This is a genomic window from Rhizobium sp. BK650, from assembly GCF_014195325.1.
In the GTDB taxonomy this organism is placed as follows: Bacteria; Pseudomonadota; Alphaproteobacteria; order Rhizobiales; family Rhizobiaceae; genus Rhizobium.
On the sequence record NZ_JACIBK010000015.1, the window covers coordinates 1 to 114023 of the forward strand.

At 59.5% G+C, this 114023-nt stretch carries 110 protein-coding genes (1 of these 110 running past the window's edge); 49 read left to right on the plus strand and 61 right to left on the minus strand.

From position 1 onward, the window contains the following. Window positions 1–412: 412 nt before the first annotated feature. On the minus strand, window positions 413–1315 hold the full coding sequence (locus FHX15_RS26915; RefSeq protein ID WP_184401405.1) for a LysR family transcriptional regulator: 903 nt from the start codon (window positions 1313–1315) through the stop codon (window positions 413–415). Window positions 1316–1452: 137 nt separating this feature from the next. Between FHX15_RS26915 and FHX15_RS26920 the strand changes: the two genes are divergently transcribed. From FHX15_RS26920 to FHX15_RS31855, 4 genes are all read left to right on the plus strand, one after another. Continuing rightward, the gene (locus FHX15_RS26920) at window positions 1453–2631 is read left to right on the plus strand and encodes an HlyD family secretion protein (RefSeq protein WP_184401406.1); all 1179 of its coding nucleotides are present in this window, start codon (window positions 1453–1455) and stop codon (window positions 2629–2631) included. Window positions 2632–2730: 99 nt separating this feature from the next. Further along, entirely contained in the window at window positions 2731–4362 is a 1632-nt protein-coding gene (locus tag FHX15_RS26925; protein ID WP_184401407.1) for an MDR family MFS transporter, read from the plus strand. 11 nt (window positions 4363–4373) lie between these two features. Continuing rightward, on the plus strand, window positions 4374–5591 hold the full coding sequence (locus FHX15_RS26930) for an adenylate/guanylate cyclase domain-containing protein (RefSeq protein ID WP_184401408.1): 1218 nt from the start codon (window positions 4374–4376) through the stop codon (window positions 5589–5591). 567 nt (window positions 5592–6158) lie between these two features. Next, window positions 6159–6455 (plus strand): response regulator, encoded by a 297-nt coding sequence (locus tag FHX15_RS31855; protein WP_184401409.1) that lies wholly within the window; start codon window positions 6159–6161, stop codon window positions 6453–6455. Between the two features lie 498 nt (window positions 6456–6953). On the opposite strand, the gene FHX15_RS26940 is transcribed toward FHX15_RS31855, so the two are convergent. After that, a complete protein-coding gene (locus FHX15_RS26940) occupies window positions 6954–7565 on the minus strand; it encodes a L,D-transpeptidase (RefSeq protein WP_184401410.1) in 612 nt (203 codons plus the stop codon). A 593-nt stretch (window positions 7566–8158) separates the two neighbouring features. On the opposite strand from FHX15_RS26940, the gene FHX15_RS26945 reads away from it, so the two are divergent. From FHX15_RS26945 to pepT, 9 genes are all read left to right on the plus strand, one after another. Next, window positions 8159–8572, plus strand: a complete 414-nt coding sequence (locus tag FHX15_RS26945) for an MbcA/ParS/Xre antitoxin family protein (protein WP_184401411.1) — start codon at window positions 8159–8161, stop codon at window positions 8570–8572. Beyond that, window positions 8566–9264 carry an RES family NAD+ phosphorylase gene (locus FHX15_RS26950; RefSeq protein WP_184401412.1) on the plus strand — a complete coding sequence of 233 codons (699 nt, stop codon included), beginning with the start codon at window positions 8566–8568 and terminating at the stop codon, window positions 9262–9264. Before FHX15_RS26945 ends, FHX15_RS26950 begins: the two co-directional genes overlap by 7 nt. A gap of 551 nt (window positions 9265–9815) precedes the next feature. Next, the gene (locus FHX15_RS26955; protein WP_184401413.1) at window positions 9816–10538 is read left to right on the plus strand and encodes a FadR/GntR family transcriptional regulator; all 723 of its coding nucleotides are present in this window, start codon (window positions 9816–9818) and stop codon (window positions 10536–10538) included. Then, a complete protein-coding gene (locus tag FHX15_RS26960; protein ID WP_184401414.1) occupies window positions 10535–11701 on the plus strand; it encodes a PLP-dependent transferase in 1167 nt (388 codons plus the stop codon). The genes FHX15_RS26955 and FHX15_RS26960 overlap by 4 nt, the downstream gene beginning before the upstream one ends. Before the next feature lie 37 nt (window positions 11702–11738). Beyond that, window positions 11739–13001: an ABC transporter substrate-binding protein gene (locus tag FHX15_RS26965; protein WP_184401415.1), complete on the plus strand. Its 1263-nt coding sequence runs from the start codon at window positions 11739–11741 to the stop codon at window positions 12999–13001. A gap of 94 nt (window positions 13002–13095) precedes the next feature. After that, window positions 13096–14031: a carbohydrate ABC transporter permease gene (locus FHX15_RS26970; RefSeq protein ID WP_184401416.1), complete on the plus strand. Its 936-nt coding sequence runs from the start codon at window positions 13096–13098 to the stop codon at window positions 14029–14031. Window positions 14032–14034: 3 nt separating this feature from the next. After that, complete coding sequence (locus tag FHX15_RS26975; RefSeq protein ID WP_184401417.1) at window positions 14035–14865, plus strand: carbohydrate ABC transporter permease; 831 nt, start codon at window positions 14035–14037, stop codon at window positions 14863–14865. A 4-nt stretch (window positions 14866–14869) separates the two neighbouring features. Beyond that, window positions 14870–15928: an ABC transporter ATP-binding protein gene (locus FHX15_RS26980; RefSeq protein ID WP_184401418.1), complete on the plus strand. Its 1059-nt coding sequence runs from the start codon at window positions 14870–14872 to the stop codon at window positions 15926–15928. 134 nt (window positions 15929–16062) lie between these two features. Further along, window positions 16063–17295 carry a peptidase T gene (gene pepT / locus FHX15_RS26985; RefSeq protein ID WP_184401419.1) on the plus strand — a complete coding sequence of 411 codons (1233 nt, stop codon included), beginning with the start codon at window positions 16063–16065 and terminating at the stop codon, window positions 17293–17295. Between the two features lie 117 nt (window positions 17296–17412). On the opposite strand, the gene FHX15_RS26990 is transcribed toward pepT, so the two are convergent. From FHX15_RS26990 to FHX15_RS27010, 5 genes are all read right to left on the minus strand, one after another. Next, entirely contained in the window at window positions 17413–18219 is an 807-nt protein-coding gene (locus FHX15_RS26990; RefSeq protein ID WP_184401420.1) for a cell wall hydrolase, read from the minus strand. A 159-nt stretch (window positions 18220–18378) separates the two neighbouring features. Next, a complete protein-coding gene (locus FHX15_RS26995; RefSeq protein WP_184401421.1) occupies window positions 18379–19419 on the minus strand; it encodes a sulfate/molybdate ABC transporter ATP-binding protein in 1041 nt (346 codons plus the stop codon). 10 nt (window positions 19420–19429) lie between these two features. Then, window positions 19430–20317, minus strand: a complete 888-nt coding sequence (gene cysW, locus FHX15_RS27000) for a sulfate ABC transporter permease subunit CysW (protein ID WP_184401422.1) — start codon at window positions 20315–20317, stop codon at window positions 19430–19432. Further along, window positions 20307–21164, minus strand: a complete 858-nt coding sequence (gene cysT, locus FHX15_RS27005; protein WP_184401423.1) for a sulfate ABC transporter permease subunit CysT — start codon at window positions 21162–21164, stop codon at window positions 20307–20309. Before cysT ends, cysW begins: the two co-directional genes overlap by 11 nt. An 8-nt stretch (window positions 21165–21172) precedes the next feature. After that, window positions 21173–22198: a sulfate ABC transporter substrate-binding protein gene (locus FHX15_RS27010; protein WP_184401424.1), complete on the minus strand. Its 1026-nt coding sequence runs from the start codon at window positions 22196–22198 to the stop codon at window positions 21173–21175. Window positions 22199–22553: 355 nt separating this feature from the next. Between FHX15_RS27010 and FHX15_RS27015 the strand changes: the two genes are divergently transcribed. Next, window positions 22554–23585, plus strand: a complete 1032-nt coding sequence (locus FHX15_RS27015) for a porin (protein ID WP_184401425.1) — start codon at window positions 22554–22556, stop codon at window positions 23583–23585. Window positions 23586–23674: 89 nt separating this feature from the next. Here FHX15_RS27015 and FHX15_RS27020 read toward each other — a convergent pair whose 3' ends face one another. The 9 genes from FHX15_RS27020 to FHX15_RS27060 form a co-directional block, all read right to left on the minus strand. Further along, window positions 23675–24130 carry a PTS sugar transporter subunit IIA gene (locus FHX15_RS27020; protein WP_184401426.1) on the minus strand — a complete coding sequence of 152 codons (456 nt, stop codon included), beginning with the start codon at window positions 24128–24130 and terminating at the stop codon, window positions 23675–23677. Window positions 24131–24158: 28 nt separating this feature from the next. Continuing rightward, entirely contained in the window at window positions 24159–24851 is a 693-nt protein-coding gene (locus FHX15_RS27025) for a response regulator transcription factor (protein WP_184401427.1), read from the minus strand. Further along, the gene (locus tag FHX15_RS27030) at window positions 24848–27559 is read right to left on the minus strand and encodes a sensor histidine kinase (RefSeq protein ID WP_184401428.1); all 2712 of its coding nucleotides are present in this window, start codon (window positions 27557–27559) and stop codon (window positions 24848–24850) included. The genes FHX15_RS27025 and FHX15_RS27030 overlap by 4 nt, the downstream gene beginning before the upstream one ends. Before the next feature lie 62 nt (window positions 27560–27621). Beyond that, the gene (gene kdpC / locus FHX15_RS27035; RefSeq protein WP_184401429.1) at window positions 27622–28191 is read right to left on the minus strand and encodes a potassium-transporting ATPase subunit KdpC; all 570 of its coding nucleotides are present in this window, start codon (window positions 28189–28191) and stop codon (window positions 27622–27624) included. 71 nt (window positions 28192–28262) lie between these two features. Next, window positions 28263–30323, minus strand: a complete 2061-nt coding sequence (gene kdpB, locus FHX15_RS27040; protein WP_184401430.1) for a potassium-transporting ATPase subunit KdpB — start codon at window positions 30321–30323, stop codon at window positions 28263–28265. 212 nt (window positions 30324–30535) lie between these two features. Further along, window positions 30536–32239: a potassium-transporting ATPase subunit KdpA gene (gene kdpA / locus FHX15_RS27045; protein ID WP_184401431.1), complete on the minus strand. Its 1704-nt coding sequence runs from the start codon at window positions 32237–32239 to the stop codon at window positions 30536–30538. Window positions 32240–32289: 50 nt separating this feature from the next. Continuing rightward, window positions 32290–32379, minus strand: a complete 90-nt coding sequence (locus tag FHX15_RS27050; RefSeq protein WP_007825856.1) for a K(+)-transporting ATPase subunit F — start codon at window positions 32377–32379, stop codon at window positions 32290–32292. Window positions 32380–32769: 390 nt separating this feature from the next. Beyond that, window positions 32770–33132, minus strand: coding sequence for a copper resistance protein CopC (locus FHX15_RS27055; protein ID WP_184401432.1), 363 nt, complete (start codon window positions 33130–33132; stop codon window positions 32770–32772). 74 nt (window positions 33133–33206) lie between these two features. Beyond that, entirely contained in the window at window positions 33207–33395 is a 189-nt protein-coding gene (locus FHX15_RS27060) for a hypothetical protein (RefSeq protein WP_184401433.1), read from the minus strand. Window positions 33396–33634: 239 nt separating this feature from the next. Here FHX15_RS27060 and FHX15_RS27065 point away from each other — a divergent pair, with 239 nt between their 5' ends. Then, window positions 33635–34678 carry an NAD(P)-dependent alcohol dehydrogenase gene (locus FHX15_RS27065; RefSeq protein ID WP_184401434.1) on the plus strand — a complete coding sequence of 348 codons (1044 nt, stop codon included), beginning with the start codon at window positions 33635–33637 and terminating at the stop codon, window positions 34676–34678. A gap of 5 nt (window positions 34679–34683) precedes the next feature. Here the strand turns inward: FHX15_RS27065 and FHX15_RS27070 are convergent, their stop codons facing one another. From FHX15_RS27070 to FHX15_RS27085, 4 genes are all read right to left on the minus strand, one after another. After that, window positions 34684–35253, minus strand: a complete 570-nt coding sequence (locus FHX15_RS27070) for a DedA family protein (RefSeq protein ID WP_184401435.1) — start codon at window positions 35251–35253, stop codon at window positions 34684–34686. A gap of 44 nt (window positions 35254–35297) precedes the next feature. After that, window positions 35298–36659 carry an FAD-containing oxidoreductase gene (locus tag FHX15_RS27075; RefSeq protein ID WP_184401436.1) on the minus strand — a complete coding sequence of 454 codons (1362 nt, stop codon included), beginning with the start codon at window positions 36657–36659 and terminating at the stop codon, window positions 35298–35300. After that, window positions 36659–37117, minus strand: a complete 459-nt coding sequence (locus tag FHX15_RS27080; RefSeq protein ID WP_184401437.1) for a DUF4126 family protein — start codon at window positions 37115–37117, stop codon at window positions 36659–36661. The genes FHX15_RS27075 and FHX15_RS27080 overlap by 1 nt, the downstream gene beginning before the upstream one ends. 95 nt (window positions 37118–37212) lie before the next feature. Then, window positions 37213–38400, minus strand: coding sequence for an acyl-CoA dehydrogenase (locus tag FHX15_RS27085; RefSeq protein WP_184401438.1), 1188 nt, complete (start codon window positions 38398–38400; stop codon window positions 37213–37215). Between the two features lie 168 nt (window positions 38401–38568). Between FHX15_RS27085 and FHX15_RS27090 the strand changes: the two genes are divergently transcribed. Then, the gene (locus FHX15_RS27090) at window positions 38569–38907 is read left to right on the plus strand and encodes a cupin domain-containing protein (RefSeq protein WP_184401439.1); all 339 of its coding nucleotides are present in this window, start codon (window positions 38569–38571) and stop codon (window positions 38905–38907) included. Here the strand turns inward: FHX15_RS27090 and FHX15_RS27095 are convergent, their stop codons facing one another. Further along, window positions 38908–39858 (minus strand): LysR family transcriptional regulator, encoded by a 951-nt coding sequence (locus tag FHX15_RS27095; protein ID WP_184401440.1) that lies wholly within the window; start codon window positions 39856–39858, stop codon window positions 38908–38910. Window positions 39859–40110: 252 nt separating this feature from the next. Here FHX15_RS27095 and FHX15_RS27100 point away from each other — a divergent pair, with 252 nt between their 5' ends. The 7 genes from FHX15_RS27100 to mmsB all read left to right on the plus strand — a co-directional run bounded on the left by FHX15_RS27100 (window position 40111) and on the right by mmsB (window position 47291). Continuing rightward, the gene (locus FHX15_RS27100) at window positions 40111–41322 is read left to right on the plus strand and encodes an ABC transporter substrate-binding protein (RefSeq protein ID WP_184401441.1); all 1212 of its coding nucleotides are present in this window, start codon (window positions 40111–40113) and stop codon (window positions 41320–41322) included. A 3-nt stretch (window positions 41323–41325) separates the two neighbouring features. Continuing rightward, a complete protein-coding gene (locus tag FHX15_RS27105) occupies window positions 41326–42111 on the plus strand; it encodes an ABC transporter ATP-binding protein (RefSeq protein WP_184401442.1) in 786 nt (261 codons plus the stop codon). Continuing rightward, window positions 42111–42812: an ABC transporter ATP-binding protein gene (locus FHX15_RS27110; protein ID WP_184401443.1), complete on the plus strand. Its 702-nt coding sequence runs from the start codon at window positions 42111–42113 to the stop codon at window positions 42810–42812. The genes FHX15_RS27105 and FHX15_RS27110 overlap by 1 nt, the downstream gene beginning before the upstream one ends. A 4-nt stretch (window positions 42813–42816) precedes the next feature. Then, window positions 42817–43704, plus strand: coding sequence for a branched-chain amino acid ABC transporter permease (locus FHX15_RS27115; protein WP_184401444.1), 888 nt, complete (start codon window positions 42817–42819; stop codon window positions 43702–43704). A 1-nt stretch (window position 43705) separates the two neighbouring features. Continuing rightward, window positions 43706–44695 (plus strand): branched-chain amino acid ABC transporter permease, encoded by a 990-nt coding sequence (locus FHX15_RS27120; protein ID WP_184401445.1) that lies wholly within the window; start codon window positions 43706–43708, stop codon window positions 44693–44695. 109 nt (window positions 44696–44804) lie between these two features. After that, on the plus strand, window positions 44805–46400 hold the full coding sequence (locus FHX15_RS27125) for a GMC family oxidoreductase (protein ID WP_184401446.1): 1596 nt from the start codon (window positions 44805–44807) through the stop codon (window positions 46398–46400). 9 nt (window positions 46401–46409) lie between these two features. Continuing rightward, window positions 46410–47291: a 3-hydroxyisobutyrate dehydrogenase gene (gene mmsB, locus FHX15_RS27130; RefSeq protein ID WP_184401447.1), complete on the plus strand. Its 882-nt coding sequence runs from the start codon at window positions 46410–46412 to the stop codon at window positions 47289–47291. A 7-nt stretch (window positions 47292–47298) separates the two neighbouring features. On the opposite strand, the gene FHX15_RS27135 is transcribed toward mmsB, so the two are convergent. The 12 genes from FHX15_RS27135 to FHX15_RS27190 form a co-directional block, all read right to left on the minus strand. After that, window positions 47299–48348: a siderophore-interacting protein gene (locus FHX15_RS27135; RefSeq protein ID WP_184401536.1), complete on the minus strand. Its 1050-nt coding sequence runs from the start codon at window positions 48346–48348 to the stop codon at window positions 47299–47301. Window positions 48349–48427: 79 nt separating this feature from the next. Further along, window positions 48428–49207, minus strand: coding sequence for an ABC transporter ATP-binding protein (locus FHX15_RS27140; protein ID WP_184401448.1), 780 nt, complete (start codon window positions 49205–49207; stop codon window positions 48428–48430). Between the two features lie 90 nt (window positions 49208–49297). Further along, window positions 49298–51460, minus strand: a complete 2163-nt coding sequence (locus FHX15_RS27145) for a TonB-dependent siderophore receptor (protein WP_184401449.1) — start codon at window positions 51458–51460, stop codon at window positions 49298–49300. 162 nt (window positions 51461–51622) lie between these two features. Beyond that, the gene (locus tag FHX15_RS27150; protein WP_184401537.1) at window positions 51623–52507 is read right to left on the minus strand and encodes a helix-turn-helix domain-containing protein; all 885 of its coding nucleotides are present in this window, start codon (window positions 52505–52507) and stop codon (window positions 51623–51625) included. Between the two features lie 116 nt (window positions 52508–52623). Further along, on the minus strand, window positions 52624–53379 hold the full coding sequence (locus FHX15_RS27155; RefSeq protein WP_184401450.1) for a fumarylacetoacetate hydrolase family protein: 756 nt from the start codon (window positions 53377–53379) through the stop codon (window positions 52624–52626). Window positions 53380–53457: 78 nt separating this feature from the next. Beyond that, entirely contained in the window at window positions 53458–54825 is a 1368-nt protein-coding gene (locus FHX15_RS27160; RefSeq protein ID WP_184401451.1) for an FGGY-family carbohydrate kinase, read from the minus strand. After that, the gene (gene rhaM, locus FHX15_RS27165) at window positions 54822–55142 is read right to left on the minus strand and encodes an L-rhamnose mutarotase (protein ID WP_184401452.1); all 321 of its coding nucleotides are present in this window, start codon (window positions 55140–55142) and stop codon (window positions 54822–54824) included. Before rhaM ends, FHX15_RS27160 begins: the two co-directional genes overlap by 4 nt. Next, window positions 55139–56149 carry an ABC transporter permease gene (locus FHX15_RS27170; RefSeq protein WP_184401453.1) on the minus strand — a complete coding sequence of 337 codons (1011 nt, stop codon included), beginning with the start codon at window positions 56147–56149 and terminating at the stop codon, window positions 55139–55141. Before FHX15_RS27170 ends, rhaM begins: the two co-directional genes overlap by 4 nt. Beyond that, window positions 56146–57135, minus strand: coding sequence for an ABC transporter permease (locus tag FHX15_RS27175; protein ID WP_184401454.1), 990 nt, complete (start codon window positions 57133–57135; stop codon window positions 56146–56148). Before FHX15_RS27175 ends, FHX15_RS27170 begins: the two co-directional genes overlap by 4 nt. A gap of 10 nt (window positions 57136–57145) precedes the next feature. Then, window positions 57146–58681: a sugar ABC transporter ATP-binding protein gene (locus tag FHX15_RS27180; protein WP_184401455.1), complete on the minus strand. Its 1536-nt coding sequence runs from the start codon at window positions 58679–58681 to the stop codon at window positions 57146–57148. Between the two features lie 72 nt (window positions 58682–58753). Next, on the minus strand, window positions 58754–59749 hold the full coding sequence (gene rhaS / locus FHX15_RS27185; protein ID WP_184401456.1) for a rhamnose ABC transporter substrate-binding protein: 996 nt from the start codon (window positions 59747–59749) through the stop codon (window positions 58754–58756). A 47-nt stretch (window positions 59750–59796) separates the two neighbouring features. Further along, window positions 59797–60609, minus strand: coding sequence for a DeoR/GlpR family DNA-binding transcription regulator (locus tag FHX15_RS27190; RefSeq protein WP_184401457.1), 813 nt, complete (start codon window positions 60607–60609; stop codon window positions 59797–59799). Between the two features lie 209 nt (window positions 60610–60818). On the opposite strand from FHX15_RS27190, the gene FHX15_RS27195 reads away from it, so the two are divergent. Both FHX15_RS27195 and rhaI read left to right on the plus strand, forming a co-directional pair. After that, window positions 60819–62915, plus strand: a complete 2097-nt coding sequence (locus FHX15_RS27195; RefSeq protein WP_184401458.1) for a bifunctional rhamnulose-1-phosphate aldolase/short-chain dehydrogenase — start codon at window positions 60819–60821, stop codon at window positions 62913–62915. A 50-nt stretch (window positions 62916–62965) separates the two neighbouring features. Then, window positions 62966–64258 carry an L-rhamnose catabolism isomerase gene (gene rhaI / locus FHX15_RS27200; protein WP_184401459.1) on the plus strand — a complete coding sequence of 431 codons (1293 nt, stop codon included), beginning with the start codon at window positions 62966–62968 and terminating at the stop codon, window positions 64256–64258. Window positions 64259–64299: 41 nt separating this feature from the next. On the opposite strand, the gene FHX15_RS27205 is transcribed toward rhaI, so the two are convergent. The 4 genes from FHX15_RS27205 to FHX15_RS27220 all read right to left on the minus strand — a co-directional run bounded on the left by FHX15_RS27205 (window position 64300) and on the right by FHX15_RS27220 (window position 67072). Beyond that, window positions 64300–64866 (minus strand): hypothetical protein, encoded by a 567-nt coding sequence (locus FHX15_RS27205; RefSeq protein WP_184401460.1) that lies wholly within the window; start codon window positions 64864–64866, stop codon window positions 64300–64302. 159 nt (window positions 64867–65025) lie between these two features. After that, entirely contained in the window at window positions 65026–65484 is a 459-nt protein-coding gene (locus FHX15_RS27210; protein ID WP_184401461.1) for a carboxymuconolactone decarboxylase family protein, read from the minus strand. Window positions 65485–65686: 202 nt separating this feature from the next. Beyond that, window positions 65687–66376 carry a RibD family protein gene (locus FHX15_RS27215; protein ID WP_184401462.1) on the minus strand — a complete coding sequence of 230 codons (690 nt, stop codon included), beginning with the start codon at window positions 66374–66376 and terminating at the stop codon, window positions 65687–65689. 33 nt (window positions 66377–66409) lie between these two features. Further along, the gene (locus tag FHX15_RS27220) at window positions 66410–67072 is read right to left on the minus strand and encodes an HAD-IA family hydrolase (protein ID WP_184401463.1); all 663 of its coding nucleotides are present in this window, start codon (window positions 67070–67072) and stop codon (window positions 66410–66412) included. A 165-nt stretch (window positions 67073–67237) separates the two neighbouring features. Between FHX15_RS27220 and FHX15_RS27225 the strand changes: the two genes are divergently transcribed. Then, window positions 67238–68107 (plus strand): sigma-70 family RNA polymerase sigma factor, encoded by an 870-nt coding sequence (locus tag FHX15_RS27225; RefSeq protein ID WP_184401464.1) that lies wholly within the window; start codon window positions 67238–67240, stop codon window positions 68105–68107. A 115-nt stretch (window positions 68108–68222) separates the two neighbouring features. On the opposite strand, the gene FHX15_RS27230 is transcribed toward FHX15_RS27225, so the two are convergent. Both FHX15_RS27230 and FHX15_RS27235 read right to left on the minus strand, forming a co-directional pair. After that, a complete protein-coding gene (locus tag FHX15_RS27230) occupies window positions 68223–69074 on the minus strand; it encodes an IclR family transcriptional regulator (protein ID WP_184401465.1) in 852 nt (283 codons plus the stop codon). A 510-nt stretch (window positions 69075–69584) separates the two neighbouring features. Beyond that, entirely contained in the window at window positions 69585–69803 is a 219-nt protein-coding gene (locus FHX15_RS27235) for a hypothetical protein (RefSeq protein WP_184401466.1), read from the minus strand. Window positions 69804–69933: 130 nt separating this feature from the next. Here FHX15_RS27235 and FHX15_RS27240 point away from each other — a divergent pair, with 130 nt between their 5' ends. Together FHX15_RS27240 and FHX15_RS27245 are read left to right on the plus strand one after the other, a co-directional pair. Then, window positions 69934–70557, plus strand: coding sequence for a TetR/AcrR family transcriptional regulator (locus FHX15_RS27240; protein WP_184401467.1), 624 nt, complete (start codon window positions 69934–69936; stop codon window positions 70555–70557). 89 nt (window positions 70558–70646) lie between these two features. Beyond that, complete coding sequence (locus tag FHX15_RS27245) at window positions 70647–70832, plus strand: hypothetical protein (protein WP_184401468.1); 186 nt, start codon at window positions 70647–70649, stop codon at window positions 70830–70832. Here the strand turns inward: FHX15_RS27245 and FHX15_RS27250 are convergent. Next, entirely contained in the window at window positions 70829–71269 is a 441-nt protein-coding gene (locus FHX15_RS27250) for a DUF1810 domain-containing protein (RefSeq protein ID WP_184401469.1), read from the minus strand. The genes FHX15_RS27245 and FHX15_RS27250 overlap by 4 nt on opposite strands. Window positions 71270–71342: 73 nt before the next feature. After that, on the minus strand, window positions 71343–71636 hold the full coding sequence (locus tag FHX15_RS27255) for a hypothetical protein (protein WP_184401538.1): 294 nt from the start codon (window positions 71634–71636) through the stop codon (window positions 71343–71345). Window positions 71637–71907: 271 nt separating this feature from the next. Here FHX15_RS27255 and FHX15_RS27260 point away from each other — a divergent pair, with 271 nt between their 5' ends. After that, window positions 71908–73278, plus strand: coding sequence for an amidase (locus FHX15_RS27260; protein ID WP_184401470.1), 1371 nt, complete (start codon window positions 71908–71910; stop codon window positions 73276–73278). Between the two features lie 70 nt (window positions 73279–73348). Further along, a complete protein-coding gene (locus FHX15_RS27265) occupies window positions 73349–74209 on the plus strand; it encodes a sugar phosphate isomerase/epimerase family protein (RefSeq protein ID WP_184401471.1) in 861 nt (286 codons plus the stop codon). A 7-nt stretch (window positions 74210–74216) separates the two neighbouring features. Here FHX15_RS27265 and FHX15_RS27270 read toward each other — a convergent pair whose 3' ends face one another. Then, the gene (locus FHX15_RS27270; protein WP_184401472.1) at window positions 74217–74486 is read right to left on the minus strand and encodes a hypothetical protein; all 270 of its coding nucleotides are present in this window, start codon (window positions 74484–74486) and stop codon (window positions 74217–74219) included. On the opposite strand from FHX15_RS27270, the gene FHX15_RS27275 reads away from it, so the two are divergent. Then, window positions 74485–75279: an HpcH/HpaI aldolase family protein gene (locus FHX15_RS27275; protein WP_184401473.1), complete on the plus strand. Its 795-nt coding sequence runs from the start codon at window positions 74485–74487 to the stop codon at window positions 75277–75279. The two genes, FHX15_RS27270 and FHX15_RS27275, sit on opposite strands and share 2 nt — an antisense overlap. Window positions 75280–75371: 92 nt before the next feature. Here the strand turns inward: FHX15_RS27275 and FHX15_RS27280 are convergent, their stop codons facing one another. The 6 genes from FHX15_RS27280 to FHX15_RS27305 form a co-directional block, all read right to left on the minus strand. Next, window positions 75372–76097, minus strand: a complete 726-nt coding sequence (locus FHX15_RS27280; RefSeq protein WP_184401474.1) for an SDR family oxidoreductase — start codon at window positions 76095–76097, stop codon at window positions 75372–75374. Between the two features lie 12 nt (window positions 76098–76109). Beyond that, on the minus strand, window positions 76110–77171 hold the full coding sequence (locus tag FHX15_RS27285; protein WP_184401475.1) for an ABC transporter ATP-binding protein: 1062 nt from the start codon (window positions 77169–77171) through the stop codon (window positions 76110–76112). Window positions 77172–77232: 61 nt separating this feature from the next. Then, window positions 77233–77439, minus strand: coding sequence for a DUF2160 family membrane protein (locus FHX15_RS27290; protein ID WP_184401476.1), 207 nt, complete (start codon window positions 77437–77439; stop codon window positions 77233–77235). A 3-nt stretch (window positions 77440–77442) separates the two neighbouring features. Beyond that, on the minus strand, window positions 77443–78279 hold the full coding sequence (locus FHX15_RS27295; RefSeq protein ID WP_184401477.1) for a carbohydrate ABC transporter permease: 837 nt from the start codon (window positions 78277–78279) through the stop codon (window positions 77443–77445). Window positions 78280–78283: 4 nt separating this feature from the next. After that, the gene (locus tag FHX15_RS27300; RefSeq protein WP_184401478.1) at window positions 78284–79159 is read right to left on the minus strand and encodes a carbohydrate ABC transporter permease; all 876 of its coding nucleotides are present in this window, start codon (window positions 79157–79159) and stop codon (window positions 78284–78286) included. 95 nt (window positions 79160–79254) lie between these two features. Beyond that, window positions 79255–80688 (minus strand): extracellular solute-binding protein, encoded by a 1434-nt coding sequence (locus FHX15_RS27305; protein WP_184401479.1) that lies wholly within the window; start codon window positions 80686–80688, stop codon window positions 79255–79257. 284 nt (window positions 80689–80972) lie between these two features. Here FHX15_RS27305 and FHX15_RS27310 point away from each other — a divergent pair, with 284 nt between their 5' ends. From FHX15_RS27310 to FHX15_RS27335, 6 genes are all read left to right on the plus strand, one after another. Then, window positions 80973–81857 (plus strand): sugar phosphate isomerase/epimerase family protein, encoded by an 885-nt coding sequence (locus FHX15_RS27310; RefSeq protein WP_184401480.1) that lies wholly within the window; start codon window positions 80973–80975, stop codon window positions 81855–81857. Between the two features lie 63 nt (window positions 81858–81920). After that, complete coding sequence (locus tag FHX15_RS27315; protein WP_184401481.1) at window positions 81921–83129, plus strand: ROK family protein; 1209 nt, start codon at window positions 81921–81923, stop codon at window positions 83127–83129. 26 nt (window positions 83130–83155) lie between these two features. Next, the gene (locus tag FHX15_RS27320; protein WP_184401482.1) at window positions 83156–84133 is read left to right on the plus strand and encodes a sugar kinase; all 978 of its coding nucleotides are present in this window, start codon (window positions 83156–83158) and stop codon (window positions 84131–84133) included. After that, window positions 84133–85407, plus strand: coding sequence for a class II D-tagatose-bisphosphate aldolase, non-catalytic subunit (locus tag FHX15_RS27325; RefSeq protein WP_184401483.1), 1275 nt, complete (start codon window positions 84133–84135; stop codon window positions 85405–85407). Before FHX15_RS27320 ends, FHX15_RS27325 begins: the two co-directional genes overlap by 1 nt. 23 nt (window positions 85408–85430) lie before the next feature. After that, on the plus strand, window positions 85431–86156 hold the full coding sequence (locus FHX15_RS27330; RefSeq protein WP_184401484.1) for an SDR family oxidoreductase: 726 nt from the start codon (window positions 85431–85433) through the stop codon (window positions 86154–86156). 11 nt (window positions 86157–86167) lie between these two features. Beyond that, window positions 86168–86941 carry an SDR family NAD(P)-dependent oxidoreductase gene (locus FHX15_RS27335; RefSeq protein ID WP_184401485.1) on the plus strand — a complete coding sequence of 258 codons (774 nt, stop codon included), beginning with the start codon at window positions 86168–86170 and terminating at the stop codon, window positions 86939–86941. 313 nt (window positions 86942–87254) lie between these two features. Here FHX15_RS27335 and FHX15_RS27340 read toward each other — a convergent pair whose 3' ends face one another. The 3 genes from FHX15_RS27340 to FHX15_RS27350 form a co-directional block, all read right to left on the minus strand. After that, window positions 87255–88145: a Hint domain-containing protein gene (locus tag FHX15_RS27340; RefSeq protein ID WP_184401486.1), complete on the minus strand. Its 891-nt coding sequence runs from the start codon at window positions 88143–88145 to the stop codon at window positions 87255–87257. Between the two features lie 163 nt (window positions 88146–88308). Beyond that, complete coding sequence (locus FHX15_RS27345) at window positions 88309–88995, minus strand: MgtC/SapB family protein (protein WP_246779113.1); 687 nt, start codon at window positions 88993–88995, stop codon at window positions 88309–88311. Window positions 88996–89208: 213 nt separating this feature from the next. Continuing rightward, entirely contained in the window at window positions 89209–90123 is a 915-nt protein-coding gene (locus tag FHX15_RS27350) for a hydrogen peroxide-inducible genes activator (RefSeq protein ID WP_184401488.1), read from the minus strand. Between the two features lie 190 nt (window positions 90124–90313). Between FHX15_RS27350 and katG the strand changes: the two genes are divergently transcribed. Next, complete coding sequence (katG, locus tag FHX15_RS27355) at window positions 90314–92497, plus strand: catalase/peroxidase HPI (RefSeq protein ID WP_184401489.1); 2184 nt, start codon at window positions 90314–90316, stop codon at window positions 92495–92497. 265 nt (window positions 92498–92762) lie between these two features. Here katG and FHX15_RS27360 read toward each other — a convergent pair whose 3' ends face one another. The 4 genes from FHX15_RS27360 to FHX15_RS27375 form a co-directional block, all read right to left on the minus strand. Beyond that, entirely contained in the window at window positions 92763–92963 is a 201-nt protein-coding gene (locus FHX15_RS27360) for a hypothetical protein (protein WP_184401490.1), read from the minus strand. Between the two features lie 141 nt (window positions 92964–93104). Continuing rightward, window positions 93105–94124, minus strand: a complete 1020-nt coding sequence (locus FHX15_RS27365; protein WP_184401491.1) for a glycine betaine/L-proline ABC transporter ATP-binding protein — start codon at window positions 94122–94124, stop codon at window positions 93105–93107. Then, on the minus strand, window positions 94117–95004 hold the full coding sequence (locus FHX15_RS27370) for a proline/glycine betaine ABC transporter permease (RefSeq protein ID WP_184401492.1): 888 nt from the start codon (window positions 95002–95004) through the stop codon (window positions 94117–94119). Before FHX15_RS27370 ends, FHX15_RS27365 begins: the two co-directional genes overlap by 8 nt. Before the next feature lie 100 nt (window positions 95005–95104). Then, window positions 95105–96100, minus strand: a complete 996-nt coding sequence (locus FHX15_RS27375) for an ABC transporter substrate-binding protein (protein WP_184401493.1) — start codon at window positions 96098–96100, stop codon at window positions 95105–95107. 440 nt (window positions 96101–96540) lie between these two features. Between FHX15_RS27375 and FHX15_RS31195 the strand changes: the two genes are divergently transcribed. The 6 genes from FHX15_RS31195 (at window position 96541) to FHX15_RS27400 (ending at window position 103195) form a co-directional block, all read left to right on the plus strand. Next, entirely contained in the window at window positions 96541–96699 is a 159-nt protein-coding gene (locus tag FHX15_RS31195) for a hypothetical protein (RefSeq protein ID WP_246779107.1), read from the plus strand. Next, window positions 96687–97328 (plus strand): GntR family transcriptional regulator, encoded by a 642-nt coding sequence (locus FHX15_RS27380; protein WP_246779108.1) that lies wholly within the window; start codon window positions 96687–96689, stop codon window positions 97326–97328. Before FHX15_RS31195 ends, FHX15_RS27380 begins: the two co-directional genes overlap by 13 nt. Next, window positions 97318–98154 (plus strand): 5-dehydro-4-deoxy-D-glucuronate isomerase, encoded by an 837-nt coding sequence (kduI, locus tag FHX15_RS27385; protein ID WP_184401494.1) that lies wholly within the window; start codon window positions 97318–97320, stop codon window positions 98152–98154. Before FHX15_RS27380 ends, kduI begins: the two co-directional genes overlap by 11 nt. Window positions 98155–98159: 5 nt before the next feature. Continuing rightward, window positions 98160–98915, plus strand: a complete 756-nt coding sequence (gene kduD / locus FHX15_RS27390) for a 2-dehydro-3-deoxy-D-gluconate 5-dehydrogenase KduD (protein ID WP_184401495.1) — start codon at window positions 98160–98162, stop codon at window positions 98913–98915. Between the two features lie 88 nt (window positions 98916–99003). Continuing rightward, on the plus strand, window positions 99004–102672 hold the full coding sequence (locus FHX15_RS27395; protein ID WP_184401496.1) for a hydantoinase B/oxoprolinase family protein: 3669 nt from the start codon (window positions 99004–99006) through the stop codon (window positions 102670–102672). Further along, complete coding sequence (locus FHX15_RS27400; protein WP_184401497.1) at window positions 102665–103195, plus strand: winged helix DNA-binding protein; 531 nt, start codon at window positions 102665–102667, stop codon at window positions 103193–103195. Before FHX15_RS27395 ends, FHX15_RS27400 begins: the two co-directional genes overlap by 8 nt. Window positions 103196–103268: 73 nt before the next feature. Here FHX15_RS27400 and FHX15_RS27405 read toward each other — a convergent pair whose 3' ends face one another. From FHX15_RS27405 to FHX15_RS27425, 5 genes are read right to left on the minus strand one after another with little or no spacing between them, the layout of a single operon-like run. Then, window positions 103269–104783, minus strand: coding sequence for an ABC transporter substrate-binding protein (locus FHX15_RS27405; protein ID WP_184401498.1), 1515 nt, complete (start codon window positions 104781–104783; stop codon window positions 103269–103271). Between the two features lie 19 nt (window positions 104784–104802). After that, entirely contained in the window at window positions 104803–106512 is a 1710-nt protein-coding gene (locus FHX15_RS27410; protein ID WP_184401499.1) for a dipeptide ABC transporter ATP-binding protein, read from the minus strand. Continuing rightward, the gene (locus tag FHX15_RS27415; protein WP_184401500.1) at window positions 106509–107360 is read right to left on the minus strand and encodes an ABC transporter permease; all 852 of its coding nucleotides are present in this window, start codon (window positions 107358–107360) and stop codon (window positions 106509–106511) included. Before FHX15_RS27415 ends, FHX15_RS27410 begins: the two co-directional genes overlap by 4 nt. Further along, window positions 107357–108295: an ABC transporter permease gene (locus FHX15_RS27420; protein ID WP_184401501.1), complete on the minus strand. Its 939-nt coding sequence runs from the start codon at window positions 108293–108295 to the stop codon at window positions 107357–107359. Before FHX15_RS27420 ends, FHX15_RS27415 begins: the two co-directional genes overlap by 4 nt. A 51-nt stretch (window positions 108296–108346) precedes the next feature. Further along, window positions 108347–109237, minus strand: coding sequence for a proline iminopeptidase-family hydrolase (locus FHX15_RS27425; RefSeq protein ID WP_184401502.1), 891 nt, complete (start codon window positions 109235–109237; stop codon window positions 108347–108349). Between the two features lie 120 nt (window positions 109238–109357). Here FHX15_RS27425 and FHX15_RS27430 point away from each other — a divergent pair, with 120 nt between their 5' ends. From FHX15_RS27430 to queE, 5 genes are all read left to right on the plus strand, one after another. Continuing rightward, window positions 109358–110140 (plus strand): helix-turn-helix transcriptional regulator, encoded by a 783-nt coding sequence (locus FHX15_RS27430; RefSeq protein WP_184401503.1) that lies wholly within the window; start codon window positions 109358–109360, stop codon window positions 110138–110140. Window positions 110141–110193: 53 nt separating this feature from the next. Further along, a complete protein-coding gene (locus tag FHX15_RS27435; RefSeq protein WP_210290876.1) occupies window positions 110194–111108 on the plus strand; it encodes a proline iminopeptidase-family hydrolase in 915 nt (304 codons plus the stop codon). 341 nt (window positions 111109–111449) lie between these two features. Further along, on the plus strand, window positions 111450–112160 hold the full coding sequence (gene queC / locus FHX15_RS27440) for a 7-cyano-7-deazaguanine synthase QueC (RefSeq protein WP_184401505.1): 711 nt from the start codon (window positions 111450–111452) through the stop codon (window positions 112158–112160). Then, window positions 112160–112516, plus strand: a complete 357-nt coding sequence (gene queD, locus FHX15_RS27445) for a 6-carboxytetrahydropterin synthase QueD (protein ID WP_184401506.1) — start codon at window positions 112160–112162, stop codon at window positions 112514–112516. The genes queC and queD overlap by 1 nt, the downstream gene beginning before the upstream one ends. Continuing rightward, on the plus strand, window positions 112513–113241 hold the full coding sequence (gene queE, locus FHX15_RS27450; protein WP_246779109.1) for a 7-carboxy-7-deazaguanine synthase QueE: 729 nt from the start codon (window positions 112513–112515) through the stop codon (window positions 113239–113241). The genes queD and queE overlap by 4 nt, the downstream gene beginning before the upstream one ends. 28 nt (window positions 113242–113269) lie before the next feature. On the opposite strand, the gene FHX15_RS27455 is transcribed toward queE, so the two are convergent. Beyond that, window positions 113270–114023 carry the 3' portion of an ABC transporter permease gene (locus FHX15_RS27455; RefSeq protein WP_184401508.1) on the minus strand. Its footprint extends 158 nt past the window's final position, so the window shows 754 of its 912 coding nt (coding positions 159–912); its start codon lies off the right edge, out of view; it ends in the stop codon at window positions 113270–113272.

Sequence of the window (114023 nt, forward strand, 5' to 3'; positions counted from 1 at the left end):
ATATTAACATGGACGATCTACGGGAGCACAAGAAGCTCGCTCTACGCCAAGCCGCATGACCGCCAAATTTTGCTGAACTTGACGCACATAACCCAGCGGCAATTCGGCGGGCGAGCGTCAGCGTGCCTAAAGGAGCTGGTCATGACTGGGTAGGCAGGTTGAGCAATTTGCATGCGCCTGTCCATCGGGGACAGAGTAGCGCCGACAGGTGCAACCTCTGATGTGGAGCACTGTCGGGCCTCTCGATTCCGATGCCGCTTGTTCCGCCAGCGATCAGCGCTGTCTTGTTCTGTTCTCCTGTCGGAGCGATGTTGTTGTGGGAGAGAGGGACAAATCGCGGAAGCGGAGCACACGATGGTCCGTGCTCCGCTCGCGGTATCCCGATCGTAAAAGCATTCAGCCGCGTAAGTCACTAGGTCATCCACTTTCTGTGCTCGGCGAACCGATCCACCAGCAGATCGATGAACAGACGGACCTTGGTCGGGAGATGACTTTTATTCGGATAGACGGCGTTGATCGCGAACTCTACGCCACGGTACTCGGGTAGCAGGGGCACGAGACGGCCTTCAGCCAGATCGTCGGATACGAGGAAGCTAGGTGCGAGGCTCACAGCGCGGCCGTTGAGTGCAAGGTAGCGAAGTGTTTCGGCGCTGTTGGTGACCATCGATCCGCTGACCTTCACGCCGCTTCGCTCACCAGTTTCGTTCTCGAAGGTCCATTCGTCGCCGTAGGGATAGTAGGTATAGCGCGTGCAATCTAGTGCCGCGAGATCGGCAAGCGTTGCTGGTGTCTTGTGCTGTTCGAGGTAGCTTGGCGAGCAGACGAGGATGTGACGCCACGGCGTCAGCTTGCGGACGATGAGACTGTTGTCGGATAACGGGACCGTGCGGATGGCGAGGTCATAGCCGTCTTCGACCATATCCACCATGCGCTCGCTGACTCCGAGGTCCAGCGTGACCGAAGGATAGAGCTGCATGAACTCGTCCATAACAGGAAGCAGGAACCTTACGATGGCTGCAGTGGAAGCCAGCCTGAGAACACCGCGTGGGGTTGTTGTCAGTGCGCTGGCCGCCCGGTCTGCCTCGTCGAGATCGGCAAGAATCTGGGCGGACCGATCATAATAGAATTTCCCGGTCTCGGTGAGGCTGACCTTGCGGGTTGTTCGGTTCAGGAGCCTGACCCCCAATCTTTCTTCCAGCGACTGAACGTGGGTGGTGACCATTGTGACCGACATGTTCAAGCGTCGTGCCGCGGCTGTGAACCCGCCGCATTCGACCACTTTCCCGAAGACCGAAAGACTTGTGAGCCGGTCCATGATCGCCTCCTGATTATCCGCTCTAAGCGTATGATCCTTACGGATATAAGCAGATTATCAGTCGGCGAACAGCGGGGCATCTTAACTCTATCAGCACAGACCCGCGCTCCATGCGCGAATTCGTAGGAGATTCCGAAATGGTCGAATTGCCTCGCAAGGAACTGTTCGAAACGTCGGCCAAAGCAGATCGCAAGATCGAGGATATTCCTTCTGCGCCTGCCGAACCACCTGCACGCGCCTCCCCAGCCGCGCCGGTCAAATCTAGGAAATCGCTTATCAAGACGGGTGTCCTCGCTCTTGTGCTTCTGTCAGGCGCTGCCTGCGGCGTGAAGTTCGGCCATCACTATTGGACGGTGGGTCGCTTCGTTGAGTCCACCGACGATGCATACGTGAAGGCCGACTACACGACCGTTGCTCCAAAGGTTGCGGGCTACATCAAGGAAGTATTGGTCAACGACAACGACACGGTAAAGGCAGGGCAGGTTCTAGCGCGCATCGATGATCGCGACTATCAGACCGCCCTCAACCAGGCTCGTGCAGACGTGAATGCTGCCGAGGCTGCCATTACAAACATCGACGCGCAAATTGCATTGCAGCAGTCCGTCATTGATCAATCCAAGGCAGCGGTAAGCGCTTCGAACGCCTCGCTCGTATTTGCGAAGTCGGAGGCCGGGAGAAACGCCCGGCTGATCGTCAGCGGCGCGGGTAGCCAATCGAAGGCGGAGCAGACACAATCCATGATGGACCAGGCATCCGCTGCCGTCGAACGCGATCAGGCCGCGCTCGTCGCCGCCAAAAACAAGGTGCCGGTGCTGAAGACCCAACGCGATCAGGCCGTCGCGCAACGCGACCGCGCTGCGGCGGCTGCAAGCCAGGCAGAGCTGAACCTCTCCTACACGAACATCGTCGCCGCGGTGGACGGGACCGTCGGCGCGCGCTCCATCCGTGTTGGCCAGTACGTGACGTCAGGGACGCAGCTGATGGCCGTCGTTCCGCTGCATTCCGTCTACGTGGTTGCCAACTTCAAGGAAACCCAGCTCACCTACGTGAAGCCTGGCCAATCGGTCGAGGTGAATGTCGACAGTTTCCCTGATCTGGAAGTGAAGGGTCATGTCGACAGCATCTCTCCCGCAAGCGGCCTTGAGTTTTCGCTGCTGCCTCCGGACAACGCCACAGGCAACTTTACAAAGATAGTGCAGCGCATTCCCGTGAAGATCGTGCTCGACAACGACGAGATCGCTGGCCGCCTACGGTCTGGCATGTCCGTGGAGCCAGAGATCGACACCAAGGAAGCCCGGCAGTCGGCGAAGGAGTGAGGATCATCCGCTCCTGGCGGACAGCCCTTCCGATCCTTTGGCGATTATCGACATCACGGCGTCATAAGAAATTCCTGAAGACCCGGAAGGAGATAAGTCATGGCTATTCTTCAGCTCGCAGTTAACAACGACAGGCCTCAGCCTACGACGCCTCCGGTACCACCTCCACAGGTCGCCGCGAAGTCCGAGATGAACGCGCTGCGCATGTGGTGCGCAGTCGTTGGTTCCACGCTCGGGGCCTTTATGGCTGTGCTCAACATCCAGATCGTCAACGCATCGCTCGCCGACATCCAGGGTGCGATTGGGGCAGGCAAGGATGATGGTGGTTGGATATCCACATCGTACCTCATTGCCGAGATCGTCGTAATTCCGCTCTCCAGCTGGCTTGCCCGCGTCTTCTCGGTCCGAACCTATCTGCTCGTCAACGCGGTTATGTTCCTGATCTTCTCCGTGGCCTGCGCCTTTGCTGTGAATTTGCAGCAGATGATCGTGCTGCGCGCTATCCAGGGCTTCTCGGGCGGCGTCCTGATCCCAATGGCCTTCACCATCATCATCACGCTTCTTCCCAAGCCGAAGCAGCCGATCGGCCTGGCGCTCTTTGCTCTTTCGGCGACGTTCGCTCCGGCAATCGGTCCAACAATCGGCGGCTATCTCACGGAGAACTATGGCTGGGAATTCATCTTCTACGTCAACCTCGTTCCCGGCTCCATCATGGTTGTCATGCTCTGGGGATCGCTTGATCGCTCGCCGATGAACCTCGGTCTACTCGCCAAAGGCGACTGGCCGGGGATCGTGACCATGGCGATCGGCCTGGCCGCGCTACAGACCGTGCTCGAGGAAGGCAACAAGGAAGACTGGTTCGGCTCGGACTTCATCGTTCGGTTGTCCGTCATAGCCGCAGTGTCGCTGACGCTCTTCCTGATCATCGAACTCAGGGCCGCCCATCCACTGTTGAATCTGCGCCTGATGCTCCGCCGCAACTTCGGCTTCGGCATCGTTGCCAACTTCCTGCTTGGAATCGCGCTCTATGGCTCGGCCTTCGTACTGCCGATCTATCTGTCACGCATCCAGGGCTACAACTCCGAGCAGATCGGCACAGTGCTTGCCTGGACCGGTATTCCGCAGCTTCTACTTATCCCGCTCGTCCCGCGCCTGATGGAACGCTTTGATGTCCGCCTCTTGATCATTGTCGGCTTCGCACTCTTTGCCGCCTCGAACTTCATGAACGTTCACATGACGGGCGACTATGCAAGCGACCAGCTCTTCTGGCCAAACGTCGTGCGCGCTGTAGGGCAGGCCCTGGTTTTCACGCCGCTATCGGCGATCGCCACCGCGGGCATTGAACAGGAGAATGCCGGATCGGCATCGGCGCTCTTCAATATGATGCGCAACCTCGGGGGTGCGGTCGGCATCGCTTCGTTGCAGACCTTCATCTCGAAGCGCGAGCAGTTTCACTCGAACATCCTCACGAACTCGATAAGCGTGTTCGAGGAGGCGACCCGGCTCCGTGTCGCCAGGCTGACGACCTACTTCATGACACATGGCGTCACCGACCAGGCCGCGGCCACCCAAAAGGCGCTCGTCGCCATCGCGGGCAGTGTCCGCAAGCAGGCCACCATCATGGCCTTCAGCGACACCTTCTTCCTGCTTGGCGTGGCGCTGGTCGTGGCCCTTCTTGCAACACTTTTCTTGAAAAAACCCGGCCATGTTTCCGGCGCGGGCGCTCACTGAGGAATCCGGCGATGGCCATAATGACTGAGGAACCTGTCTCGCGCAGGGAACGTGCTGCAAGCGGCCGGAGCGTTGATCCGTCCTCGATCCTGTCGGTTCTGGAATGGCTTTCGGGCGACGAATGCCATTCGGTCGACGAGGCTGGTTTGGTCGCTGGACTCGGAAGGATGCTTCGCCAGATCGGGTTGCCGGTCGACAGGCTGACGCTTCACCTGATGACCCTCCATCCCGAAATCCTCGGACGCACGCTTGCCTGGGCGCCGGGGGAGCCGATCGAAGTGCACGATCGAGAGCATGGGATGAAGATGGCCTATGCTACGAGTCCGCTTCGCAAAGTCATCGACTCCCGTGAACCGATGATCGTCGACGCCGATGACCCGATGTGGCCATGGCAGCACATCGACGTGTTCGAGGGCAGGGGACTTGTTCAGCTCGTCATCGCCCCACTGTCCAATGTCGACGGACCCGTCAGCGCGACGGCCTTCGGAACCAAGCGTGCCTCTGGCTTCGCGCTTTCGGAAATCCGCGCCATCGAACGAATACTCCCGGCCCTGCGCAATACATGTGAGATGCGAGTCATGCGGCAGGCAGAGCTGTCACTGCTCGACGTCTATATCGGCCCGATGACGGCGCAACGCATTCTCGCCGGCCGTATCCGGCAGGGCGAGATAGAGACGATGGAAGCCGCGCTCCTGCTTTGCGACCTTCGCGGCTTCACCGAACTGTCGAACCGCTTCCCCGACGGAAAGGTGCTTGAACTCCTGAACGCCTACTTCGACGTCGTCGTGCCGGCCATCACCAGCCACGGCGGCGAAGTCCTGAAGTTCATGGGCGATGCCGTGCTTGCGTTCTTCCCGAGTTCCGATGCGGGCATGGCATGTAAACAAGCACTGGCGGCTACCGACGAGATTCTCAATGAACTCTCAAGGTTCGTCCTCGATGCCATTCGCATCGACGCGGCAGTCGCCCTCCATTACGGCCGCGTTAGTTACGGCAACATCGGATCGGGTCGGCGGCTCGACTTCACTGTTATTGGTCCGGACGTGAACCTTCTCAGTCGCATTCAGACGGCATGCGGCACTCTCGGGAAGGCTGTTCTGATGTCGGATGCTTTCCGCCGCCGCGCTGGAAACAAGAGCGTCGTCAGCACTAAATTCCACCATCTGAAGGGTTTCGAAGACCCGATCGAACTTTTCACGATCTCAACACAGGACGGAACGCCTGAGTGAGGCTGATCCGTGTTGCCAAGCCGAGATCGCGCTCGCGTAGCTCGCCACCTGTCAATACAGGATGGTTGCGATGCAGCCCTGTTTCAATTTCGGCGAAGCATTTACTACTACAAGGCTATTGCTTCGCTGTACGAGTTCGCCCGGAAGGGCCGGCACGCTTTGTCCGTCTCATCATGCTGCGCGAGTCGCAGATCAATGGCTAAGCCTGCTGCGGCGACATGCACGTGACGGATGTCCAAGTGGAACTGGCAGTCATGACGTCGGTAACGGCCGCTAGAAGGTGAGGAGCGTCTCGAGAAATGGTTTATTTTTGTTCTCCGCAAGGAATTCGCTTAGAAATTCAAGACGAAGCTTTGGGGTCGCGGGGGGGGTGGTGGCGAACTGAAAACACAAACTTTGGTATACCTTCTTCGTGAGGGCAGCCATGGTATCGTTGGGCTGTACAGGACCGCCTAAGGACGACCCTCTACGACCTCTAATGCTTCGTGGCGGCGATCCCCAATGCGCTGCATGGAGTGCAACATAGGTTGCCAAGGAATGTCTGGCTCCCGGGCGAAGATAGTCGCTATGGTCGATGACGACCGAAATTTCCGGGTCGCATTGGACGATATGCTTGCGTCTGCCGGATTACGCGCCGAGCTTTACACTTCGGGCGAAGATTTCGTCACTAGGAAGGGCTACCTCACTTGTGATTGGATCATAAGCGATCTGCGGATGCCAGGAATGTCCGGAATCGAACTTCTCCGACGGCTGAGGGAAGATGGAATCGAGCAACCAGTTATCATAATGACACCTATTCAGACCCGAATGCAGCGGCTGTCGCTTTCAAACTGGGAGCCTGTGCGTTTCTCAGCAAGCCCCTAGATAGCAATCAATTGCTCAATCTGCTGAGGCCACCATGACTGAGGCCAGCCAAGCATCGATGTCGTCGACGGTTCACGTCATTGATGACGACCCCAGGATTCAAACAGCAGTCCGCCTTGCGTCTGGTGGCGAACGGCTGATGTTCGGGTTTCCTGACTTGATTCCGGCCCATCGTAGCCCGCTTGGCCTTCGGCTCAAGCGGGCGTCCTTTTGAGTATGGCCGCGTTACTGCGGCTTAGGCTTGCGGGACCGTGTCGACGTCAGGCTAACGATGGGTTGACTTGCCTCTCGATTGCCGTGATCGGCTTTTCCCTCCCCATTTCCACCGCAATCTGCGCTCGAGGTCGGAGCCGGTCGGCTATTGTCAGCCGCGCTGCCACCTCTTCCGGCACGGTCCGCGCCAATTGACTACAAGATCATCGTTACGCCGAACGAGGCTGACCGATCCGGCGGCACCCGAAACGGAGGTCGGACCTGTAACGGAACTATTCCTTGGGATTATCGCTGGACGATCACTCGTGTCCCCGGCTGCACCATCTCGTAAAGCTCTTCGACGTCCTCGCGGTACATCCGAAAGCATCCGCTCGATGCGTTAGTGCCGATAGAAGAGGGGTCGTTGGTACCGTGGATGCGGAGCAACCCGTCCGCAAGATAGATCGCGCGCGTTCCAAGCGGATTTGCAGGGCCAGCTTTCACAACTTCCGGAAGCCTTGGATTCTTCTGCCGCATGCTGGCTGTCGGCCGCCATTCGGGATGCATTCGTTTGGATACGACCCGCGTCGTTCCGTACCACTGTTTGCCTTCGCGACCGACAGCAATGGGGTATACGAACTGCTCGCCGCTTGTCGTCGTGTAAACAAGTGTGTGCTCTCGCGTTGCGATTACGATGGTTCCCCGTGGGCTTCGCGTCGAGGGTTCGCGCCGTTCTTGCAAAGGTTCCCGATAGCCGGGTTCCGGCTCGTAGTAGGGAGGTGGGGGATAGGGGCTGTAGGGGGCCTCATACCCATAGGGGTCGTATTCGTCGTATCCATCATACGGCGCGTAAACCTGGGCCTGGGCATGCGCCGCTGTCAGAAAGAGGCTCGCAGCAAGTAGAACCATCAATCTCATTTTATGCCATCCGCTTGTTATACAAGCATGATTGGGCGGAATGTCTGTGGCGGCACTATGGCATAAAAACACTATGAGCGGCCATTGTGCCAGCCCCAGGTTGATCTAGACTAACTGCATTAATCGGTTCGTAACGGGGTAATGATGACTTGCTTGGAAGGCCCAAGCTTGCGGCTACTGCCCGGTCTGCTTGTCGTGTTTCATCGCCTAGTTCCTCGTTTCAGACAATGCTTCACGAGCTTGCAACAGACAAAACACCAAAATCCTCACAACGCTTCGGCTGACAACGCGTCAAATTGCCCGTTCAAAGTGCCGAAAACCGTGTTTGGTCACGCCAGACCTCCTTTTGGACACTAACAGCGTGGTCTGGGCCATCCGAGGGTTCCTTATACATCGCCTAAACGCCGGCTTGCGGAGAATGAGGCTACTTGCTCCGCAAATTTGCGGCCTAATAGAGGTTAATTCTGCGCAGACGCGGAACCCGATGCCTCGCAGTGGCAGTCGATCTGTCGATATGATGTCGTCGTCGAAAGAGAACAAGAGTTGCCAAGTGGCATAAACATGCTAGTCTTCTGTCAGAAAGAGAGGATGCCATGCAGCTCCAACCCATTGCTTCGACTCCCTTCAACAGTGGATTGCCTGAAATCACCGACACGGAAGCAGGAGCGCTGGCGCGCACAACCGTGAACCTCTTCAATGTTTGGAAGCTTACAGACGCGCAGGCTTGCATCCTGCTCGGTGGTTTGTCAGCCCGTACATGGGCACGGTGGAAAGAAGGCAACGTGGGCCGCGTTGATCGCGACTTGAAGATGCGGATGGCTCACCTGATGGGCATCCATAAGGGAGTGCGACATCTGTTCAAGGATGCGACAAGAGGCTATGAATGGATCAAAGCGCCGAATACGGCCTTTGGCGGCAAGTCGGCGCTTGACGTGATGCTTCAGGGCGAGCTTTCTGATCTTGCCGTCATGCGTGAATGGCTCGACGCGGAGCGAAGCGCGTGGTGAGTGGCCTTGCTGTCCGTTCCCATGTAAAGTGGCCCAAAACCTTCCGCATCATTAGATCCATCTATCCACCTATCGATTTGTTCGAGGACATCGCCGACCCCCGCGACTGGGAGGCCCTTGTAGCCGTCGAGGCAAAGACGAACCCGCGCATTCGGTTTGAGGTGGGCGACCTTGGCAAGGTCCCCGCGAGCCGTCGTGTCTCGGGTCCCGGCGCTAGTTATGTAATGGCTCCATTTGTCCATTGCTCCACCGGGCGGCCCGGGCGGTTCACGGACGGAAGCTATGGTATCTACTATGCAGGCGACAGTGAGGAAGTCGCTGTCGCCGAAACAATACATCACCATCAGAAGTTCATGAATTCAACGCCCCAGCCCCCAGGGTGGACTTCGGATTTTCGTGTCTTGGTGGGAAGCGTGGACCGGGCACTAGACGACGTGAACGCGGTTCCTGACGTCCTGAATCCAGACGACTACACCGCTTCGCAACTTGAGGGACGCAGGCTGCGGGCAGAGGCAAGCGATGGCCTCTTGTGGAACAGTGTTCGAAAGCCTGGTCACCGCTGCATAGGCATCTTCTGGCCTGACGTTATACCTATCCCTGTCCAAGGGCGGCATTATTGCTATCACTGGGATGGGACACGGGTAGATTTCGTGCGTCAGTACGACACTGGGACGGTACTGGCGGTAACTTAACGGACGGCTTGGGCGACTAAGTCGGCGGGCGAGCAGATGCGCTTCACAGGTGGTGACGACAGCGTGCGCTCCGTAAGGAGACGCACCGAGCTCGAGCCACGGTGCAAAAATTGCTACTTCAAGGGCCTTCGCGAGCACCGGATGACCCGCTGAGGCACCGGGTACGTGTATGCTTGCGCAATCGCGCTAGCGAGGCAGCAAGCTTCCTCACGGCATCATGAAGCTGAGCGGCGAGAATCTGAGAAGGCGGACCCTAACAGAAGCGAAATGATCGCCTCGCTGTCATCGACAGACATTTCGACGAAACGCCCGCCATGGGGGACGAGCATCTCCCTGAGGCGCTCGCCTGCAATCTTCTTCTCTTCATCGGCAAAAAACCGCTAAAATGCGAATGTGGCACGCCAGAGTTCATTTTGGGCCATGAAACCGATTTGTGGGCCAATCCAAAGTTCCCTTTTGCAGAACTACTCCTTGACGCCATTCGCGCTTTGAGAAATGCTAAGATGTCAGACCAATTTTAAACCGACTGCCTCGTAAGAAATTGGGGAACCATGAAGGCAAATGATAGCGACAGGCCGGTCATCCAGCCGCTTCCAGCGATCGACCGCGCCCGTCAGGTGACGGAGGCGCTAGCGCATTATGTAGAAGATGCCCGGCTTCAGACGGGTGACCGGCTACCGGCGGAGCGTGAGCTGATGGCAGCCCTTGCCGTTGGGCGTTCCACCATTCGTGAAGCGATCCGGCATTTCCAGGCGCTCGGCGTGATCGAGACCCGGAAAGGCAGCGGAACCTACCTGCTGAAACCGGTTTCTCGAGACACGGTCCATATGCCGCTGTCGTTCAATACGACGCATCTGCGCGATGTGTTGTTGCAGACGCTGGAAGTTCGCCGTGGCATCGAATGCGAGGCCGGCATGGTGGCGGCGCGGCGGCGGACCGCGAAGGACCTCGTCGTCATCCAGGAAAAACTTGACGAGATGGAGCGGGTGCATCTTTCCAAAGGTGCTTCCGGTCCGGAGGATCTCGCTTTCCATCTGGCGGTCTACGATGCCACGCACAATCCGCTGTTCCGCCAGCTTCTCGAACAGATGCGCGAGACCTTCGAGCGCTTCTGGACGCATCCTTTCGATCGGCAGGATTTTGCTCGCCGGTCGTTTCCCTTTCACCGCACGCTTTTTAACGCCATTGCCGCCCAAGACACCGAGGCGGCGCGGCGTGAGACACTGAAAATCCTCGACGTGGTCGAGGAAGACATCAAGGAAATGTCCCGATGACCGACGGCCTCGAACCGTTCGACCTTGCTTCGATGATCACCGCCCATGACGAAGGCAACTTCGCCGAAGCGGTCGTTCCGCCAATCTTCCAGACATCGCTCTTCACCTTCTCTGACTATGACGACATGATCGCCTCCTACCGCGGCGAAAAGGTGCGGCCGATCTATACGCGCGGTCTGAACCCGACGGTGCGCCTGTTCGAGGAGATGCTGGCAAAGCTCGAAGGAGCCGAAGATGCATTGGGTTTTGCAAGCGGCATGGCGGCGATCTCGTCTGCGATTCTGAGCTTCGTGGAACCCGGCGACCGCATCGTTGCCGTCAAGCATGTTTATCCCGATGCCTTCCGCCTGTTCGGCACGATCCTGAAGCGCATGAAGGTCGAAGTGACCTATGTCGACGGCCGCGACGAAGAGGCTGTCGCCAAGGCGCTGCCGGGTGCGAAGGTCTTCTATATGGAAAGCCCGACGAGCTGGGTGATGGAGGCCCATGATGTCGGTGCGTTGGCAGCCCTTGCCAGGAAGCACGGCGTCGTCACCATGATCGATAACAGCTGGGCGAGCCCGTTCTTCCAGCGACCGATAACACTCGGCGTCGATCTCGTGATCCATTCGGCTTCGAAATATCTCGGCGGCCATAGCGATGTCGTTGCCGGCGTTGTCGCCGGTTCCACGCAGATGATCGCCCGTATCAAGGCCGAAGCCTATCCCTATCTCGGCGGTAAGCTCTCGCCTTTCGATGCTTGGCTCCTGATCCGCGGACTGCGCACCCTGCCGATCCGAATGCGGGCACATGAGACGGCTGCCATGACGATCGCGCAGCGCCTGCAGGCGCTCGATGTCGTCGAACAGGTCTGTCATCCCGGTCTTGCCAACCGCCTGCCTGCCGGCCTCAATGGCACGTCAGGTCTTTTTTCCTTCATATTCCGCGAAGGCATCGACGTCCGAGCCTTCGCAGATCACCTCAAGCTTTTCAAGCTGGGCGTAAGCTGGGGTGGACACGAAAGCCTGATCGTACCGGGCGAGGTGGTGCTGCAACAAAAGGCACAGCCGAACTCCGCACAAACCTTTGGCATCAGCCCGCAATCTGTGCGCCTTCACATCGGCCTCGAAGGAACCGAGGCTCTGTGGAGGGATATCGAGGAGGCGATTGCCGTCGCCTCGTAACTGAAACCTCACAAACAACGATGGAGGGGAACCGAAAATGAAAAAGCTCATTCTTTCAACGCTCTTTGCGACCACGATGATGGCAGGCACGGCTTTTGCGGACACGACGCTCAAGCTCGTCGAAGTCATCACCAGCCCTGAGCGCACCGAGACGCTGAAGTCGATCGTCGGCAAGTTCGAGGCCGCCAATCCCGGCACCAAGGTCGATATCATCTCGCTGCCCTGGAACGAAGCCTTCCAGAAGTTCGCGACCATGGTTTCGGCCGGCGACGTGCCCGATGTGATGGAAATGCCCGATACCTGGCTATCGCTCTACGCCAATAACGGCATGCTCGAAAGCCTTGAGCCCTATCTCGCAAAGTGGGAGCACACCAAGGAACTGACGCCGCGTGCGCTCGAGCTCGGCCGCGACGTCAACAAGACCGCCTATATGCTGCCCTACGGCTTCTATTTGCGCGCAATGTTCTACAACAAGAAGTTGCTCGCCGAAGCCGGCGTCAAGGAACCGCCGAAAACGATGGAGGATTTCACCAAAGCCTCCGAAGCCGTCTCCAAGCTGCCGGGTAAATACGGCTACTGCATGCGCGGTGGTCCGGGCGGTTTGAACGGCTGGATGATCTTTGCCGCCTCCATGGCCGGTGACAATAAGTACTTCAAGGATGACGGCACCTCGACCATGAACAGCGAAGGCTGGGCAAAGGGCATCGAGTGGATGGTCGATCTCTACAAGAAGGGTTATGCGCCGAAGGACAGCGTCAACTGGGGCTTCAACGAAGTTGTGGCGGGCTTCTACTCCGGCACCTGCGCCTTCCTTGACCAGGATCCGGATGCGCTGATCGCCATTGCCGAGCGCATGAAGAAGGACGATTTCGGCGTAGCTCCGCTGCCGAAGGGACCGGCCGGAAAGTCTTACCCGACAATCGGTTACGGCGGCTGGTCGATGTTCACGACGAGCCAGAACAAGGATCTTTCCTGGAAACTGATCGCAACCCTCGAAGGGCCGGAAGGCAATATCGAGTGGAACAAGAAGATCGGCGCCCTACCGGCCTATACGGCTGCCGAGAAGGATCCTTTCTACGCTGGTGACCAGTTCAAGGGCTGGTTCGAGGAACTGGCCGACAAGGACACCGTCCCGACGGTTATGCCGACCTACCTTGAGGAATTCGCTTTCTTCAAGGACTCCATGGCGATCAAAACCTCGCAGCAGGCTCTACTCGGGGACATCTCCGCCAAGGACCTTGCCGATCAGTGGGCCGACTACCTCACCAAGGCGCAGCAGAAGTTCCTCGCCAAGAAGTAGGGCAAAAATCGCAAACGGCGGCGGAGATCGTCCGCCGCCGCTCATGCAACGACAGACGGCGCGCGGAAGCGCCGCAAGGGGAAGTATAGGGTAAATGACCATCACCGCCGAAACGCTTGAGATGCGCCACGACCGCCGGCCATGGCTGCGCCGCCTGGCCGACGCCTCGGAGCCTTACCTCTATAGCGCGCCCTCGCTCGTCCTGATCATTGCGGTCATGCTGGTTCCCCTGGTGGTCGGTGTTTCCTATGCTTTCCGAGATATCCAGCTTCTCAATCCCTTTTCCGGCGGCTTTGTCGGGATCGAGCATTTCCGCGCGCTTTCCCAGGACAAGGCCTTCTATGGCGCGCTGAAGAACACGCTCTGGTGGACCGGCGCTTCCGTCCTCCTGCAATTCTTCTTCGGTCTCATCCTCGCCCTTCTGCTCGACAAGCCGTTCTGGGGAAGGGGCGTCATTCAGGCGCTCGTCTTCCTGCCTTGGGCCGTACCGTCGTTCCTTGCCGGCCTGAACTGGGCCTGGCTTTTCAATCCGGTTATCGGGCCGATCCCGCACTGGCTGTTTGCGCTGGGGTTGATGAGCGAACCGGGCAATATTCTCTCCGATCCGCAATATGCGATGTGGGGACCGATCATCGCCAATGTCTGGTGGGGCATTCCTTTCTTTGCCATCACGCTGCTTGCCGCCCTGCAGGCGATCCCGCGCGATCTCTATGAGGCCGCCTCGATCGACGGCGCCGGCTGGTTTCAGCGTTTCTGGTCAATCACCTTGCCGTTTCTGGCGCCGACGATCGCCATCACCGTCATGTTGCGCACTGTCTGGATTTCGAATTTCGCCGACCTCATCGTCGTCATGACCGGCGGCGGTCCGGCCGACAGAACTCAGATCGTCGCGAGCTACATCTTTACCCAGGCCTTCAAACGGCTCGATTTCGGTTATGCCTCGGCAATCGCGCTGGTGCTGCTGGTGCTGCTGCTTGCCTATTCAATGCTGATCATCCTGCTGCGGCAGAGCCTTCTGTCCAAGGATTGAGCCATGAGACGATCCCTTCTCCCCATCGTTGCGCATCGCCTGGCGATCCTCGCCTATGTCGTCTTCGCGCTCTTCCCGCTCTTCTGGCTGCTGAAGGTCTCGGTCACGCCGAACGATCTTCTCTATACCGAGGGCGTGCGCATGTGGCCCTCGCGGACCACTTGGGAGCATTATAGCTTTGTCCTACAGCACAGCGCCTTTCCGACCTTCTTCAAGAATAGTCTGATCGTCTCCGCCTCGACGGCGGTGGCAGTGACGATCTGTGCCTCGCTATCGGGTTATGCATTGTCGCGATTCACTTTCCGGGCCAAATACTGGATCGTCGCGCTGATGCTGCTCACCCAGATGTTTCCACTCGTCATGCTCGTCGCGCCGATCTTCAAGATCCTGTCGCCGCTGCACCTGACGAACAGCCTCACTGGCCTCGTCATTGTCTACACCGCCTTCAACGTGCCCTTTGCGACCTTCCTGATGCAGTCCTTCTTCGATGGCATTCCGAAAGATCTCGAGGAAGCGGCAATGATCGATGGTGCTACTCAGTTCACGGCCTTCCGGCAGATCATCCTGCCGTTGACGCTGCCCGGTATTGCGGCAACGCTCGGCTTCGTCTTTACGGCGGCGTGGAGCGAACTTCTCTTCGCGCTGATGCTGATCAACGGCAATGACGCGGCGACCTTCCCGGTTGGCCTTCTTACCTTCGTTTCGAAATTCTCCGTGGATTTCGGGCAGATGATGGCGGCAGGTGTCATGGCGCTCATTCCGGCCGGCCTCTTCTTCCTGCTTATCCAGCGTTATCTCGTTCAGGGCCTGACGGCCGGTGCGGTCAAGGGTTAGTCACATGGCATCGATCGATATTAAGAATATCCAGAAATCCTACGGTCATTTCTCGGTGCTGCACGGCGTCGATCTGGAGATCAGGGATGGCGAATTCGTCGTTCTCGTCGGTCCTTCCGGTTGCGGCAAGTCCACCTTGTTGCGCATGATCGCAGGCCTCGAAGACGTGACGGGCGGCGAGATCCGCATCGCGGGCAATCGTGTCAATGAGCTGCATCCGAAGGATCGCGACATCGCTATGGTCTTCCAGTCCTATGCCCTCTATCCGCACATGAATGTCGCCGGCAATATGAGCTACAGCCTGAAGCTCAGGAAGACGGCGAAGGAAAAGATCACCAGTGCCGTTGCAGGTGCGGCCTCAAAGCTCGGCCTCGATCCGCTGCTTGAGCGCCGGCCGAAGGCATTATCAGGCGGTCAGCGCCAGCGCGTCGCCATGGGCCGTGCCATCGTGCGCCAGCCGAAAGCCTTCCTGTTCGACGAGCCGCTGTCGAATCTCGACGCGCGCCTGCGCGAGCAGATGCGTGCCGAGATCAAGAAACTGCATGGCGACCTCAAAGCGACTTCGATTTATGTGACCCATGACCAGATCGAGGCGATGACGCTGGCGGACCGGATCGTCGCCATGCATGCTGGCGTCGTGCAACAAGTTGGGAGCCCCCTGGAACTCTACGATCGCCCCGCCAACCTATTCGTTGCGGGCTTCATCGGTTCTCCAGGCATGAATTTCCTGGAAGCGAGCTACGAGGCGGGTGGCGTGACGTTAAAAGACGGTACGATCGTGCTGCTCGATAAGTCACTGCCTTTGTCGAACGGCGAAAAAGTCACGCTCGGCATCCGGCCGGAACACGTCGTCATGACGAGCGATCGGGGAGGGGTTGTTGCCGACGTCAAACTTGTCGAGCCGACGGGCTTCGGCATCATCCTGCATCTTTCGCTGCATGGCCTGCCGTTCAAGATTTTCACGCTCGACCGTGAAGCGCTGAGCGCGGGACCGAAGGTCAACGTCGCGTTTCCGGCCAAGCATCTGCATGTGTTCAACGGCGAAGGCAATCGCGTCGATTGAGTTGGCGAAAGCCATAGCCTGACCGAGGACGTGAGGATTGGATGACGATGCAGTCCGCGACGGGCGGAAAAGAGCTTTCATCGCCAGCCCCTCGATGGCTATCATCAGATGATGATCATGCTGGAATGGATATTATGACAGACACTGTTCTCGACCGCTTTCTCCGCTATGTCGTCATCGACACCCAATCCGATCCATCCTCTTCGACGCAGCCGAGCACCGAAAAACAGAAGGATCTCGGCCGCATTCTGGTCGAGGAACTCCTGGAGATCGGCCTTTCGGATGCACATCTCGACGAGCACGGCTATGTCTATGCGACCATTCCGGCCAATACCGACAAGAACGTACCGGTCATCTGCTTCTGCTCACATATGGATACTGCGCCCGATTTCACAGGCACCAACGTCAAGCCGCAGATTGTGAAGAACTATACTGGCGGCGATATCCGGCTTCCCGGCGACCCGAACCGGGTGATCCGTGTTTGCGAGCACCCCGAGCTAAAGAACCAGATCAACAACGACATCATCACCACTGATGGCACAACCCTGCTCGGTGCTGACGACAAGGCGGGGCTGGCGGAAATCATGGCAGCGGCAAAGATTCTCATCGATAATCCCGAGATCAAGCACGGGGCGATCAAGATCCTGTTTACGCCTGATGAGGAAGTCGGCCGCGGCGTCAACAAGGTCGATCTGAAAAAGCTCGGCGCGGATTTCGCCTACACGATGGATGGCGAAACTGCCGGCCATATCGAGGACGAGACCTTTTCGGCCGATAGCGTCGATATCGTCATTGCCGGCGTGGCGATCCATCCTGGTTTTGCCAAGGACCGGATGGAAAATGCGATCAAGATTGCAGGCGCGATCATCGATCGGCTGCCGAAGGAGATCGCACCTGAGACGACAGAGGGAAAGCAGGGCTTCATTCATCCAACGGGTGTGGCCGGCTCGATGGAAAAGGCGGCGATCAGCCTCATCATCCGCGATTTCACCAACGAGGGGCTGGTCGAAAAGGAGGCCATGCTCGAAGAAATCGTTAGGGACGTGATAAAAGCATATCCGGGATCGAGCTACCGCTTCGACGTGAAGGAACAGTATCGCAACATGAAGGTGGTGCTCGACCGTCATCCGGAAATCATCGAGAACGCCGTCGAGGCGGTGCGCCGGGCGGGCATGACGCCGGTGCGCGGCAGCATCCGCGGTGGCACCGACGGTTCGCGCCTCTCCTTCATGGGCCTGCCGTGCCCGAACATCTTTGCTGGCGGGCATGCCTTCCATTCGCCCCTCGAATGGATCAGCCGCCAAGATATGGAAAAGGCTGTCAAGACGATTGTCGAGCTTGCCAAGGTCTGGGAAGAACGCGCCTAAGACGTCTCCTGCGAAAGAGCGCAGCGGTCATACAGTAGTGACGTGCGTAAAAACGAAGTCCTAAAGCGCAGCAAGCGGATCTGAAGGATCGCGACCCGCTTTAGGCTTTTTTCCGGATCAGCCGCCGATTCTCGAAATGTTTGTCAACGTCACGCTGTCATAGGCGGGGCGCGGTGTCGGAACGGCAACTGGCGTACCTGGGTCAGGCTCGATTGCCGTTGCCGCTGCGGGCATTGGCAAAGGATTGATGCTTGCAGTCGGCGCAGGGTCAGGAGACGGGATCGGCACCGGAACGTCCGACGGGATCAGGACCTCGAACTGCGGCGGCAACATGCTTTGACCCGGCACGTAGTTCATCGCAACTTCATACGAGGGCAGCGGCGGCGGGGTCTCAAGCGCGCCCTCTTCGTCACGCTTCTCGTAGAAGGCGTTGCCGCCCGCAACGGTCACGTAATGCATGTTGTTATAGGGAAATTTCAATCCGGCCGTGTGGAAGAACATTGCGTCGCCTACCGCCGGATGACGCTCGCCGCTCAGGATGGCATCAGCCGCGGTCGCAAGTTCTGGCTCTGCTTGCGGCTTGACCTCGCGCGTCATGACGCCCGGCGCAAACTGCTTCTTTTGGGCCACGACGCCGCAGATGGAATCAGCATAGGCACCGGAGGTCAGTCTGTTCATGATGACACTGCCGACGGCCAGGTAGCCGGCTTCATCCGAGTGCTGCGATTCGAAATACATCGCGCGCTTGAGGCAATCTCGATCCTTGGCGGTATAATTGAAAGTGACCTTCGCCTGTTGGCTCTGTTTCGATTTGGCTTTGACCGGCGCTGCCGCCGGTTTCGATGTCGTCGTGCAGCTCACGGCTGCCAATCCTACGAATAAAATCCCTACCAGGGATTTTCCAAAGGAAATCTCCGCCCTCAACGCCAGGTGCCTCCTATTGGATTAGTCCAGCCCTTCTCGATTCAGCGAAAACGTTTTTAGTCGGTATGTGACAAAAATACAAACAACCGGAGATAACAAAAATAACAAAGGGTTCCCGCTGAAATACGATTCTGGCGGGAACCGGCGTTGAAGCTGAGATCAACTCCGGAAGAGCTTCCAGCGGGTCGGCTTGAAGGCGACGCGTGAGCGATCCAGCCTGTCGGCTTCGCTTGGCGAAAGTTCGATTTCGATATGCGGACGATCCTTGCCGATATCGAGTTCGATATGCCGGGTACCTGCCACACGCCTGCTGGCGACAAGCTGGCCGGCAATACAGTTCTCTGCCGATTCGCAGAGCCGGACATCATGCGGACGGAAATAGAGCTGGGCCGTACCATCTGGCTCGCCCTCCGCATTGAGGCCGAGCGAACGGCCCTCGAAGCGGATATCGCCGTCAGCGATCTCCACCTGCAGGCAATTCGACTGGCCGACGAAGCCGAAGACGAAGGGCGAATCGGGACTGTCGTAAACTTGGTCTGGCGTGCCGACCTGCTCGATCGCGCCCTGGCTCATGACGACGACACGGTCGGCAAGTTCCATCGCTTCATCCTGATCGTGGGTGACGAAGATGGTGGTATGGCCAGTGCGGTCATGAATTTCGCGCAGCCATTTGCGCAGATCCTTGCGGACCTGCGCATCAAGTGCGCCGAACGGCTCGTCAAGCAGCAGGACGTTTGGCTGAACCGCCATGGCGCGGGCCAGCGCCACGCGCTGACGCTGGCCGCCTGAAAGTTGTGCCGGATAGCGCTTTTCAAGACCCGAGAGCTGCACGAGATCGAGCAGTTCCAGAGCGCGCTTTCGGATTTCTGCCTTCGGTGGACGGCGCGATGCCTTGCGTACCTTCAGGCCGAAGGAGACATTTTCGAGCACCGTCATGTGTCGGAAAAGCGCGTAATGCTGGAATACGAAGCCGACATTGCGCTGCTGGACCGTCTTTCGCGAAGCATCCTCGTCGCCGAAGAAGATCTGGCCTTCAGTGGGGCTTTCGAGACCCGCAATGAGGCGCAGCAGCGTGGTCTTGCCGGAACCGGAGGGTCCGAGCAATGCGATCAGCTCGCCGGAGCGGATATCGAGCGAAACGTCATGCAGGGCCGGAAAGCGGTCGAATTCCTTGCGTATGTTTTGGACGCGTACTTCCATTCTAATTCCTTCAGTGCCGCCGGCTGGCGGCGATTTCGGCGCTATAGCGCATTTCCAGCAGCGTCTTCAAAACAAGTGTGACGAGGGCGAGCAAGGCAAGAAGCGAAGCGACCGCAAAGGCCCCCGTGAAATTATACTCGTTATAGAGGATTTCCACCTGCAAAGGCATCGTGTTGGTCTGGCCGCGAATATGGCCCGATACGACCGATACGGCGCCAAACTCGCCCATGGCGCGGGCATTGCAGAGCAGCACACCGTAGAGCAGACCCCATTTGATGTTTGGCAAGGTCACATGCCAGAAGGCTTGCCAGCCGCTTGCGCCGAGCGAAAGAGCTGCCTCTTCATCCTGCGTTCCCTGTTCCTGCATGAGCGGAATGAGCTCGCGCGCAACGAAGGGGAAAGTGACGAACATCGTGGCAAGAATCAGACCCGGCGCCGCAAACAGGATCTTGATCTCGTTGGCGGTCAGCCACTGACCGAGCCATGTGTTGGCTCCGAAGAGCAGCACGAAGACGAGGCCCGAGATCACCGGCGAAACCGAGAAGGGAAGATCGATCAGCGTCGTCAGGAAGGCCTTTCCCTTAAATTCGAACTTGGCGATCGCCCATGCAGCGGCAATGCCGAAGACGAGGTTCAGCGGCACACTGACGCCGGCAACGATCAGCGTCAGACGGATTGCCGAGAAGGTTTCGACATCCTGGAGCGCTGTGAAGAAAGCGCCGGTCCCCTTGCGGAAGGCTTCGACGAAGACGGCTGTGAGCGGCAGGAGCACGATCAACAGCAGGAAGACGAGCGCGATCACGACCAGCGTGACACGGGCGACTTTGCTCTCGGTGACGGCTGAATGGACCTTGCGCGGTTCGACCGTCGAAGCAGCTGGGATAGCATCAGACGCCATAACCGTACCTCCGCCTGCTCCAGCTTTGCATGAGATTGATGACAAACAGCATCGAGAAGGAGATAATCAGCATGATCGCGGCGATGCCGGTCGCCGCCGCGTAATTGTATTCTTCGAGCTTGATAACGATCAGCAACGGGGCGATTTCCGATTTAAACGGCAGATTGCCGGCAATGAAGATGACCGAACCGTATTCGCCGACGGCGCGGGCGAAGGCGAGCGCAAAACCGGTCAGCACGGCAGGCGCAAGGCCCGGAAGCAGCACGCGCGCAATTGTCTGAAAACGATTGGCGCCGAGCGTAGCGGCGGCCTCCTCTACTTCCTTGTCGATCTCTTCCATGACCGGCTGGACCGTTCGTACGATGAAGGGCAGACCGACGAAGATGAGGGCGACGACAATACCGGCAGGCGTGAAGGCGATCTTGATGCCGAGCGGCGTCAGGAACTGCCCGACCCAGCCGTTCGGAGCGTAGAGGGTGGTCAGTGCTATGCCGGCGACGGCCGTCGGCAGGGCGAAGGGCAGGTCCACCATGGCGTCGAGAATGCGTTTGCCGGGAAATCGGTAACGGACCAGAACCCAGGCAAGGATGACGCCGAAGACGACATTGAGACAGGCGGCGATGAATGCGCAGCCGAAGCTGATGCGCAGCGCGCTCAGTGTCCGCTGGTCGAATGCAATGCCGAAGAACTTCTCCCAACCGAGTGCGCTCGACCGCCAGGCAAGACCGGACAGGGGGATAAGGACGATGAGGGTAAGCCAGATCAAGGTAAGACCGAGCGCCAGTCCGAAACCCGGAATGACGCTAGGCCGCTTGAACCGCCACCGTGTGGGGTTATGTGCGCTCATAAGACCTATTATTGGGCCGGCTTATAGATCTGGTCAAATACGCCGCCGTCGCCGAAGAATTTCGGCTGTGCTTCCTTCCAGCCGCCGAAGTCGTCGATCGTGGCAAGAGTGAGCTTTGGGAAGCGGGCGATATCAGCGGGATCGGCTGCTTCCGGCTTGATCGGTCGGTAAAAATGCTTTGCCGCGATCTTCTGGCCTTCATCGGAATAGAGGTAGTTCAGATAGGCTTCTGCGACCTTACGGGTGCCCTTCTTGTCGACGTTGCCGTCGACAACCGCAACCGGTGGGTCGGCGCGGATGGAAAGAGATGGGGTGACGATTTCGAATTGATCGGGGCCAAGTTCTTCGAGCGAGAGATAGGCTTCGTTTTCCCATGCAAGCAGGACATCTCCGAGGCCGCGCTGGACGAAGGTGGTGGTAGCACCACGCGCCCCGCTATCGAGAACCGGGACGTGCTGGAGGAGTTTGGTCACATAGTCCTGCGCCTTGGCGTCGTCGCCGCCATTCGCATGCTTGGCCCATGCCCAAGCGGCAAGGAAATTCCAGCGGGCGCCGCCCGACGTCTTTGGGTTCGGTGTGATCACCTGGATGCCTTCCTTGACCAAATCGCCCCAATCCTTGATGCCCTTCGGATTGCCCTTGCGGACGAGGAAGACGATCGTGGAGGTATAGGGCGTGGAATTATTCGGGAACTTGGTCTTCCAGTCGGCCGGAATCTTGCCGGTCTTCTTAGCGATGGCGTCGATATCGCCTTCGAGCGCAAGCGTCACGACGTCGGCTTCAAGCCCGTCGATGACCGAGCGCGCCTGCGCGCCGGAACCACCGTGAGAGGCTTGGATCGTCACGGCTTCGCCCGTGTCAGTCTTCCACTTTGCAGCGAAAGCGGCATTGAAATCCTTATATAATTCGCGTGTCGGATCATAGGACACGTTCAGAAGCGTTTGGTCGGCGAAGGCCGGTGCGACGCTGCCGATCGCAAAGCTGCTTGCCATGACCGCGGCCGCGATGAGCCGGGCGATCCTTGAAGTCTGCATGGGAACCCTCCGTGGTTATGCGCTAAACTCTATCAACTAGGTCGTATAATGAAACGAAGATTGTTCCGGTTCCGGGGACCAACCTTAGAAAGCCATCCCATTTTCAGCGGCTGATTGCGAATAGCACGTGCTGATAGTGGGCCGCGCCTAGTTGGGGCAGCCCGCCACAATCGTGATTTTTCTGCCACAGTTCGATCTCGAAAGTGTCATTCCTGTGTCGATTTTTAGCCTTCTTTTGCAGCGCGGACGTTTTCGAGTGCCTACATGGACGTCCGGTCGTTGGGATTCGGCGACCGACGGCAGGGGTGTCCTTGAAGCACTGCTTGCCTCTTTCAAACCGTAAAAGGTCTTTCTGATGTCTATTAAAACTATCCTTCTTGGCTCTGTCGCCGCCCTTGCAGCGGTTTCCGGAGCACATGCAGCCGACGCTATCGTCGCAGCCGAGCCGGAGCCCGTAGAATACGTTCGCGTTTGCGACGCCTACGGGACTGGCTACTTCTATATCCCGGGCACGGAAACCTGCCTTAAGATCGAAGGCTACATCCGTTTCCAGGTTAATGCTGGCGAGAACGTCGGCGCCTCCGTAACCAACCCGAACGACTCCGACTGGGATGCCGTTACCCGTGGTCAGGTCACCTTCCAGACCAAGAACGACACCGAGTATGGCACGCTCACCGGCGTCATCACGCTGCGTACCAACGCTGACAACGCCACCAACCAGACGACCACGCTCGACGAAGGCTACATCGACATCGCCGGCTTCCGCGTTGGTAAGCAGTACAGCTGGTGGGATGACGATCTGAGCGGTGAGACGGACACGCTCTCGAGCAACGAGACGACTCACAACTCGATCCGTTATCAGTACGAGACCGACCGCTTCGCAGCTGGCATCTCGGTCGACGAACTTGAAGACGCCTATGTCGAGAAGGATGGCGAGGGCCCGAACAACTTCGGCGTTGCGGCCCAGGTTTCCTTCAAGAGCGGCGCCTTTAGCGGCTACCTGCTCGGCAGCTACGATACCGACAACGAGGAAGGCGCCATCCGCGCAATCCTGTATGCCGACATCGGTCCCGGCACCCTTGGCCTCGCTGGCATCTGGGCTAGCGGCGCTAACTACTATTACGAAGAGTCCGAATGGACAGTCGCTGCCGAGTACAAGGTCAAGCTCACCGACAAGTTGGCTGTTACCCCGGCCTTCCAGTACTTCGACAAGATCGAACTCGATGATAGTGGCGACTTCACCGGCGGCAGTGCTTATACCACCGGTGTTACCGTCGATTACCAGATCGCTGAAAACCTGCGCAGCAAGGTCAGCGTTCAGTATCACGACGAAGAAGACGGCGACGACGAAACCTTCGGTTTCCTGCGTCTGCAGCGCGACTTCTAATAAAAAAAGGGCCTATGCGGCCCCTGCTACCGATTTGCCTTCCCCCCGCTACGGCGGGGAGAAGGTCGAAAGTGTCAAGCGAGTTTCCCTCATACGCGCGAATCGGCAATGAAATCCGAATAAAATTCATCGGTTCTTCGGGCCTTGCGCATGGCCGCCAGCACCCCATCCGACTGAAGCCGGCGGGCAATGGCTGCGAGCACGTTCAGATATTCTCCACGATTATTTTCCCCAAAGAGCAGCACGAAGGCGATATCTGTTGGGATATCGTCGATCGCATCGAAATCGAGCGGCTGGGCAAAGCGGATTAGCAGGCCCCGTGGGCTTGTCATGCCGTCGATGGCCGCATGGGGAACGGCAATGCCGTTGCCGATGCCGGTGGAGCCCAGCTTTTCTCGGGATTCGAGCGCCTTCAGGACGGCGTGGCCATCAATGCTGAAGGCTTTGCCGGCCTTTTCGGATATCGCCTGCAGCGCGCGCCATTTGGTCGTTACCGACAGGCCAATGAAGGTGTGTTCCGGCCGGATGATGTTGGAGAGGTTCATTTCAGTCCCGATGCTGGATTGGCAGATATCAGTCAGGCTCGCGGAGCCTGTAGCCGACGCCGGTCTCGGTGGTGATATAATGCGGCTGGTCGGGAATCTGCTCGACCTTTTGCCGCAGTTGGCGCACGTAGACGCGCAGATATTGCACGTCTGCCGCCGGACCCCACACCTGCTTCAGAAGGAATTGATGCGTCAGCACCTTGCCGGCATGCTGGACGAGCACGCGCAGGATGTCGTATTCCTTTGGCGACAGCTTGATCTCCTTGCCGTCGACCTTGACGATGCGCTTGACGAGGTCGATCGACAGGCCTCCCGTCTGGAATATTGCCTTTTCTCCCTGCTGCTGCAGTCGGTGGCGCAGCGCCACGCGGATTCGGGCCCCGAGCTCGTTGATGCCGAAGGGCTTCGTAACATAATCGTCCGCACCGCTTTCCAGCGCCTTGACGATGCCGGCCTCATCGGTACGGCTCGACAGGATGACGACAGGCATGGCGAGCCCGTCCTCGCGCCATTCCCGCAGAAGGTCGTGGCCCGGCATGTCGGGGAGGCCAAGATCGAGTACGATGAGATCGGGCCGGTCGTCCTTGACCGACTGTCGGGCGGCAGCGGCATTCGGTGCCTCATGGACTTCATAGCCCTGCGCTGTGAGACCTACGCGTAAAAGCTTTCGGATCGGCGGCTCGTCGTCGACGACGAGGATCTTGACGGCTGAGCCGGTCATTTGAGTTCATCCAGTTTGAGAATGTCATTCGGTTTGGGAAGACGGATTGTGAAAACGGCGCCGGACCGGTCGGTCCGGTTGCCGGCCGTGATCGTTCCGCCCATCGCCTCAATGAAGCCCCGGCATATGGAAAGGCCGAGGCCGGTACCGGCACGTACCTGATCGCCCTTGCGCACACGGTAGAACGTGTCGAAGACACGGGTGAGGTCTGCAGGAGGAATGCCTGGTCCTTCGTCGGAGACCTGCACGACGACGTTTTCGGCATCCGCCCAACCCTCGATGCGGATAACGGAGCCATCGGGCGCGTATTTTGCAGCATTGTCCAGCAGGTTGAAGAGGACCTGCTCGAAGAGGACAGGATCGACGCGGACCATGGGCAGGTCGGCAGGGATCGTCATTTCCGTTCTGTGACGGTCGAGAATCTTGGCGGCACGGCGAAGCGCGCTGCCGGCGATATCACCGGCATAGTACAGTGCATAGTTCGGTTCCATGGCACCGGATTCGATCTTCGTCATGTCGAGCAGGTTGGCGATGAAGCGGTTGAGGCGCTCGGATTCATCGACGACAGTCGAGAGAAGGTCGGTGCGGTCCTCCGCAGTCATGGAATCGAAATAGTCGCGCAGCGTGCCGGACGCGCCCAGGATCGCCGCGAGCGGCGTCTTCAGATCATGCGAGATCGAGGTCAGCAGGGCCGAACGCAGGCGATCTGCCTCCGCCGCAAGCTTGGCGCGATCGACATCGGCGACCAGCTGTACACGCTCTATGGCGAGCGCCGCCTGATCCGCCAGGGCGTCCAGAAGACGTTGCTGCTCGGGCGTCAGCAGCGGTCCGTCGCGACGGTCGCTGTCGAGGCCGATGACGCCGACGGCCGTGCGACCGGTGCGTAGCGGCACATAGAGACGCTTGGCGCCGGGTAGGGTATCGGCGCCGCGACCGGCGGCGTGATTATGCTCCCAGGCCCAGCGGGCAGCGGCAATATCGGCATCGTCGAGCGTATCGTCAGGCGGATAGCCGGCCTTGACCGCGATGGAGTCCTCTTCCGGAAGGAGCAGGACGACGCGCACCTTGAGCATCGAGGCGAGCTGGAAGGCGGTCGCCCAGAGAACGTCATCCAGCGTGCCGGTGCCGGCGAGCTTCTTGGAAAAGAGATAGAGGTCTTCGGTTGTTCGCGCCCTTTGACGGGCTGCGGCCGCCTGACGCTGCACGGTTGCGGTGAGATTTGACGCGATGACGGCGACGCCGAGGAAGAAGAACAGCGCCAGCACGCTTTCGGGGTCGCTGATCGTCAGCGTGTAGCGCGGCGGCAGGAAAAAGAAGTTGAAAGAGAGGGCGCTGAGGATGCAGGTATAGAGTGCCGGCCTCAGGCCGTGGATGACCGCTGACGTCAGGACCGCCATCAGGAAGACGAGCGCCAGATTGCGGACGTCGAGCACCTGATCGAGCACCACGCCGACGGCAAGCGCAATCGCGACATAGGCAGTGGAGAGAATATAGGCCCTGAAGTCCAGCGTGGGAGCGCTCGGTGCGGCCTTCACACCACGCGGCGAGGCCGGGTCTTTCTCGTTGCCGGAGATGACATGGACGCTAATATCGCCTGCGCGCCGGATCAACTCGTCGGTTGTCGAGCGGCTCCACCACCATTCGCGCCATGTCGGCTTCTTCGGTGCGCCGATGACGATGTGGGTGACATTGTTGGCGGCGGCGTGGCGTACCAGTTCCTCGGTTACCTCGCGGCCGGGAATGGTGATCGCCTCGCCGCCGAGCTGTTCGGCAAGCCGGAGCGTGGCGGCGATCGTATCGCGCTGCGTTTCTGAAAGATTGATGGACCTGTTGGTTTCAATATAGACGGCTGCCCATGGCGCGCGCAGGCGCGCAGCCATGCGCGAGGCATAGCGCACCAGCGAGGCGGAGCGCGGATGGTCGTCGACCGATACCAACACGCGCTCGCCGGCAGCCCATGGCCCGGAAATGGCATGCGCCTGCATATGGGTCAGCAGCTGATCGTCGACACGCTGAGCGGTCTTGCGAAGGGCAAGTTCACGCAGCGCCGTTAGGTTGCCGGGGGTGAAATAGTTGGTCAGCGCCCGCTCGGCGGTCTTTGCCACATAGATCTTGCCATCGTGGAGACGCTTGATGAGGTCGTCGGGTGTCAGGTCGATGATCTCGATGTCATCAGCCATGTCGATCATGGAGTCCGGCACGGTCTCGCGCACCCGGATGCGGGTGATCTGCGAAACGACGTCGTTCAGGCTCTCCACATGCTGGATGTTCAGCGTCGAATAGACGTCGATGCCTCGATCGAGCAATTCCTTGACATCGAGATAGCGCTTCGGATGACGGCTGCCCTCGGCATTAGTGTGGGCGAGCTCGTCGACGAGAACGAGATCGGGCCTGCGGGCTAGAATGGCGTCGAGGTCCATCTCTTCGAGCGCTTGGCCGCGATAGGCGACCTTAATGCGCGGAACGATCTCGAAACCGGTAAGCAGCGCCTCGGTTTCCTTACGGCCATGGGTTTCGACGACGCCGATCACCACATCGAGGCCGTCGGCGATCTTAGCGCGGCCGGAGACGAGCATTTCGTAGGTCTTGCCGACGCCGGGTGCTGCGCCCAGGAAGATTTTCAGGCGTCCGCGCGACTCCGCCCGGGCCTTTTCGAGAAGCGCGTCGGGCGAGGGCCTGCCGGCCTGGTCGCGGTTGTCGTCTGGCATGCGTTCGATCTTCCTTCACGAGCGAGCCCCGGCCGCCTGTCGCGCGCCGGGGCTCTCAACCTTCACTCAGTCATAGAAGCATCAAGGCTCTGGTTCAACGCCAGAACATTGACAGTCGGCTCGCCGAGCAGGCCGAGTTCGCGGTCGGTCACAGCCGCATCGACCAACGCCTTGACCTTGGCTTCGTCGAGACCACGCACCTTGGCGACGCGGGGCACCTGGAAGTAGGCGGCATCTGGCGAGATATGCGGATCGAGGCCGCTGCCCGACGCGGTGACAAGGTCGGCAGGAACTTCGGAATTCGGGTTGGCTGCCTTGGCCGCATCATAGTCGCCCTTCACGCGATCGATCAGCTTCTGGCTGGTCGGGCCGAGGTTCGAGCCGGAGGAAGAGGCGGCATTGTAGCCATCGCCGGCTGCCGAGGGGCGGCCGTGGAAATACTTGTCGCTGGTGAATGCCTGGCCGATCAGCCTGGAGCCGATGACCTGACCGTCCTTTTCGATCAGACTGCCGTTCGCCTGGGAAGGAAAGAGCGCCTGGGCGACACCTGTCATGGCAAGCGGGTAAAGGAGGCCGGTGATGGCCGTGGTGGCAACGATCATGACGATTGCCGGACGAAGTTCTTTCAACATGGACTTTACTCCGAGGAGCGTTTTCAAGCGAAGTGGTGGTTACCGGTTCGCGTGAAGAAAACGCATGGAAATTAAGCGAGACCGACGGCGGTGATGACGATGTCGATCGCCTTGATGCCGATGAAGGGCACGATGATGCCGCCGAGACCAAAGATCAGCAGGTTGCGGGAGAGCAGCGCGCCGGCCCCGATCGCGCGGTAACGGACACCTTTCAGCGACAGCGGGATCAGCGCGATGATGATCAGCGCGTTGAAGATGATCGCCGACAGGATGGCGCTCTGCGGCGTGGCAAGGCCCATGACATTGAGCACGCCAAGCTGCGGGTAGAAGGTCAGGAACATCGCCGGAATGATGGCGAAGTACTTGGCGATATCGTTGGCGATCGAGAAGGTCGTCAGCGCGCCGCGGGTCATTAAGAGCTGTTTGCCGATTTCGACGATCTCGATAAGTTTCGTCGGGTCGCTGTCGAGGTCGACCATGTTGCCGGCTTCTCGGGCTGCAACGGTGCCGGTGTTCATGGCCACACCAACGTCGGCCTGTGCAAGAGCCGGCGCGTCGTTCGTACCGTCGCCGCACATGGCGACGAGCTTGCCCTTGGCCTGTTCCTCGCGGATCAGCTGCAGCTTGTTCTCGGGCGTTGCCTGGGCGAGGAAGTCGTCGACGCCGGCCTCGGCTGCGATGGCGGCTGCCGTCATCGGGTTGTCGCCAGTAATCATGACGGTGCGAATGCCCATGCGGCGCAGCTCGTTGAAGCGTTCGCGGATGCCGCCCTTGACGATATCCTTGAGCTGAATGATGCCAAGCAATCTGCCGTCGCGGGCAACGGCGAGCGGCGTGCCGCCGGTCTTGGCGATTTCGTCTGATATCGACTGCAGCTCGCGTACGACTTCGGCGCCGTTCTTCGAGGAAGCGTCACCATTGACGTAGGTGAGCACGGCATCGACTGCACCCTTGCGGATTGCAGAATCTTCGAGGTCGACACCGCTCATGCGGGTCTGTGCGGTGAAGGGCACGAAGGTAGCCTTCAAGCCTGCCATATCGCGGCCGCGGATTGCGTATCTTTCCTTGGCAAGCACGACGATCGAGCGTCCCTCAGGCGTCTCGTCGGCGAGTGAAGCAAGCTGGGCCGCATCGGCGAGATCCTCTTCGGAGACGCCGCGCACCGGGCGAAAGCTGGTGGCCTGGCGGTTGCCGAGGGTGATCGTGCCGGTCTTGTCGAGCAGCAGCGTGTCGACGTCACCGGCGGCCTCGACGGCGCGGCCGGACATGGCGAGGACGTTGAAGCGGACCAGGCGATCCATGCCGGCAATACCGATTGCCGAGAGCAGGGCGCCGATCGTGGTCGGGATCAGCGTGACGAAGAGGGCAACGAGCACAATGATCGGGATCGAGCCGCCGGCATAGGCGGCAAAGCTCGGAATGGTCGCCGTGGCAAGCACGAAGATCAGTGTCATGCCTGCAAGCAGGATGTTGAGCGCGATCTCGTTCGGCGTCTTCTGGCGTTCGGCACCTTCGACGAGCGAGATCATGCGATCGAGGAAGGTCGAGCCGGCAGCCGCGGTGATGCGCACGCGGATCCAGTCGGAGAGAACCTGCGTGCCGCCGGTCACGGCCGAACGGTCGCCGCCGGATTCACGGATGACGGGGGCAGATTCGCCTGTTATGGCGGCTTCGTTGACGGAGGCCACACCCTCGACGACTTCGCCGTCGGAGGGAATGATGTCGCCGGCTTCGACGAGAACGAGGTCGCCCACCTTCAGACTGGTGCCGGGGACCATGCGGTATCCGCTGCCGTTATTGGCGGTCAGCAACTTCGCCTGGGTTTCGGTGCGCGCCTTGCGCAGGGAGTCGGCCTGCGCCTTGCCGCGGCCTTCGGCGACGGCTTCGGCGAAGTTGGCAAAGAGCACGGTGAACCAGAGCCAGAGGTTGATCTGGAAGGAGAAGCCAAGATTGCCGTTATCTGAGACGAGGTCGCGTAGGAACAGAACGGTGGTCAGCGCCGAGACCGTGGCCACGACAAACATGACGGGGTTTTTGGCGAGGGTGCGTGGGTTGAGCTTGGTGAAAGCGGCACCCATGGCCGGAATGAGAATGCGAGAATCAAGGATGCTCGCGGATTTTGCCTGGCTCATAAGAGACTCCAGCTTTGAAACGAGGATGGCGAACCGGCCGACCGGTCAGCCCTGTAAAATTCTGATGGCGCAGACGACGACGAGCAGGCCTGCCATCATCACCAGGATGATGTCGGAGGCGCACGGCATCCGGTGGGCTCCACGCCCCGGCAGACCGAGACGTGGATGGAAGGCTTTTCGCAGCCTGTGGCGCACGAGCATTGGCTGAGCCCTCAGAACGTTTGGCCCGCAAGGCCAACGAGATGCTCGACGACCGGACCGAGAGCCAATGCCGGCATGAACGTAAGGCCGCCAACGATCAGGATCGTGCCGATAAGCAGGCCGACAAACAGTGGGCCGTCCGTCGGGAAAGTGCCTGCCGAGGCCGGAACCGTCTTTTTCGCAACCAGTGACCCAGCAATGGCAAGCGCCGGAATGATGACGAGGAAGCGGCCCATCAGCATGTCGATGCCGAGCGAAATATTGTACCAGGGCGTGTTGCCCGTCAGACCGCCGAAAGCCGAACCGTTGTTGGCCGCACCCGACGTGTAGGCATAGAGGATTTCGGAGAAGCCGTGCGGGCCGGCCGTGCCGACGGAGGCGACAGCCGAGGGCATGACGGCTGCGATCGCGGTGAAGACCAGCATGGCGAGCGGCAGGCAGAGGATGGCGAGAACGGCCATTTTCATTTCCTTCGCCTCGATCTTCTTGCCGAGATATTCTGGCGTGCGACCGACCATCAGACCCGCCACGAAGACGGCGACGATGATGAAGAGCAGGATGCCGTAGAAGCCTGCACCGACGCCGCCGACAATGATCTCGCCGAGTTGCATGTTGATCAGCGGGACCAAGCCGCCGAGTGCCGTGAAGCTGCCATGCATGGCGTTGACCGCGCCGCAGGAAGCAGCCGTGGTGATGACGGCGAATAGCGAGGAGAGGGTGATGCCAAAGCGGACTTCCTTGCCTTCCATGTTGCCGCCCTGAAGACCGAAGGCATGCATCAGCGGGTTGCCGGCAGCCTCTGCCCAATAGGTAATGCCGACGCCGGCGATGAAGAGGACGCCCATCGCAGCCAGGATCGCCCAGCCCTGGCGCTGGTTGCCGACCATGCGGCCGAAGACATTGGTCAGTGCTGCGCCAATCGCAAAGATCGAGACCATCTGGATCAGGTTCGAGATCGCATCCGGGTTTTCGAAGGGGTGCGCGGAGTTGGAATTGAAGAAGCCGCCGCCATTGGTGCCGAGCATCTTGATCGCCAGCTGCGAGGCGACGGGGCCGACGGCGATCGTCTGCTTGGCGCCTTCGAGCGTCGTCGCATCGACATAGGGGCCGAGCGTCTGCGGAACGCCCAGCCACACATAGGCAAGCGTCAGCACGATGCAGATTGGCAGCAGAACGTAGAGCGTGGCGCGGATCATATCGACCCAGAAATTGCCGATCGCTTTGCCGGAGGCGCGCGAGAAGGCGCGGATAAAGGCAACCGCAATCGCCATGCCTGTCGCTGCTGACATAAAGTTCTGGACGGTGAAGCCCATCATCTGTGTCAGATAGGACATGGTACTTTCGCCACCGTAATTCTGCCAATTCGTATTGGAGACAAAGCTGACGGCGGTATTGAACGAAAGCTGCTCCGGCACTGCTGCCATGCCCGCCGGGTTATAGGGCAACGCGCTCTGAAGACGCATCAGCGCGTAAAGCACGATGACGCCAAGTAGATTGAACATCAGCATGGCGAAGGCATAGGAGGTCCAGTGCTGATCTTCGCGCTCGCTGGTGCCGGCAATGGCGTAAAGTCCCCGTTCGATCGGAACGAGGACTGATGAAAGGAATGTGCGCTCGCCGTTGAAGACACGCGTCATGTAACCGCCGAGCGGTTTGACGAGCACGAGAACGATCCCGCAGTAAAGCAGGATCTGAAGCCATCCGTTGAGGGTCATGGGAGGAAACTTTCAGTACCCGGCTGCTTCAATCAGAAGCGCCGGTTTCGTCAGAAACGTTCTGGGCGGATGAGAGCGTAGGTGAGGTAGACGGTGAGAAACACGGTCACGGCACCGCTCAAGACATAATCGAGGGTCATCGTTTTCTCCTGTCAAAGCCTGTCACAGGCGCGCGTATAGGCGAAGCAAAGCCCGAAAAATATGACTGCAGTGGCGAGTAGAATTATATCCATCATCGATCGTGACTCCGGTTTGTTATTCTTGGAGTCAGACAAGACAAAGGGCGCCGTCTCGCTGAGGCGGCACCTTTATGCTTTCTGGCGTGGAGATGATCATTGCGATCTCTCGGACATCAATATGCGACCGAAGCGCATAAAGGTTCGAGACTGGCCAGGGGGTATCTATATAAAAATCTTATAAATGCCCTTAGGCGGAAAAAGCCCGAGTTCTGGCGCCAACTTTAGGCCAATACAAGCAAAACGCCGCGCTCAGGCACGGCGCAATTTCGGATAACGGAGTGGCGCAGGAATTCAGGGATCGACTCGGAACTGATAGTGGCCTTCAGCGCTGCGGCCATCCATGGAGAGGACACGCCAGTTGAGCGTGTAAACGCCAGGCGCCATGGAGGGATCGAGCGGGATCTTGAAGACCGATCCATTGGGGCCGGAGACAAAGGGCTTGCCCGTAGGAAGGGCCAGTCCCTGGGCATCAAGCAGGGTCGCCGTCGAGCGGGCAAGATCGACCGGGCCCGTAAAGGTGAGTTCCAGATTGGCCGGCACCAGCTTTTCTTCCTGCTGGGGCGGCGGAAGCGATGCCTCCTCGATCGCCGCAGACGCTGCGTTTGCGGCAAGGAAAAGGGATGCGAACAGGCAGAATGACACGATCGAGTTCATGACGGTCTTCCTTACGTTGCCGTCCGCATGGTGCCGGGAGCGTCATGTTCCCGCCACGCCATGTCGGCGCATGCCTAATAACGCTTCGGGGAGCGATTTCGATCCCTTGCGCGCGCAATAACCCGCATGGGCTGCGGCTGACCATTTTGCAGGATTGTGGCGGCGGCCTCGTTGACGAAATTGCGCCAGAATTCCCGAAGCCGTTTGGCGATCTGCGCGTTGGAAGACCGGTTTCTGCCGGCATTGTCATTGTCGTGCTTCATGGCTCCACTCCTTCCCGCGTCATCGTATCTTTAGACGCAAATGTACTCCGCGGCAGAGGTTTCCGGAATCATACAGAGGTCTAGGGAGGGCGTATCTTTCGGATGATAGGTCCGTGAGCATTTAGTCACATATTGAGCAAAAGCCAGATGGAGACGATTGAATTGCTGCGCCTTACGGTCTTATAGTCGCGGCAACGGCGCCCCATCAATCGCGGGTACCATAGGGAAGGAAACCGATCATGACCAAAGTCCGTGCGCTGGTACTGGAGCGCCAGCATGAGCTTGCGCTTCGCGATATCGATCTGCCTCTGGAGACAGGACCGGGGCAGGTGAAGATCAAGATCCATACCGTCGGCGTCTGCGGCTCGGACGTGCACTATTATACGCATGGCAAGATCGGCCCCTTCATCGTCAACCAGCCGATGGTGCTGGGCCATGAGGCAGCAGGCACGGTGATCGAGGTCGGCGCAGGTGTGACGCATCTCAACCTCGGCGACCGCGTCTGCATGGAACCCGGTATTCCGGATCCCAATTCCAAGGCAAGCCGGCTTGGCATGTACAATGTCGATCCGGCGGTCACCTTCTGGGCGACTCCGCCGATCCATGGGGTCCTGACGCCCGAGGTCGTGCATTCCGCCAACTACACTTTCAAGCTACCCGACAATGTCAGCTTTGCCGAAGGCGCGATGGTCGAGCCTTTCGCGGTTGGCATGCAGGCGGCCACCAAGGCGAAGATCGCGCCCGGCGACACCGCCGTCGTTCTTGGCGCCGGTCCTATCGGCACCATGGTGGCGATCGCGGCCCTTGCCGGCGGTTGCGCCCGTGTGATCGTTGCCGATCTCGCCCAGCCGAAGCTCGATATTGCTGCCCGGTATCAGGGCGTCATTCCGGTCAATATCCGCGAAAAGAACCTTACCGAGGAAGTGGCCCGCCTGACCGATGGCTGGGGTGCGGATGTGGTCTTTGAATGCTCAGGTTCACCGAAGGCCTGGGAGACGATCATGTCTCTGCCGCGGCCGGGCGGTGTCATCGTCGCCGTGGGCCTGCCGGTCAATCCCATCGGTTTCGACGTCTCGACGGCCTCGACCAAGGAAATCCGCATAGAGACTGTGTTCCGTTATGCGCATCAGTATGAGCGCTCGATCGCCCTTCTCGCATCGGGCCGCGTCGACCTGAAGCCGTTGATCTCGGAAACTTTTACATTTGAGGACTCCATCAAGGCCTTCGACCGCGCGGTCGAGGCACGCCCTGATGACGTCAAGCTGCAGATCGTGATGGAGTAAGACCCTTACCGGCGCCCAATGCCGAGTTTTATCTTGCGAAGCACCAGCGCCGCACCCGCGATGACGGCTGCGGCGCCAACTGCGATCAGCAGGTGGTGATGCAGCGGAAGGCGACCGAAGATCTGGTATATCCCCTGGCCGAAGACATAGCCGAGCGCGGTGAAAAGCTGACCCCAGACGAGGGCGGCGAGCAGGTTCAGCACCAGGAACCTTTGCGCCGATATGCGTGTCGTGCCGATGACGATCGGGCTGATCGTCCGCAATCCCACCAGAAAGCGGAATGCGAAGATGAAGCCGGTCGGATATTTTTCGAGAAGCTGCGTGACACGCGCCAGAGCCGGCGTTTCCATCACGCGTCGAACAACCTTCCATTGGGCCGCATAACGCCCGGCAAAGAACCACATCTGGTCGGCAGCGAAGGATCCAGCCGATGCCACCATCGAAGCGGCCCAATAGGTCATCAAACCGCGATGAGCGATGACGCCGCCCAGGAAGGCTGCGGCTTCACCTTCGAAGGCGGTGCCGAGGAAGAGCGCCGGAAGGCCATAGTTCCCAATCAGCAGTTCGATATTCAAGGCCAGTCTCCGGCTGATTGTTATGGATCTGAAGGCGCTCTGGGTCAGACCGCCTTCAGGTCGCCGAGCAGCGTCGGGATCAGTTCCGAAACCGTCGGATGGATCGGCACGGACCATTGCAGCACCGGATAGGTCGTGCCGGCATTCATCGCATCGATGATGCCGTGAATCACCTCGTCGCCCTCGATGCCGAGGATGGCCGCGCCAAGGATTTCCTTGCTCTCCGCATCCGCGACCACCTTCATGAAACCCTTGGTTTCGCCGCGCTCATTAGCGCGGCCGACCTTGCTCATCGGGCGGGTCGAGACCATGATCCTGCGGCCCGTGGCCCGGGCCTGTTTTTCCGTCATGCCGACGCGGCCAAGCGGCGGATCGATATAGAGGGCGTAGGCGAGGATGCGGCTCGAAAGCTTGCGGTCTTCGCCATCGAGCAGATTGGCGGCAGCAATCTCGAAGTCATTGTAGGACGTATGGGTGAAGGCGCCGTGACCGTTGCAATCGCCAAGCGCCCAGATACCTTCGACATTGGTGGAAAGCCGGTCGTCGACGGGGATGTAGCCGTGTTTGTCGGTCACGACGCCGGCGGCATCAAGGCCGAGATCGTCGGTATTCGGTGTGCGGCCGGTGGCGACAAGCACGTGACTTGCCTCAATCGTCTCGGAATCGATCGTGACGGTCGTACCGTTAGCGCTCTTTGCGAAGCGGATGTCTTTGACGTCGGTATGGATCCTGATGCCTTCGGATATCAAGATATCGGCGATCGCGTCAGAAATATCCTCGTCTTCGTGGGAGGCGAGCTTCGGACCGCGCTCGATCACAGTCACGTGCGAGCCGAAGCGCCGGTACATCTGTGCGAATTCCAGGCCGATATAACTGCCGCCGATGATGGTGAGATGTTTGGGCAGACTGTCGAGATGGATGATGCCGGTCGAGGTGAGAAAGTCGATATCGGCAAGGCCCGGCATGTCCGGGATGACAGGGCGCGCGCCGACATTGAGGAAGATTTTCGGTGCCGTCAGCGTCTCGCCGTTGACGAGAACCTCTTTTGGGGCGGTGAAGCGGGCATGGCCGGAGATGACCGTCATCGTTTTCATGCCTGCGAACCAGTCGCTCAGACCATTGCGGGCATTCATGGTGACCGTCTCTGCGCGACTGCGCACCGTCTTCATATCGATGTTGATCTCGCCCGGTATCCGTACTCCGTAATCAGCCCCGCGTCGTGTCACATGGGCAGCACGCGCGCTTGCGACCAGCGTCTTCGTCGGCATGCAGCCGGCATTGACGCAGGTGCCGCCGAGGAACTTACGTTCGATCAGCGCCACCTTCATCCCCTTTTCCGCCATGCGAGCGGCGAGGAACGGACCGGCTTGGCCGGCGCCGATGAAGATTGCGTCAAAGGTTTCCATCAGCCTGCTGCCACGATGATGATGGCGCCGATGATGGCGACGGCATCTTCGATCAGCGCTGCCGGACGATCCTGTCCGAAGGAGGCTGCGAGTTTGGCGCGGGCGCCGGCACCGCCGAGGGTGCCGATCACGGCACCGATCACCCCGGCAAGCAGACCGCCGAAGAGCAAGCTGCTGGCCGCGCCTATTACGGCGCCGCTGAGCGCACCCATGACGATGCGGGCGCCGAACTGGATCGGCACCTTGCGTGACGGCGTGGTAGGCAATTGGTCGGTGATGAGCTCAACGACAGCAAGTATGGTGAAAACCCATGGCGTCCACCGATAGCCCATGAAAGCAAGCGGTGTCTGAGAGAGATCGTACCATCCAAGCGCAGCACCCCATGCGACGGCCGCGGGCGCAGTCATGGCGCGAAGGCCGGCAACGATGCCGATGAGGAATGCGAGCAGCAGAAACATGGCAAATTCCCCTCAAGCCGTCGGCTTTCCTGCCGCGGTAGAGGAAAAGTTGCACATTGTTAACTCCGTTGCAATTCGTCTCGTGCGCGAGCGAATTAGTTGGAAAAGGCTGCGATACCGGTGATGGCGCGGCCGAGGATCAGCGCGTGGATATCATGCGTTCCCTCGTAGGTGTTGACCACTTCAAGATTGACGAGGTGGCGCGCAACGCCGAATTCATCGGAAATGCCGTTGCCACCAAGCATGTCGCGGGCGGCCCGGGCGATCTCGAGAGCCTTGCCGCAGGAATTGCGCTTCAGGATCGAGGTCAGTTCGACCGGCGGATGGCCTTCCTCTTTCATGCGGCCAAGGCGCAAACATCCCTGAAGGCCGAGCGAGATCTCGGTCGCCATGTCGGCGAGCTTCTTCTGGATGAGCTGGTTGGCAGCCAATGGCCGGCCGAATTGCTGGCGATCGAGCGTATATTGCCTGGCCGTCGCGAAACACGCTTCGGCTGCGCCGAGCGCGCCCCAGGCAATGCCGAAGCGGGCCGAGTTGAGGCAGGTGAAGGGGCCTTTGAGACCACTGACATCAGGCAGCAGATTTTCTTCCGGCACGAAGACGTTGTCCATGACGACTTCGCCGGTGATGGAGGCCCGCAGCCCGACCTTTCCCTCTATCTTCGGCGCCGAGAGGCCCTTCCAGCCCTTCTCCAAGATGAAGCCGCGGATGAGGCCATCCTCGGTCTTTGCCCAGACGACGAAGATATCGGCGATCGGCGCATTGGAAATCCAAGTCTTGGAGCCGGTCAGGCTATAGCCGCCGTCGACCTTCTTCGCCCGTGTTGCCATGGAGCCTGGGTCGGAACCATGATTGGGTTCGGTAAGGCCAAAGCAGCCGATCCATTCGCCGGTGGCAAGCTTCGGCAGATATTTTTTCTTCTGCTCTTGCGAGCCGAAGGCATCGATCGGGACCATGACCAGGGAGGACTGCACGCTCATCATCGAGCGGTAGCCGCTATCCACCCGCTCGACCTCGCGGGCGATGAGACCATAGGCGACATAGCCGAGGCCAGCGCCGCCATATTCCGGATCGATCGTGGGGCCGAGAAGGCCGAGTTCGCCCATCTCCCTGAAAATTTCCGGATCGGTCTTCTCATGGCGAAAGGCTTCCAGCACGCGCGGTCCAAGCTTTTCCTGCGCATAGGCGTGAGCGGTTTCCTGCACCATGCGCTCCTCATCGGTCAGTTGTTCCACGAGCCGGAATGGATCGGCCCAGTCGAAAACCTCGCGCGTATGCTGCATGTCCAGTCTCCTCACCTGTATTCACGCATGCTTGATTTAAGGTCGCATAGACCCGAGCGTTTGCGGCGTCAACAAGGCGACCATCCCGCCAAAGATCAAGACCCGCCTTTTCAAATGGTGGCTGGTGCGCCAGTTTGCGCGCAATGGATTCTGGAGTGAGGAGCAGACATGTCATCGAGCGATCTCTTCGTACCGGCGGAAGGTGGCGAATGGGTAAACCCCGAACCGGGCGTGACCCGCCGTATCATGACCTATCTACCCGAGATGATGATGGTGGAGGTCGCTTTCGAGGCAGGCGCCGTGGGGGCTGCCCATTTCCACCCCCACATCCAGGCAAGCTATGTCGCGCAAGGAAGCTTCGAGGTGACGATCGACGGGCGCACCGAAGTCTTGAGGCAGGGCGGCAGCTTCATCGTTCCGCCCAATCTCGTCCATGGTGTCAAGGCGCTGGAAAAGGGCAGGCTGATCGACACTTTCACCCCGCACCGCGCCGAATTCCTGAAATAATCACACCTCTGGCTTTGCCTTTCGAACTGCGGCGGAGCCGATATAGGGTGGTATGAAGCATGCCTCGTCGCTGCGCACGGCTTCCCGCAGGAAGTCGATGACGGCGCGCACGCGCGGCGCCTGTTTGAGATCCCGGTGGCAGGTGATCCAGTAGTGGCGCTTGAGATCGATCTCATCCGGAAGGACGCGCACGAGTTCGGGATAACGGCAGGCAAAGAAATAGGGCAGGATGCCGAGGCCGAGCCCGTTTCTGGTGGCCGTCAGCTGGGCAAAGATACTGGAACTTTGGAATTGCGGCTTGATGCGCGGATGCACATCGCCGAGATAATCGAGCCCCGGCGCGAAGATCATCTCTTCGATATAACTGATGAAGGGGTGGTTCAGCAGATCGTCCCGCGTCCGGATCGGCGCGGCGCGCGCCAGGTAATCGCGGGAAGCGTAGACCTGCAGATGGTAATCCGTAAGCTTCTCCGCAAAATATGGCCCGCCCTTCGGCTCGTCGAGGACGACGGATATATCCGCCTCCTTGCGCGAGAGCGACATGATCTGCTGGATGGTGACGAGCTCGAGCGCGAGATGCGGATGGCGGGCGGCAAATTGCGGCAGGACGGTCGCAAAGAAGAAATTGGCGAAGCCCTCAGGTGCGCTGAGGCGCACGAGACCGCGCTGGCTGAGCGAGCCATCGGCGAGATCGGCTCGCAGCCGTTCCGTTTCCTTCTCCATCTTCTCGGCGGTTTCGACAAAGCGTGTGCCCATGGCAGTCAGCACGTAACCGCGCGGATTGCGCTCGAAGAGCTTCACCTTCAGGGCAAATTCCAGCCGGTCGATGCGCCGCGAGACGGTTGCGTGGCTTGAGCGCAACTGCCGGGCGGCCGTTGAAAGCTGGCCGGTGCGGGCGACGGCTAGAAAAAACTGCAGGTCGTCCCAAGTAAACTGCGAAGCATGGCTCATCGATGTCGCCCATCCGTCTACGCCTTTGGTCTAATTCCGCCCGCAAAGGAGTGCGTTTGGAACGTCTCTACAGCGCCATTATGACGGGTTTTGTGCAAAAACGAACAGATACTGTTTGGAATTAGATGTAAACCGGCAGTTGCCTCGTGAAGGAAATTCCGTGATCGTAGGGGCGAAACGACCGCTTTGAGGAGGGCGGGTCGCCAAATTTGAACAGATTCGCAATCTGGCCAATCTCTGGGAGGAGAGACTATGCGAAAGAATTTCATTGCGTCCGTTGCATTTTTGCTTGCAAGCAGCACTGCCGTGTTTGCCCAGAGCGCAGCCATTTCCGATGGTAAGGTCAAGATCGGGATTCTGAACGACCAGTCGGGCGTCTATGCCGACTTCGGCGGCAAATCCTCTGTCGAGGCAGCAAAGATGGCTGTCGAGGATTTCGGCGGCAAAGTGCTCGACATGCCAATCGAGATCGTGAATGCCGACCACCAGAACAAGCCTGATATCGCCTCCAACATCGCCCGCCAGTGGTATGACACCGAACAGGTCGATGCCATCATGGAGCTGACGACCTCTTCTGTGGCGCTTGCGGTACAGGCCATTGCCAAGGAAAAGAAGAAGATCGACATCGTCACCGGTGCGGCGACCACGGATCTCACCGGCAAGGCCTGTTCACCCTACGGCTTCCATTGGGCCTATGACACTCATGCTCTGGCCGTCGGCACCGGCGGCGCGCTGGTCAAACAGGGCGGCGACAGCTGGTTTTTCCTGACGGCGGATTATGCCTTCGGCTACTCGCTGGAACAGCAGACTACCGATTATGTGAAGGCGAGCGGCGGCACGGTCGTCGGTTCGGTGCGCCATCCCTTGTCGACCCAGGACTTCTCGTCCTTCCTGCTGCAGGCCCAATCGTCCGGCGCCAAGGTCATCGGTCTTGCCAATGCCGGCCTCGATACGTCGAACGCCATCAAGCAGGCCGCCGAATTCGGCATTACCCAGGGCGGCCAGCACTTGGCGGCGCTGCTCTTCACGCTCGCCGAGGTCCACGGCCTCGGCATGGAGGCCGCGCAGGGCCTGACGCTGACGGAAGGCTATTACTGGAACCGCGATGACCAGAGCCGGGAATTCGGCAAGAAGTTCTTTGCGCGCACCGGCAAGATGCCGAACATGATCCATGCCGGCACCTATTCGGCCGTTATGCAATATCTGAAGGCGATCCAGAAGGCGGGCACTGACGAAACCGAAGCCGTCTCCAAGCAACTTCACGCGATGCCCGTCGACGACGTTTTCGGCCGTGGCGGCACGGTCGGGCCGAACGGCCGCATGATCCACGATATGTACTTGCTGCAGGTCAAGAAGCCGGCGGAAAGCAAGGAGCCGTGGGACTATTTCAACGTCCTCGCGACCATCCCGGGCAAGGAAGCCTATATCGACCCCGCCAAGAGCGGCTGCGATCTGGTGAAATAGGATATGGCGGTCTCCGCGTTTGAAACTAAGGCCAAGCCGCGGGTGGTGCTTTCTGCCCGCGGCCTGCGGCGTGATTTCGGCGGCTTCACCGCCGTCAAGAATGTCGATCTCGATGTCCATGATGCCAGCGTCCACGCGCTGATCGGGCCGAACGGCGCCGGCAAGACGACAGTGTTCAACCTGCTCACCAAGTTCCTGCAGCCGACATCGGGCACGATCATGCTGATGGGCACGGATATTACCAGGACGCCGCCGGACAGGGTGGCGCGCATGGGCCTCGTCCGCTCCTTCCAGATTTCCGCGGTCTTTCCGCATTTGACAGTGCTCGACAATGTGCGGGTCGCCTTGCAGCGGCCGAACAATCTCTCCACGCAGTTCTGGCGACCGCTTTCGGCGCTCGACAGCCTGAACGAGCGGGCCGAACAATTGCTTGCAAGCGTCGGGCTTTCCAAAGAGCGCGATCACATTGCTGCCGATCTTTCCTATGGCCGCAAGCGGGTGCTGGAAATTGCGACCACGCTGGCGCTCGACCCGAAAGTGCTGCTCCTCGACGAGCCGATGGCTGGCATGGGCCAGGAGGATATCAGCGTCGTCTCCGCCATTATCCGCGATGTTGCGCGCGACCGGGCGGTCTTGATGGTCGAGCATAATCTCTCGGTCGTTGCCAATATCTGCCAGCATGTCACCGTGCTGCAGCGTGGCGAGATCCTCGCCGAAGGCGATTATGCGGCCGTCAGCCAGGACGAGCGCGTCCGCCAGGCCTATATGGGCACGGAGGAATACCACTGATGGCCGCCCTTCTCGAAGTCCAGGGGCTGAATGCCTGGTATGGCGAAAGCCACATCCTGCACGGCATCGACATGACGGTCGGCGAGGGCGAAACGGTGACGATCCTCGGCCGCAACGGTGTCGGCAAGACGACGACGCTGCGCACCATCACCGGCATCGTGCGGGCCCGAAAGGGAAGGATCAGCTTCGCCGGCACCGATATGATGCAGGTGCCGCTGCACAAGACGGCGCATAAGGGCATCGGCTTCGTTCCCGAAGAACGCGGCATATTCTCGACACTGACAGTTTCGGAAAACCTGCTGCTGCCGCCCGTCGTCGCCCCCGGCGGCATGAGCCTTGAGGAAATCTACGCACTTTTTCCGAACCTCTACGAGCGGCGCACGAGTTCGGGCACGAAGCTCTCCGGCGGCGAACAGCAGATGCTGGCGATCGCCCGTATCCTGCGGACCGGCGTGCGTCTGCTGCTGCTCGATGAGCCGACTGAGGGACTAGCGCCTGTCATCGTGCAGCGCATCGGCGAGATTCTGAAGACGCTGAAGGAGCGCGGCATGACGATCGTGCTCGTCGAACAGAATTTCCGGTTCGCAAGCCGTATTGCCGATCGCTTCTATCTGATGGATCATGGCCAGATGGTCTCGGAATTCCCGGTCGGCGAGCTGCCGCAGCGCATGGATGTGCTGCACAAGGTTCTGGGAGTGTGACGCGATGACGACGATCTTCGGCATTCCCATGCAGGCGCTGTTCGGTCAGCTGCTGATCGGCCTGATCAACGGATCTTTCTACGCTCTCTTAAGCCTCGGCCTTGCGATCATTTTCGGGCTGCTGCGCGTTATCAATTTCGCGCATGGTGCCCAATACATGCTCGGCGCCTTCGTCGCCTATCTGCTGTTGAATTATCTCGGCATCGGCTATTGGCCGACACTGATCTTGGCGCCGGTCATCGTCGGCCTTGCCGGGGCTGTCATAGAGCGGCTCTTTCTGCACCGGCTCTATGATCTCGATCCGCTCTACGGCCTGCTTTTCACCTTCGGCCTGGCACTCGCCGTCGAGGGCACATTCCGCTATCTCTACGGCTCGTCGGGCCAGCCCTATGCGACGCCGCCGGCGCTAGCCGGCGCCGTGAATCTCGGCTTCATGTTTCTGCCGATCTATCGCGGCTGGGTGGTGATCGTTTCGCTCGTCGTCTGCATCGGCACCTGGCTGCTGATTGAAAAGACAAAGCTTGGTGCCTATCTGCGCTCGGCGACGGAAAATGCCACTCTCGTCCAAGCCTTCGGGGTTAACGTGCCGGTCCTTTTGACCCTCACTTATGCACTCGGGGCCGGCCTTGCCGCCTTTGCCGGAGTGCTCGCCGCGCCCATCTACCAGGTTTCGCCCCTGATGGGCTCCAACATGATCATCGTCGTCTTCGCGGTTGTCGTCGTCGGCGGCATGGGCTCGATCATGGGCGCCATCATCACAGGCTATGTGCTGGGCATCGCGGAAGGTCTGACGAAGGTCTTCTATCCGGAAGCCTCCAATATCGTCATCTTCGTCATCATGGCGATCGTGCTTCTCATCAGGCCGGCGGGCCTTTTCGGACGGGATGCGTGACATGGCCGACATCACCGAAACGATCCGAACGGAAAAGAGCCGCACTGCCCTTTCGGTGCAGGCCGGTTTCCTGATCATCGGGCTCCTGCTTCTGTTGCTTGCGCCCTTCTTCTTCTATCCAATTTTCCTGATGAAGCTGCTCTGCTTCGCGCTCTTTGCCTGCGCCTTCAACCTGCTGCTCGGCTATACCGGCCTGCTTTCCTTCGGTCATGCGACCTTCTTCGGCGGGGCGGCCTATTTCACCGCCTATACGGTGAAATCCTGGGGCTTCCCGCCGGAGCTTGGCATCCTCGTCGGCGTGCTTGGGGCGACTGTGCTCGGCCTCATCATGGGTTTCTTCGCGATCCGCCGGCAGGGCATCTATTTCGCCATGATCACGCTGGCGCTGTCGCAGATGTTCTTCTTCTTCTGCCTGCAGGCAAAATTCACCGAAGGTGAGGATGGTATCCAGTCGGTGCCGCGCGGTCATCTCTTCGGCTTCATCGATCTGAACAGCTCGACCAATATGTATTATTTCGTGCTGGCGGTGTTCGTGATCGGGCTTCTGATCATCTGGCGCTTCATCAATTCGCCTTTTGGGATGATCCTGAAATCGATCCGGGAGAACGAGCAGCGGGCGATCTCGCTCGGCTATTCCGTGGCGCGCTACAAGCTCGGCGCATTCGTCATGTCGGCAGCGCTTGCCGGGCTTGCCGGATCCGCCAAGGCGCTGGTCTTCCAGTTCGCGACACTGACGGATGTCGCCTGGCAGATGTCGGGGGAGGTGATCCTGATGACGCTGCTCGGCGGTATCGGCACCTTGATCGGTCCGACCTTCGGTGCGGCCCTCGTCGTGACGCTGGAAAATTATCTCGCGACTTCGGAATTTCCGGTGACCATCATCACCGGCATCGTCTTCATGATCTGCGTGCTGATCTTCCGCCGCGGCATCATTGGTGAGTTCTACGCCTCGCGGCTTGGGCGTAAGTTGGGGTTTGTCTATCGTCGCTGAACGGGCGGACCACTTCTCCTGCAATGGGAGAAGATGTGCAGCGGCGGCGCGAAATCCCGCTTCCCCGACCCGGGGAGGCGGGACGCAGCCATTTCGGAGTGCACGATCCATGGATCGCTACGACTATATTATCATCGGCGCCGGCAGCGCCGGCTGCGTGCTCGCAAACCGGCTGTCGGTCGACGGCAACACCAGGGTTCTGCTACTGGAGGCGGGCGGCAACGACAACTACCACTGGATCCATATTCCTGTCGGTTATCTCTATTGCATCAACAATCCGCGCACCGACTGGTGTTTTACCACCGCGCCCGAGGACGGGCTGAACGGACGGGCGCTGAACTATCCGCGCGGCAAGGTGCTTGGCGGCTGCTCCTCGATCAACGGCATGATCTACATGCGTGGACAGGCTCGTGATTACGATCTCTGGCGGCAGATGGGCTGCATTGGCTGGGGCTGGGATGACGTGCTGCCCTTTTTCCGCAAGTCCGAGGATCATTACAAGGGCGAAGACGAGCTGCATGGCGTCGGTGGCGAATGGCGCGTGGAAAAGGCGCGGGTACGTTGGGATGTACTCGACGCTTTCCAACAGGCCGCTAAGGAGGCCGGCATTCCCGAAACGGCGGATTTCAACCGTGGCAGCAACGAGGGTTCGGGGTATTTCGATGTCAATCAACGCTCCGGCATTCGCTGGAATGCGACGAAGGCCTTTCTGCGCCCGGCCATGAGGCGCGGCAATCTGACGGTGCGGACCAAGGCGCAGGTGCGGCGGCTGTTGGTCGAGGAGGGAACTGTCATCGGCGTCGAGTTTCAACACGGTGGCACGGCAAAGCGGGCCTATGCCGCGAAGGAAACGGTGTTGTCGGCCGGCTCAATTGGTTCGCCGCATATTCTAGAATTGTCAGGCGTCGGTCGTGGCGAGGTACTGCAGCAGGCGGGCATCGATGTGGTGAGGGAAGTGAAGGGCGTCGGTGAAAACCTGCAGGACCACCTGCAGCTTCGGCTTGCCTACAAGGTCACCGGTGTGCCGACGCTCAACGAAAAGGCGTCTAAGCTGATCGGCAAGGCGGCGATCGGGCTTGAATATCTCCTGCGCCGCTCCGGTCCGATGGCGATGGCGCCGAGCCAGCTCGGTATCTTTACCCGCTCCGGTCCCGACAAGGAAACGCCTGATCTGCAGTATCATGTTCAGCCGGTTTCGCTGGAGAGGTTCGGAGATCCAGTCCACCCCTTTCCGGCGATCACGGCGAGTGTCTGCAATCTGCGGCCGGAAAGCCGCGGTTCCGTCCATGTCTCCAGCCCGGATTTTGCCGCCCAGCCCGTCATTGCGCCAAAATACCTCTCGACGCAGCGCGATCGCGACATAGCTGTTCGTTCGATAAAGCTGACGCGCCGGATCGTGGCACAGCCCGCCTTCGCCCGCTTCCACCCGCAAGAGTTCAAACCGGGACCGAGCTATCAGAACGAGGCGGAGTTGGAGAAAGCAGCGGGCGATATCGGCACGACGATCTTTCATCCCGTCGGCACCTGCCGCATGGGCGTCGACAGAGACAGCGTGGTCGACCCGCGGCTGAGGCTGCGGGCTCTTGGCAAGCTCAGGATTGCGGATGCCTCGGTGATGCCGGCCATCACTTCGGGCAATACCAATTCGCCGACGATCATGATCGCCGAAAAGGCGGCAGCCATGATCCTGGAAGACAACAGATAGGAGACGACCATGGGAAGGATCGCATTCATCGGCCTCGGCAATATGGGCGGCCCGATGGCCGCCAATCTCGTCAAGGCTGGCCACGAGGTTCTGGGCTTTGACCTGGCGGCACCACTACTGAAGCTGGCGGAGGCAAGCGGCGTGAAGCCGGCAAGTCATGCGAGCCAGGCGGTCAAGGACGCCGAGATCGTCATCACCATGCTGCCGCAGGGCAAGAACGTGCTGACGGCCTGGACCGATATCCTTCAGTCGACCGCGCAGGGCACGCTCGTCATCGACTGCTCGACGATCGATGTCGAAAGCAGCCGCAGGGCACACGAGATGGCAAAGGCCGCAAGCTGCCTCTCGCTCGATGCCCCGGTCTCCGGCGGCACGGGTGGGGCAAGCGCCGGCACGCTGACTTTCATGGCTGGAGGTTCCGAAGAGGCCTTCGTCAAAGCGAAGCCGATCCTGGAGGCTATGGGCAAGAAGATCGTCCATTGCGGGGAGGCAGGTGCCGGGCAGGCGGCGAAGATCTGCAACAATATGATCCTCGGCATTTCGATGGTCGGCGTTTGCGAGGCCTTCGTGCTTGCCGAAAAGCTCGGCCTGTCGCATCAGGCGCTCTTTGATGTCGCCTCCACCTCATCCGGCCAGTGCTGGTCGATCAATACTTATTGCCCGGTACCGGGGCCGGTGCCAACCTCGCCTGCCAACAACGACTACAAGCCGGGCTTTGCCGCAGCGCTGATGCTGAAGGATCTGAGGCTCTCGCAGGAGGCAGCACTGGCGAGCGGTGCCTCGACACCACTTGGTGCGGAGGCTGCACAGCTCTACGCGCTCTTTGAAAAGCTCGGCAATGGCGGCAAGGATTTCTCCGCCATCATCGAGATGTTCCGCGAGAAGCTCTAAGGAGCGCCTAACGCTCCCAGTAGGCGCCGATGCTCATCTTGTGGCGGTCGTGGCCACGCTCGGTCTTGAGGAAATCGCGGATGCGCTTGGCCTCGGAGCGTTCGCAACCGGCCCAGACAAATGTATCGCCATCTGCCTCTGCCAGCGCATTCCTGATTGCGCCTTCGATGAGACCCATCGTCCCGGCAGGCCTGCCGTTGCGATGCATCCAGGTAAGGTCTACCGTGCCTGCCGATGGCAGGGAAAGTTCTTCCGCTGGGCCGTCGACTTCGAGGAAGATGCGCAGCTGCGTCCCCGCCGGAACCTCGGCAGCAATGCGGGAAACGGCGGGCAGGGCCGTCTCGTCGCCGGCAAGGATCATCGTCCTCGCATCGGGGACACCCCCGCCACCGGGGCCAAGCGCGCCGGCGATATCGCCCGGCTTGGCATTTACAGCCCATTCGGCCCCGGGCATATTCACGCCTTGGTGCAGCACGAAATCGATATCGATTTCGCCGCGCTCGAGATCGATGCGGCGGAATGTATAAATGCGCACGGTCAGTGCATCTTCGTCCTTCGCCCATTCGATGCGGCCGTCTGAGCGCAGTTTCGGCCAGACGGGCATGCGGCCCTTCGGCGGGATGAGCAGGCGGAAATGCAATCCGCCGTGAGCGAAATGTTTAGCGTCGTCACAGGCAACGGTCACCCGGCGCATATGCGGGCTGATATTGCGGGCGCCAACCACGCGGATTTCCCGCAGGTCCGGCAGGCGGTCTGCTTTCGGCGCATCCGACCAGGCGAGTTCCAGCCTGTCATCGCCGGCAAACTGGAACAGATGCTCAGCCAGCACCGAACGCACAGTCTGAAGCGCCCGCGCACTCCTGCAGGAAAGCTCGATTGCAAGCTTGCGGTCCTTACGACGGATATCGGCCTTGCCGGTGATCATCTCCAGCGTCACCAGATCGCCGTCGCGCTTGACGGTACTGTGTTCGACGAAATGCGAGCAAAGCTCATCGAGCAGCATCTCGGGGTCGACCGCAATTGCTATGCCGGATGCAGTAAACCGTTCAGCCATGATTGTTTGACGTCCTTTTGAGAGAACACAGAATATCGGGCAGAGGCCAGCCAGCCGTGGCTGCTGCACCGGTCATAGCGGCTTACAACAGATAGCTGACGGGCTCGTTGCGAACCGGATGCAGGAAAACGCCCATGCCGACGCCGAAGATCGACTGCAGCATGTCGGCTTGCATGATATCGGCGGGCGTGCCTTCGGCGCTGATGCGGCCGCGGTTGAGCGCGATGATCGCGTCGCAATAACGCGCGGCGAGATTGATGTCGTGCAGCACGATAATAACGGTCAGTCCGCGTTCATGGCTGAGGCCCTGCACCAGCGACAGCACGCTCGCCTGATGCGCGAGATCAAGCGCCGAGGTCGGCTCGTCGAGCAGCAGGCAGCGGGCATTCTGGGCAAGCATCATGGCGATCCAGGCGCGCTGGCGCTCGCCGCCGGACATAGTGGCGACGAGGCGATCTGCAAAGTCGTCAAGCTCGGTGCGGACGATTGCTTCCTCGACCATGTCGCGATCAACAGCGCTGAAGCGGCCAAGGGTGCCGTGCCAGGGGAAACGGCCGAGCGCCACCAGTTCGCGCACGGTCATGCCGTCGGTTGCAGGGGTGAATTGCGGCATATAGGCGACATGGCGGGCGAAGGCACGGCTGCCCCACTCGGCGGCCGTCTTGCCGTCAAAGGAGATCGAGCCGTTGTTCGGCGCGATCTGCCGGGCGATGATCTTCAAAAGCGTGCTCTTGCCCGAGCCGTTCGGGCCGACCAGGCCATAGATGCGACCGGCCTCGAGCGTCAGATCGATACCATTGAGGATGGCCCGGGCGCCGATGGCATAGTCGATGCCTGTGAGGTTTAGGAAAGGCGTAGACACGAGAAAACTCCGGCTTGGCTGCAAAGGCTCGGGAAGGCCGAACCCTCCCTTTATCGCAGCTTCCTGAAAAACTAAACCTGATTAGTCAACTTACCATTTCTTGCTGAGTTTGAAAGTGACCGTGCGTGCATCGCCGTACCCGCAGACCGTCAGGCCCTGGCAGCCCGACACGTATTCCTTGTCGAAGAGATTAGCGACGTTGACCGAGGCTGCCCAGTTTTCCTTCTCGTAGCGGATGGCCGCGTCGAAAACGGTCGCTGCCGGTACCTTTTCGGTGTTGGCTTCGTTTGCCCATGACCAGCCCTGATGCCGAACGCCGGCGCCGAAGCTCAGACCTTCCAGCGTGCCCGTCGTAACCAGGTAATCGACCCAGAGCGAAGCCTTGACCTTCGGGGTGATGTAAGGAGACTTGCCGACGAGAAGGGGATCGGCTTCGTTTTCCAACACTTCCATGTCGGTATAGTCGAGGCCGGCCGTGACCTTCCAGTTGTCGTCGACGTTGACCTTGCTTTCGAGTTCGAAGCCGCGCGAACGCACCTTGCCGAGCTGGCTCTGTTCGAAGGTGATCGGATTGGTAACGGCATTGTTGCGCTTGTCGATCTGGAACACCGAGGCCGTGATCACACCATCGAAGAAGGTCGGCTCGTACTTGACGCCGCCTTCGATCTGATAGCCTTCCTCAGGCTTGAGCGGGCCGGAAATGCCTGTGCCGATCAACGGGTTGAAGAAGCTTGCGACGCTGACATAGGGGGTCAGGCCGTTGTCGAATTCATAGGCGAGGCCGGCGCGGCCGCTGGCTGCACCGTCATCGAAGCTGTAGCTCGTGCCGATCGCAGCATCGGAGTCGATATCGACATGGTCGTAGCGGCCATTCAGCGTCAGCAGCCAGCCGTCGCCGAAATGGATCCGGTCCTGAGCGTAGACGCCGATCTGCTTCATGGTGACGATGCCATCGGCGTAAACGAAATTTGCTTCTTGCGGCGCGCCGTAGACGGGATCGGTGGCGCTGATCGGGTTGGAGCCGCAGCAGGCCTGCCAATTGTCCAACCGGTAATATTTGTAGTCGATGCCGGCGAGCAGGTTATGCGTTGCGCCGCCGGACTCGGCCTCGCCCTCGATGCGATTGTCGATGCCGAGGGAATCGACGCCGGAACGGCCTTCGAAGCCGATACGAGCCAGATCGTAATCCGGTGCTGTCGGCACGCCGCCGACATAGCCGTTGAGGTATGGGCCCTGCTCATGCTTGTCGAGCCGGCCATAACGGAGGTTCGAGGTAAATTTCACGCCGCTGTCGAATTCGTGTTCGAATTCATAGCCGATCATTTTCTGGATATAACTGCCGTCGTCGATATCGGGCTCGCCGTAGAAGGCGTCGCGCGGGATCTTGCCGAAGGGCGCGTCGATGACCGTGCCGACATAGGGGAAGAAACCGTTGCCGGTATGGACCTGATCGAGGCCTGCGAGATAAGCCCAGACGTTGAAGCTCGTTGCATCGTCAGGTGCGATCTTCAGCTGCGGCATGATGAAGCCGCGGAAATCATGAGAGAAATCCGAGTAATTGTCGCCGCCGGAGACCTTGCCGGTGATACGGAAGGTCATCGTATCGCTGGAGCCAACCTTGTCGGATATGTCGAAACCGGTGAAGGCGTTGCCGTTACTGTTGATACCGATATCGGTGTAATAAAGCGGCTCGTCGAGCGGGCGCTTGCGCACGAGATTGATGATGCCGCCCGGATTGGCGCCACCGTAAAGAACCGAGGCCGGCCCCTTCAGAACCTCGACGCGTTCCAGCATGAACGGGTCGATCTGGAAACCGCCGAAGCCGTAGCTGAAGAGGTTCAGGTTGTCGAAGAAGACGCCGGTCTGTGTGGCGTTGAAGCCGCGGATATAGAACCAATCTGTGTCGGGATCGTTGCCGAAGGGCTGGGTCGTGACGCCGGGCGTGTAAAGCAGAGCCTCATCGATTTTATTGGTGATGCCGTGATCATCCATTTCCTGTTTGCCGATGACAGAGACCGACTGCGGGATCTCTTTGATTGGCGTATCGCTCTTGGAGCCGGCAGACGAACCCTTTGCCACATAGCCTTTGACTGGTCCTGTGGCGCTGTCATCGGCGCCCTGGATGACGATCGGCGCCAGTTGCGTCGGATTGGCATCTTGGGCAACGGCGGAAGAGATCGCCATGATGCCGGTGACAGCCGATCCTGCCAATAGATATGTCCTGAAGGTGAGCCCTTTGGTCTGCGCTCGCATAGATTACCCCACTCGTGCCGCGGCTTTTCCTGCCGCGCAATGGCCTTGAATAAGTCGAGTGTTTAACTCAATTTTAATTGGGCGGATTGTCGCGATCAGGTGGAAATTGAACGTTCTTGGGCAATTTTCCGCACTGCACGCAAGTGCTCGGGCCTGTTGCTGTCAGGCAAGCTGCGCCTTCTTCCAGCTCGCGGGCGTCGTGCCCAAATTCTTGCGGAAGACACGGGTGAAATGGGCCTGATCGGCAAAGCCGGTTTCGACGGCAATGGTCGTTAAGGGATACTCGCTGCCGATCAGGAGATGTTTTGCGCGCTCGAGACGGACATTGGTCTGATACTGATGCGGCGCCACGCCGGTCGAAGCCTTGAAGGCATGGCTGAAATGGGATTGCGACAGGCCGGTGACCGCTGCCAATTCCTCAAGGCGGATATTGCGCAGGCAGTTTTCCTCGATGAAATCGGTGGCGCGGCGCAACTGCCAGGCGGCAAGCCTGCTGCGCTTGCGCGGCTGCATCTTGGTCAATTTCAGCACATCGATAATGAGGGAAAGTGACAGGCCGTCGCCATAGAGATCATGCAGCGGCTGCGGATTGACGCATTCGGCGGCAATCAACTGGGCGAGCGACAACAGGCGCTCGTCGAAAAAAAGCAACTGCGCATTGGCGAGGCGCTGTGGATCGAGATCGTCGCCGAGCCTTCGGCTGATGGTCTCGACATCGAAATGGATGTCGAGATGGCGCACCGAATGCACATCCACGAGATCGGCCCAGACTTCCATATCAGCCGGCACGTAGGAGATCGGCCGCTTTTCAGTATCCTGCACTGCGCCATAGGCATGCGGCGAGAGCTTCACCCGCGAACTGCCCGGCCCGCGCTTTTCGAGGAGAATGAAAAGCCGCGGGTCGCGGGAGACGTAGTAGCCGCCGGAATGGGGAGCGCAGTCCACATCCCAGACATCGGCCACGATGCCGTTCCACACCCGGCGATCGACGCCCTTGGTGACGGAAAAGCCGTGAATCTTGTTCTGCATGCGCGGTTGAAACGTCATTTCCACTTCCGCCTCCAGCCGGTGGCCGGAATAAACCTTCATAATAAACTCAAGTTTAATATAGGAGGCAAAGCGGTATGACAATCACCGAGTGAAGGTGGGTAAAAATGCCGGTATCAGACGACAAAGAAAGTCAGTCGCGCGCTATCGCCAAAGCGGATGTCGATTTCACCGGGCTCGGTAAGTTCGACGGCACCGCTGAGCGTACCTGTGGTGACAAGTGCGCCCGATTTCAGCGAGCCTTCCGGCCGCAGCGGGTCGTTGGCGTAGTCGACAAGCCAGGTGACGACATCGCTCTTCGGATGTTTGGCAAGACCGTCATAGATCACCTTGCTGCCTTGGGTCACCTTGAGCGGGGTGCTGGCAGCCGTATCGATGAAGCTCTTTTCGATGGAGGGGCCGAGCACATAGCCGCTATTGCCGAGGCGATCCGCGAGGAAGAGAAGGAAGGAGACAGCACCGCTTTCCTTGACCGCGCTGATAAGCAGTTCGGCGCCGAGATAGGCGGTGGATATCGCTTCCAGCACTTCGGCACGGCTGTAGGGGGCCTCCTTGCGGTAGGGCAGATCCCTGCCGAAGCGAACGGCAATTTCGGTTTCGAATTTCAGTCCCGGATGCCAGACAATGGTGGCACCCGATACGGCTTCGGCATAGGGATGAAGAGGTGCTGTCACCGGCTGCCCCTCGGGCGAGACCGTGACCTTCCAGGCATTGCTCGCAATCCCTTCCTCAGCCTTCAGGAAATCTTGTGCGTCCATCGCCCGATGAAGATCGGTCGGCAGTGCAAAGGCGCTCGTCGGTTCCTGTTTGGCTGCCTGGCGCAGGCCGTAGAGTTTGGCGGCCAGTGCGCGCGGGTCGAACGATTCATTCATGCTGGTTCCTCCATCAAATCGAGAGGCGCCACACTAGCGGCGCAGCTGGCATGAACAAGGGCAATCGTGGAAAGACTGTTATTCCATCGCGGCGTACCAACGCTTCCGGTAGACGGAAAGCCCTGGGATCGTCGAGGGAGTGAAATATTTCCCTGTGCCGGAAACGGGTCTGATGCCGGTCAGTAGGGCGGCGCCCTGGCTGGTGCCGGTCGAACCCGGCAGCGCCGTCGTATCACGGCCGGTCAAGGCGGCGAGCAGGAAGAGATAGGTTTCGTTCATTGCGAACGGCCCCTCGACAATGATCGGGCCTTTTGCACCGACTAGCCCGAGACAGGCTTCCGTCATCAGCGCCAGATAAAGGCAGGCGCCAGCATAGCGCTCCTCGCAGCTCGCCGCCTCCGGACCGATCCAGCGACTGACTTTGCCGGGGAAGGGACCCGAGCCCGGCGCCACGTTTGGCAGTAGCATGATGCCCTTCGTCACGACATCTCCGATAACGGCATGCGCTGCGGCATCGCTGACTTGGCCGATCTCGGCCGAAAGGATTTCGAACTCGCGGCCGCCCATGAAGCGGGAGGACGGCACGGCGCGGCCATAGGCATCGACATTGGCAAGTGCATCGCGTTTTGCGTCGAGGTTGTCGAGATTGCCGCCAACGCCGAAATTGATGACCCAGGTACCGGTCGAGACGACGGCAAAGGGCGCCTCGCGAGCCACAAGATGCGGCAAGAGCGATGCATTGGAATCGTGGATGCCGCAATAGACCGGCACAGAGAGCCCGATTTCCTTAGCAATGTCAGGCAGGACCCGGCCAAGCACATCGAAGGCCGAATGGATCGGCGCCATCAGCTGGCGAATGGCGAGCGTATCGACCAGCGAGGAATAGGCACCGGTCTTCGGATTCCAGAGGTCCGTGTGACAACCGAGCGAGGTCGCCTCGTTTGCTACAACACCCGTTAGCCGCGCCGACCAGTATTGCGCATAGGTGAGAATGGTTGCGACTTTGGCGAATTCGGCAGGGAACGCGGTCTGCTGATAGTGGAGCTGCGCGCCGATATTCAACCCCATCGACAGGCGCGGCGAGAAAGTCTCGTCAAAGGATGGTCGCAGTGCATCATAAGCATCGCTAATATCGCGCGGATATTCATGCTCGTAGTCGATGACAGGCATGGCGAGCCGGCCGCCAATATCAAGCAAGGCGGCAGCAGCACCGTGCGTGGTGATCGAAATCGCATCGAAACCCGGTTCGCTGGCAAAGGCTTTCAACGAGGCAAGTGTAAAGTCCCAGAGCGCTTCGATATCGTAATGCGGATAGAGACCATCGCGGATGACCGTATTCGGCCGCTTGCGGACAGCGATTTCGTTTCCCGTTGCGCTGTCGAGCACGACGACCTTGGCATTGGTCTTGCCGATATCGAGAACGGCGATGCGGCGATAGGCGCTCATGGCATATGGAAGACGGTGACGAGGTCGCTCTGGACGGGCGAATTATCCGGATTGGTTTCCATGATATCGGCCATATGCGCCCACCATTTCTTCATGACGGGATGCTCGGGAAGGCTTGCCATCGTGTGATCCTGCGGCCGGGTCAGCACGCCGAAAAGCGTGTTGGTCTCGCGGTCGAGATGGATCGAATAGTCGCTGGCGCCGGACTGATGCAGCAGATCGACCAGTTCCGGCCAGATCTCATCGTGCCGCTTCCTGTATTCGGCCTCCATACCGGGGTTGAGCTTCATCTTGAAGGCGTGTTTTTCCAGGCTCATTTGGCGCTCATGGCTTTGATGCGGCGGGCGATGATCGGGAGTGCGATGGTGATGATCAAAAGCAAGCCGATGAAGATCGACATGACGATGCCCGGCACGTTCAACAGGCCTAGGCCGAAAGTGACAAGGCCCATGACGAAGGCGGCGATGACAACGCCGCCAATCGTGCCGGAACCGCCGAGGATCGAGATGCCGCCGAGCACGACCATGGTGACGACCTCAAGTTCCCACCCTTGCGCGATCGACGGGCGGGTCGAGCCGAGGCGCGAGGTGAGGCAGACGGCGGCGATACCGCTCATCACGCCGGTCAGCAGGAAGAGGATGAATTTCACGCGCTCGACCGGAATGCCGGAGAAGCGGGCGGCAAACTCATTGTTACCGATCGTATAGACCTGCCGGCCGAAATTCGTGGCATGCAGCAGGATGGCGAAAAGGATCGCCAGCACGATGAACAGCACGAATTCAAAAGAGAAAACCCAGACGACGTAACCCTGGCCGAAATAGGCGAAATCAGGCGGATATTTGCCGTAAGCCTGGTCGCCGAGCACGATGTAGGAAATGCCGCGGAAGAGGCTCATCGTGCCGATGGTGACGACGATGGAGGGCAGCTTCAATACGGAAACGAGCACGCCGTTGAAGATGCCGCAGAGAAGGCCGGTACCGAGGCCGATCAGTACGAGGCCAGGCGTTCCGACGCCGGCCTGTGCCGCAGCCCCCATGGCCGTGGAAGCAAGCGCGATGATCGCGGCGACCGACAGGTCGATCTCACCGGCGATAACGAGCAACGCCATTGCAAAGGCGATCATCGCCTTTTCGGTGAAGTTGAAGGTCGCGTCAGACAGGTTCCAGGCATCGAGGAAATAGGGCGAGGCCACGGAATTGAAGATGAAGATCAGGACGGCCACACCGAAGAGCAGCACTTCCCAGCTTGACATGACGCGCTTGAAGGGTGTGCCGAGGCGATCGGGAATGACGCGCTTTTCGGGTGTTGACGAAACGGCGCTCATGCTGTGACCTCCGCTGCTGCGCGATCGCGCAGGATGATGCGGCCACGATTGCGCTCGCGCCTTGCATTGAAGACGACGGCGAGAATGATGACGGTTCCTGAGATTGCCATCTGCGTGAAAGGCGAAATGCCGATGACGGGCAGGGCGTTCTTGATGACGCCGAGGAAGAGTGCGCCGAGCACCGTGCCGGCGACCGAACCGACACCGCCGGCAATCGAGATGCCGCCGATCACGCAGGCCGCGACGCTGTCGAGCTCGAAGCCATTGGCAATATCGACATAGGCGACCGCATAACGGGAAACCCAGAGATAGCTGGAAAGACCGGCGAGCGCGCCCGAGAGCACAAAGGCCAGAAATTTCGTCTTGCCCGTATCGATACCGGCATAAATGGCAGCCGTCGGATTGCCGCCGGTTGCATAGGCCGAGCGGCCGAACGGGCTGTAGCGCAGGAGCATATACATCAGCGCGACGATGATGATGGCGACCCAACTCAGCACAGGCAAGCCGAGGATCGGCGTGCGAGGTACGGCAAGGAAGGTCGGCGTCATCTGATGCGCGTTTACCCAGGCGCCGCCCGAGAGCACGAAGGCCATGCCGCGATAGATGGTGAGCGTACCGAGGGTGACGACGATCGGCGGTATTTCGAGCCGCCAGACGAGGAAGCCGTTGATCGAACCAAGCGCTGCGCCGATCACGACTGCTGTAAGGATGAGGATGATGAGCGGCAGTCCGGGGAATGCAGCATTCATCATCGCGATCGCCATGCCGGTGAAGGCGAGGTTGGCGGCAACCGAAAGGTCGATCGATTTCGTCAGGATCACCGTCATCTGTGCAAGCGCCAGGATGATGAGGATTGCCGTATCGTTGAAGATGCCGGCGAGATTGTCCGGTGTCGCGAAATCGGCTGCGCGCGCCGAGAACACTGCAATCATCACCACGATGATCGCAAAGAGCAGGGTTTCGCGTTTTCTGATCAGTCTCATCATGCCCGTCACCTCATGCATTTCCGGTCGCCGCGCGCACCAGCGCTTCCGGCGAAAGTTGATCGCGTTCGAAGAGCCCGGCCGACAGGCCTTCTTTCATGACGAGCACGCGGTCCGACATGCCGATGATCTCGGGCAGTTCGGAAGAGATCATGATGATGGAGAGTCCTTCGGCCGCAAGTTCGCTGATGAAGCCATGGACGGCAGCCTTCGAGCCGATATCGATACCCTTGGTGGGTTCGTCGAGGATGATGACCTTCGGCTTGGTGGCGAGCCACTTGCCGATGACGACTTTCTGCTGATTGCCGCCGGATAGTGTGCCGACAGGTACGGACAGGGCAGCAGCACGCAGGTCCAGGCGCTCGGCATATTTGCGGGCGAGCGCGAATTCCTCCGCCGCCTGCAGGAAGCCCTTGCGCGAGGTGCGCGGCAGCGACGGTAGGGTCATGTTCTGATAGATCGGCATGGGAAGCGCCAGGCCATGGCGGCCGCGCTCTTCCGGTACATAGACGATGCCGGCTTTAATCGCGTCATGCGACGAGTTGACTGAAATCTCCCGGCCTTCAAGCGTCAGTCTACCAGAGAGCGGCTTGGTGATGCCGAACAGCGATTGGGCGAGCTCCGAACGTCCGGCGCCGATCAGGCCGTAGATGCCAAGGATTTCGCCCTTGCGCAGCGTCAGCGAAATGTCGCGGAATTCGGTGCGATGGCTGTATTTTTCGACTTCGAGCACCGGCCCGCCGATCGCCACTTCGATCTTCGGGAAGGCGTTTTCGACGTCGCGGCCGACCATCATGCGGACGATTTCGTCCTGCGGCGTTTCCGTGAGCCTCCCGTGGCCGACGGCCCGGCCGTCGCGGAAGACCACGTAATTGTCGGCGATCTCATAGAGCTCGTCGAATTTATGGCTGATGAAGAGGATGGCCTTGCCGCTCGCCTTCAGGCCCTCGACGATGCGGAAAAGGTCGTCGATCTCTTTGCGCGAAAGGGCAGCCGTCGGTTCGTCCATGATGACGATTCGGGCCTCGATCGACAAAGCGCGGGCGATCGCCACGAGGTGGCGCTGCGCAATCGAGAGGTCCTTCAGGCGGATCGTCGGATCGATATTGCTTTCGAGCGAGGTCAGCAGCGTTCTGGCACGGCTGTTCATTTCGCTCCAGTCGATCGTGCGCCAGCGGGTGCGCGGCGCATGACCGAGGAAGATATTTTCAGCGACCGAAAGCTCGTCGAAGAGCACGGTTTCCTGGTGAATGGCGGTAACGCCGGCATCGATGGCCGCCTGCGCCGTCGCAAAGTGTACCGGCTGGCCGTCGACGATGATCTCGCCCTCGTTCGGGCGATAGATGCCAGTCAGGATCTTGACGAGCGTCGACTTGCCGGCGCCATTTTCGCCGATCAGTGCCGTCACCTTGCCGGGATAAAGCGCGATGCTGACATTATCGAGCGCCTTCACGCCCGGAAAGATTTGCGAGATGCCGCGCATTTCCAGAATGGCGGATGCGTCATCGGTTTTTTGATCCGCAACGGGATGTTGAAGGGCAGAGGTCATCAGCAAGCTTACCACCATCGAAAGAGAAGCCCGGCGGCAGAGCCGCCGGGGGTCCGTTCATGATCCCTGAAATCAGAAGACCTTGGAGAACTGGTCGATGTTCGAGGCATTGTAGACGAAGGGGTCGGCCATGGCGGCTTCACCATTGTCGCCAATCTTGATCTTGCCCATGCGGCCGGCTTCGATTTCGCTGCCCGGCTTGCCGTCGGCATCACCTTTTGCAAGGTGATAAGCGATTTGGGTTGCGGAGTAGCCGAGGTCAATCGGGTTCCAGATGGCAAATTCCTTGGTGGCACCCGACTTGATCGCGCCAGCCATTTCGGAGGGCAGACCGAGACCGGTGACGTAGACCTTGCCGATGAGGCCCTTGTCTTCGACAACCTTGGAGGCTGCGAGAACGCCGACCGTTGTCGGGGCGACGATGACCTTGACGTTCGGGTTGGACTTCAGGAGGCCTTCGGCTTCACGATAGGACTTGTCCGAGAGGTCGTCGCCGTAGACGGTGGTGACGAGGTTCAGGCCCGGGAAATCCTTGAGCTGCTTCTTCATCTGGTCGATCCAGATGTTCTGGTTGGTCGAGGTCGTCGTTGCCGACAGGATGGCGAAGTCACCCTTGCCGCCATCAAGATGATCCTTGGCGAGCGTCAGGCACATCTTGCCGATCAGCTCGTTCGAAGACGGGTTGAGCTGCAGGATGCGGCCTTCCGGAGCAACACCGGAATCCCAGGAAATAACCTTGATACCGCGCTGGCTAGCCTTCTTCAGCGCCGGAACGACGGCGTCGGGATCGTTTGCCGAGATCGCGATGGCGTCGACGCCCTGAGCGATCAGCGAGTTGATCACTTCGATCTGGCCTTCGGCCGTCGTCGTCGTCGGGCCAGTGTAGATGACCTCCACGCCGCCGAGTTCCTTGGCCGCTTCCTGAGCGCCCTTGTTGGCGGCATCGAAGAAGCCGTTGCCGAGCGACTTTACGACGAGGCCGATCTTGATGTCCTTGGCGCTTGCGCTGCCGGCCATCATGGCAACGGCAAAAGCCACACCGATTGCAAGTGTCTTTGCAAGTTTCATGTCATGTCCTCCCATTAAGATTTAGACTTCCACACCTCGCCGACGCCTCATGCGACCGACGAGGAATCCTCCTTCACTGCCTGGGCCACCGGGCTTGCCACGACGAGCCGCACGCCGGCATTGTCGATCATGCGCGCCGCTTCCTCCGAAATGCCGTCATCGGTGATGACCACAGATACGCGGTCGAGCGAGCAAAGAATGAGGCTCGACCGGCGATTGAATTTGCTAGAATCGACCATGACGACGAGCTCGTCGGCCTGGTGCATCAGCTTCTGCTCGCTCTGGATGATGAGGGCATCCGCCTCCATGATGCCGAGCGGGCCGACGCCCTGGGCGCCGATGAACATGCGCCGCGCATAGAAATTGCGGATCGCGTCATTGTCGAAGGGCGACAGGATCAGGCTCTGCTCGCGATAGATCGCGCCGCCCGGCACAGTCACCGTGTTCTTGGAGTGCTTCACCAAATGTTCTGCGATGGCGAAGGAATTGGTCATAACCTGCATGCGATGGCCGGCCATGTAGTGCACCATCTGGAAGGTGGTCGTGCCGCCATTGATGATGATGGCATCGCCCGCCTCGCAGAGATCGACGGCTGCGCGCGCGATTGAGCGCTTTTTATCGATATTGACCGATTCTGAAACCCTGAACGGGCGCCCCGCAAGATTTCCAAGCTGGGGCGGGTGCACCGCTTCCGCGCCGCCGCGAACGCGCCGGATCTTGCCCTGAACGTGAAGAGCCGCAATGTCGCGCCGGATTGTCGCTTCAGAAGCCTCCGTCAATTCAGAAATGTCCTGAATCGTGACGACGGACTTTTCCTGGACAGCGCTTAAGATAATGCGATGGCGTTCGCGTTCGTGCATTGGGCTCCTCCTCTTGTCATATTTATTTCGCATCCGTTAAAGGCTGTCAATCAGAAACGATCATATATTTCCATATTGCGATGCAACATAATCGGATTTGATCGTTTTCGATTGACAACCGCCGTTTTGATGCGCGATATCGTGAGCGAAAGGGCGTGCTTATCGCAGCGCCCTGCAGGCCTATACACAAGCCTATATGGGAGGATGACATGGCGGCAAAGGTTCGACTTCTCGAGAACCGGTGGGACGATGCTTATGCGGCGAGCCTCGACGAGCCCGGCAAGCTTCTCTATCGCTCGAATCTGCTCGGCGCCGACAAGCGCATCACCAATTACGGTGGCGGCAATACCTCAGCCAAGGTCATGGAAACCGATCCCCTGACTGGCGAAAAGGTCAAGGTGCTCTGGGTTAAGGGCTCCGGCGGTGACGTCGGTACGATCAAGCTTGACGGGTTCGCGACGCTTTATCAGGACAAGCTGGAATCGCTGAAAGGCATCTACAAGGGCGTCGAGGATGAAGACCGCATGGTCGGCTTCCTGCCGCACTGCACCTTCAACCTGAACGCCCGCGCTGCTTCGATCGATACGCCGCTGCACGGATTCGTTCCCTTTGCGCATGTCGACCACATGCATCCAGACGCGATTATCGCGATTGCCGCCTCCAAGAATTCCAGGGAATTGACGAAGCAGGTCTTCGGTGAGGCGATCGGCTGGCTGCCCTGGCGTCGCCCGGGTTTCCAACTCGGCCTCGATCTCGAAGCCTTCGTCAAGGCGAACCCAAACGCCAAGGGGGTCGTGCTCGAGAGCCACGGCCTCTTTACCTGGGCCGACGACGCCAAGGCCTGCTACGAACTGACGCTCGACATTATCAACAAGGCAATCGAGTGGTTCGCCGCCCAGACCGAGGGCAAGACGATCTTCGGCGGTGCCGTCGTGCAGAGCCTGCCGGAAGTAGAGCGACGCGCGATAGCCGCCCGCCTGATGCCGGAAATCCGCGGCCGTATCGGCAAGCAGGAGCGCAAGCTCGGGCATTTCGATGATCAGGACGCGGTTCTGGAATTCGTCAATTCGAAGAACCTGCGTCCGCTCGGCGCGCTCGGCACCAGCTGCCCTGACCATTTCCTGCGCACCAAGATCCGTCCGCTGATCGTTGATTTCGATCCGGCAAGGCCTGATGTCGACGCCATCATCGCCGGCCTCGACAAGGCTTTGGAAGATTATCGCGCCGATTACGCGCGCTACTATAATGCCTGCAAGCATGACAATTCGCCTGCTATGCGTGATGCCAATCCGGTGATCTTCCTTGTGCCGGGCGTCGGCATGCTCTCCTTTGCCCGTGACAAGGCAACAGCGCGTATCGCCAGTGAATTCTACGTCAACGCCATCAACGTGATGCGCGGTTCCTCGACGGTCTCCGAATATCAGGGCCTGCCGGAGCAGGAAGCCTTCGATATCGAATACTGGCTTCTTGAAGAAGCCAAGCTGCAGCGCATGCCGAAGCCGAAGAGCCTTGCCGGTAAGGTCGCCTTCGTCACCGGCGGCGCCGGCGGTATCGGCCGCGCGACGGCTGCGCGCCTCGTCGGCGAGGGCGCCTGCGTGGTGCTTGCCGATATCGATCAGGCTGCACTTGAATCGACCGAAGCCGAATTCGTGAAGAAGTACGGCGCGGACGCGGTGCGCACTTTGAAGCTCGACGTTACCAAGGAAGATGGCGTGATCGCCTCTTTTGCCGAATCCTGCGTCGAGTTCGGCGGCATCGACATCCTCGTTTCGAATGCCGGCATCGCTTCTTCGGCACCGATCGAAACGACCGAGCTGTCGACGTGGAATCGCAACATCGACATTCTGGCGACCGGCTATTTCCTCGTTTCGCGTGAGGCTTTCCGCCTGTTCCGCCGCCAGGCGCTCGGCGGCAACGTCGTCTTCATTGCATCAAAGAATGGCCTTGCCGCTTCGCCGAATGCGGCCGCCTATTGCACGGCAAAGGCTGCCGAAATCCACCTTGCCCGTTGCCTGGCGCTCGAAGGCGCAGAGGCCGGCATCCGCGTCAATACGGTCAATCCGGATGCCGTCCTGCGCGGCTCGAAGATCTGGAGCGGCGAATGGCGCGAACAGCGTGCGGCCTCCTCGAAGATCGAGGTCGACGATCTCGAGGAACATTACCGCAAGCGTTCCATGCTGAAGCTGAACGTCTTTCCGGAAGACATTGCCGAAGCCGTTTACTTCCTGGCGTCCGATCTTTCGGCCAAGTCGACCGGCAATATCATCAATGTCGATGCCGGCAATGTTCAAAGCTTCACGCGCTGATAGCGAGCGGCGGGCATTGCCCGCCGCAACAAAATCTCTGGGAGGAAGACATGGCTGAATTCAGGATTGCGCCGGATCTGGTCGCAACGGAAAATGACAAGCGCGATGCTGCGCTGAAGGCTGACTACGAAGCGCTCGGCGCTACACTCGCCCGTCGCGGCGTTGATATCGAGGCGATCACCCGCAAGGTTTCGGAATTCACCGTGGCCGTGCCATCCTGGGGCGTGGGCACCGGCGGCACGCGCTTTGCCCGTTTCCCAGGCACCGGCGAGCCGCGCGGCATCTTCGACAAGCTCGACGATTGCGCCGTCATCAACCAGCTGACGCAGGCAACGCCGACCGTTTCACTGCATATCCCCTGGGATAAGAGCGATGTTAAGGAGCTGAAGGCGAAGGGCGATGCCCTTGGTCTCGGCTTCGACGCGATGAACTCCAACACCTTCTCCGATGCGCCCGGCCAGAAGCTGACCTATAAATATGGCTCGCTCAGTCACACGGACGCGGCGACCCGGCAACAGGCGATCGAACATAACATCGAATGCATCGAGATCGGCAAGGCGCTGGGCTCCAAGGCGCTGACCGTCTGGATTGGCGACGGTTCCAATTTCCCCGGACAGAGCAACTTCACCAAAGCCTTCGAGCGTTATCTCGCCTCGATGGCCGAGATCTACGAGGCGTTGCCGGATGACTGGCGGCTCTTCTCCGAGCACAAGATGTACGAGCCGGCCTTCTATTCGACGGTCGTGCAGGATTGGGGCACCAACTATCTGATCGCCCAGACGCTTGGTCCAAAAGCCTATTGCCTGGTCGACCTCGGCCATCATGCGCCGAATACCAATATCGAGATGATCGTCGCCCGCCTGATCCAGTTCGGCAAGCTCGGCGGCTTCCATTTCAACGACTCGAAATATGGTGATGACGACCTCGACGCCGGTGCGATCGAGCCCTATCGCCTGTTCCTGGTCTTCAATGAGCTCGTCGACGCTGAAGAGCGCGGCGTCAATGATTTCCATCCGGCCCACATGATCGATCAGTCGCACAACGTGACGGACCCGATCGAAAGCTTGATCAACAGCGCCAACGAAATCCGCCGCGCCTATGCGCAGGCCCTGATCGTCGACCGCAAGGCACTTGAAGGCTACCAGCAGGACAACGATGCGCTGATGGCTACCGAAACGCTGAAGCGCGCCTACCGCGCCGATGTCGAGCCGATCCTCGCCGAAGCTCGTCGCCGCGCCGGCGGCGCGATCGATCCGATCGCCACCTATCGCGCCAGCGGCTACCGGAAAAAGGTAGCCGCCGAGCGCCCCGCTTCCGTTTCTGGCGGCGGCGGCATAATCTAAACTTGATGGAGCAACGCGCTGCCCGCGCGGCGCGCTTTGCTTTATTGAACGCCTTTGAACATCTGGGGGTTTTGAATCGATCGTTGCAGGTTTTGGAGCTGATCGACACTGACGCCGCCTTTTGCAATACCCGCGTCGTTCTTCCGGATCAGATCCTCGAAGAATGCTGGCCCTTTATAGTGCTCCACATCGAGGCCCTGAGGATTGGGCGGTGGTGAGCCGGCCGGCTTTTCCAGAGCTGTTATGCGTAAATTTGCAGCCTGCAACGCTTCGCTGACCTTCTTCAAGTCTTCTCTTATCGACAAGTTCTCTTTGGCGACGTTCACGACTTGATCGGTTAGCTCAGACGTCTCTTCCCGCCGCGCGAATTTGAAGCCTTTATCCGACCATTCGAAGTTGGCCACGAAGGGTAGGCATACAAGAGCGACGCCTGCACCTAATATGATCGCGTGCCCAACGGTGACGGCAATGTTCCGCGAGATAACAATCAAGGAAATGATCGCGATGACGATCCCAATTCCGATGACTATCCAATCGCTAAATCTAAGGCCGGTAGTCTCATAGGATGGAACGGTGCTTTGCGCATATGCCGAGGCTATGAATTCCATTGCGTCCCCTTCGCAATATCCATAAGATTGTAAATTTAATACTACACAACTATAAACTCAGCAATGTCTTCCGGGAATTGAATAAGGAGATACTTTCTTTTGCTACCATAGTGACAGTAGGGGCCGCTGCGAATTACGGCAGCGACCCCCGAAATGCAATTACGGCTTCCACTGGCCTGCAACCTGCCGGGTGGCGACGTTCAGCCGGTTCCACACATTGATATTGGCGATTGCGATGACGAGGGCCGCGAGGCTCTTGCCATCGTAATGGCGTGTGCATTCGTCCCAGACCTCATCCGGCACCGGATCGGGCCGGTCGCTGAGGCGGGTGACGGCCTCGGTGAGGGCCAGCGCGGCGCGTTCGGCCTCGCGGTAATAGGGTGCCTCGCGCCAGCCTGCGACGGCAAACAGCCGCTCGTCGGTTTCGCCGTGTTTGCGGGCGATGCGCCAATGCCCGTCGATGCAGACGCTGCAACCGTTGATCTGGCTGGCGCGCAGATAGATGATTTCCAGAAATCCCGGCGCAAGCCCGACGGCGGCCGGCAATTTGCCGAGGGCGTTGAGCGCCTGCATGGCGTCCGGGATGACGAGGGCTGGATTTCCCATTCTCTCTTGCATGTTCAATCTCCTGATAGCGTGTGTCCCTTGACGCAGGACCGGCATGTCGCCGGCTCTCGTTCGTCATAGGGTTGACGGATCGGGACGAGGCAATGTGACGAGAACAGGAAAAAGATGAGAAGCAACGTCGACTGCGTAGTCAAAGTCGCCGCGCCTGACCAGCTTCATGCTATAGCTGCTAGGTTTCATAACGCCGCTGTTGTCAGGCGTGGACTTTGTAGCGCAGGGCGATGACACCGTTACCTATCGCCTCCGCCGATAGCAGCGAGAGCTGCGTTTTGCCCGCCAATCCTCCGTCGAACGTGACGACTGGCTGACCACCGCTTCCGTCCAGAGCCGGGGCAACGAGCAGATGGAACTCATCGATCAGCCCAGCGGCAAAGAAGGCGCCATTGATCGCGGCTCCGCCCTCCAGCAGCAGCTTGCGGATGCCGAGCTCCTGCTTGAGCACATCGAGCGCGGCACGCAGATCGATCTCGGCGGAGGACGAGACTATGTAGGAAATGCCGTCGGCGGCGAGTTCCGCAAGATGCGCGTCCGGCACCTCGCTGCCGAGGATGACGACGATATGATCGCCATCGACATCCGGCCGCGTGAAATGCAGCTTGCCCGAGGTGTCCAGGGCAATCGCGTAGTTGTTTGCCTTGCGATCGGCAAAATGCTGTGGCCGTTCCACCGAGCCTGTCGATTGCGGCGGGTGCGGCTTGCCTTTCGCCATTTCAGCCATGGTCACACGACCGACGATCCAGGCGTCGCCTCGTAGCGCTTCGTGTGTCGTCTGATAGAGCGCCGTCCATTCCTTTCGGCCGCCGTCCGGGCTTGCCGTCCATTGGCTTGGATGCAGGCCGCCGTCGAGGGAGGACATCATCAGGCAGACGACTTCCGGTTTCATGGCAGTTCCTTTCGAGCGGGTGCGGCAGGCAAATCAAAGTTTGATCGAAAGCAGGCCGCTGTCAGCAATGACAACGGTTGCATCGGCATAATGTTCGATCTCGGGATAACCCTTTAGCGAATGCTTGTGGCCAGCCGCCGTGATGACCATGACATCGGCTCCGGCCGCGGTTCCCGCCTTCACGCCGGCTTCGACGTCTTCAAAGACCAGGCATTCATGGGTGGAGAAGCCGAGCTTTTCGGCGCCAAGGATATAGCATTGCGGGTCAGGCTTGCCGATGGTCACATCTTCTGCCGTGACGATGGCAGGCGGCATCGGCAGTCCGGCTGCCTCGAGCCGGCGCTCTGCAAGCCGACGCGGAGAGGAGGTGACGATCGTCCACCGGTTCGGTGGCAGCGACGCCAGAAAATCGGCAGCGCCCGGAAGTGCCACGACACCTTCGACATCGCGAATTTCCTCTTCGGTGATCTCAGCTGCTTCCGCTTCGGCGTCGATATCAGGAAGATTCAGCCGCCTGATCGTATCGATTCCACGGGATCCATGCATCGTCGGCAGGAATTTTTCCACGTCCAGCCCATGTCGTGCGGCCCAGCGCCCCCAGACGCGTTCTGCCGAGGCAGTCGAACTCAGGATCGTGCCGTCCATGTCGAACAGGAAGGCGGCATATTGTTTGGAACCATCAAATCGGGAGAGCATCAGCAAACACCAGAGGTAGGGATCTGTGCGCCATCAGCCAATGAAAAATGCGGCAGGTCAAGTCGGCAGCAAAAATTCACGGGGCTTGAGGAGACATCGCTTCTGTCACATCGTTCGGCTCCCGTTCGTCATGGTCATGGGCTTAACGGGATGAGGAATGGAGCAATGAGCAAGAAAAACTGGCTGGCGGATGAATTCGAAGCGAACCGGACGCATATGCGCGCGGTCGCTTACCGCATGCTCGGTTCACGTGCGGAAGCGGAGGATGCTGTGCAGGAGGCATGGCTGCGTCTCACGCGGTCGGAAAGGGCCGGTGTCGATAATCTGTCCGGCTGGCTGACGACGGTGGTAGCCCGCATATGCCTGGACATGCTGCGTTCACGCAAGACGCGTCGCGAAGAGCCGCTGGAACTACCGGTGCACGGCGCAATCGCCGATATCGCTAGTAATCCGGAGCGTGAAACAGCTTTTGCCGATTCGGTAGGCATCGCCCTGCTTGTCGTATTGCAGACCCTTTCGCCTGCGGAGCGCGTCGCCTTCGTGCTGCACGACATGTTCGATCTGCCCTTCGAAGATATCGCCGCTGTGATCGGCCGCAGCGCTGCTGCTGCCCGCCAGCTTGCGAGCCGTGCGCGACGCAGGGTAAGCGGGCAGTCGGAAACGCCCGAAGTCGATCTGGCGCGCAGGCGAAGCATAGCCGAAGCCTTCTTGAGCGCCTCTCGCAACAGTGATCTTGACGCCCTGATCGCGGTACTTGCGCCGGATGCTGTGTTCCGGCCGGACGCTGCGGCGGTTCGCCTCGGCAATGTTGTTCCACTTTACGGCGCCGAGGCTATCGCCAAAAGCTTCAAGGGGCGGGCGAGGTCGGCAAAAGTCGCGCTTGTCGATGGCGAGATCGGAGTGGTTGTCTTTATCGAGGGTCAGTTGCGCATCGTGCTGGCGCTGGGGTTCGATGGAGACCGGATCGCGACGGTCGATGCGATTGCCGAGCCGGATCATCTGCGCGATATCGGCTATTCGATCTTCGAGAGCTGAATGATCATGATCGGTAGGTTTCATCCCGGTAGGACGGCGGATCTGGAAGGCGCGAGCCTCGCTTCGATGCCTCGGAGCATGGTTTGAAGAAGAAACGTATCCGCTGAGGAAGGGCTTAGCGGCTGCGCCAACCCATTAGCTTTTCGATGCGTTCTGCCGAGCTGCGCACTTGGTCAGTGTAATGGCTCTCATCTGAAAAAGCCTTCTGCTCTGGCAGAACGATGGAAATGGTGGCGACACACTGACCCTCACGATCGCAGATGGGTGAGGCGATGCAGGCAACCGCATAATCGGATTCTCCGGCCTGGATCGACAGGCGCGCTTCGAAGGCCTTGCCGGCCGATTGTGATAGCGTGGCGGGATCGATCTCGGCGCGTCCGGTCGGCGAGGAACGAGCACAGCGCTTGAAGAGCTCGACGCGCTCGTCTTCCTGCAGGTGGCCGACCAGCAGCCGGCCGGAGGCCGTCCAGTTGAGAGGTACGCGGGTGCCGACACGCGAGGCAACCTGGAAATGGCTGGGACCGTCAGCCATGGCAAGCACGAGCATGTAATCGCCGTCACGTCCGCAGACCTGAACGGTTTCGCCAGCTTGACGGCAGAGGTCGTGCATTTCATGCGTGGCGACACTCATGAAGTCGAGTGAACGGGCGTAGGCAAGGCCGTAGTGATAGAGCCGTGAGCCGAGCCAGATCGAACCGTCGGACTGGCGCGTCAGCATGTTTTTTTCGACGAGGTCGTCGACGATGACATAGACGGTCGAAAGTGGCGCCTTGACAGCTTTGGCGATAGCATAGACGCCGGCCGGCGATCCCGTCTCGTAAAGATGGTCGATCACCTGAAGCGCGCGGTCGATACCGCTGACGCGCGCGCGGCGGCTGCCCTTGGTACCGGCCTCTTCGGCCGGGCTTTCATCTTCGGAGATTGCGGGTGATGTGTTTCCGTCCAATTCACGCACCTCTGATGCCATAGCAGCCTGTTACATTACTATGGCATAGCTGCTTGCGAAGCAAATTGCAAAATCTTTGGAGCTTGCGGAAATGCCTGATAGCGGCGCAGTGGATACCGCTTCAGGCGGCGGTTGAGCTTGGCTGGACAAATGCCGAGCCCGGCGAAGGAATTGCCATTACGCAATATCGCAGGGTCACAAAGAGCCTGAGGCAGGAACAACAAGGCCAAGCCCGGTTCTTTGACCTATCGGCGCAGATATCGGCTGATTGGATTCCGCCTAAAGTCTGCGTCCGCGGCTTGCAAAGCCACCGCCGGTGGACATTGTCATGAAGACGGCGTCACCGGCGGCGAGCGTTTTATCGTCCTGGGAGATATCGTAAATCGGCGGGATGTTTAGAAACTTGCAACTCCGCGACGCCGGAAGCGCAGCCGCCCATGAGCAAGGGCTGCCGCCTGTTGATAGCGGCAGCCCGTCTGGGGCAGGGCTTAACCCCAGTGCCGATCGGGCCTCGGAAGGCCAGCGGTCAGGTCAGCCGAAGCAGGGCATCGCCGGCAGATTGGCGCGGCTGGCAAAGGACCCGATCATATCGCTCACCGCCGTGGAGGGACGCGGCTCGCGTTTGTGGGCGGCCGTCTCAAGGAGTTGCTTGAAGTCTTCAAGCTTCACGCCGTCGGCGCGGAGCACCATGGCGATCAGCGGGTCGCGAAGGGCTTCGGAAATGGTCAAATCTTCTCTGGTCTTTCTCATGGCACTATCCTCCTTTCGTGGGCGGTCGCCCGTGTTCCACCCCTGCCGCCAAGCGCTCCTGGCATTGACTTTCGCAGAGAGTAGTGTTACCGGTAAGTAACAATGCATTTGTTACCGATCGGTCACATCGATGTCAAGGACTTCGTCCGCGAAAAAATCAGAATCATTGAATGAAATCTCCGCAGCTGCCTCAGATGATCGAATCCCCCCGCGGGAGCGCATTGTCTCGACGGCTTTGGAACTTTTCCGCGAGCGTGGCATCCGCGGCATTGGCGTCGATGCCATCGCCGACGCGGCTGCTACCAACAAGATGACGCTCTACCGGCATTTCGGCTCCAAGGATGAGCTGGTCTGCGAGACACTGCGTCGCGCCTCCGAAAAAGCCGAGAAGATCTGGCGCGATCTCGAAGCCGCCCATCCGGGTGATGCCCGCGGCCAGCTGCTTGCCTGGGTCCAAGACCGTGCGCACTGTCTGAACGGCGAGCCCGCAGGCTGCGATCTCGCCAATGCCGCAATCGAATTGAAGGGCGAAGGCCACCCTGCGCATGAGTTGATCGAACGCCACAAGGCAATGCAGCGAAACCGCCTTGCGGCGCTTTGCGTGGCTGCTGGTGCGCGCGAGCCGGAACTTCTTGCCGACACGCTGACACTGTTGCTCGAGGGTGCGCGTGTTACCCGCCAGGCTATGGCGGACGGCGGCTGTTCCTGCCATTTTGAAAAGGCCTGCAACGTAGCGATATCCGCCTTCGGCTGACATTGACGCGGCCAAGGTGCTCAGGCTTTGGAACCTTGCAGGCGGCACGGCCGTTTTCCTGCTAATCCGGGAGCAATCTGGAGGCAGAGATGAATTACGCTTATCTCCGGCGCCTATATGCCAGACGGGCCGAACTTGAAGCCAAGCTCGAACTGCACGACGCGCGCTACTGCTTTGGCGAAGAGGAAGTGGATGACGGTACGCAAGACGATCTGAAGCAGCGTATCGAAGAGATCTCCGAGGAGATCGCGGCGCTGGAACATTCTCCGACCTAGCCGTTGGCGGCGCTCAGGATCGAAATTGTCCGTCCGTCGAATTTTCCGCCGTAAAAATGATCGATTGCCTTGTGGAATGGCGAGCCGTGATCGCTGACGGCGGCAAACAGCGTCATCGATGAGCGCAGCTTAAGATCATCAGGCGAACCCATGATATCATGGGCGCTTCGATCATTGACCGAGAGGATTGCCTCGACGCAGCGCAATAGACGGCTGCCGAGGATCGGATCAGCAAGGTAGGCTGAGGCCTCCTCCGCGGAGCGAATGGCGTATTTTTCCGCCATGGAAGACGTTCCAAGTCCGGCAATCTGGGGGAAGATGAACCACAGCCAATGGGAGCGCTTGCGGCCGGCCCGCAGCTCGGCAAGGGCGTGTTCATATATGCCATTCTGCGCTTCGATGAAGCGATGGAGATCGTAATCTACGTCACCGGCCATGGTTCCTTCCCCTTCTAATGCTTCGAATGCACGTCAGACGAGAGATTCCATGCCCGGCGAAAATCGCTAGCTCTTAGCAGACCTTGTCTGCATAAGGGCTCGTTTCTCGGCAATGTCCGTAGCGCTGGTGGTGCGGCACGAGACTATCCCCCGGAGGTGTCTGCCCCTCAACAGCCGAAGTCGTCATCGGATCGGTCGCCGTTGTTTGCGCCGACGGTGCCGTGAAGCCTACAAAGCTCAAGAGCACGAGGGCACCCACGACCACGATCCGCTCCAGGACCGACAGCTTCTGTGCGCTGACGTGATCGGCGTAATCGCGTTCGGCTTCGCCGTAAGTCACGTCCTCCTTCACATGCTGGTGTACCATATCCTGGTGCCCGGAGGTCCAAGTTTCAGAGTATTTCATTTCAAGTCTCCTGCAATGCACCGGGATGCGCCTTGGGAAGGCAAGCTAATGGCGTGCCTATTCGCTTCCTGCGTGCAGGACGCATGTGTGTGTTATCTGCGCGAAATTGAAGAGGGCTAGATCAAACTCAGTGTTCACAAAATCGTACCAATCATTGTGAAAAGCCGCGCAGGGGCTGGTCCGGCGAAACGATAGGCAGTAAATCCTATGTGATTTCCACAGGAACTTCCCCATGGCCTCTTCTTTCGGTGCGATGTCGATCGCTCAGCTTTCCGTCCTCATTCAAAGCGGCAAGGCCGATCCGATTGATGTTGCAGAAACGATCCTCGACGGCATCGAGCAACATGCCGACAAGACAGTCTTCACGGTCTTGTTGCGCGAGCGGGCGATGCGGGAGGCTCATGCTGCTTCGATGCGTATTCGCAATGGCCGCTCGCTCGGTGCTCTCGACGGCATTCCGATCGCCTGGAAAGATCTTTTCGATATCGAGGGTCTGGCCACCACTGCTGGGTCGGTAGTTCTGGCGGATAATGCGCCGGCAAGTCGGGATGCTGCGATCGTAACGACACTTAAGAATGCTGGCATGGTGGCCGTTGGCCGCACAAATATGAGCGAGTTCGCCTTTTCCGGCCTCGGCATCAACCCCCATTATGGCACGCCGGTAAATCCGCACAGTAAGGATGAGCCGCGCATTCCCGGCGGGTCTTCGTCCGGCGCGGGCGTTGCGGTCGCCGCCGGCCTCGTGCCGGTTGCCATGGGCACGGATACGGGAGGCTCGGTCCGCATTCCAGCTGCCTTGAACGGCGTCGTCGGCTACAAGGCGACACGCGGCCGTTATGCCATGGAGGGCGTTTATCCGCTGGCGACGAGCCTTGACTCGCTCGGTCCCCTCTGCCGTTCTGTCCAGGATGCTGTCTGGGTCGATGCCGCGATGCGCGGCCTGACGGCGCCGGAGATTGCCAGGCAGTCGCTACAGGGCGTCGAAATCGTTGTTGTCAGGAATGTCGTGTTCGACGGTTTGGGTTCGGGCGTTGCCGAATCCTTCGAGGGCGGCGTAGAGCGCCTGCGTGCTGCCGGTGCGCATATCAGCCCGATCGAAATCCCTGCCTTCGATGAAATTCTGGCGTTGATGGCCAAATATGGCGCTCTTGTTACCGCCGAAGCATTTGCCCTCCATCGCGAGCGGCTGGCGGGACCGCAGGCCGCGCGCATGGATCACCGGGTTGTCATGCGCACGCGTCTCGGTGAGAAGACCAGCATGCCAGACTATATTGCAATTCTTGCTGCACGCGCTCGATTGAATGCAGATGTCGAACGGCTGATAGGAAACCGCCTCGTTGCCTTTCCTTCGGTTGCTCATGTCGCGCCGCCGATTGCTGCACTCGAGACCGACGACGAGCTGTTCGTTGCCACCAATGGCAAGACATTGCGCAACACCGCGCTCGGCAATTTCCTGGACTGGTGCGGGGTTTCCATTCCTTGCGGCGAGGGTGAGGCGGGCATGCCGGTCGGCTTTCTGCTCTCGGCGCCCGCAAACCGTGACGAAGCACTGCTCGCCGTCTCGTTGGCCGCCGAGGCGGTCATTCGAGGAGACCGGAACTAGGCAAGTGCGGGCTTGATGCTGCGCGCCATTCTTGCCAAACTCCTCCCGAGGAAACGGGAGGAGATGAAAGATGCAGGCTTTGCAGAACGGTCGTTTTGCGGTTTCCACATGGTCGCTTCACCGGATGCTGGGCGCAACCTATCCATATAGTCCCGATCCCCAGAAAAGCGCTACGCGTCAGGAGCCCTATGGACCGGGCAGAGTTAACCTGCTCGACGTGCCGAAGATGCTCGCCGAACGCGGACTTGGCCGGCTGGAAGTCTGCTCGTTTCACCTGCCGAGCCTTGACGCCGCCTATCTCTCGGAATTCCGCGATGCGCTTGGGGCCTCCAACATTCTTTTCCAGACGCTGCTCGTCGAAGACGGAGATCCCAGCAATGCCGAGACGGGTGAACGCGACAGTGGCTGGATTGCCAGCTGGATCGATATCGCAAAGGCGCTGGGTGCTGAGCGCATCCGCGTCATCGCCGGCAAGCAAGCGCCCGACGACGAGAACCTTGCGCGTTCTGCGCGGCATCTGAAATGGTTAGCCGGGCAGGCGGAGGGAAGCGGCGTGCGCGTCGTTACCGAAAACTGGTTTGCCCTTCTGCCGTCGCCGAAGGAGATGAACTGGCTGCTCGACGCACTCGACGGCAAGATCGGCCTCAACGGCGACCTCGGAAACTGGTCGGCTCCTGCCAAATATGAAGGGCTTGCCGATATCATGCGCCGCGCTGAGATTTGCCACGCCAAGGCTGATTACAATGCTTCCGGTCTGGATGCTGCGGACTACCGTCATTGCCTGGAAATGTGCGAGAGGGCCGGCTACGCCGGACCCTATACGCTTATCTACGACTCGCCGTTCTTTGCAGATGAATGGGATGGCATCCTGTTGCAGAAGAGCTTCATCGAGGAATTCCTGCAAGGCGCACCGGCACGCCGCTCGGCATAGGCACGTTTCAGCTCATTCGCCCGTTTGCACCAAACCCAGGGCATGCAACCCGCGTGCCTTTTTTGCCAACCCCTGGCGTGGCGGCATCTTCTGGGTTGCCGCGGCTGTCGAATTCGGCATTGTCGGTATCGACGAGGGACTCATCTCGATGCTGATCATAGCCTTCGCTGGCCTGAAGAGGTCCGGCATCGGGGACGGTTCGAAGTACAGGATCGAAGCGTTTCCCAGGGTCAAATATATGGCCATCGATGGCCTGGAGAACTGAGGAGAATGCCATGAGTGCAGCTGATATTGACAGCTTTGCGACCCGGATCAGGGATGACGACAGCGCGATGATTTCGGCCTGGGTGGGCATTCCCGATCCGCTGCTTGTCAATCATCTGGCCCAGGAAGCCTTCGATGCGGTCGTGCTCGACATGCAGCATGGCATGTGGGATCTCCCCTCAGCGGCTGCTGCCGTTGGCCACGTGCGCATTGCCGGAAAGCCGGCGATCGCTCGCATTCCGGTTGGCGATTTTGCCTCTGCCTCCCGCCTGCTCGACGCCGGAGCGTCGGGCATCATTGCGCCGATGATCAATTCGGCCGAGGATGCAAAAGCCTTCGTGAAGACGACAAAGTATCCACCGGCAGGCGAGCGCAGCTGGGGGCCATCTCTGGCACTCAACCATACCGGACTTTCAGCCGATGACTATCTCAAGAAGGCCAATGATCTGACAGTCGCGATTGCCATGGTCGAGACGCGGGCAGCGCTCGAAGCGATCGACGATATCCTTGACGTTCCCGGTATCGATGGCATTTTCATCGGCCCTTCGGATCTTTCGATTGCGCTATCCAACGGCGACCAGGTTGCACCGAATGCTGCCGAAATCGACAGCGCCATGCAGCACGCCGTCGCCCGTTGCCGCGCACATGGAAAATTCGCCTGCGCTTTTGCTGGTGACGGCGAACGCGCCGGCGAACTTTTGAAATTTGGTTTCGCCTTTGTCATTGCAGGAGCCGAGACGGCGCAACTGCGATCTGGCGCCCGCAGGGCGATCAACGCCGCAAGGAAGATTGCTTCCGGCGGCTGACCCAATTCGACCGCTACGGTTCAAAACGGCATGCCGAGCTTCTGCGCTTGGCGCAGCAAAACGGGTCCTCTCTGATCAGACTCTGCTGCCTCTCATGCGATCATGTAGCCGCCATCAACCGGCATGGAGATGCCGTTGACCATTGCGGCTTCGTCCGAGAGTAAAAAGAGGATCACCTCCGCCACGTCTTCGGACTCTGCGAAGCGCCCGACCGGGATGCGGTTCAGCATGCCGGCGGCCTTCTCGGGATCGCTCCAGGCCTTAATCGCCATTGGCGTCAGCGTCACCGTCGGATGTACGCCGTTCACCCGGATGCCCTTCGGCGCCAATTCCTTGGCCATGACGCGCGTCAGCCCATCGAGACCGCCTTTGGACGCGCAATAGGCCGCGTGATCCGGTATGCCGACGAAAGAGGCAACAGAGGAGACATTGACGATGGCGCCGTGTCGACCGTCCTCGATCAGGGAGCGCGCATATTCCTGTGCCACGATCATCGGAGCGCGTGTGTTGACCGCGATCAGATGATCGAAGGCTTCGATCGTGGTGTCGAGAAAGGACTGCAGCTCGGTCGTTCCCGCGCAGTTGATCAGAAAATCCGCCGGAAGTGCGGCGCGCGCCGCCTCCCGCGTCGCCTTCGCATCGGCGAGATCGACTTGAATGGCTTGGCAGCCTAGATCCTTGCGGAGCGAAACGACGTCCTCGGCACTTCTGGTAAGGGCCGCGACCCTGGCGCCGCGGTTGACCAATATCTCTGCGACGACGCGGCCGATGCCCTTACCGGCGCCGGTGACGATTACTTTCTTACCTTCGAAAATCATATGCTCCTCGCCTTACAATCGCTGTCCCGTTGCCTGATCAAAGATGTGGACGCGGCGGGGATCAATATGAAAATGCAGTACCTTGCCGGGTGTGACTTCGATTCGCTCACGGATAAGGGCATCGATCGGCGCTCCGCCGACGCGGCCGAAGATCAGCGTTTCGGATCCCGTCGGCTCGTATACCGACACGTCAACCGGAATACCGTCGTCACCGATGGTGATGTGTTCCGGACGGATGCCGTAGGTTACGGCCTTGCCGTCCTCGGCATTCACGCCGTTCACCGGCAGGACAATGCCTTGATCGGTGACAACGACCTGTTTGCCCTCCCGCATCGTGATCCTGCCCTGGAGAAAGTTCATTGACGGGCTGCCTATGAAGCCGGCGACAAATAGATTGGCCGGGAAGTCGTAGAGCTCAAGCGGCTTGCCGACCTGCTCCACCCTTCCGTCCCGCATGACGACGATCTTGTTGGCCATCGTCATGGCCTCGATCTGGTCATGCGTGACGTAGACGGTGGTGGTCTTCAGCCGCTGGTGGAGTTCCTTGATCTCGACGCGCATGGTAACACGCAGCTTCGCATCGAGGTTCGATAGCGGCTCGTCGAACAGGAAGACTTGCGGGTCACGGACGATCGCCCTACCCATGGCGACGCGTTGCCGTTGCCCGCCCGACAGCTGTTTAGGATAGCGGTCGAGGTAGCGCGTCAGGTCGAGGATTTCGGCTGCCCTGCCGACCTTCTCGTCGATCTCCGATTTCGGGCGCTTTGCCATCTTCAGCGGAAAGCCCATATTCTCGGCAACTGTCTTGTGAGGATAGAGCGCATAGCTCTGGAAGACCATGGCAATGTCGCGCTCCTTCGGTGGAGCGTTAGTGACCACACGGCCGCCAATCCTGATGTCACCGCTGCTGACGGTCTCAAGACCCGCGATCATGCGCAGCAGCGTGGACTTGCCGCAGCCGGAGGGGCCAACCAGCACGACGAATTCGCCATCCTCGATATCGACGCTGACGCCGTGCATGACCTGCAGAGAGCCATATCTCTTGGTGACGTCGCTGACCTGTACGTTTGCCAATGTCGTTTCCCCCTAAATAAGCACGGCTTGCGTCTTTATAATCCCGATAAAACTCAACCACTCACCCTTTCCAGATAATGTAGGCGCCGAGTACGGCGGAGATTGCTGCCGCAAACCACACCGAAAGTCCGAACGGTTCGATGAACCGCATCCAGAGCAGGGAGAGCGCGACCCAGATCACCACCGAGATGAACAATCGGTCGAACCAGTTCGTCTCGATTGGCAGGAAGCCCGGTTGTTTTTCATTGTCTCGAGAGCCGGAAGCCATCCGCTATCCTTTCACTGCGCCGAAGGTCAGGCCGGCAACGATGTGACGCTGCACCACCGAGAAGACGATGAGCGCCGGGACCAATGTCAGCATCGAGATCGCCGCCATGATGCCCCAGGCCGTGCCTGTCGTCGTGACATATTCCGACAGGCCGGTGGTGAGCGTGCGGGCGTTGAAATTGGTGAGGGTGGCGGCAAGCAGATATTCGTTCCAGGCAAAGACCCAGGTGAGGATCAGCGTCACCGCAAGTCCCGGCCGTGCCAGGGGAAAGACGATATCGTAGAGGACCGTCCAGGGACTTGCGCCATCGACATAGGCAGCCTCGTCCAGTTCCTTCGGAATACCCTCGACGGTCGGGCGCAGGGTCCAGATGGCGAAGGGAAGATTGAAGGAGCAATAGACGAGGATCATGCCGATCCTGGAATCCGCCAACGAAAAGTCGCCGATCCTGTAGACTTGAGTGAGAAGCAGAAAGAGCGGCAGCAGGAAGACCGCCGGCGGCGCCATGCGGTTGGTGATCGTCCAGAAAAAGATGCTTTCCTTGCCCGCGAGGTCGAAGCGCGTCAGCGCGTAGCAGGCAAGAAAACCAAGGGTCGTCACCAGGATGGCATTTCCCGACGAAATGATCAGCGAGTTGAACATGTATCGCCGTAAGGTCTCATTGGTGAGGACGTCCTGGTAGTTTTTCCAGAAGAAGCTCTTGAGGACGACATCCGGCGTCGAGAACAGATCGAAAGGCTGCTTCACTGATATGACGAAGAGCCAGTAGATCGGGAAGAGTGTCGCGAAACTGATCAGAATCCACAAGAGAACTGGAAGCCACGGATTTTGCCGCCTCATCGCGTCAGCCTCTCTTCACACGGGGAGCAATCAGGCTGACATAGAGCAGCCAGCAGACGACGATCGTCAGGTAGAGCACGACAACCGAAATGGCTGAGCCGTAACCGTAATTCGTCTTTGGAAAGACTTCCCTGAAAATATGGACGCCAATGTATCGTGTCGAGGATCCGGGACCGCCGCCGGTTAGCATCAGAACTTCGTCGACCGTGCGTAGCGCGTCCATAAGTCTGATGAACACCGTAGCGATCAAGGCCGGACGGATCAGGGGCAAAGTGATGTGCCAGAAGATCTGGCTCTTGCCGGCGCCGTCGATCTGCGCCTGCTCGAAAGGGTCTGGGGGAAGCGAGACCAACGCAGCAATCAGCGACAGCGTGACCAGCGGCGTCCAGTGCCAGATGTCCATGATAACGGTGACGGTGAAGGCCGCCAGTGCGCTCTGGCCGATGTTCAGATCATAGCCGAACCAGTGTCGCAGCAGATAGGGGATGATGCCGATCGACGGCGTTGTCATCAGTTTCCAGACCGATCCGACGATGATGGGCGCCATGATCAGAGGAAGAGTATGGATGGTGCGGAAAAATGCCTTGCCCGGAAAGTCCTTCATCAGCGCCTGGGCGAGCACGTAGCCAAGGATGAGTTCGGAAACGACGGCAAAGAAGACGAAGGCGACGGTAATGCCGAGAGAGGCTAGGAACTGCTGGTCGAAGACGAGGCTCCGGTAGTTCGATGCCCAATTGAAGACCATCAGCGGATTTGCGGCAAAGGGGTTCCACTGATGAAACGAAACCCAGACGACGTAGATGAAAGGAAAAATGCCGAAGAGCCCAAGGATCAGGATCGTCGGTGACAGCAGCAGCCATCCAAGCTTTTGTGAATGCATCGCCTCATCCTCTTCGGCCCCCTCAGGGGTGCCTCTTGAGCCAGAAAAGGAGCGGGCCGCCAACGAAGACGACCCGCCAAGGTGGGGAGGATGACTTATTTGCGATAGCCGAGGGATGTCAGCTCTTCTTCCGTCTTGGCAGCCATCTGATCGAGCCCTTGGTCGGGCGCGATCTTGCCGGTCAGGATATCGAAAAAGATCGGCAGGGTTGCTTCACGCAGCTGGGCGTGGAACGGATAGGGAGGGGCGCCGGCGAAGAGTTTACCTTCGTCCTTGAGCATTGTGTAGAAACCGCCCAGCTTGACGTCCATCGCCTTGACCTTTGGATCGTCGAAGGTTGCCTTGTTGGTGATGCGCGGTGCAGCAATCGCCCAGTCCGGCTGCACGTCGTTCTGACCCATGAATTGGAGGAAGAGCAGGGCTGCGTCCTTGTTCTTGGACGTCACCGGCAGGCCGAAGGCGCCGCCGTCATAGTAGCCGATGTAGCCCTTTCCGGACTTTGCATCCTCCAGAACGCCTGGCTCAAGCGGCGGCAGGGCAAAACCAACCTTGCCGACCACCTTAGACTGTGCAGGATCGCTGGCGATCCATGCGGCGTTTTCGCCGTAGATCAACCCTTGAGCGACGCGGCCGGCAGCGAAGGTCGTAGCGGTTTCCGTCCAGGTCGACTGAGTTGATTCCGGCGGAGCGATGTCGCGCAGGTGCAGCCAGTATTTCAGTGCAGCCTTCGCTTTATCGCTGTTCATCGCGCCACCATGCTCGACCGTCGCTGCATAGTTGTTGCTGGCGTCGATGCCCCAGTTGTAGACGCCGAAAGTCGGCACGATGGATTCGAAAAACTCGTACCAGGACGCAGCGTGACCCGTATGAGCCTGGGCAGTCGTGCCCCAAAGCTCAACGCCGTTATCCTTGCCGTACTTGGTGAAGAATTCGGCGATCTGCGTGTAGTCTTCATGCGTGGTGGCCGGTTTCAGATCCTTGCCGGTTTCCTTCTTGAACGCTTCCTTGATCTTCGGATCTTCAAAAAGGTCCTTGCGGTAGAGGTAGGTCTTCAGGAACGCTTCCATCGGTACGCCAAAGAGATCGCCGTTCTTGTCCTTGAAGTAGTCGGCGAAGCTGGTGAAGTTCGCGTCGTCGTAGGTCGGCGCCTTCAGATCCGCCTTATCCTTCAGCGTCTGAGTGATGTCGACGAGGAAATTCCGGGACAGGTACGAGTAGATGATGTCCTGCTCGATATAGACCATGTCATAGATGCCGGTCTTGGCCTCCATATCCTTGATGGCCTTGTCGTACATCTGATCCCAGGACGTCGTCTCGATTTCGACCTTGATGCCGGTCTTCTTTTCGAATTCTGGAGCCAGCACATTCTTGATGTAATTGGACGGCGGCGTGCTTTCGGTCACGCCATGCAAGGTTACGCCCTTGAACTTGGCGCCGGCGTCGGACCAGAAATCTGCCCAAGCCGGCGAAGCGGCGGTGGCGAGGCTGAGCGTCAGCGCAAGCGCGCTAGCCTTCAAAGCATAATTCATTTCAATCCTCCCAGATAGCAGCGAGATTATGTCGCCGAGCCATATGTAGACCAAAAATACCATTCCCGCAATATTTGTTGTCTAAGCATGCAAATAGATGGCATTAGGCTATTGATTTCGATGGACACTAATTCACCCGGTTGAGGCCTACGCAGTCAAATTGCTGCACCGCAACGAATTTTTGTTCGACAAAACGCCTAGCATGCGAAATTTATTTGTTGCTTTGCCATACTAAATGCCTTAGCTGTTGCCTGATAAAGGGCTTTTCATTGAGGGCAGAGGTTATGCGCCGATTGGGTATCCACTCATTTGTATGGACAGGCGGCCAAACTCACGAAGGCCTTGAAATGGCCCTCAACAAAACGGCCGAGCACGGGTATCGCACAATCGAATTCGCCTATCTGCGCCCCGAGAAATTTAATCTCGATCGTCTGGCGAAACTTGCGCAGTCGCTCGATGTCGAGATCGGCGTGACGATGGGCTTGCCGATCGACAAGGATATTTCAAGCGAGGATGCGCAGGCCGTCTCGGCTGGCAGGCAGGTGCTGGCCGATGCCGTGCGTGCAGTCCGCGACATCGGCGGGAACAAACTTGGCGGCATCCTTTATTCCGCGCACACAAAATATAACCGGCAGCCGACGAAGAAGGGCTGGGACAACAGCGTCGCCGCTATCGCCGCAACGGCTGATATCGCGAAGGATGCCAAGGTCGATCTCGTGCTCGAGATCGTCAACCGGTTCGAAACAAACCTTCTGAACACGACGGCCCAGGGGCTGAAATTCATCTCCGAGACCGGGTCGGACCACGTCCGGCTGCACCTCGATACTTTCCACATGAATATCGAGGAAGCAAATCCGGCCGCGGCAATCCGCCTTGCCGGCGACAAGATCGGCTACTTCCATATCGGCGAAAGCAATCGCGGTTATCTTGGCGACGGCGTCATCAACTTCGATCTGATTTTCGATGCGCTGCTCGACATCGACTATAAGCGCGACATCGTGTTCGAGAGCTTTTCGACTGCCGTCGTCGATGAAGGCCTTTCACTCGCCTGCGCAATCTGGCGCGATACGTGGACGGACAATGATCCGCTGGCCGCCCACGCCAAACGGTATATCGAAATGAAATATGAAGAAGCCAAACGGCGCCGCGTCACGAACGCGCGCCCCTGATAATCCTTCTGCCGATCTGCTCCGTAAGTGTAGGCTGGAGCGGTCGATTTGAAGGGAATAAACATGAACGACACGGTCTCCATCGGAAGCTCACCGCGCAAGATCAGGCAGAACAATATCGTCGCAGCGCTGCAGACGATCTACAGCCACCGCCGCCTGAGCCGGGCCGATCTGGCGCGCAAGCTTGGAATGAACCGCTCGTCGTCAGGAGAGATCGTTGCCGAGCTGACGCAGAGCGGTTTTGTTCAGGAGTCGGAGGAGAGCAGCAAGCAGCGCCCGGAGCAGTCGCGCGCCGGCCGTCCGGGCATCATGCTCGAACTGGTTGCGGAAGCCGCCTTCTTCGTCGGCATAGAGATCGGCGTCGAGCACATATCGGCCGTCGTCGTGGATCTGTCTGCAGACGTCAGAGTCTGCCGCAAGCTGGCCTTCCAAACGCCGTCTGCGACGGTGGAAGAGGCAGTGGGGCGCGCTATCGAACTGATCACGGATGCCATGTCGAAGGGCATGCTGCAGCGCTGCAAGGGCTTTGGCATATCCACGCCGGCACATATCCGGCCGGATGGATTTGTCGCGCTTGCACCGATCATCGGATGGCGTGACGTGCCATTGAAGGAGATTGGCCGGAGCGCCTTTCCGACTGATGTGCCGATCGCGGTCGAAAACGATGCCAATGCTTTCGCAATTGGTGACAGTTATCGTCACGGCGCTGCCGGTGTAACGCTCTTTTTGCTCATGGAGACCGGCGTCGGCGGAGGGATCGTGATCGACGGGAAACTGTTTCGTGGCGGCCACGGTCTGGCCGGCGAAATCGGCCACACGCTGGTGCCGGGGAGCGGTGGGCAGAAATTCGAGCAATTAATCGGCCGAGAAGTGCTGATCAGGCAATATCGGGAGGCAACCGGACGGGCGGACGGCGATCTTCAAGAGTTCCTGATCGACGTGCGTGATCGTGTTCCGGATGCTGTGAACATAGCTGAGACCTGGTCGCGGCACCTTGCCTATGCGCTTCTGCAGGCCTGTCGTCTGATCGATCCGGACCGGATCGTTCTCGGCGGTTCTGTGGCATCGCTCTATCCGATGGTGGCCGCCCGCGTGGCGGTTCACATGTCGGAGAGCCAGAATATTCCCTTCCCGACCCCCAGGATCGTCGTGGATGACGATGCGGAGTTCGGCTCCGCCTTCGGGGCGGCATGCATGTTGCACCAACGTTTCCTGTCGCTCGAAAACGAGGAATTCAGCGGTGAGGACGGTACGGCGCAGCGATCAATTTAGCGACACCTATTGAAAGCAGGATTGCAATGACTTCAGTGCTGGCTCCGGATCATCTCGGTCCTACCGTTTGCGTCGGCGAAATCCTGGTCGAGATCGTTGCCACAACGATCGGAGAGGGGTTTCTCGAGGCTCAGCCGCTCGTCGGACCATTCCCGAGCGGGGCGCCGGCGATTTTTGTCTCGCAATGCGGACGGCTCGGCGGAGCGGCAGCAATGGTAGGCGCGGTCGGCAGCGACGATTTCGGTCGTGTCAATGTCGATCGCCTCCGAAACGACGGTGTCGATGTGTCGACCATTTCCGTCGATCCCGAATTCCCGACCGGCAGCGCCTTCGTCCGCTACCGCACGAACGGGTCGCGTGACTTCGTTTACAACATTGCGAAGTCGGCGGCCGCACGCTTTGGCTGGTCTCAAGGCGTTAGCGATCTCATTCGCCGGAGCGGACATCTTCATGTCATGGGTTCGGCTCTCTCCGTTCCGAGCGCGCGAGAGGTGATCGACAAGGCGGTCGACATCGTCAAGGCGCGGGGCGGCACGCTCTCGATCGATCCGAACATCCGCAAGGAATTGCAGCTCGATGGCGACACGGAGCGCCGCTTTGCCGAACTTGTCGCCACGGCCGATCTTCTGCTGCCTTCGGGCGAGGAGCTTGAACGAGCCGCAGGCGTCACCGGCGAAGCTGAGGCGATCAGCCGTCTGTTCGAAATCGGCGTGAAGGAGATCGTGCTGAAGCGGGGTGCGAAGGGCGCGAGCTATTTCGGCAAGACGGGCGAACGGATCGATGTTCCCGCTTTCCTCGTCGAGGAGGTCGATCCGACCGGAGCCGGCGATTGCTTCGGCGGGGCATATCTTACGTGTAGACGGCTCGGAATGCCTCCATCGGAAGCGCTCACATATGGTTCAGCGGCAGGGGCGCGCAATGTATCGGTCCTCGGCCCGATGGAGGGGGCAGGCACGCGCGAGGAACTCGATGCCTTCATCGCCTCGACGCAAAGGCGCTCCTGATGCATATTAAGTTGAACGAACTGGCGCCACTCAGGGCACAGGGCCGTCACGCAGGGATCACCTCGGTCTGCTCGGCCCATCCGATTATCCTGCGGGCAGCGTTGCGCCACGGCCGTGATCATTCGAGCACGATCTTGATCGAGGCCACCTGCAACCAAGTCAATCATCTTGGCGGCTATACGGGGATGACGCCTGCGGATTTTGCCGCACTTGTGCTGCGCATTGCCGACGAGGAGAACTGCCCGGAAAACCTCATCGTGCTTGGCGGTGATCATCTTGGACCGAACCCTTGGAGGGAACATACGGCTGAGGCGGCCATGGTGGAAGCCGAAAGAATGGTGGCGGCCTATGTCGATGCCGGATTCGGCAAGATCCATCTGGATACGTCGATGGGGTGCATGGGTGAGCCGGCCGCTTTGGATGACGAAACCACGGCTCATCGCGCTGCGCGGTTAGCCGCTGTCGCGGAGGCTTCGGCCAGACGAGGAGCGGGCGCGATGCCGGTCTATGTGATCGGCACCGAGGTCCCTGCGCCTGGCGGCGCTGATCACGCGCTGACCGCGATCGAGCCGACTGCAGCGCTGGCCGCCCGCCGGACGATCGATATCCATCGCCGTGTCTTCGCCGGGGCGGGTCTCACAGAGGCGTTTGCGCGCGCCATCGGTCTGGTGGTGCAGCCGGGTGTGGAATTCGATAACCGCAACGTCATCCGCTACGACCCCAGCAAGATCGATGGGTTGAGGCAGGTGCTCCAGGACGAGCCGCAATTCGTGTTCGAGGCCCATTCCACCGATTATCAGGGCGCCGATCCGCTACGCGGGTTGGTCGAAGATGGGTTTCCTATTCTCAAGGTTGGTCCGGAATTGACCTTCGTGCTGCGCGAGGCGCTCTATGGGCTTGATCTGATCGCGTCTGATCTCGTGCCTGATTATGGCGAGCGTCCGCTATATACCGCGATGGAGGCGCTCATGCTGGCGCACCCGGAAAACTGGTGCCGTCATTATCACGGCACTGATGATGAGCAGCGCTGGCTTCGCCATTTTTCGCTATCCGATCGCATCCGATACTATTGGGCATCGAAGGAGGCGCAGTCGGCAGTCGCACGTCTTTGCCAGGCGCTTGCCGGAAAACGCGTGCCGCTCCCACTGTTCTGGCAACACATGCGGCAAGCAGAGCAGTTTTCTGAAGCACCACTGGATCCCGAGGAGGTTCTGATCTGGCGGGTGACGAAGAGCCTTGCAATCTATCATGCAGCATGCGGCGCAAGCAGATAAGCCGCTCAACTGAGGAGGAAAGAATGACTGAATTGAAAGGGAAGGTCGCAGCAATCACCGGCGCGGCATCGGGTATCGGGATGGCGTCGACGGAGGCAATGATCGCGGCGGGCGCCACGGTCGTCCTCGTCGATCGCGACGAGAAGGCACTGGAATCGGCTTGCGAACGACTTGGCGAGCAAGCGATACCTCTGGCTCTGGATCTGCTCGATCCGCAGGCATGTGCTGCGCTTCTCGACCGCGCGTTGTCGAAGGTCGGGCAACTCGACATTCTGCATGCCAATGCCGGCACCTACATCGGCGGAGACCTCGCAGATGCCAATCTGGACGCGATCGACCGGATGCTGAACCTGAACGTCAACGTCGTCATCAAGAACGTCAGGACCGTCATTCCGCACATGGTTGAACGCGGCACCGGTGACATCATCGTCACAAGCTCAGTCGCGGGCCATGCACCCGTTCCATGGGAGCCGGTCTATTCGCCATCAAAATGGGCAATGCATTGCTTCGTCCAGACGATGCGTCGCCAGCTGCTGAAAAGCGGCATTCGTGTCGGCTCCGTTTCGCCGGGGCCAGTCATCAGCGCGCTGCTTGCCGACTGGCCGGAGGAAAACCTGCGCAAGGCGAAGGAGGCCGGCGCACTGATCGAACCCAAGGAGGTAGCGGACGCCATCATGTTCATGCTGACGCGGCCCCGCAATGTGACGATCCGGGACATCGTCGTTCTCCCAAGCGCCTTTGATATTTGAGGAGCTGAACCATGAGTTACCAGGAGAAATTCCGGCTTGACGGCGAACGCGCCGTCGTCACCGGCGGCGGGCGCGCCATCGGACTTTGCTGCGCCCACGCACTCGCCGAAGCCGGTGCAGCCGTCGTCGTCATAGAGCGCAATGAATCCGATGCAGAACAGGCTCTGGCGCTCAAAGACAAAGGATACAACATCGAGCTGCGCCTCGGCGACGTGACCGATTCTGCGCGCATGGAGGCGATCGCCAATGAACTCGCCGCCAGCGGCCGCCCGGCGACAATCCTGGTGAACAATGCAGGCATCGGCCAGAACGGAATTGCCGCCGAAGATGTGACGGATGCCGATTGGCTGCGGATGATGAATGTCAACGTCAATGGCGTGTTTTGGTGCTCGCGTTCCTTCGGCCGCCATATGGTGGCGATGAAACGCGGGGCGATCGTCAATCTCGGCTCGATGTCCGGCATCATCTGTAACCGTCCACAGCCGCAGACGGCTTACAACGTTTCTAAGGCTGCCGTTCATCACCTCACCCGGTCCATGGCCGCCGAATGGGCGCAGCACGGCGTAAGGATCAACGCGGTTGCCCCGACCTATATCGAAACGCCGATGGTCGCGGCTGTCGAAGCCAATCGGGAGCGAATTCCAATCTGGCTCGCCGACACGCCAATGGGGCGAATGGGCGCGCCGGAGGAGGTCGCAAGCGCGGTCCTCTTCCTCGCATCCGGTGCGGCAAGCCTGATGACCGGAGCAATCGTCAACGTCGATGCAGGATTTACCTGCTGGTAGACGCGTACCTTTCTTGGATAATATTGAGGAGCCGGTAATGCCGCCGGCCTCTCAGCCCGGCGCTGTTGAGACCGAGATCCCGGGAAAGCTTGGCGTCAGGGAAAGCAATCGCCCGCTATTTCAACCGCAAATGGCGGATCTGATACGGGCAGGGCATCTTTGTCGTCCCGAAGACCTGGCCCAAGCTGCGCCTTTCCCCACTTCAGCGGATACCCTCGTCAACGGCTTGAGGGTCATGTCGACGGTGGGATCTATGTTGCCTGAAATCGAGAGCTCGGAAGCCTCCAGCGGCTTCCAAGCAATCCCGCAGTTGTCAGAACGACAGCTCCTTGGCTTGCGCATTGATCTTCTCACAGGCCTCGCCGAGCGGATCGCGCCTTGGCACGAGTGGGGAAACGCCAAGCAGGAGAAGCGCTTTCAAGTGCATCCAGCCGCCTCCCAGCACTGGCGCATAGGATGCCATCACAACCTTCTCTTCCCCATAGAGGCGCTTATATTCGGCAAAGTTCGAGAAGATCTCGTGATTGCTATCCTTGAGATGGAAGCTCTCGGCGGCTGCCCCTTCGGCGAGTATGACTTCATGCGTATCGAGCATGACGGCGTAATACTCGATCGCGGTGTCGTCGGCCGGAATGACTGGTGCGATTGTCGTGCCGTTCACCAGTTCTTTCACCTGGATCAGAACGCCGTCCAGAAACAGCGCATGTCCGGGCGACAGGTAGAGATCGCAATGTGGTGTGCGACCGTCCAGCGCACCGCGGGAGACGCGGATCGGCACAACGTTTTTATGCCAGTGCGCGCCGCTCTTCTTGAAGGCTTGGCGGCCGATCCACTTGATCGGAAGGGCGCTGCCGTCGGGAAGGGCAACGCGGTCGCCGATGCGCAGATGCTCGACCGGCCTTTCACCGCAATCTGTGAGGATCGCCGTCCCGCGCAGGAAGCAGTTTGCGCCACCGCCACCAAACCCTCCACCCGGACCACCGCCATCGGGACCTCCGTGTCCATCGGGGTGTCCACCAGGGCCTCCGTGTCCACCAGAGCCGCCTCGCCCCCAATGGCGCCCCATGGCGCTTGTGGGAGACGTCGAAATTGCCGTCGCCAAGGCGGCCAAGCCGGCAAGCTTAGCGCCGGCGGCAGCGGCAATACCTAAAAAATGCCTGCGCGCGGCGTGACGTGGCAGCTTCGGATCTTCTCTGGAGGACATGCTGGTCTCCTATTTTGAAATGACAACTGCGTTAAATATTACAATAGGTTGCCCTCTGTTCAATTCGCAGAACAGCGGTGGTGCTTACTCAAAAGGGAGTAGCCAATAGATGTAGCCCTGGTGAAGGGAGCAGTCACTTGCCATAGGAGCGCAAGCCAATGCTCTATGACACGACAGCGCGATGCTCAAAGCGCGTAACAAAGAAGTGCTCTTCCAGTGATGCCGCAATGTGATCCGCGCCGGGAACACCTCGAACGGACTTCCATCTGATCTCGTAGATCAGCTCGCGATGGCCGTCATTGCTATCTGTGAGCCCTGTAAACGTCGCTTCGGAAAGCTCGACAGCGATAGTCTTCAAATTCGGAATGCCGGCGTCGACCGGCAGTTTGATGACGACAACGCCTTTCTGTTGACCAGATACCCACCGGTCTACCTGTTTGAGAGGGGAAAGGATCAGGACGGCAAGGATGGTCACGATGGTCCCGACCATGATCTGTCCACCGCCGAAGCACAAGCCGATTGCCGTGATCAGCCACAGAGTGGCCGCCGTGGTCACTCCGGTTGCGACGTCGCCCCTTTTCAGGATCGCTCCGCCGCCTATAAAGCCGACGCCGGTAAGGACGCCGAGTGGGAAGCGCAAGATGTCCATTGAACCATTGGCGCTCTGGCTCGTCGCCAAAAGGATGTTTGCCTGGATCATCGACAGACAGGCAGCTAGTCCGACGAGGATGGTTGTGCGCAGTCCGGCGACATGCCCCCCTCGCTCCCTGTCGAGGCCGATAAATGCGCCGGCGATGATCGTTGCGGTCAGTCGGATTGCGATCTCCGTCCAGCTCGGCGTGATTGGCATCAGGTCGATCAAATCCAAGTGCGCGCTCCCCTTGTCACCGATCAGCGTCTTTGGCTCGCGATATGGAGGCATCGGCCTTATGCAAGGGCGCTAAAACCGGATCGCTGCCGTATGTTTTTCGCGCGGAAAACTAGAGCGCAGCCGGCAAGCCGACCAGTAGAATCCGTCAGCGGGGTAGCAAGGCCGGTCACGAAATCGGCAGGTGCTGGAGGCTCATTCCGCGGATACATGTTGGCGCAGACTTCCGGCCGAATGGCGGATAACATCTGAAATTATCAGGAGCTGTTTGACCAGTGGCGTCGAATTGCGCCAGATGATTCCGATCGTGCGCAGAGGTCGCGGCGTGCGGAACCGGGAAATGGAAACATCTGCCGAGCGCGTCTCCACCGGCACTGCCATTTCGGGAATAAGCGTAACGCCAATGCCGGCGCTGACCATCTGCACCAGCGTCGAAAGCGAGCTGCCCTCCATGATCTCCCTGGGACGCGTCGATTCTATGCCGCAGAAAGACAGGGCCTGATCACGAAAGCAATGTCCTTCTTCCAGCAGCAGCAGGCGCATTTCGCGCAGCGCTTCTGGTTCCGGCACCGGCTTGCCTTCGTCTTCGCGATGCCGGACCAACACAAATTCCTCTTCAAACAGCTTGATCTCCGTGAGTGATGGTTCCGATACCGGTAATGCGACGATCGCCAGATCCAGTTCGCCCTGCGCGACTTCATGCACAAGTCTTGCCGTTAGCGTCTCGCGGACCTGGATCTCGATATTGTCAAAGGTTCTGTTCAGATCGCTGATGATCGCCGGCAGCAGATAGGGTGCAATTGTCGGAATGATGCCGATCCGCAGTCGCGTCAGCAGCTTGTCCTGAGATGCGCGGGCAAGATCCCCCAGTTCGTCAACGGCGCGCAGAATGTCACGAACCCTCAGCGCAAAGAGCTGTCCGAAGGCGGTCAGCCTGACCTCTCGCGCACCACGTTCGAAGAGATTCCCACCGAGCTCTTCTTCGAGTTCCTTGATCTGCATGGACAAAGCAGGCTGCGAAATCGCACAGGCGTCGGCGGCATGCCGGAAGCGGCCATGACGTGCTAAAGCTTCAAAATAGCGCAGCTGCCTGAGAGTAACGTTGGTCATAAGCCGAACTTATCGCAGTCATCAGTAAATCCAACTTAAATTTATCACATGCTTCCGATAAAACAAAATGAGAGGGAGGATGCGTGCCGCCTTTATCGCCTTGGAGCGAGGTGCAGGCGCGCAATCAGGCCCAATAGTTTAACGGACAAGGCGACTTCAGAAGGGTCGTCTGGAACAACAGGAGAAAACTATGGACCAGAAACCTGACAGTGCGGGCAGATGTCCCGTTGACCATTCGGCTTTCCGCGGCAGCCGCAATCGCGACTGGTGGCCAAACCAGCTCGACCTGCAGGTCCTGCACCATCATTCCGCTCTTTCCGATCCGATGGGCAAGGATTTCGACTATGCCGAGGAGTTCAAGAAGCTCGATCTCGATGCGGTGAAGAAGGATCTTCATGCATTGATGACGGATTCTCAGGACTGGTGGCCGGCAGACTTTGGCCATTACGGCGGCCTGTTCATCCGCATGGCCTGGCATAGTGCCGGGACCTACCGCATCACCGACGGCCGCGGCGGCGCCGGTCAGGGACAGCAGCGTTTTGCACCGCTCAACTCCTGGCCTGACAACGTCAACCTCGACAAGGCCCGCCGCCTGCTCTGGCCGATCAAGCAGAAATACGGCAACAGCATTTCCTGGGCTGACCTGCTGATCCTGACAGGCAATGTCGCGCTCGAATCCATGGGCTTCAAGACCTTTGGTTTCGCCGGCGGCCGTGCCGACGTCTGGGAACCGGAAGAGCTCTATTGGGGTCCGGAAGGCACCTGGCTCGGCGACGAGCGCTATAGCGGCGAACGCGAGCTGGCAGAGCCGCTTGGCGCCGTGCAGATGGGCCTCATCTATGTCAACCCGGAAGGCCCGAACGGCACTCCCGATCCGCTCGCATCCGCTCGCGACATCCGCGAGACCTTCGCCCGTATGGCAATGAACGACGAGGAGACCGTCGCGCTGATTGCCGGCGGCCATACCTTCGGCAAGACCCATGGTGCGGGCGATCCGTCCTTCGTCGGCATCGATCCGGAAGGTGGCGAGCTCGAAGCCCAGGGCCTGGGCTGGGCGAGCACGTTCAACAGCGGCGTCGGACGCGATGCCATCGGTAGTGGTCTCGAAGTCACCTGGACACAGACCCCGACGAAGTGGAGCAACTACTTCTTCGAAAACCTCTTCGGTTTCGAATGGGAACTGACGACGAGCCCGGGCGGCGCTAAGCAATGGGTTGCAAAGAACGCCGAAGCCACCATTCCGGATGCGTACGATCCATCGAAAAAGCAACTGCCGACGATGTTGACCAGCGATCTGGCGCTGCGTTTTGATCCGGTCTACGAAAAAATCTCGCGCCGCTTCCTGGAAAACCCGGCTGAGTTCGCCGATGCTTTTGCTCGCGCCTGGTTCAAGCTTACCCATCGCGACATGGGGCCAAAGGTGCGCTACCTTGGCAAGGAAGTGCCGGCCGAAGACTTGATCTGGCAGGATGTCATCCCGGCCGTCGACCATCCACTTGTCGACGACCAGGACATCGCCGCTCTCAAGAGCAAGGTCGCCGCCTCCGGTCTTTCGGTGCAGGAACTGGTCTCGACGGCTTGGGCATCCGCCTCGACCTTCCGGGGCTCCGACAAGCGCGGTGGCGCCAATGGTGCGCGCATCCGTCTTGCCCCGCAGAAGGATTGGGAGGTCAATGAACCGGCGCAGCTCGCCAAGGTTCTGGGTGTTCTTGAGGGCATCCAGAAGGACTTCAATGCTGCGCAGAGCAGCGGAAAGAAGATCTCGCTCGCCGACTTGATCGTGCTTGCAGGTGCAGCCGGCGTCGAGAAGGCGGCTAAGGCTGGCGGCCACGACATCGTCGTGCCGTTTACACCGGGCCGCATGGATGCATCCGCCGAGCAGACCGACGTTGCGTCCTTCGCGGTTCTGGAGCCGCGTGTTGACGGTTTCCGCAACTATGTGAACAGCAACCGCAAGCAGTTCATGAAGCCCGAAGAGGCGCTCGTCGACCGTGCTCAACTCTTGACGCTGACTGCGCCTGAAATGACCGTGCTCGTCGCCGGTCTGCGGGTCCTGAAGGTGGGCAAGCCGGAGCATGGCGTCTTCACCGCGCGCCCGGAAACGCTGACGAACGACTTCTTCGTCAACCTGCTCGACATGGGCACCGTCTGGGCTCCCGTTCCCGGCAAGGACGGCGTCTACGAGGGGCGCGATCGTAAGACGAAGGAACTCAAGTGGACCGGCACCCGCGTCGACTTGATCTTCGGCTCGCATTCACAGCTTCGCGCCCTTGCTGAAGTCTATGGCCAGTCGGATGGCAAGGCGAAGTTCGTCAAGGATTTCGTTGCGGCATGGAACAAGGTCATGAACGCCGATCGCTTCGATCTCGTCTGATTGAAAAGCTCCCTTTAGACGCGGCGAACGCCGCGTCTAAACAGGTAGATCGCCATCGAAACTATGCATCCCTTGTTCGGTCTCGGTTAGCTCAATTCTTTGCCGGTCTTCTCTTTCAGCGGGGCCTCGCAATCTCATCAGCTGAGAGCCCTGAATTTTTCGCGAGGCAGTCCGGTATCGCCGGGTTCGCACAAGATGTCGCTAAGCATAGGCGCGGCGGTGAGCGCATGTTTTTTGATATCAGCAAAGAGAGACGATGCGTCGGCTAGTTGCCGACTGCGCTATCAAGTGCGTGTTCGGGGATCTTGCGGCTTGCACCATAATCACGCTCGTGGGCGGAGCGAAAACGCCGTTCGGCCCAGCTGGTCAGATCATGATGGTAGCGGTCGGTCATGCCGTCGGCATAAGTGCCGGTGTCCGCGCCCAAGTCTTCGGTCGACGGCTTGATCGAGAAAAATTTGAACATCTTTAGCGGCCTCCACAGCGTGCTATCAACACGCGGATGTGTCATTCGGTTCCTTCTAAAAGATGATTATATCGAAAAAATTAACCATGTTTAAACGGCAGCACGCGTTTGAAGCGGGTGCCGCCTGATTGCTTAACATTATTATGCCTGATGCAGGAGCAGCGCCAGCAGCTGCTGCAGCGAAACGCCTCCCAGCGGATGGTTGTCCTGTGATACGACGATGGCAGAGGAGACGCTGGCGCGAGACATTTCGCGCAGCGCGCCCTCGATGTCCATGTCTTCGCAAAGCCGCAGCTGGCTTTCGACCGGAATTTGCTTCGCGACAGCACCGATCTTGATAACCCGGCCGCGATTGACCTCCTTCACAAAGGCGGCGATGTAATCGTTGGCGGGATTGAGGACGATCTCAGCCGCCGTACCCTGCTGGATGACCTCACCGTCACGTAGGATGGCGATTTTCTCTCCGAGCCGAAGAGCTTCGTCGAGATCGTGAGTGATGAAGACGACGGTTTTCTTTAGGTCTTTCTGCAGATCGAGGAGGACGGTCTGCATGTCGACGCGGATCAACGGATCGAGCGCAGAATAGGCTTCGTCCATCAGTAGGATTTCGGCATCATTGGTGAGCGCCCGCGCCAGGCCGACACGCTGCTGCATGCCGCCGGAAAGCTGGTTCGGATAATGCCCGCCAAAACCCTCCAGGCCGACGCGTTTGATCCACGCATTGGCCCGGTCCTCGCGCTCCGCTTTTGCGACGCCCTGGATTTCCAAACCATAGACGGTATTCTGCAGCACGTTGCGATGGGGTAGAAGTCCAAAACGCTGGAAGACCATGGCGGTCTTCCGGCGCCGGAATTCGCGAAGCTGCAGGGCGTCCATGCGGCAGACATCTGCGCCGCCATAGAGGACTTCGCCCGATGTGGGATCGATCAGCCTGTTGATGTGACGGATCAGCGTCGACTTGCCGGAGCCGGAAAGACCCATGATGACGGTGATCTTCCCGCCGGGAATGGTAATGTTGATGTCTTTCAGCCCTAGCACATGAGCATGCACCTTGTTGAGCTCGGTCTTCGACATGCCCTTGCTGACGGCTTCGACATAGTCGCGGCCGCGCGGGCCGAAGATCTTGAAGAGGCTACGGATCTCGATCGAATTACTAGCCATGCACGATCTCCCGGTGCTTCTGGAGCCGCAGGCCGTAGGCTTGGCTTATCCGGTCGAAGATAATGGCAATGCCGACGATTGCGAGACCGTTGAAGACGCCGAGGGTGAAATACTGGTTCGAAATGGCCTTGAGAACCGGCTGGCCAAGGCCTTGAACGCCGATCATGGAAGCGATGACCACCATGGCGAGTGCCATCATGATCGTCTGGTTGATACCGGCCATGATGGTGGGAAGTGCCAGCGGCAGTTGGACGTTGCGAAGTTTCTGCCAGCTTGACGAGCCGAAGGCATCAGCTGCCTCCAGCACATTCTCGTCCACCATCCGGATGCCGAGATTGGTGAGACGGATCATCGGCGGCAGGGCATAGATGACGACGGCAATGACACCGGGCACGCGACCGATGCCAAGAAGCATGACGACTGGGATGAGGTAGACGAAACTCGGCATGGTCTGCATCACATCGAGGATCGGGTTGACGATCCTCTGCATTGTATCGGATCGCGCCATCAGGATGCCGAGCGGCAGACCGATGACGATCGAAAGCACGGTGCAGACGAAGATCATCGACACCGTCTTCATCGTATCCTGCCACATGTCGAAATAGCCGATGATGGCGAGGGTCAGAACACAGCCGAGGACGACCTTCCAGCTGCGGCTGGCAAACCAGGCGATGGCGGCAAAAGCAATCAGAATGACCGGCCAGGGCGTGCCGGTCATTAGCCGTTCTGCCCAGATGAGAAAACTTTGCAGCGGGCTGAAGGCTGCTTCGATGCTGTCGCCATAGGCGCGCGTGAAGGCGCGAAAACCTTCGTCGACGCTCTTCTTCAGCTCGCGCAGCACATCGTCATTCATTGTCGGAAATTTCCAGAGCCAATCCATAGCGGTTCCCCAAATAGATAATGGCGGCGGCCGATTGTTGTTTTGGCCGTCGCGCCGAAGGATTGTCTGGGCAGCGGCAAGGCTGCCCATGTCTGAGTGATTAGAGCGAAGCCTTGATCTTTTCTGCGGCTTCCGGCGAGACCCAGTCCTTCCAGAGGGGCTCGTTGTTCTTCAGGAAGTATTTGGCGCCATCTTCGCCGGTTGCCTGGTTATCGGTCATCCAGGCGATCAGCTTGTTGACGGTGTCGTTGGTCCAGGCGCGCTTTTTCAGATAATCGATGGCAGGGCCGCCGCGATCGGCAAAACTCTTACTGATCAGGGTCTTTACATCGTCTGCGGGCCAGGCATTGGGCTTGGGATCAGCGCAATCGGCAACGGAAGTACAGCGCTTCCATTCGGCGGCATCATATTCCGTGCCGTAGCCGAGCTTGACCATCTCGTATTTGCCGAGCAGCGAGGTCGGCGCCCAATAATAGCCGACCCAAGCCTGCTTGCCTTCGTAGGCTTTGGCAATCGAGCCATCGAGACCGGCGGCAGAGCCGGTATCAACGAGCGTAAAGCCCGCTTTGTCGGCGCCATAAGCCTTGAAGAGTTGGGCCGTGACGACCGTGCCGCCCCAGCCTTGCGGCCCGTTGAAAACGGCACCCTTGCTCTTGTCTTCCGGCGCCGGGAAGAGTTCGGGATGCTTCAGGAGATCGGGAATGGTTTTGATGTCAGGATGGGCGTCGGCGATGTATTTGGGGATCCACCAGCCCTGGATCGCGCCGTCCGACAGAATTTTCGCGCCCTCGACGACCTTGCCGCCTTCAAGGCCGCGCTTGACGAGTTCCGGCTGGAGGCTGACCCAAGCTTCGGGCGCGACGTCCGGCTCTCCCTTTTCCGCCATGGAGGTGAGGGTGGGGACGGTATCGCCGCTTACGATCTCAGCCGCGCAGCCATAGCCTTCCTCGAGGATGATCTTGTCGAGGCTCGCGGCCACTTCCGCCGACTGCCAGTTCATGCTCGCGATGGTGACATTGCCGCAATCGGCCGCAAAGGTGGTTCCTGCGAGCATGGCGCCGGCTGCGAAAACGGTGGATGCCAAAAGTACTTTCATTTTTTTGTTCCCTCTGGTCACGGTGCATCCTGAACCCGGGCGCCGGCGGCACCGCGCGCCGGCCCTTGCATTGAGACTGTTTTAGGGCCGCGTCGGCCATTCTAGTTGCGCCAAAAAATGGCGCGTTAGAACCTTCTTTCAATGCTGTTTCAAATACGGCGTCGCTGATGGGACGGTGGAGCGGGTTCGGCGACGTCCAGTTGCGCTGTATGAGCAATACGACTGCGGATTGATCGGCGAATTCGCTGTCGCACTCGTCGACATCACGTTGTCGCCGCGTCCGTTCTCACGCCCACTCGGCAAGCAGGTTTTCACAACGGCCAGAAGTTTCTTGTTGGAAGTCAGATACTAATATATTACTTCCGCAGCAATGAGGGAAGCATGCGGTCGCCAATCAGGTCAGGCGCGCGACTGTTGACTCTTGCCGATGGAGAGCGGTGATGAATTCCCCATTCGGAAGCGCGCGCAAGAAGCGCTCCCTGCAGGGCGTGACGGTGCTTTCGCATCAGCGGGCCGCGGCGCCAAGAGCGGCAACCCTCGTCTATCATGCGCTTCGCGACACATCGTTTCGCTCCGCCGCAAGCCAATGGAATTGTTAAACGAGAAGGAGCCCGAAGCTGAGTTCGGCGTCAGCCGAACGCCGATCCGTGAAGCCATCCTCCGCCTTTGCGACGACGGACTCGTCGACGTCTTTCCGCAATCGGGCACGTTCGTGTCGCGGATTCCGCGCCGTGCGCTTTACGAGGCGATCCTCGTGCGCAAGGCATTGGAGGACACGACGGTTTCGATCGCGGTCGAGAAGATGACGCCGGTCGGGCTTCGAGCGCTGGAGCGCAATCTTGCCGATCTGGACGCCTGCCACCGCGACGGCGATGTCGCAACCTTTCACATCATAGACAATGACTTTCATAAGCTTATCAGCAACATCGCCGGCTTTCCCGGCATCTGGGCAATCATCCAGCAGGTCAAGGTTCACAGCGATCGTTATCGCCTGCTGACGCTGCCGCAGCAGGGGCGTCTGACGCGCGTCATCGAGGAGCATGCCGCCGTCATCGATTGCATGCGCAGTGGCGACAAAGATGGGGCGAGGGCGGCCATGGGGTTCCATCTCGGCAAGCTGCTGCACGAGGTCGAAAAGGCCGAGATGCTCGACCCGGCCTATTTTATCGAGGATGCCCCGACGATGCGGGCATCCGCAGGAGAGAAGGACAATTCCGATGCAGATTGATGTAAGGCACGCCTCCCACCCCGAAGCCGTCAAGGGGTTCGATACGGATACGCTGCGGCGTCATTTCCTGGTCGAAACGGTATTTCTGTCCGGCGAAATCAGGCTCACCTATTCGCACTACGACCGCATGGTTATTGGCGGTGCGACACCTGCCGAAACGGCCTTGGCACTTACGGCGCCGAAGGCGATCGGTCAGGATGTATTTCTGGCGGAGCGCGAACTCGGCGTCCTGAACGTCGGCAACTCCGGCTACGTCATCGTCGATGGCACCGCCTATACTCTGGCGAAGTATGATTGCCTCTATGTCGGCAGGGGCGCCGTCGATGTCAGCTTCGAAAGTGCTGATGCCGGCAATTCCGCGAAATTCTACCTCGTTTCGACGCCGGCCCATGCAAGCCACCCGACCGTGCTCCTGACGCGCGACAAGGCGCGGCATCTGACGCCGGGCGAGGCAGCGTCCGCCAACAAGCGTTCGATCTACCAATATATTCATCCGGACGTCTGCCAGTCTTGCCAGCTGACGATGGGCTTTACCAGCCTGGAGACCGGCAGCATCTGGAACACCATGCCGAGCCACACGCACGACCGGCGCATGGAGGCCTATCTCTATTTCGATCTCGACGCCGATCAACGTGTCTTTCATTTCATGGGCGAGCCGGGTGAGACGCGGCACATGCTCGTCGCCAACGAGCAGGCGATCATCTCGCCACCCTGGTCGATCCACTCCGGTGCCGGCACCAAGAACTACAGCTTCGTCTGGGCGATGGCCGGTGACAACAAGAGCTTCACCGACATGGACCATATCGCAATCGGCGATCTGAGGTGATGGCGATGCAGGCTCTTTTCGATCTCTCCGGCAAGATCGCCGTGGTCACCGGCGCCAATACCGGCATCGGGCAGGGGATCGCCGTCGCATTGGCTGGGGCCGGTGCGTCGATCGTCGCCGTCGGCCGCTCGTCGATGGACGAGACGGAGGCGTTGGTGGCAAGCGCCGGCGCGAAATTCCACGTGATCAAGGCCGATCTCGGCACGATCGAGCCGGCCAAGCCAATCGTTGCGGAGGCGCTGGAGCGCTTTGGTGGTCTCGATATCCTCGTCAACAATGCCGGCATCATCCGCCGCGCTGACGCGATCGATTTTTCCGAGGAAGACTGGGATGCGGTGATGAACGTCAACCTGAAGACGGCCTTCTTCCTGTCTCAGGCCGCTGCCCGTCACATGCTCGAAAAGGGCCGCGGCAAGATCATCAACATCGCCTCGCTGCTCTCCTTTCAGGGCGGCATCCGCATCCCCTCCTATACCGCCTCGAAGAGCGGCCTTGCAGGTCTGACACGCCTGCTTGCCTGTGAATGGGCCGGAAAGGGCGTGAACGTCAACGCCATCGCCCCCGGCTATTTCATCACCAACAACACGGCGGCACTGCGCGAAGATCCGGATCGCAACGCGAGCATCCTTGCCCGTATTCCGGCTGGCCGCTGGGGCGAGCCCGGCGATATCGGTGGTGCTGCCGTGTTCCTGGCGTCATCCGCATCCGACTATGTGCATGGTACGGTACTGCCGGTCGATGGAGGCTGGCTCGCGCGGTGAGCACTCCGAGCAATCGACAAGTGCGGCAAATGTTTCGCAGCAAAATGTTGACGATTTATCGATAATTTCTTATTGATATCGAAACCATATGGCGGAGGCGATTTTGTCGAACGTGGCGGCTGGTAGCTGGGACTTCTGGATCGATCGTGGAGGCACCTTCACCGATATCGTCGGGCGCGACCCCGCCGGCGCCCTGCACGCCCGCAAAGTATTGTCCGAAAACCCTGAAGCCTATCGTGACGCCGCCGTTCACGGGATACGACTGCATCTCGGCCTGACCTCTGGTGAACCGATTCCGGCAGGGCTGATCGGCGAGGTGCGCATGGGCACCACCGTCGCTACCAATGCCCTTCTGGAGCGGAAGGGCGAGCGTCTGGCTCTGGTGACGACGAAGGGTTTCCGCGATGCGCTGCGCATCGGCTATCAGGAGCGCAAGAAGATCTTTGCCACTGAGATCATCAAGCCGGAAGCGCTCTACGAGGATGTGGTCGAGCTGGACGAGCGTGTTCTCGCCGACGGTACGATTGAGGCAAGTCTCGATGAAGCTGCGACCGAAGCAGCACTTCGCGATCTTCGCGCCAAGGGCTACCGTGCCGTCGCCATCGTCTTCATGCATGCCTATAAATATCCCGTGCATGAAGCCGCGGCTGCCCGCATTGCCCGCGCCATCGGTTTTGAACAGGTCTCCGTCAGCCATGAGGTCTCGCCGCTGATCAAGCTCGTCGGCCGCGGCGATACGACCGTCGTCGATGCCTATCTGTCGCCTGTGCTTGGCCGCTACGTGCGGCAGGTGTCGGATGAGCTTGACGTGGCAAGAACCGGTGCGCGCGTCATGTTCATGATGTCGTCGGGCGGCCTGACGGCCGCCGATATGTTTCAGGGCAAGGACGCGATCCTGTCCGGCCCGGCTGGCGGCGTGGTCGGTCTTGCCAAGACCGGCGAGCAGGCAGGTTTCGGCCATGTGATCGGCTTCGACATGGGCGGCACTTCGACAGACGTTGCGCATTTCGATGGCGAATATGAGCGTGCCTTTGAAACGGAAGTCGCCGGCGTTCGTGTTCGCGCCCCGATGATGCTTATCCACACGGTGGCGGCTGGCGGCGGTTCGATCCTGCATTTCGAGAGCGGCCGCTTCCGTGTCGGGCCTGACTCTGCCGGCGCCTTTCCGGGGCCGGCCTGCTACCGCAACGGCGGGCCGCTCGCGGTGACCGATGCCAATGTCATGGCGGGCAAGCTGCTGCCGGATTTCTTCCCGGCGATCTTCGGTCCGCACCAGGATCAGCCGCCCGATGTCGACACGGTACGGCAGAAGTTTGCCGAACTGGCAGCGGAGATCGGTGACGGGCGCAGCCCGGAAGAAGTGGCGGACGGGTTCATCCGCATTGCCGTTGCCAACATGGTCGAGGCGATCAAGAAGATCTCCGTTCAGCGCGGCTATGACGTCACGCGGTATGCGCTCAACTGTTTCGGAGGCGCCGGCGGCCAGCATGCCTGCCTGGTCGCCGATGCGCTCGGCATGAAGAGCATCCTCCTGCATCCCATGTCCGGTCTGCTATCGGCTTATGGCATGGGCCTTGCCGATATCCGCTCTACACGCCAAAAGGCACTTGGCCTGCCGCTCGATGCGACGGCACCCGCAGCAATGGCCTTACTCGGCAGGGAGTTGCAGGGCGAGTGCCAGCCGGAACTGGTGGCACAGGGCGTCGAGGCCGGCAAGATCAAGACGGTATTGCGCGCTCATATCCGCTACGCCGGCACTGATACACTGCTCGCCGTCGAGTCTCAGTTCCCGCAGGATGATGATCCGGTGCGCGTTCGCAAGGAATTCGAAGTGCTGCACAAGCGCCGCTTCGGCTTCGTTGCCGAGGACAAGCCGCTGGTCGTGGAGGCCGTCGAGGTCGAATGCATCGGTGGTGCGGCGGCCGAAATCGATGTCGACCGCGGTGAGGCGGGCGAGGGCGAGGCTTCGCCCATCCGGCGAACCACCTTCCATTCGCTGGGCGACCGTCATGATGCGGCGGTGGTTTTGCGCGATCATATTCTGCCCGGCCAGACCGTGACCGGTCCAGCCATCATCATCGAGCAAAACCAGACCATTGTCGTGGAAGACGGCTGGCAGGCGAAGCTGACGAGGCGCGATCATATCGTGCTGACCCGCATCAAGGCCCTGCCGGAACGCACGGCGATCGGCACCAAGGCCGATCCGGTCATGCTGGAGATCTTCAACAATCTCTTCATGTCGATCGCCGAGCAGATGGGGGTGACGCTGCAGAACACGGCCTATTCCGTCAACATCAAGGAACGGCTGGATTTCTCCTGCGCCGTTTTCGATGCGGAAGGCAATCTCGTCGCCAATGCGCCGCATATGCCCGTCCATCTCGGTTCCATGGATGCGTCGGTGGCGACCGCCATCCGCGAAAATCCGGTCATTCATCCCGGCGACGTCTTCCTGATCAACGCGCCCTATAATGGCGGTACGCATCTGCCTGACCTCACGGTCTGCACGCCGGTCTTCGACGATGCCGGAACGCGCATCCGCTTCTGGGTGGCAAGCCGCGGGCACCACGCCGACATCGGCGGTATTTCGCCAGGCTCGATGTCGCCGCTGGCCACGCATATCGAGGAGGAAGGCGTCTATATCGACAATTTCAAACTGCTCGATCGCGGCCATCTCCGTGAGGATGCCCTTGCCCATCTCCTGACTGGTGCACGTTATCCGGTGCGCACGCTGGCGCAGAATCTCAACGACTTGAAGGCGCAGGTTGCCGCCAATGAAAAAGGCGTCGCGGAGCTCAAGAAGATGATCGCGCTGTTCGGCGAAGACGTGGTCGACGCTTACATGGGCCATGTGCAGGATAATGCTGCCGAAAGTGTTCGCCGCGTCCTCGACCGGCTGCCGGATGGCGAATTTTCCTATGAGATGGATCAGGGCTGCAAGATCGCCGTCAAGATTTCGATCGACCGGGAAAAACGGGAGGCGACGGTCGATTTTACCGGAACGTCGCAACAGCGGCCTGACAATTTCAACGCACCGGCACCGGTGACCCGCGCTGCCGTGCTCTATGTCTTCCGCGTGCTGGTCGAGGCTGACATTCCGATGAATGCCGGCTGCCTGCGGCCAATCCGTATCGTCATCCCCGAGGGCACCATGCTGACGCCCAAATATCCGGCGGCCGTCGTCGCGGGCAATGTTGAAGTCAGCCAGGCCGTCACCAACTGCCTGATCGGCGCCGTCGGCGCCATGTCGGCAGCCCAGGGCACGATGAACAACCTGACTTTCGGGAACGACAAATACCAATATTACGAGACGATCTGCTCCGGCGCTCCGGCTGGCCCCGGCTTTAACGGTGCGGACGCCGTGCATACCCACATGACGAATTCGCGATTGACCGATCCGGAAATCCTCGAGAGCCGTTTCCCGGTCGTGCTCGAGGATTTCCATATCCGGCCGAATTCCGGCGGTCACGGTCAGTGGCATGCCGGCAACGGCACGCAGCGCACGATCCGCACGCTGGAAAAGCTCGAATTTGCCATCCTCTCCGGCCATCGCCGCGTCGCGCCTTTTGGTCTGAAAGGCGGCGAGCCGGGCCAAATCGGCCGCAACTACGTCCGTCGCAATGACGGCACGATCGATGAGCTGAGCGGTGCTGCCCATACGGTGCTGGAGGCCGGCGAAGCCTTCACCGTCGTGACGCCTACCGGTGGTGGATATGGTGTGCCTGGCGGCGATGTTGGTCATGGAGGCTTTGATGGCTGACGGCCAGGAGCAGAAGCCTGAGCGTAATCTGATCGTATCCTCCGCTCATCTGGCGGTCGGGAGCTCGCCCGCTCTCTCCGAACTCGAATACGGTTCGATCCTCTTTTCGCATGCCTTCAATCGCTGGATGGTGCGCTGCATGGCGGCGGCGGGCGTGCCTGGCCTGTCGCCGGTCGAGATCCTGATCATCCACTCGGTCCGCCATCGCGACCGGCCGAAGACCTTGTCCGATCTCTGCCTTGTGCTCGACATCGAGGACACGCATGTCGCCAATTACGCCGTGAAGAAGCTTGAGGCGGCGGGGCTCGTCGAGACCGGAAAATCCGGCAAGGAGAAAGTGATCCAAGTCACCGACAAGGGCGTGGAGGCATTGAGGCGCTATTCGGAAATCCGCGAGCGCCTGCTGGTCGAGGCGACGAATGTTTCCGGCCTCTCGCAGGACGATCTTTCCAATATCGCCGGCCACCTGCGCGCCCTTTCAGGCTACTACGAGCAGGCGGCGAGGTCGGCGGCAACCCTGTGAGGGATTTGACCGCATTTTCCTGAAAGATGATGCTCCGCCACTCTGCGGCGAAGCATCATCATCGATCAAGTCCTCAGTTTTTGACGGTATCTTCCAGGAAGAAGCGGCCGAGGGGATTCTGATAGAAGTTGTCGATGTTCTTGCGCGCGACGTTGATGTAGGGGCTGTAATAGAGATCGATCCAGTTGACGTCGTCCTTAGCCATCTTCTGCAGGTCGATATACATCTGTTCGCGCTTCTTCGGATCGAGCTCCAGGCGCGCCTTGGCAACCAGATCCTTTACCGCATCGTTCTTGTAGTTCGTCATGTAGTTGTTGTTGGAGTCGTGACCGAGCACGAAGGTTGTCTTCTGGTCGGGGTCGAGAATGTCGTTGGTCCAGTAGTTGACCGAAATGTCGTAATCGCCGGCAACCGTCATGTCCCATTCCTGGCTTGGGTCGACCTTCTGGAGTTTGGCGGTAATGCCGGCCTTGGCAAGCTGTTGCTGCACGAGAACGGCCGTCTGTTCATCGACTTCGTCGCCGGCGCGGATCAGGTAGTTGAGCGTCAGGTTAGAGACGCCGGCGTCGGCCAGCATCTTCTTTGCCTTTTCTGGATCGTAGGGGCGTTGCAGGTTGTCGGCGTAGTGATAGAGAGCGCCATTGGGGATATAGGAATTGGCAACCGTGCCCTGGCCGAAGGTGACGGCATCGACGATCGCCTTCTTGTCGATTGCCAAATCGAGGGCCTGGCGCACTTCCTTCTTACCCAGATCGCCATGCGCATGGTTGATCAGAAGATGGTCTTCGCGCGTCGAGGCATCGGCAAGCACGTTGAGGTTTGCATCCTTCTTCAGCTCCTCGACACGCGAAAAGGGTACGAAGATCGCAGCATCGAGCTGGCCGGCCTGCACGTTCAGCATACGGGTATTGTCGTCAGGCACCGAGATCCACTCGACGCCGTCGAGCTTCACCCGGTCCGCCTGCCAGAAATTCGGGTTCTTCTTGAGGATGATACGGTCGCCGCGGCGCCATTCTTCAACAGCAAAGGCACCGGAGCCGATCGGTTTTTCGCCATAGGCCTCTGCACCCATGGATTCCATGGCTGCTTTGGATATGACGGAGGCATTTGGCAGCGCCAGCGTCGATAGGAACGGTGCCGACGGGTGCTTGAGCTTGATCGTCAGCGTATGCGGGTCGGTCGCGACGGCGGTATCGATCACCTTGTAGGAATCGCTCCAAAGCGAGGCCGGATCGTCGCGGATACGCAGCAGACTGTAGGCGGCGTCTTCTGCCGTCAACGGTGAGCCATCGGAGAACTTCGCGTCGCGGATCTTGAAGACATAGGTCAGGCCATCATCGGAGGCGGTCCAGCTTTCAGCCAGGCCGGGCTCCAGCTTGGTGCCGGTCTTGTCGACGCGGATCAGCACGTCATAGACGTTGGAGAAAACCCAGTTGTCGATGTTCTGCGCCGTCTTGATCGGATCGAATGTCGTCGAATCCTCGCGGCGCCCGATGGTGAGCACGCCGGCGGCCTCGGCATAGGATGCGCTGAGCGTCAGGCCTGCCAACAGGGCGGCAAGTCCAATTGATTTCCATCTGCTGATCATGAGTTCGTTCCCTTCGTTGTTATGGCATGCGTTTGACGAACTGGGCCGGCATCGACTGAAAATCGTCGCTGGAGCCTGCCCCGCCGAGAAGCGGTTTGTCCGGATCGATATTGGGAATGGCGGCAATCAGCGCCGCGGTATAGGGATGTTTCGGCCGCGCAAAGACTTCCTCCGATCGGCCCTCCTCGACGATCTCGCCGCGATACATGACGACGACGCGTTCGCAGAGATTTCGCACGATCGCGAGATCATGGGCGATGAACATCAACGCCAGGTTCATCTTTGCGGTGAGCTCCCGGAAGAGCGCGATGATCTGCGCCTGGATCGTCACGTCGAGGGCGGCAACACATTCGTCGGCGATGATGAGCTTCGGATCGACGGCGAGCGCCCGGGCAATACCTGCGCGCTGGCACTGTCCGCCGCTCATGCTGCGGGGCTTGCGATTGGCAAACTCCCGTTCCAGACCGACCAGATCTAGCAACTCGCCGATCCGCTTCGAAATGGTCGCGGCCGGCACCTTGCCCTGCACTTTCAGCACTTCGGCAAGCGTCTGGCCGATCGTGAGCCGTGGATTGAGCGCGTTATAGGGGTCCTGGAAGACCATGGCCGTCTCGCGCCGCAGCTTTGCCAGGCCGGCGGCCCGCTGCTGCGCGAGGTCGATACCCTTAAAAGAGACATGGCCCGAAGAGATCGGCGTCAGCCCGAGAACGGCGCGTGCAAGCGTGCTTTTGCCGCTGCCGGATTCGCCGACAATGCCGATGGTTTCGCCCGGCATGACCTGCAGGCTAACACCGGAAACCGCGCTTACGGTCTTGGCACTCGACTCGAACAGGCTGCCGCCGACCTTGAAGCGCACATGCAAGTCATCGATTTCGAGAAGTGGCTTGATCGGCACCGTGGATGGTGCCGCTTCCGAGATCGGTCCGGCTGCCTCGTCCGGCATGGAAGGATGGCTGTTGATCAGGTTGATCGTATAGGCGTCCTGCGGTCGGGACAGGATAGTGCGCTTTGGCCCCTGTTCGAGCAGCTTGCCGGCGCGCATGACGGCGATGCGGTCGCAGGTTTGCGCGACGATGCCGAGATCGTGGGTGATGAGGATGATCGACAGGCCACGCTTGTCGCGGATCTCCAGCAGAAGCTTCAGGATCTGCGCCTGGATCGTCACGTCGAGTGCGGTCGTCGGCTCGTCAGCGATCAGGACCTTCGGATTGCAGGAAAGCGCCACGCCGATCATGGCACGCTGGCGCATGCCGCCGGAAAACTCGTGCGGATAGCTGTCATACTGGCGCACGGGATCAGGAAAGCCGACCTGAGTCAGGATCTCGATCGCCGCTGACCGCGCTTCCTTGGCGCCGAGACGCTGGTGATAGCGGATGCCCTCGCAAATCTGGTCGCCGATGCGCATGACCGGATCGAGATGGCTCGTCGGGTTCTGAAAGATCATGCCGATCTCGCCACCGCGAACCTCGAGCATGTCGGTATCGCTTGCGGTCGTCAGATCCCGCCCTTCGAGCAGGACGGTGCCGCTTTCGATCTTGATCAGCGAAGAGGGCAAGAGCCGGACGAGCGAGCGGCAGAGCAGGCTCTTGCCCGACCCGCTTTCGCCGACGAGGCCGAGGATTTCGCCCTTGGCAAGATCGAGCGAAACGTGATCGATCAGCGTTCGTGCGCCGCCATCGAGATGAACCTTGACCGTCAGGTCGCGGACGGAAAGTACTGACGCGCTCATTCGTGAACTCCGAGAAGTTCGCCGAGCGCATCACCCAGCATGCTGAAACCGAAGGCGAGGCAGACGATGGAAAGGCCGGGGAAAAGCGTGATCCACCAGGCCGTTGTGATGAAGCTCTGGCCTTCCGCGACCATGACGCCCCATTCGGCAATCGGCGGCTGCACCCCGAGGCCGAGATAGCTGACGGAGGCACCGCTCAGCAGTACCAGTGTCGCATCCGACATGGAAAAGACGATGGAGCCGGCAATGGCATTCGGCAGCAGGTGACGGAACATGATCCTGAAACGGCTGAAGCCGAGACTGACGGCGGCAACCGCATAGTCGCTGTTCTTTAAGATCAGCATCTGCGAGCGGATGAGGCGAGCATAGGAGACCCATCCAACCAGAGCCATGGCGATATAGAAGCTGCTGAGGCCGGGGCCGAGAATGGCGATGATCGATAGCATCAGGACGAGGAAGGGAAAGGCGAGGATGATATCGACGAGGCGCATGAAAGCCGCATCGACGATGCCGCCGAAGAAGCCGGCGATGGTGCCGACCGTCGTGCCGATCAGGAACGGGAAGATGACGCCGATGACGGCGATCTGCAGATCGATCCGCGCCCCCCAGATGACGCGAGACAGGATGTCCCGGCCGAAATTGTCCGTACCGAAGAGGTGGGCAAATGATGGTCCCTGCAGCCGCACATCGGCATTCTGCAAGATCGGATCAAAGGGCGCGACCAGTGGCGCCGCCATTGCCAGAAGCAGAAAGAACAGAAGGATGCCGGCGCCGATGCCGAGCGTCGGGCGGCGGCTGATGAGACGACGCCAAGCGGCCGGGGACGGTGCAAAGGTCTCGAGACTCATAGCTTCACCCGCGGATCGACGGCGACGGTGACGATGTCGGCGATCAAATTGACGAGCACGGTGGCACAGGCGAATGTCATGGCCACGCCCTGGACCACCATATAGTCGCGCGAGAAGATGGCGCGCACCAGCAACTGCCCCATCCCTGGCAGAGCAAAGACGCTCTCGACGACGACAGTGCCGCCGATCAGCCAGCCTATGTTGACGGCGAGAAGATTGATGGTCGGCACAAGAGAATTGGGCAGCACATGCCGCCAGAAGACAATACTTTCGGGCATGCCGCGGGCGCGGGCGGCCGTCGCAACGTCAGATTTCAAGGATTCGATCATCGCGGAGCGCAGGCTGCGGGTCAGTACAGTCGATAGCGACAGTGCCACCGTCAGGCTCGGCAGGATGAGATGGGAGAGTTTGTCGGTGAGTGTCGTGCCGTAGCCGGATACCGGCAGGACGCCGAGTTCAACGCTGAACAGAATGATCAGCATGAGCCCGAGCCAGAAAGGCGGAAAGCCGATCCCGAATGTGGAGATGACACGGACCGCATGGTCGGGCGCGCGGCCAGCGTTGCGCGCGGCAATCGCCGACATCGGCACGGCGATCAGGATCGACAGGATGACGCTTGTCAGCACCAGTGCGATCGTCGGCTCGATGCGGGTGGCGATCAGTTGCAGGACATCGATCTTGTAGAGGATCGACTTGCCCATTTCGCCGTTCGCAAGGTTTTTGAGGAAGTAGAAATATTGCAGCCATATCGGCTGGTCGAGGCCGTATTGAGCACGGATATTGGCAAGTGCCGTCGGTGTGGCGCGCGTGCCGAGAATATTGCGGGCGGGATCGCCGGGGATCAGTCGTACCAGAATGAAGGTGATGACACTGATGCCGAAGATGACCGGCAGAAATTGAACCGGCCGGGTCAGGATGAACCTATAGCGATGCATGATGGCGCTCGCCCCCTTGTCGTCGTCGGGTTCCGATCACCTTACCTCGCATCAGCTTGCCCTGTGCCGCGATAGAAAATCGACCAATGCAGGAAAATAATCATGCGGATTTTCGTAGAACGGCATGTGACTGGCATTGGCGAACACCTTGAGTTCGGCATCCGGCAACGCCAGTTTCATGCGCAGCGCGCAGGCCGGCGTCAACTCGTCATGTTCGCCTGTCGTGATCAGTACCGGCGTCTTTATCCGCGGCAGGTCGGGAATACGGTTCCAGTCCTTCAGATTGCCGATATAGAGAAATTCGTTGGGCCCCTGCATGGTCTGGTAAGGACCCATGTTCCAGTCGTCGAGCGAGCGGCGCACGGGTAATGGCCATTCCTGCAGGCGGCAGACGTGGCGATAATTCAGGATCGTCACGGCCGCAAGATATTCCGGATGATTGTAGGTGCCCTGGGCTTCGTGCTTCTGCATCATCGCCACCGTTTCAGCCCCGAGGGCGGCGCGCAGCCGCTCGAGTTCTGAGATCAGATGCGGCATATCGGCGACGGTATCTTCGAGGATCAGCGTCTGCAGGTTTTCCGGATAGGTCAGCGCGTAGTCGATCGCCAGCCACCCGCCCCAGGAATGGCCGAGCAAATGCACCTTGCCGAGCCCGAGCGTCTTGCGGACGGTCTCCGTCTCCTCGACATAGCGGCCGATGGTCCAAAGCGATGCATCTGTCGGTCGGTCTGAGGCGCCGGTGCCGAGCTGATCGAAGGCAACGACGCGGTAACCCTTGTCGATGAGGCAGGAATGGGCGTCGCGTAGATAATCGCAGGGCAGGCCGGGGCCGCCGTTCAGGCAGAAAACCGTCTCATTGCCGCTTCCGAAGCTGTAGGCAACCACCTTATAGCCGTCGACTTCGATTTCATGTCGCGCCTCAGGCTCGATTTCACGCCACATTGACCGCTCCGGCAGAAGATTTTGCTTGCTCAATAATTGGGCATGGCTAAATTTTTACCGTAAACCTCAGTCTTTGCCAGCTATAAGAAGTGATAGGTGGGGAACCACCGGGAGCCTGCCATGCTTGACGCAATCGGAACGATCAGACGGCAATTCTCAGCGCATCAGACGCTGGACGGGCGCATCGATCAGGTTTTTGCCGCCATGAAGGAGATCGGGTTCGAAGCCTTGATCTACGATTATACGCCAGTGCCCTACGATCTCGACGGGGGGATCATGATCCCGTCGCTCTTGAAGCTGCGCAACATCTGCGAGGACATGCGGGAATATTGGTTCGACCGCGGCTATTTCCGTATCGACCCGGTGCAGCAGGTAGCCGTGCGGACATCGGCTCCTTTCTTCTGGAACTACGACAGAGACGCCGACACCCTGATCAACCGCTTCATGAGCGACGATACGGCGCCGGTTACCCGCTTCCTGAACGAGCGTCATATGTCGACGGGTGTGACGGTGCCAGTCCATATGCCGCGCGGTGATTATGCGACGGTGACGGGCATCCGCTTCGGCGCCGATAGCGGGTTTGAACACCACGCCCTGCGCTACATCGCCGACTTCAATCTGCTCGCCCATGTCTTCCACGAGGCTGCCTATTCGCTTTTCGACGCAAATGCGCTGAGCGTCGGCAAGATTCGGCTGACCGAGCGGGAGCGGGAGTGCCTTGGCTATTCCGCCGAAGGACTCTCGGCCAAGGAGATTTCACGCATCATCAATCGTTCGGTGCCGACGGTCGTCATGCATCTCAATGCAGCTGCCAAGAAGCTTGGCGCCCGTAACCGCACACAGGCCGTCGTGCGGGCCACGCATTACCGGCTGCTGGAAGAGCGCCCATCCTATAACTTCTGATAGCTGCCTTCGGCTTTTCAGCCACGTTATGGTTTCCATCATCGCGCTATAGGATGGAGATATCAGTGGCCGCAGTTTCGACGAAGGAAGGTTTTCTGCCGTTTCGTGAATACCAGACTTGGTATCGCATCACCGGCTCGCTCGATGCGGTAAAACTGCCGCTTGTCGTCGCCCACGGCGGCCCGGGCTGCACGCATGACTATGTCGATTCCTTCAAGGGAATTGCCGAACTCGATGGCCGCGCCGTCATTCATTACGATCAACTCGGTAACGGCAATTCCACCCGCTTGCCTGAAAAGGGGCCTGATTTCTGGACGCCGGCGCTCTTCCTCGAAGAACTGGATGCGCTTCTGGAGCATCTTGGAATCCAGGATCGCTATGCTTTCCTCGGCCAGTCCTGGGGCGGCATGCTGGGCGCCGAACATGCGGTACGCCAGCCCAAGGGCCTGAAAGCGCTGGTGATCGCCAATTCGCCAGCCAACATGCATACCTGGGTCGCAGAGGCAAACCGCCTGCGCGAGGAGCTACCGCGGGATGTGCAGGATACGCTTCTGAAACATGAGCAGGCCGGCACCATCACAGACCCTGAATATATCGCCGCCTCACGCGTGTTCTATGACCGGCATGTTTGCCGTGTCGTGCCTTGGCCTGCGGAAGTCGCGCGCACATTTTCGACCATGGATGAAGACAATACCGTCTATCGCAACATGAACGGCCCGACGGAATTCCATGTCATCGGCACCATGAAGGACTGGACGATCGAGGATCGCCTGCCGCTGATCGAGGCGCCGACGCTTGTGCTCTCCGGCAAATATGACGAGGCGACCCCGCTCGTGGTCAAACCCTATGTCGACCGCGTGAAGGGTTGCGAATGGGTGCTGTTCGAGAACTCCAGCCACATGCCGCATGTCGAGGAAAAAGAACTTTGCCTCGATATCGTCTCGGCGTTTCTCACCAGATACGATTGAGGTCAATCGCTGTTTCCTCAGGTGATCGGACAAGGCATCATCGCGCGCTAGCTAGGGGGCCAGGCAGGCGGTTCGGCATGTCTCCTGGCCCTCGCATCTGGCCTTACCTGAGACATTGCCGCGAACGCTCACCTTGCTGTTTGCACCTCGCCAATCGCTATCACCTCCGTCTGAAAGCCTGTGAAGAGCTCCAGCGGACATCTGACGAGCGCCACGACGGCTCCATCGGGCCAATCACCATGAATTGTCGCACTCGCTGGACATGATGGGGCCAGAGGTTTAGTACGGCTTCTGCAAACCGGTCGCAGCCCACCCGGTTCATCAAAACAAGGGATCTCGAAATGAAAGTACTTGTCGTCTGCTCAGGCGGACTTGATTCCATTTCGCTCGCTTACAGGATGGCGGCGAACAAGCAACTCATCGGCCTCATCTCCTTCGACTACGGCCAACGGCACGTCAAAGAGCTCGAATTTGCCGCACTCTGCGCGCAAAGGCTCAATGTCCCGCATGACGTCATCGACATAGCCAATGTCGGCAAACATCTGACGGGGTCTGCGCTGACGGACAATGTCCAGGTTCCCGACGGCCACTACGCCGAGGAAACGATGAAGGCGACGGTCGTTCCGAACCGAAACGCTATCATGTTGTCGATCGCCTTCGGACTGGCTGCTGCTCGTCACGCGGACGCCGTGGCGATTGCGGTCCATGGCGGAGACCATTTCATCTATCCCGATTGTCGGCCAGGATTCATTTCCGCGTTCGAGGCCATGCAACAGCATGCCCTTGAGGGATATGCCGATGTTCGATTGCTTGCCCCATATGTGAACGCAGCGAAGGCCGATATCGTCATCGACGGCGCCAGGAACGGAACGCCGTTTGAAGAGACATGGTCCTGCTACAAGGGTGGGCGTCTCCATTGCGGACGATGCGGAACATGCGTCGAGCGTCGTGAAGCCTTCCATCTCGCCGGTGTGGAAGATCCGACCGCCTATGAAGATCCAGACTTCTGGATTGCTGCGACGAGCACCTTCAAGGCAGAAGAGGCGAAGTGATGTACCGAATCACCAAGGAGTTTCATTTTTCGGCCTCGCATCAACTGTCGCACCTCCCCGATGACCACCAATGCGCGCGTTTGCACGGACATAACTACATCGTTGAGGTCGAGCTTGCTGCCGCCGAACTGAATGAGGATGGTTTTGTCCGCGATTATCACGAACTTTCCCCGCTCAAGCGGTATATCGACGAGACTTTTGACCATCGCCACCTCAACGACGTTTTGGGCCATGACAGAGTAACGTCTGAGTGGCTTGCCAAACACTTTTATGACTGGTGCAAGCAGCGCCTGCCGGAGACCTCCGCCGTCAGGATCAGCGAGACGGCGAAAACATGGGCGGAATATCGCCCATGACGACAAAGGAAACACGGATCCGCGTTAGCGAGATATTTGGACCGACGATCCAGGGAGAAGGCCCGCTCATAGGACTTCCGACTATTTTCGTGCGGACGGGTGGCTGCGACTATCGCTGCGAATGGTGCGATACCCTGCACGCGGTCGATAGCGTCTACCGCGATGAATGGACGCCGATGTCAGTCGATGAGGTCTGGTCGGAAGTAGAACGGTTGTCCAAAGGCTGTCCGCTGACGATCTCCCTTTCGGGTGGAAACCCGGCGATCCAGCCGCTTGGATCGCTGATCGATCGCGGAAAACGCGATAGCTATCAATTCGCCTTGGAAACGCAGGGATCAATGGCCCAGGACTGGTTTGCAGCGCTGGACCACTTGATACTCAGCCCGAAACCTCCGTCCAGCCAAATGAGCTTCGACCTCAATGCATTGAAGGATTGCGTGGCGGCGGCAGGCAATGGCCCCAGGATCGCAATGAAGATCGTTATATTTGATGAAGCCGACTATGCCTTTGCGAAATGTGTCGCAGAGAATTTCAAGGCCTTTCCCGTGTTCCTGCAGCCCGGTAACCACACGCCGCCAACGGGAGAGAAGGACCCGATCGATCTTGAAGGAATATTGCAGCGCATGCGATGGCTGGTCGAAAGGGTGACCGAGGATAAGTGGTTTGACGCGCGCGTTCTCCCGCAGCTTCATGTTCTCCTCTGGGGAAACATGCGTGGCGTCTGATGCCATCGGCGTCAGCTAAAATCTGGCGTCATCGCTCGAACGGTTCGCCGAGAGAGGCAACGCCGTTGAGCTTCAGCAGGCGCCGGTCTGCCGAAATGATGCCGAGCACGATGATCGTTACGAGATAGGGCAGGCAAGCCAGCAACTGCGAGGGTACGTCGAGCCCGGTCGCCTGGGCCGCAAGCCCCATCAGCGATACGGCGCCGAAGAGACAAGCTCCGAGGAAGATCCGGCCTGTCAGCCAGGTCCCGAAAACCACGAGCGCAATCGCGATCCAGCCGCGCCCCGCAATCATGCCGTCCGCCCAGAGCGGTGTATAGATCGTCGACGCATAGGCGCCGGCAAAGCCCGCCATTGCGCCACCGAATGCGACGGCGGCAAAGCGGACGACGATGACAGAATAGCCGATCGCGTGGGCAGCCTTCGGGTTTTCGCCGACGGCGCGAATAACGAGGCCGACCTTGCTGAAAGCAAAGGTCGCCCAGATCGCGACGGTCACCAGAAGCGAGAGCCAGACAACGATATCCTGTGTGAACAGTCCGCCGACGGCGGGAATGTCGGACAGGACTGGAATGCTGATTTTTGGCAGTGCCTTCACCGTCAGGCTTTCATAGCTTTTACCGAACAGCGCCGACAGGCCTTGCCCGAGAATGCCGATTGCGAGCCCGGTTGCGACCTGGTTTGCATTGAAGCCGAGGATAATGCCGGCAAAGATCAGCGACAGCAGAATGCCGCCAAGCCCGGCCGCAAGAAATGCGAGAACGTGGCCGCCGCCATGATAC

Bases quoted from the DNA above. Each gene is read 5' to 3' on its own strand.
- FHX15_RS26920 (WP_184401406.1), top strand. From the start codon at position 1,453: ATGGTCGAATTGCCTCGCAAGGAACTGTTCGAAACGTCGGCCAAAGCA.
- FHX15_RS27205 (WP_184401460.1), bottom strand. From the start codon at position 64,866: ATGGAATTCATAGCCTCGGCATATGCGCAAAGCACCGTTCCATCCTAT.
- FHX15_RS27080 (WP_184401437.1), bottom strand. From the start codon at position 37,117: ATGTTTCTGCTGCTCGCATTCCTCATCGGCATCGTTGCCGGCCTTCGC.
- FHX15_RS27295 (WP_184401477.1), bottom strand. From the start codon at position 78,279: ATGAGGCGGCAAAATCCGTGGCTTCCAGTTCTCTTGTGGATTCTGATC.
- FHX15_RS26955 (WP_184401413.1), top strand. From the start codon at position 9,816: ATGAAGGCAAATGATAGCGACAGGCCGGTCATCCAGCCGCTTCCAGCG.
- FHX15_RS27210 (WP_184401461.1), bottom strand. From the start codon at position 65,484: ATGCAAGAGAGAATGGGAAATCCAGCCCTCGTCATCCCGGACGCCATG.
- FHX15_RS27380 (WP_246779108.1), top strand. From the start codon at position 96,687: ATGGAATTGTTAAACGAGAAGGAGCCCGAAGCTGAGTTCGGCGTCAGC.
- FHX15_RS27395 (WP_184401496.1), top strand. From the start codon at position 99,004: ATGGCGGAGGCGATTTTGTCGAACGTGGCGGCTGGTAGCTGGGACTTC.
- FHX15_RS27365 (WP_184401491.1), bottom strand. From the start codon at position 94,124: ATGGCTAGTAATTCGATCGAGATCCGTAGCCTCTTCAAGATCTTCGGC.
- FHX15_RS27335 (WP_184401485.1), top strand. From the start codon at position 86,168: ATGAGTTACCAGGAGAAATTCCGGCTTGACGGCGAACGCGCCGTCGTC.
- FHX15_RS27265 (WP_184401471.1), top strand. From the start codon at position 73,349: ATGCAGGCTTTGCAGAACGGTCGTTTTGCGGTTTCCACATGGTCGCTT.
- FHX15_RS26975 (WP_184401417.1), top strand. From the start codon at position 14,035: ATGAGACGATCCCTTCTCCCCATCGTTGCGCATCGCCTGGCGATCCTC.
- FHX15_RS27060 (WP_184401433.1), bottom strand. From the start codon at position 33,395: ATGAAGCACGACAATGACAATGCCGGCAGAAACCGGTCTTCCAACGCG.
- katG (WP_184401489.1), top strand. From the start codon at position 90,314: ATGGACCAGAAACCTGACAGTGCGGGCAGATGTCCCGTTGACCATTCG.
- kdpA (WP_184401431.1), bottom strand. From the start codon at position 32,239: ATGACCCTCAACGGATGGCTTCAGATCCTGCTTTACTGCGGGATCGTT.
- FHX15_RS27240 (WP_184401467.1), top strand. From the start codon at position 69,934: ATGTCAAGGACTTCGTCCGCGAAAAAATCAGAATCATTGAATGAAATC.
- FHX15_RS27020 (WP_184401426.1), bottom strand. From the start codon at position 24,130: ATGAACCTCTCCAACATCATCCGGCCGGAACACACCTTCATTGGCCTG.
- FHX15_RS27435 (WP_210290876.1), top strand. From the start codon at position 110,194: ATGGAGATATCAGTGGCCGCAGTTTCGACGAAGGAAGGTTTTCTGCCG.
- FHX15_RS26945 (WP_184401411.1), top strand. From the start codon at position 8,159: ATGCAGCTCCAACCCATTGCTTCGACTCCCTTCAACAGTGGATTGCCT.
- FHX15_RS27235 (WP_184401466.1), bottom strand. From the start codon at position 69,803: ATGAGAAAGACCAGAGAAGATTTGACCATTTCCGAAGCCCTTCGCGAC.
- FHX15_RS27075 (WP_184401436.1), bottom strand. From the start codon at position 36,659: ATGGAAACCTTTGACGCAATCTTCATCGGCGCCGGCCAAGCCGGTCCG.
- FHX15_RS26980 (WP_184401418.1), top strand. From the start codon at position 14,870: ATGGCATCGATCGATATTAAGAATATCCAGAAATCCTACGGTCATTTC.
- FHX15_RS27160 (WP_184401451.1), bottom strand. From the start codon at position 54,825: ATGAGCGCCTATCGCCGCATCGCCGTTCTCGATATCGGCAAGACCAAT.
- FHX15_RS27320 (WP_184401482.1), top strand. From the start codon at position 83,156: ATGACTTCAGTGCTGGCTCCGGATCATCTCGGTCCTACCGTTTGCGTC.
- FHX15_RS26970 (WP_184401416.1), top strand. From the start codon at position 13,096: ATGACCATCACCGCCGAAACGCTTGAGATGCGCCACGACCGCCGGCCA.
- queC (WP_184401505.1), top strand. From the start codon at position 111,450: ATGAAAGTACTTGTCGTCTGCTCAGGCGGACTTGATTCCATTTCGCTC.
- FHX15_RS27305 (WP_184401479.1), bottom strand. From the start codon at position 80,688: ATGAATTATGCTTTGAAGGCTAGCGCGCTTGCGCTGACGCTCAGCCTC.
- FHX15_RS27145 (WP_184401449.1), bottom strand. From the start codon at position 51,460: ATGCGAGCGCAGACCAAAGGGCTCACCTTCAGGACATATCTATTGGCA.
- FHX15_RS27085 (WP_184401438.1), bottom strand. From the start codon at position 38,400: ATGCAGCATACGCGCGAGGTTTTCGACTGGGCCGATCCATTCCGGCTC.
- FHX15_RS27180 (WP_184401455.1), bottom strand. From the start codon at position 58,681: ATGACCTCTGCCCTTCAACATCCCGTTGCGGATCAAAAAACCGATGAC.
- FHX15_RS27190 (WP_184401457.1), bottom strand. From the start codon at position 60,609: ATGCACGAACGCGAACGCCATCGCATTATCTTAAGCGCTGTCCAGGAA.
- FHX15_RS26915 (WP_184401405.1), bottom strand. From the start codon at position 1,315: ATGGACCGGCTCACAAGTCTTTCGGTCTTCGGGAAAGTGGTCGAATGC.
- FHX15_RS27150 (WP_184401537.1), bottom strand. From the start codon at position 52,507: ATGACGTTTCAACCGCGCATGCAGAACAAGATTCACGGCTTTTCCGTC.
- FHX15_RS27260 (WP_184401470.1), top strand. From the start codon at position 71,908: ATGGCCTCTTCTTTCGGTGCGATGTCGATCGCTCAGCTTTCCGTCCTC.
- FHX15_RS27175 (WP_184401454.1), bottom strand. From the start codon at position 57,135: ATGATGAGACTGATCAGAAAACGCGAAACCCTGCTCTTTGCGATCATC.
- FHX15_RS27030 (WP_184401428.1), bottom strand. From the start codon at position 27,559: ATGCCAGACGACAACCGCGACCAGGCCGGCAGGCCCTCGCCCGACGCG.
- FHX15_RS26930 (WP_184401408.1), top strand. From the start codon at position 4,374: ATGGCCATAATGACTGAGGAACCTGTCTCGCGCAGGGAACGTGCTGCA.
- FHX15_RS27055 (WP_184401432.1), bottom strand. From the start codon at position 33,132: ATGAACTCGATCGTGTCATTCTGCCTGTTCGCATCCCTTTTCCTTGCC.
- FHX15_RS27350 (WP_184401488.1), bottom strand. From the start codon at position 90,123: ATGACCAACGTTACTCTCAGGCAGCTGCGCTATTTTGAAGCTTTAGCA.
- cysW (WP_184401422.1), bottom strand. From the start codon at position 20,317: ATGGCGTCTGATGCTATCCCAGCTGCTTCGACGGTCGAACCGCGCAAG.
- FHX15_RS26925 (WP_184401407.1), top strand. From the start codon at position 2,731: ATGGCTATTCTTCAGCTCGCAGTTAACAACGACAGGCCTCAGCCTACG.
- FHX15_RS27245 (WP_184401468.1), top strand. From the start codon at position 70,647: ATGAATTACGCTTATCTCCGGCGCCTATATGCCAGACGGGCCGAACTT.
- FHX15_RS27170 (WP_184401453.1), bottom strand. From the start codon at position 56,149: ATGAGCGCCGTTTCGTCAACACCCGAAAAGCGCGTCATTCCCGATCGC.
- FHX15_RS27430 (WP_184401503.1), top strand. From the start codon at position 109,358: ATGCTTGACGCAATCGGAACGATCAGACGGCAATTCTCAGCGCATCAG.
- FHX15_RS27220 (WP_184401463.1), bottom strand. From the start codon at position 67,072: ATGCTCTCCCGATTTGATGGTTCCAAACAATATGCCGCCTTCCTGTTC.
- FHX15_RS27090 (WP_184401439.1), top strand. From the start codon at position 38,569: ATGTCATCGAGCGATCTCTTCGTACCGGCGGAAGGTGGCGAATGGGTA.
- cysT (WP_184401423.1), bottom strand. From the start codon at position 21,164: ATGAGCGCACATAACCCCACACGGTGGCGGTTCAAGCGGCCTAGCGTC.
- FHX15_RS27155 (WP_184401450.1), bottom strand. From the start codon at position 53,379: ATGAATGAATCGTTCGACCCGCGCGCACTGGCCGCCAAACTCTACGGC.
- FHX15_RS27115 (WP_184401444.1), top strand. From the start codon at position 42,817: ATGACGACGATCTTCGGCATTCCCATGCAGGCGCTGTTCGGTCAGCTG.
- FHX15_RS27330 (WP_184401484.1), top strand. From the start codon at position 85,431: ATGACTGAATTGAAAGGGAAGGTCGCAGCAATCACCGGCGCGGCATCG.
- FHX15_RS27010 (WP_184401424.1), bottom strand. From the start codon at position 22,198: ATGCAGACTTCAAGGATCGCCCGGCTCATCGCGGCCGCGGTCATGGCA.
- FHX15_RS27225 (WP_184401464.1), top strand. From the start codon at position 67,238: ATGAGCAAGAAAAACTGGCTGGCGGATGAATTCGAAGCGAACCGGACG.
- FHX15_RS27275 (WP_184401473.1), top strand. From the start codon at position 74,485: ATGAGTGCAGCTGATATTGACAGCTTTGCGACCCGGATCAGGGATGAC.
- FHX15_RS27215 (WP_184401462.1), bottom strand. From the start codon at position 66,376: ATGAAACCGGAAGTCGTCTGCCTGATGATGTCCTCCCTCGACGGCGGC.
- FHX15_RS27290 (WP_184401476.1), bottom strand. From the start codon at position 77,439: ATGGCTTCCGGCTCTCGAGACAATGAAAAACAACCGGGCTTCCTGCCA.
- FHX15_RS27105 (WP_184401442.1), top strand. From the start codon at position 41,326: ATGGCGGTCTCCGCGTTTGAAACTAAGGCCAAGCCGCGGGTGGTGCTT.
- FHX15_RS27370 (WP_184401492.1), bottom strand. From the start codon at position 95,004: ATGGATTGGCTCTGGAAATTTCCGACAATGAATGACGATGTGCTGCGC.
- FHX15_RS27025 (WP_184401427.1), bottom strand. From the start codon at position 24,851: ATGACCGGCTCAGCCGTCAAGATCCTCGTCGTCGACGACGAGCCGCCG.
- FHX15_RS27015 (WP_184401425.1), top strand. From the start codon at position 22,554: ATGTCTATTAAAACTATCCTTCTTGGCTCTGTCGCCGCCCTTGCAGCG.
- rhaM (WP_184401452.1), bottom strand. From the start codon at position 55,142: ATGAGCCTGGAAAAACACGCCTTCAAGATGAAGCTCAACCCCGGTATG.
- queD (WP_184401506.1), top strand. From the start codon at position 112,160: ATGTACCGAATCACCAAGGAGTTTCATTTTTCGGCCTCGCATCAACTG.
- kduD (WP_184401495.1), top strand. From the start codon at position 98,160: ATGCAGGCTCTTTTCGATCTCTCCGGCAAGATCGCCGTGGTCACCGGC.
- FHX15_RS27300 (WP_184401478.1), bottom strand. From the start codon at position 79,159: ATGCATTCACAAAAGCTTGGATGGCTGCTGCTGTCACCGACGATCCTG.
- FHX15_RS27425 (WP_184401502.1), bottom strand. From the start codon at position 109,237: ATGTGGCGTGAAATCGAGCCTGAGGCGCGACATGAAATCGAAGTCGAC.
- FHX15_RS27120 (WP_184401445.1), top strand. From the start codon at position 43,706: ATGGCCGACATCACCGAAACGATCCGAACGGAAAAGAGCCGCACTGCC.
- FHX15_RS27325 (WP_184401483.1), top strand. From the start codon at position 84,133: ATGCATATTAAGTTGAACGAACTGGCGCCACTCAGGGCACAGGGCCGT.
- FHX15_RS27360 (WP_184401490.1), bottom strand. From the start codon at position 92,963: ATGTTCAAATTTTTCTCGATCAAGCCGTCGACCGAAGACTTGGGCGCG.
- kdpC (WP_184401429.1), bottom strand. From the start codon at position 28,191: ATGTTGAAAGAACTTCGTCCGGCAATCGTCATGATCGTTGCCACCACG.
- rhaS (WP_184401456.1), bottom strand. From the start codon at position 59,749: ATGAAACTTGCAAAGACACTTGCAATCGGTGTGGCTTTTGCCGTTGCC.
- queE (WP_246779109.1), top strand. From the start codon at position 112,513: ATGACGACAAAGGAAACACGGATCCGCGTTAGCGAGATATTTGGACCG.
- FHX15_RS27400 (WP_184401497.1), top strand. From the start codon at position 102,665: ATGGCTGACGGCCAGGAGCAGAAGCCTGAGCGTAATCTGATCGTATCC.
- FHX15_RS26960 (WP_184401414.1), top strand. From the start codon at position 10,535: ATGACCGACGGCCTCGAACCGTTCGACCTTGCTTCGATGATCACCGCC.
- kdpB (WP_184401430.1), bottom strand. From the start codon at position 30,323: ATGAGCCAGGCAAAATCCGCGAGCATCCTTGATTCTCGCATTCTCATT.
- rhaI (WP_184401459.1), top strand. From the start codon at position 62,966: ATGGCTGAATTCAGGATTGCGCCGGATCTGGTCGCAACGGAAAATGAC.
- FHX15_RS27420 (WP_184401501.1), bottom strand. From the start codon at position 108,295: ATGCATCGCTATAGGTTCATCCTGACCCGGCCGGTTCAATTTCTGCCG.
- FHX15_RS31195 (WP_246779107.1), top strand. From the start codon at position 96,541: ATGAATTCCCCATTCGGAAGCGCGCGCAAGAAGCGCTCCCTGCAGGGC.
- FHX15_RS31855 (WP_184401409.1), top strand. From the start codon at position 6,159: ATGGTCGATGACGACCGAAATTTCCGGGTCGCATTGGACGATATGCTT.
- FHX15_RS27125 (WP_184401446.1), top strand. From the start codon at position 44,805: ATGGATCGCTACGACTATATTATCATCGGCGCCGGCAGCGCCGGCTGC.
- FHX15_RS27250 (WP_184401469.1), bottom strand. From the start codon at position 71,269: ATGGCCGGTGACGTAGATTACGATCTCCATCGCTTCATCGAAGCGCAG.
- FHX15_RS27375 (WP_184401493.1), bottom strand. From the start codon at position 96,100: ATGAAAGTACTTTTGGCATCCACCGTTTTCGCAGCCGGCGCCATGCTC.
- FHX15_RS27050 (WP_007825856.1), bottom strand. From the start codon at position 32,379: ATGACCCTCGATTATGTCTTGAGCGGTGCCGTGACCGTGTTTCTCACC.
- FHX15_RS27255 (WP_184401538.1), bottom strand. From the start codon at position 71,636: ATGGTACACCAGCATGTGAAGGAGGACGTGACTTACGGCGAAGCCGAA.
- FHX15_RS27345 (WP_246779113.1), bottom strand. From the start codon at position 88,995: ATGCCAATCACGCCGAGCTGGACGGAGATCGCAATCCGACTGACCGCA.
- FHX15_RS26995 (WP_184401421.1), bottom strand. From the start codon at position 19,419: ATGGAAGTACGCGTCCAAAACATACGCAAGGAATTCGACCGCTTTCCG.
- FHX15_RS27230 (WP_184401465.1), bottom strand. From the start codon at position 69,074: ATGGCATCAGAGGTGCGTGAATTGGACGGAAACACATCACCCGCAATC.
- FHX15_RS27310 (WP_184401480.1), top strand. From the start codon at position 80,973: ATGCGCCGATTGGGTATCCACTCATTTGTATGGACAGGCGGCCAAACT.
- FHX15_RS27100 (WP_184401441.1), top strand. From the start codon at position 40,111: ATGCGAAAGAATTTCATTGCGTCCGTTGCATTTTTGCTTGCAAGCAGC.
- kduI (WP_184401494.1), top strand. From the start codon at position 97,318: ATGCAGATTGATGTAAGGCACGCCTCCCACCCCGAAGCCGTCAAGGGG.
- FHX15_RS27270 (WP_184401472.1), bottom strand. From the start codon at position 74,486: ATGGCATTCTCCTCAGTTCTCCAGGCCATCGATGGCCATATATTTGAC.
- FHX15_RS27110 (WP_184401443.1), top strand. From the start codon at position 42,111: ATGGCCGCCCTTCTCGAAGTCCAGGGGCTGAATGCCTGGTATGGCGAA.
- FHX15_RS27410 (WP_184401499.1), bottom strand. From the start codon at position 106,512: ATGAGCGCGTCAGTACTTTCCGTCCGCGACCTGACGGTCAAGGTTCAT.
- FHX15_RS27405 (WP_184401498.1), bottom strand. From the start codon at position 104,783: ATGATCAGCAGATGGAAATCAATTGGACTTGCCGCCCTGTTGGCAGGC.
- mmsB (WP_184401447.1), top strand. From the start codon at position 46,410: ATGGGAAGGATCGCATTCATCGGCCTCGGCAATATGGGCGGCCCGATG.
- FHX15_RS26940 (WP_184401410.1), bottom strand. From the start codon at position 7,565: ATGAGATTGATGGTTCTACTTGCTGCGAGCCTCTTTCTGACAGCGGCG.
- FHX15_RS26965 (WP_184401415.1), top strand. From the start codon at position 11,739: ATGAAAAAGCTCATTCTTTCAACGCTCTTTGCGACCACGATGATGGCA.
- pepT (WP_184401419.1), top strand. From the start codon at position 16,063: ATGACAGACACTGTTCTCGACCGCTTTCTCCGCTATGTCGTCATCGAC.
- FHX15_RS27315 (WP_184401481.1), top strand. From the start codon at position 81,921: ATGAACGACACGGTCTCCATCGGAAGCTCACCGCGCAAGATCAGGCAG.
- FHX15_RS27280 (WP_184401474.1), bottom strand. From the start codon at position 76,097: ATGATTTTCGAAGGTAAGAAAGTAATCGTCACCGGCGCCGGTAAGGGC.
- FHX15_RS27340 (WP_184401486.1), bottom strand. From the start codon at position 88,145: ATGTCCTCCAGAGAAGATCCGAAGCTGCCACGTCACGCCGCGCGCAGG.
- FHX15_RS27415 (WP_184401500.1), bottom strand. From the start codon at position 107,360: ATGAGTCTCGAGACCTTTGCACCGTCCCCGGCCGCTTGGCGTCGTCTC.
- FHX15_RS27095 (WP_184401440.1), bottom strand. From the start codon at position 39,858: ATGAGCCATGCTTCGCAGTTTACTTGGGACGACCTGCAGTTTTTTCTA.
- FHX15_RS27065 (WP_184401434.1), top strand. From the start codon at position 33,635: ATGACCAAAGTCCGTGCGCTGGTACTGGAGCGCCAGCATGAGCTTGCG.
- FHX15_RS27195 (WP_184401458.1), top strand. From the start codon at position 60,819: ATGGCGGCAAAGGTTCGACTTCTCGAGAACCGGTGGGACGATGCTTAT.